This window comes from Mesorhizobium sp. M0500 (assembly GCF_040321165.1).
GTDB lineage: Bacteria > Pseudomonadota > Alphaproteobacteria > Rhizobiales > Rhizobiaceae > Mesorhizobium.
Genome location: NZ_JAMYRB010000001.1, coordinates 276,645 through 391,987 on the forward strand (window position 1 = coordinate 276,645; position 115,343 = coordinate 391,987).

Genomic DNA, 115,343 nt, shown 5'->3' on the forward strand with positions numbered 1-115,343 from the left:
TCGCCTGGTCGATGCCGGACGACGAATGGGATGCCATTTCGCTCAACTACACCTCCGGCACGACAGGCAATCCGAAGGGCGTCGTCTGCCACCATCGGGGCGCGGCATTGATGGCCTATGCCAACACCATCCATGCCGGCATGGGCAAGCACCCCGTCTATCTGTGGACATTGCCGATGTTCCACTGCAACGGCTGGTGCTTTCCCTGGACGCTTGCCGTGCAGGGCGGCACGCATGTCTGCCTGCGCTGGGTGCGGCCGAAGCCGATCTACGACGCCATCGCCGATCACGGCGTCACCCATCTGTGCGGTGCACCCATCGTCATGTCGGTGCTGATCAACGCCAGGGACGAGGACAAGCGGCAGTTCCCGCAGACCGTCACCTTCAACACCGCCGCGGCGCCGCCGCCCGAGGCGGTGCTGTCGGGCATGGCCGATGCGGGCTTTGCCGTCACCCATCTCTACGGCCTGACCGAAACCTATGGCCCGGCCGTCGTCAACGAATGGCATGGCGAGTGGGACCGGCTGGAGAAAGGGGCGAGGGCGGCGAAGAAGGCCAGGCAAGGCGTACGCTATGCCGCGCTCGAAGGCCTGACGGTGATGGACCCGCAGACGATGCAAGAGACGCCGGCCGACGGCGAGACCATCGGCGAGGTGATGTTCCGCGGCAACATCGTCATGAAAGGCTATCTCAAGAACCGCAAGGCGAGCGACGAGGCCTTTGCCGGCGGCTGGTTCCATTCGGGCGACCTCGGCGTCATCCATCCGGACGGCTACATCCAGCTCAAGGACCGTTCCAAGGACATCATCATCTCCGGCGGCGAAAACATCTCCTCGATCGAGGTCGAGGAGGCGCTGTACAAGCATCCCGCCGTCGCTTCTTGCGGCGTTGTCGCCCGATCCGACGACAAATGGGGCGAGGTGCCGGTCGCCTATGTCGAGCTGAAGCCGGGCAAGGCGGCGACCGAGGCGGAGGTAATCGAGCACTGCCGCGCGCTGCTCGCCCGCTTCAAGGTGCCGAAAGCGGTGATCTTCGCGGAAATCCCGAAGACTTCGACGGGCAAGATCCAGAAGTTCCGGCTGCGGGAGATGGCAAAGCAGCCTTAGGGCCTGATCCGAAAACGGAACCGATTTCGGAAAGCATCTTTTCAAGATCCTTCGCAAAAAAACACGGGGCGGCGTTGCAGGCTCGCCCGGCGGAAACCACATGCGTTTCATGGGCCAACTCCGTCCAGGGATGTCACCATCTGTCATCAGCAGCCAAAATCGTGCCTTGACAGGTGATGGTTTTCAATTTACGAGTGACGAAATTCTAAATTCGTCAGTCGTAAATTTGGCCAACGAGATGCTTGAAACCCTAGACACCACCGCCGATTCCGCCCGCCAGGAAAATGTCACGCGCATCCTGGATTGCGCGGAGCGATTGTTTCGCCACTACGGCTACGGCAAGACCAACGTCGCCGACATTGCGCGCGAACTCGGCATGTCGACTGCCAACATCTATCGCTTCTTCGCCTCCAAGGTGGAAATCCACCAGGCGGTTTGCGGCCGCATGCTCGAGACCTGCTACCGGTTGAGCTACGAGGCCTGCCATGGTTCCGGCACCGCCAGCGAAAAGCTCCGCCGCTACGTGCATACGCACTACCAGTGGACGCTCGAGACCATGATCGACCAGGAGAAGGTGCACGAGATGGTCATCGTCGCCATCGAGCGCGACTGGCACGTCATCGAAAAGCACATCGACAGCATCCATGAACTGGTCGCGGAAGTGATCCGCGAGGGAATCGCTACCGGCGAGTTCGTCGATCAGGATCCGGTGATCGCTTCCCGGTGCTTCGGCGCTGCCATTATCAGCCTCTGTCATCCGCAGATGATGGCCCAGTGCCTCGCCAAGAAGAACCGGGCGACGCCGGACGAGCTTACCGAGTTTGCCATCAGAGCCTTGAAGAAATGACCGTTGCCGCCCGTCGGGCGGCGATACCGGCAATTCATCCCCACAGTTCGGGAGTACGAAAAGTGTCTTTGTCCAAGTCCATCACCTACAGGCGACCGGCCGCCGGCCTAGCATTGATTATGGTTGTCGCTCTCGGCCTCGCCGGCTGCTCGCAGGAGAAAGCCGAGGTCACCGAGATCATCCGCCCGGTCAAGGTGGTCGAGATCGCTAAGGCGAGCGATACCCGTCAGCTTTCCTATTCCGGATCGGTGCGTGCCCGCACCGAGATGAATCTCGGTTTTCGCATCAACGGCAAGATCACCGAGCGCCTTGTCGACATCGGTGACCGCGTCAAGCCGGGCGACGTTCTCGCCCGCATCGATCCCACCGACTACGAGCTTTCGGTGAGAAGCGCTCAGGCCAGCCTCGATGCTGCCGACCGTCAGGTCGAGACAGTCGAGCTTACGCGCAAGCGGGCCGAACAGCTCTACGCCAAGAATTTCGCGCCGAAGTCGCAGCTCGAGCAGGCGACGCTCGCCTATAATCAGGCTGTCGCCACGCGAGACTCCGCCCGCTCGCAGCTTGCCCAGGCACAGAACCAGGTCCGCTATACCGATCTCAAGGCGGACAAGAACGGCATCGTCACTGCCGTTGCCGCCGATGTCGGCCAGGTGGTCGGCTCCGGCACGCCGGTGGTGACCGTTGCCATCGACGGCGAGAAGGAAGTCCTGATCGCTGTTCCGGAAACCGATATCGCCGAATTCAAGCCGGGCAAGACCGTCAAGGCTGGCTTCTGGTCCGATGAGGCGCTGACGCTCGACGGCAAGGTCCGCGAAGTCGCCGGCAGCGCCGATCCGCAGTCGCGCACCTTTGCCGTTCGCGTCAGCCTGCCCAACGATTCTCGCGTGCTGCTAGGCATGACCGCCTCCATCGAAGCCGCGGCGGACAACCGGCAGCAACTGGTGTCGATCCCGCTGGCCGCGTTGGCGCAAAAGGACAGCCAATCGATCGTCTGGACAGTCGACCGCAACGGCGGGACCGTCCATGCGCATCCGGTCAAGGTCGCCGCCTTCACCCCCGACGGCGTCAGTGTCGCCGATGGGCTGAAGCCGGGTGACGTCGTCGTCGCCGCCGGCACGCAGTTCATGACCGAGAATCTGAAAGTCAAGCTGACCGGTGATGCGGCGCAACAGTCGGCGTCGGCCGATGACGCTGCAAGGCGCTTGCGCTGACGGCCAGGCAATTCACGGTTTCCGGGCGGCAGGCGCCCCCGATTTTCGAGATCTCAGGTCGATGTAACCCCCACGTCGATCCTCGCGTCCCACCGCGATGTAGATCTCTCAACTCGGAAAGCCACGCCGCCCGGAAGCCCACATCGGAAGTTCCTTGGGCATGCGAAAGCGCGTGCTCTGTTGATCAAATTGAAACGGACTGACGCCGATGACCATCGACACCAATGAAAAGCGGTCTTTCAATCTTTCGCGCTGGGCAATCGGCCATCCGAGCATTGCCCGCTTCCTGTTCGGGCTGATCATCGTGGCCGGTGCGCTCGGCCTGATGCGCATGGGCCAAAAGGAAGACCCCGATTTCACCTTCCGCGTCATGGTCGTCCAGGCGATCTGGCCAGGCTCCTCGATCAAGGAGATGGAGGACCAGGTCGTCAACAAGATCGAGCGCAAGCTGCAGGAAACGCCGCACCTCGATTTCGTCCGCTCCTACACCCGCGCCGGCAGCGCCATCATCACCTTGCAGGTCAAGGGCGACACCAATCCGGCGCAGGTCGCCGATGCTTTCTATCAGGTGCGCAAGAAGGTCGGCGATATCGCCAATGAGCTGCCGCAGGGGCTGCTCGGGCCCTACTTCAATGACGAATTCGGCGACACGTTCATCACCCTGCATTCGATCAGCGGCGACGGCTACAGCTATCCCGAGCTGAAGAAATTCGCCATCCAGGCGCGTGACATGCTGCTGACGACGCCCGGTGTCGAGAAGGCCGTGATCATCGGCGACCAGCCGGAAAAACTCTACATCGACGTTTCATCCAAGGCGCTTGCCGAACGTGGCCTGACGTTGACCGACCTGCAGAATGCGATCCGAGGCCAGAACAATGTCGATCCGGCAGGTTCGGTCGACACCGGCCAGCGTTCGGTGCGCATTTCGGTCGAGGGCGATGTCACCAGGGCGGCCGACATCCGCGAGCTTCGCCTGCGCGCCGGCAACCAGGTGACGCGCCTCGGCGACATCGCCACCGTGACCTCGGGCCTCGAGGATCCGTACCAGCGCAAGTACCGTTTCAACGGACACGACAGCGTCCAGCTCGGCGTCGTCATGGCCAAGGGCTTCAACGTCACCGACGTCGGCAAGGACGTCGAAGCGACCTACAAGCGCTTCGAAGAGGCGCTGCCCTATGGCGTTTCGGTCGATCAGATTTCCGACCAGCCGCATGTCGTGAAGGAGGCGGTGAGCGAGTTCATGGAAGCGCTCGGCGAAGCGCTGCTGATCGTGCTTTTCGTATCGTTCCTGTCGATCGGCTGGCGCTCGGGCCTGGTGATCGCGATCGTCATTCCGCTGGTCCTGGCGGCCACGTTCGCCATAATGTACGAGCTCGGCATCGACCTGCAGCGCATTTCGCTCGGCGCGCTGATCATCGCTCTTGGGCTCTTGGTCGACGACGCGATGATCGTCGTCGAAATGATGGAGCGAAAACTAGAGGAAGGCTTGGTCAAGGTCGAGGCGGCGAGCTTCGCCTACTCCTCGACCGCTTTCCCGATGCTGACCGGCACGCTGATCACGACGGCAGGCTTCATCCCCGTCGGGTTCGCTGCCTCGACCGCCGGCGAATATGTGCGCACCCTGTTTTACGTCGTCGGCATCGCGCTGATCGTGTCCTGGTTCGCGGCGGTCTATTTCACGCCATGGCTCGGCCACATGATCCTGAAGCAGCGCAAGCACGCCGGCAACCATCACGATGTCTTCGACACGCGCTTCTACCGCCGTCTTCGCTCGACCGTTGCATGGGCGGTGCGCCACCGCATCATCGTGCTGGTAATGACGCTGATGACGTTTGCCACCAGCCTGTGGGCGTTCCAGTTCATCCCGCAGAATTTCTTCCCGCAATCGTCGCGCCCGGAAATCCTTGTCGACCTCTGGCTGCCGGAAGGCACCAGCATCAAGGAAGTCGAGACCCAGGCCAAGGCGCTCGAAGCCAGGATGATGGACGACAAGGACAAGCGCTTCATCGCCACCTATGTCGGCGAAGGCGCGCCGCGCTTCTTCCTGCCGCTCGACCAGCAGCTTCGCAACCCGAACTTCGCCCAGCTTCTGGTGATGGCCAATGACGAACCGGCCCGCGAGCGGCTGATCGTCAAGCTGCGCACCATCCTGGCCGAGGATTTCCCATCGATCCGCGCCAAGGTCGACCGCCTGTTCCTCGGTCCGCCGACCGGCTGGCCGGTGCAGATGCGCGTCATGGGTCCGGATCGCCAGGAGGTGCGCCGCATCGCCGACGAGGTGAAGGCGAAGTTCCAGGCAAATCCGCTGCTCGGCGCCATCCACGACGACTGGCTGGAGCCGGTGCCGACGATGAAGCTGGTGATCGACCAGGATCGCGCCCGTGCTCTCGGCGTCACCTCGCAGCGCATCCGCCAGATGCTGCAGGCGGCCATGTCGGGAGCGCCGCTCGATGACTTCCGCGACGGCGAGGAGACGGTTTCGATCGTCGCCCGTGAGCCGGAGGCAAGCCGTCACCTGCTGTCGGCGGTCGACTCCGTCTACATCCCGACCGATTTCGGTGGCTCCGTGCCGCTGTCGCAGGTCGCCAAGGTGGTCCCGGTGCTGGAGCAAGGCGTCGAATGGCGGCGCGACCGCTTGCCGACCATCAGCGTACGCGCCACGCTGCCGGACGGCGTGCAGCCGAACGATGTCGCCATGAAGATGTACAGCGACATGCAGGGCCTGCGCGCCAGCCTCGCCCCCGGCTACAAGATCGAGATCCAGGGCGGCGCCGAGGATGCGGCCGAAAGCCAGGCCTCGATTGCGGCGAAAGCGCCGATCATGCTGGCCGTCATCGTCGTGCTGCTGATGATCCAGCTGCAGCATTTCGGCAAGGCCATGCTGGTGCTGGCGACCGGTCCGCTCGGCATCATCGGCGCGGCGGCGGCACTTTTGATCAGCGGCGCGCCGTTCGGCTTCGTCGCCATCCTCGGTGTCATCGCCCTGCTCGGCATCATCATGCGCAACTCGATCATCCTGGTCGATCAGATCGATCAGGACATCGCCGCCGGCGTAGAGCGTTCCGAGGCCATCATCGGCTCGGCGGTGCGCCGGTTCCGGCCGATCGTGCTGACGGCGCTGACGGCGGTGCTGGCGCTGATCCCGATCTCGCGCGGCGTCTTCTGGGGGCCGCTCGCCTACGCCATGATGGGCGGCATTCTCGTCGCCACGGTGCTGACCATCCTTGTCCTGCCGGCAGCCTATGCGCTGTTCTTCGGCAGGGAGCGCAAGAAGGTGGTGGCAACGGAAGAGGCGGCCAAGGTGGCAGAAGAAAGCGAAAGGCCGCAACTGGCCCTGGCGGCCGAATAGAGCTGTTGGCAAATGTGACCTCCGGCGGTTTAATCCGCCCACCAGGCGTAGGCGCCGGAGGAGGACGGTCATGACCATGGCTCAGACAAAGGCACCGCTGCGGCTGCCGATCGACGGGCGCCATCGCCAGATGTTCATCGGCGGCGGCTGGGTCGATGCCCGCTCCGGCCGGACCATGGAGAGCCGCAATCCCGCCACCGGCGCGGTCATCGCCACGGTGCCGCGCGCCGACCGCCAGGACATCGACTTGGCGGTGACTGCTGCGCGCAAGGCGTTCGAGGGCCCGTGGAGCCGGTTCAAGCCTTATGAGCGGCAGGTGCTGCTGCTGAGGATCGCCGACCTCTTCGAAAAGCACTGGGAAGAGATCAGCCGCTCCGACACCACCGACATGGGCATGCCGATCATACGCACCCGCGCCAATCGCAACCGCGTCATCGGCATGCTGCGCTACTATGCCGGCATGGCGACGGCGCTGCACGGCGAGACGATCGACAACTCGCTGCCCGGCGAAATCGTCTCTTTCACCCGCAAGGAGCCGGTCGGCGTCGTCGGCGCCATCATTCCCTGGAACGCGCCAACGGCGGCGTCGATCTGGAAGATCGGGCCGGCGCTGGCGACCGGCTGCACCATCGTGCTGAAGCCGTCGGAAGAGGCGCCGCTGACGCCACTTTTGATCGCCGACATCATGAACGAGGCCGGCGTGCCGGCCGGCGTCGTCAACATCGTCACCGGCACCGGCACCGAGGCAGGTGCCGCACTCGCCGAGCATATGGGCATCGACAAGATCGTCTTCACCGGCTCGACGGCAACCGGCCAGTCGATCGTGCGGGCCTCGGCCGGCAACCTCAAGCGCGTCTCCCTGGAGCTCGGCGGCAAGTCGCCGGTCATCGTCTGCGCCGATGCCGATCTCGACAAGGCGGTGCCGGTGGCGGCGATGTCGGTGTTCGCCAATTCCGGCCAGATCTGCATCGCCGGTTCGCGCCTTTTCGTCGAACGCGCCGTCCATGACGAGTTCGTCGAGCGGCTCGCGGCATACGCCAAGGGTCTCAGGGTCGGCGACGGCATCGACCCGGCGACCGAGATCGGTCCGCTCGTCTCCGAAAAGCAGCTGCAACGGGTCACCGGTTACCTCGAGGCCGGCACCGCGGAAGGGGCGAAACTCGTCACCGGAGGCACCCGGCTTGTGGAAGGCGCGCTTGCCGCCGGCAATTTCGTCGCGCCGACCGTCTTTGCCGGCGTCTCGGACAACATGAAGATCGCCCGTGAGGAGATATTCGGGCCGGTGATTTCAGCCTTGCCGTTCGATACGCTGGACGAGGCGGTCGAGCGGGCCAACAACACGCCTTACGGCCTGGCTGCAGGGGTCTTCACCCAAAATCTCGCCACCGCCCACCAGCTGTCGCGCAAGATCCGCGCCGGCTCGGTCTGGGTCAATACCTATCACGCCATCGATCCGGCCGTGCCCTTCGGCGGCTACAAGATGAGCGGCTACGGCCGCGAGGGCGGCGCCGAGCACCTCGCTGAGTATCTCAACACCAAGGGCGTGTTCATCAAGATCGATTGATCGGTCCGCCGCCCGCACAAAAAATGCTCCCCGACGCCGGTTTTGCAAAACAGAATTCCTTCCCATGGCCGCAAAGCCATCCCATGCTCGAGCAATTGGAGCGTTACGCTCGTCGTCATCGGTGCGTTTTTCCATGGCAGAAAATCGACAATTGCGGCTTGGCGCTTTCATGCGGCCCGTCAGCCTTCATACCGGCGCCTGGCGCTACCCGGGCGCCTATCCCGACGCCAACTTCAATTTCGCGCATCTCAACCACTTCGCGCAAAGGCTGGAAGCGGCGAAGTTCGACGCCTTCTTCATGGCCGACCACCTGGCCGTGCTCAACATGCCGATCGAGGCGCTGCGGCGCAGCCACACGGTCACGTCCTTCGAGCCGTTCACGCTGTTGTCGGCGCTTGCCGCCGTCACCGATCGTATCGGGCTGATCGCAACCGCCTCGACGACGTTCGACGCGCCGTACCACATCGCCCGTCGTTTCGCCTCTCTCGACCATATCAGCGGCGGGCGCGCCGGCTGGAATATCGTCACCACATCCAATCCCGACGCCGCGCTGAATTTCGGCCTCGACGAGCATGTCGAGCACAACGAGCGCTATCGCCGGGCGCGGGAGTTTTATGATGTCGTCACCGGCCTGTGGGACAGTTTTGCCGACGATGCCTTCATCCGCGACGCCGAAAGCGGGCTCTATTTCGATCCGGCGAAGCTGCATGTGCTCGACCACAAGGGCGAATATCTTTCGGTGCGGGGACCGCTCAATATCGCGCGGCCGGTGCAGGGCTGGCCGGTCATCGTGCAGGCCGGCGCGTCGGAGGCCGGACGGCAGCTCGCCGCGGAAACGGCCGAGGTGATCTTCGCCGCCCATGCCGATCTCGCCTCGGGGCAGCGCTTCTTTGCCGACGTCAAGGAACGTGCGCAAAAACTTGGCCGGTCGCGCGACGACATCAAGATCCTGCCCGGCGCCTTCGTCATTGTCGGCGAGACTGTCGAGGAGGCGCAGACGAAGCGGGCCAAGCTCGACAGCCTCGTCTACTACGAGAGCGGCGTCGCCTCGCTGTCGATCGCGCTCGGCCACGACGCGTCGCGGTTCGATCCGGATTCAGTCTTGCCCGAAATCCCGGAAAGCAACGCCAGCAAGAGCGGCCGCGAGCGCGTCATCGAACTGGCGCGCAAGGAAAACCTGACCGTCAGGCAGCTTGCGCAGCGGCTGGGCGGCTATTCCGGTCTTGCCTTCGTCGGCACTTCGAAAACCATCGCCGACGAGATGGAGGAATGGCTAGTCACCGAAGGCTCGGACGGGTTCAACGTCATGTTCCCCTATCTTCCCGCCGGATTGGATGATTTCGTCGAGAAAATCGTGCCCGAATTGCAGCGGTGCGGCATTTTCAGGAGCGAATACGAAGGATCGACCCTGCGCGAAAATCTTGGCCTGAAGCGGCCGCCAAACCGGTTCTTCCAACCTGAGACGGCAGCGATCCGCAAAGCTGGTTAGAACCGGTAATGATTTTAGACCGTGGCAAGCATCCGTTCTTTTCGTTCGGTCCGAATGTCCATAGGGTCATGAGCAGCGGGCTGGCAGCCCGAAATCGTCGCGAGGGCTTTGCATCATGACCAATCCGGCCGTTGTCGGTTTCTCAGGCAATTTCACCCGGCCGTCCAAGACGCGCGGCTTCGTCGATCGTATCGTGAACGAGGTAGCCGGCAGATATGGCCTGGCCGCCAGCACGCATGACGTCGTCGACCTCGGCCCCAGCCTCGGTGGCGCCAGATGGGCGCGTGAACTGGATGCGCAAGCGGGCGATATCCTCAAGTGCGTCGTCGCGGCGGACGTGCTCGTCGTTGGCTCGCCCACCTACAAGGGCAGCTACACCGGCCTGTTCAAGCACTTCTTCGATCTTGTCGACCCAACGGCGCTCAGGGGCAAGCCGGTGGTGCTGCTGGCGACCGGCGGCGGCGACCGGCATGCGCTGATCATCGAGCACCAGCTGAGGCCGCTGTTCGGCTTCTTCGAGGCCTTTACGCTGCCGACCGCGATCTACGCTTCGGACAGGGATTTCATCGACGGCGTGCTTGCGTCCGAGACGATCCAGGCGCGCGTCGGACAGGTGCTCGAGGATATCGGTGCAGCGCTTGGCGGTCGCTCCCGCGCAGGCACCGCTGCCGAATAGCCCCTAAAAAGAAAAACCCGCCTCGGCGGCGGGTCTCGGGGCGAATCAGCACCATATCGAGATTAGTAGCATAGCTGCCGGCACAAAGCAAGAACAAAATGCAGGGATCGAGCGCGCCTTGCGCGCCCGATCCCTCAAGGCAAGCCGTCAGATGACGAACAGCCAGTTGGCGAGCAGCATCACCACGACGCCGGCGACCAGCGTCAGATAGGGCAGCATCCCCGCCTTTTTCACCGCAAGGTCGGACGAGCTCATGCCGAGATCGGCCAGCATGTGGTCGGGGAATTTGCCCTTGTCCTGGATGTAGTGCCGGAAGCAGAACACCGGGATGATCAAGGCTGCCGTGATCAGCCCGGCCCACAATGCCATCGGGTTCCACACCTTGGCGCCGGCGCCCATGAAGACCGCGTTGACATAGGCAAAGATGGCGCCGAGGCCGAGTACCCAGCTCGGCGCCTTCCATGGCCGCGCGATGTGGCCATTGTCGATGCGGTGGATCCAGCCGGCATTGAGATTAAGGAAGTTGAAGATGATGTAGCCGCAATTCGACACCGCCAGGATGAAGAAGAAGCTCGTTGCGTCGGCCGAGGCGATGGCCAGCACGATCAGGTTGAAGATCAGGTCGGTCCACATCGCCCGCGTCGGGGCGCCGTGCTCGTTGACATGGCTGAGATAGCGCGGCAGCCAGCCGTCGACCGAACCTTGATAGAGCGTGCGCGAGGAGCCGGCCATCGCCGTCATGATGCAGAGCACCAGCGCCAGGATCATCAGCATCACCAGCAGGCTGTGGATCAGCTGTCCGCCGCCGACCATGCCGGCCAGCGCATCGGCAACGCCGGAGCCGTCGACGATCGGCGTCGCCAGCATGCCGTTCAAGCCGAGCACGCCCTGGAAGGTGAACGGCACCAGGATGAACAGCAGCATGCACAACAGGCCGGAGTAGAAGATCGCCTTGAAGGTATCGGTGCCCGGGTTTTTGAACTCGGAGGTGTAGCAGACCGCGGTCTCGAAGCCGTAGGTCGACCATGCCGCGATGAACATGCCGCCGAGCACCAGCGTCCAGCCGGCGATGTTCCACGCGCCGGCCTCCGGCGCATAGGCGGCGGCGAGCGGCACCAGCGGCGAAAAATTTGCCCAGTTGATCTGGCCGGTGACGATCGGCACCACGCCGACGATGAGCATCGGGATGATCACCAGCAGGCCGATATATTTCTGCACGTTGGCCGTGCCCAGGATGCCGCGATGCTGGATCGAGAAGATGATCAGCATCAGCACCGCGCCGATGAAGAAGGTGGCGTTGAAGGTGAAGGAAACCGGGCCAAGCGTGTGACCGTAGAGCGTCCAGTTACGGATCGCCGGCGTCGCCGCCGCGGTGACCGCGGTGATGGCGTCAGCGGCGCTGGTTCCGGCATGGGCCGCAATATAGGCGGCGACTTCCGGCGAAGTGTCGGTGAACAGCGGCACCGGCGCCAGTGCGTTGAGGATATAGGCGGCGGCGATCGAGCAGCCGAGCGACAGAACCGGCGACCAGGCGAACCAGTTGCACCACACCGAAAGCGGCGCGATGAATTTCGAATAGCGCAGCCATGCGGTGGCGCCGTAGACCGAGGCGCCGCCGGATTTGTTCGGGAACAGCCCGGCGATCTCCGCATAGGTGAAGGACTGCAGGAAGCCCATGACCATGGATACGGCCCAGATCAGGAAGGCCAGTGTTCCGGTGGTGCCGGCGATGCCGCCGATCGAAAACAGGACAAGGGCCGGAACGCCGCTTGCCACCCAGAAGGCGCCGCGCCAATCGATGTTCCGGTGCAGCTGCCCTTCGGCAGGCGGCACCAAGGTGGTGACTATCGTGCTCATTTACGTGGATTCCCCATTTTTGATGTTCCCCATCGGCAACAGCCGCAATCTCGCGAGGCGTCATCGACGCTCACGTTGAACGGCCCCAGGCGTTTTCCGCTCAGTAGTATTTTTTTCTTAGCAGTGAAGATTGACCCAACGCGCTTTCACGTCAAGCGCTTTGTGACGCTGTGCACATTGCGCTTGTGAAACAGTCGAGCTTCGCTGGCGCTGCCCAAGGGTGCGGTCTGTCCTTCTCCCCTTGTGGGAGAAGGTGGCCGAGCGAAGCTCGGTCGGATGAGGGGTGTTCCAGCTTGGCAAAACCGCACTTCGTCCAGCACCCCTCAACCGTCTTGGCGCTGCGCGCCAATCCACCTTCTCCCACAAGGGGAGAAGGGAAGAACCAGGAAGCGTCGGTCAGGAGCGCGGCCTGTTCTTTTGCGGGTCGTAATGGGCGAAGGCGACGACGCGCGCCGGCAGCCGCTTGCTGTGGCCGTCGAGCTTGCCGATCTCGACCTCGGTGCCGATCGCCGAATGCGCGACGTCGAGCCTGGCCAGCGCGATGGTCTTGTTCAGCACCGGCGAGCGCATGCCGGAGGTGACGACGCCGATCTGGGCCCGGCCGACATGCACGCAATCGCCGTGGCCGACCGCGATATTGGCGTCGATGTCGAGGCCGACCAGCTTCTTCTGCGGGTTTTCCTTGCGCCGGATCAGCGCCTCGCGGCCGATGAAATCGTCGCTCTTGGTCTTCAGCGGTACGGTGAAGCCGATGCCGGCCTCGAACGGATCCGTCTGGTCGGAAAACTCGTGAGCAGCAAAGATCAGCCCGGCCTCGATGCGCACCATATCGAGCGCCTGCAGCCCCATCGGCTTCAGGCCGTGCGGCTGGCCGGCCTGCCAGATCGCGTCGAAGACCTTTTCGGCGTCGCGCGGATGGCACCAGATCTCGTAGCCGAGCTCGCCGGTGTAACCGGTGCGCGAGACAACGACCGGAATGCCGTTGCCGCCGCCGATGCGGGCAACGGCGAAACGGAACCATTCGAGTTCGTCGATCGACGGCTGCAGCGGCGAGGTCCAGATGATCTGCCGCAGGACGTCGCGGCTTTTCGGCCCCTGCACGGCAACATTGTGCATCTGGTCGGTCGACGAGCGCACCAGCACGTTGAGGCCGAGCTTTGTCGCCGTCTCGCGCAGCCATTCGCCGGATAGATCGTCGCCGCCGACCCAGCGGAAATTATCCTTGCCGAGCTTGAGCAGCGTGCCGTCGTCGATCATGCCGCCATGCTCGTAGCACATGGCGGAATAGACGACCTGGCCGACGCCGAGCTTCTTGATGTCGCGGGTCAGCGTGTATTGCAGCAGCGCCTCGGAGTCCGGCCCGGTGACCTCGAACTTGCGCAGCGGCGACAGGTCCATGATCACGGCGTCCTGCCGGCAGGCCCAGTATTCATCGATCGGGCCTTGCCTGGCGAAGGAATTGGCCAGCCAATAGCCCTTGTACTCGACGAAGTTGCGGGTGTGCTTGGCAAAGCTCGAATGAAAGGCGGTCTCGCGGGTCATTTTCGGTTCCGAATCGGGCGTCATGCGTCTGGCGATCGCTCGCGAGAATTTGTGCTGGCCGGGATAGGTTCGCACATGGATGTCGGTCAGGTTCCAGCCATTGGCCGGCGTCGTATCGTCGGGGCAGGCGGACGAGACGCAGACGATGTCCGTGAGCGCCCTGAGTAGCACATAGTCGCCCGGCCGCGACCACGGCTCGTCCGATACCACGACGCCATGCGCGTCGATGGCCGTGTTGAAGAAGAAGTTGATCGCCATCCAGCCGGCGCGAGGCGTGACACCCTTGTCGGCCAGCGCGTGGTTGAAATTCTCCGAGCAGTTGGGATGGCCGGGATAACCGATGTCGTCGTAATATTTGGCCGCGCAGGCGAGCGCGAATGCATCGTGGCGGCCGCAAGTGTCCTGCACAACCTCGACCAGCGGCTCCATGTCCTGGTCGTAGTATTTCGAGTGCAGACCGGGCATCGGATAGCTCGAACCCATCAGCGTGCGCGTCGTCGTCACGTCGAGCGGATGATCGCGGCCCTTGTCCAGCTTGCGCGCCGAAAAGCACTGGAAGTCGGTGCATTGGCGCCCGTCGACATCGATGATCTGCAGATAGTCGCCCGCCTTGACGAAGTAGGCCTCCGCCGTCGCCGAATGGACGCGCAGGTCGAGCACGGGATCGGCCAGCGGGTCGGCAAGCCTGGATTTCGCCGCAGGGCGGATGGTGGCGCGGCGGACGATGACGCTAAGCGGCGTCGCCGTATCGTGGCCGTCGACCAGCATCGGCCCGCCGGGCGCGGCAATCAGCATCGACCCATCGCGGGCGACGGTAAAAGCCTGTTCGGTACCGGCAGGGGTGGCGCCGCCGAAAACGCGAACCGCCTTCGCCTGGTCGAGCTGCACCTGGCGCCGCTCGAGCCCCCGGCGCAAGGATGCGAGGCTGTCGTCGCCTTCGGCCAGCAGCGCCTTGATGCCGGCGGCATTGCTGTTCGATTTCTCGCCGAGAATGCCGGGATCGGTCGCGTCGCTGCTGTCCCATGCCAGCAGCTCGCAGGCCTGCCCGCCCTCGACATCGCGCACGGTGACAATGTCGCCGGCCTCGACCTCGATCAGCATCGCGCCATTGCCCTGAACCGAGTAGCGCTCCATCCCGGCCGGCAGCGTAATCTGGCCTGGCCGCAGGATCAGGCTCGGCCGGGGCGGTCCGGCGACGACGGGGTAGGGCGACTGGCTCATCTCAACCTTGGTTTCGAGAAACAAGTTTGCCTGTGTGTAAAATTATTTTAGCGAGAAGAATAGCAGGGGGATCGGGTTTGGCAAGGTGAAGGTGGCACAAGCTCCCCCTTCTCCCCTTGTGGGAGAAGGTGTCGCCGAAGGCGACGGATGAGGGGTGTCCCAGGGAACGCCAGCCTCTCACTCCGCTGGAACACCCCTCATCCGTCTCGGCGTTGCGCGCCGATCCACCTTCTCCCACAAGGGGAGAAGGGAAGACGCGCCAAGGCTATGCCAACTCCTCGTTGTGGCTGATCTCGACGCCATACTCGGCGGCAGCGTCCAGCATCGTATGCCACAGGCTTTCCGCGAAGGTGGCGAACACCAGAAGATTGAACACCGCCTGTCCGTCCGGCCGGTCATTGCCACGCCAGAGATTGATGCTGGTGTGATCGACCGAGGTCGCCGCAGCGGTGCCGGCCGGGAACGCCGCGGGGTGCAGGTCTAGCGACGACAGTTTGGCCAGCATCGCGCGCGCCTTTTCTCCGGAAACGCTGATCAGCGCGCGGGCATGCGACTGGTCGGACAACGAGGCGGATTGCGCAAACGCCTGGCTCAGCGGTTCGCTCGGGTGCTTGCCGCCATTGGACAGGACCAGGAACTGATCCGGTCCCGACCAGATCAGCGTAGCGTCGGGAGTTTGGGTCGCCTTGGGCGTTTCCGGGGCGGCAACGCCGAAGCGGGTTTCGGCGGCCTTCCCCAGTTCTGCCGCTTTGCCGCGCCGCGCCATCACCTGGATCAGGTCGAAATTGCGGATCTCGGTGAGCGATACGCCGGCCGCCGTGCCGCGCGCGCCATAGGCGCCGACAACAAGCGCTTTCTCCAGCGGACTGCGGGCAATCCAGGAAAACTCAGCCACGCTGGCGCCCTCCATCCGGATCGTAGAAGACGGGACTGCACAGCTCGACGTCGTAGTCTTCGCCGCGCAGCGGGTCATGCGCATGGACGATTTCGCCGATGCGCTCGCGCCCGCGCTCAACCAGTGCCAACCCAATCCACTGGTCGAGCGTCGGCGAGAAGCAGACCGAGGTGACGTAGCCCTGGTCGTTATCGGGACCGGGCGTCTCGCCCTTCGGGATGATATGCGCGCCGGAACGCAGGCGGCGCGTCTTGTCGACCGGCTTGATGCCGACCACGACCTGGCGGTCCGGCGCAATCAGCGCCTCGCGCCCGGCCATGACGCGGCCGATGAAATCTTTCTTGCTGGACATCATCTTGCCCAACCCGAGGTCGGCGGCGGTCGTCGTGCCGTTCAGCTCCGGGCCGGCGACATGGCCCTTTTCGATGCGCATGACGCCGAGCGCCTCGGTACCGTAGGGCGTAACGCCGAACGGCTTGCCGGCCAGCATCAAATTGCGCACCAGCGCCTCGCCATAGCGGGCGGGAACCGAAATCTCGAACGCCATTTCGCCCGAAAACGAGATGCGGAACAGCCGCGCCTTGATGCCACCGCGAAGCGCGACTTCCCGCGCCCCCATGAACGGAAAACCTTCGTTCGACAAATCCTCGGACGGAGCGACGATTTCCCGGAGCAGGTCACGGGTCTTCGGCCCGGCGATCGAGAATTGCGCCCACTGGTCCGAGACGGATGTCAGCTGAACGTCGAATTCGGGGAACAGCACCTGCCGGCAGAATTCGAGATGCTGCATCACCAGCCCGGCCTTGGCGGTGGTGGTGGTCAGGAAATAGTGGTCCTCGGCCAGCCGTGACGTCGTGCCGTCGTCATAGACGATGCCGTCCTCGCGCAGCATCAGCCCGTAGCGGGCTTTGCCGACGGCGAGACTGGAGAAGGTGTTGATGTAGACGCGGTCGAGAAAGGCGCCGGCATCCGGGCCGTGCACGTCGATCTTGCCGAGCGTCGAGACATCGCAGAAGCCGACTCCGGAGCGCACCGCCTTGACCTCGCGGGTGACCGATTCCAGCCAGTCCTTTTCGCCGGCGCGCGGATACCATTGCGCGCGCTTCCACAGGCCGGTGTCGACGAAGATCGCGCCCTGTTCGGCCGCCCAGTGATGCGATGGCGTCAGCCGCGTCGCATGGAAATTCTCGTCACGGTGATGGCCGGCGAAGGCGCCGATGGCGACCGGCACATAGGGCGGGCGGTAGATCGTCGTGCCGGTTTCGGGGATCGATTTGCCGCTGATTGCCGCCATGATGGCGAGACCGGCGACGTTCGAGGTCTTGCCCTGGTCGGTGGCCATGCCGAGCGTCGTATAGCGCTTGAGATGCTCGACCGATTCGAAACCTTCGCGCTGCGCCAGTTCGATGTCGGACGCGGTCACGTCATGCTGGTAATCGACGAAGGCTTTCCCTTTGCCGGCCACATACCAAAGCGGCGTCAGCGAAAACGCCTCGCTGTCGGCGACCGGCGATGTGCCGGCATTGCCGCTGCGTCCAGCACTCTGCGCTGCCGCAGCACCCGCGGCAAAGCCCTGGCGCAGGCAGTCGCCCAGCCCGAAGGCGCCGTTGGCGGCGCCGGCGGCCACCATGCCGGGCGGCGCACCATCCGGCACGAAGGCTGCGATATCGTCCTGCCATTTCGGCCGGCCGCGATGATAGGAGGTCAGCCCGACCGCCGGATTCCAGCCGCCGGACACGGCAAGCCCGTCGGCTTCGACTTCCGCCCGTGCGCCGCCGGTCAGCGCCACCACGATTTTCCGGACCCCGTCCTTGCCGCCTTCGACGCCGCTGACCGAGCCGTTGAGCACGGCAAAGCCGCCTTTGGCGGCAAGCGCGCGATGCGCGGCGGAGACGTCCGGGCGCGCATCGACGACCGCCGCGATCTGCAAACCGGCGCCAAGCGCGGGCTCGACCGTGCGCCAGCCATCCTCATTGTTGGTGAACAGCGCGATCCTCTTGGCAGGGGTAACCGCGTAGCGCGCGACATAGGTCCGCATAGCCGAAGCCATCATCACGCCCGGCGTGTCGTTACCGGCAAAGACGATCGGCCGCTCGATGGCGCCGGCGGCGACGACGCAGCGCTTGGCCACGATCCGCCACAGCCGCTGGCGCACCTGGTGCTCGGGCGGCGAGGGCAGGTGGTCGTTGACCCGCTCGATGGCGCCATAGGTGCCGCCATCATAGACGCCGAACAATGTCGTGCGGGTCATGATGCGGACATCGGGCAGTGCGGCAAGTTCGGCCAGCGTGCGCGTAATCCATTCGGCCGCCGGCGCGCCGTCGATCATGCCGCCGTCGGCGAGCAGACGGCCGCCAAGCGCAAAATCTTCCTCGCACAGGATGACGCGGGCGCCGCCGCGCCCGGCCGCCAGTGCCGCAGCCAGCCCGGCCGGGCCGGACCCGGCAATCAGCACGTCGCAATGCGCCCACGCCTTGTCGTAATGGTCGGGATCGGCGACGCCTGCAGCGCGGCCGAGGCCGGCGGCGCGGCGAATCGTTGGCTCGTAGATCGTTTCCCAGAATTTCGCCGGCCACATGAAGGTCTTGTAGTAGAAGCCGGCGACGAAGATCGGCGCGAACAGCTGATTGACCGCCATCAGATCGTGGCGCAGCGACGGCCAGCGGTTCTGGCTGGCGGCTTCGAGCCCGTCATAGAGTTCGGCCGTGGTCGCCTTGGTGTTCGGCTCGCGCCGCGCTCCGCTGCGCAGTTCGACCAGCGCGTTGGGCTCCTCCGAACCAGCGGTCAGGATGCCGCGCGGTCGATGGTATTTGAAAGAGCGGCCGACCAGCTTGACGCCATTGGCGATCAGCGCCGAGGCCAGCGTGTCGCCTTGGAAGCCGGCAAAGCTCTTGCCGTCGAAGCGGAAGGCCAGCGGCGCGGCGCGATCGATGAGACCGCCGCTCTCCAGCCGATGTATCTGCGCGGAGCCAACCATCAGGCGCCAACCTTGGCGGCACCAACGCCGGCCGCCGGCTCGACGGAGGAAATCTCATGCCTCAGCGTGTTGCGGGCGACCTTCAGCCAGGCCCGGCAGCCGCCGCCATGGTACCAGTATTCGCTCATCGGCCCGGCGATGTTGTCGCGCAGATAGACGTAGTCGAAGACCTCGTCTTCGGTGGCGCCGGCCGCCGGACGCACCGGCTTGGCGTCGCCCAGATAGGTGAACTCGCCGAGTTCGCGTTCGCCGCAGAAGGGACAGACAATGCGCATGCTTCTTCAGCCAGCCTTCAATGCAGGTTCGGTTGGGCGCCCTGGCCCTTTTCGTCGATCATCGCACCTCGCCGGAAGCGGTCGAGACGAAAGCGGGCAGCCTCCTTGTGCGGCTCGTCGCGCGCCAGCAGATGAGCAAAGACCAGGCCGGAGCCGGGCGTCGCCTTGAAGCCGCCATAGCACCAGCCGGCGTTGAGATAGAGCCCGTCGACCGGTGTTTTGTCGATGATCGGCGAGCCGTCCATCGACATGTCCATGATGCCGCCCCACTGACGCAGAAGCCGTATCCGGCCGATCATCGGCATCAGCGCCATGCCGCCTTCGCAGACGTCTTCCATGACAGGCAGATTGCCGCGCTGGGCGTAGGAATTGTAGCCGTCTATATCGCCGCCGAAGACCAGGCCGCCCTTGTCGGACTGGCTGACGTAGAAATGGCCGGCGCCGAACGTCATGACATTGGGGATCAGCGGCTTGATCGCCTCGGAGACGAAGGCCTGCAGCACATGGCTTTCGATCGGCAGCCGCATGCCGGCCATCGCCGCGACGCGCGACGAGGAGCCGGCGACGGCCATGCCGACCTTGCCTGCGCCGATCCTGCCGCGGCTCGTCTCGACACCGGTCACCTTGCCGTCGGCATCGCGGACAAAGCCGGTCACCTCGCAGTTCTGGATGATGTCGACGCCGAGCGCGCTCGCCGCATGCGCATAGCCCCAGACCACGGCGTCGTGGCGCGCCGTGCCGCCGCGCCGCTGCAAAAGCCCGCCTTGCACTGGAAAGCGCGCATCGTCGAAGTTCAGGAACGGCATCATCTTCCTGACCGCCGCCAGATCGAGCAGTTCGGCATCGATGCCGTTGATGCGCATGGTGTTGCCGCGCCGCGCATAGGCGTCGCGCTGCGCGTCGGAATGGTAGAGGTTGATGACGCCGCGCTGGCTGACCATGGTGTTGTAGTTGAGGTCCTGCTCCATCCGCTCCCACAGCTTCATCGAAAGCTCGTAGAAACCGGTATTGCCGGGCAGCCCGTAATTGGAGCGGATGATGGTGGTGTTGCGGCCGGCATTGCCGGAGCCGATCCAGCCTTTTTCCAGCACCGCGACATTCCTGATGCCGTATTCGCTGGCGAGGAACCATGCCGTCGCCAGGCCATGGCCGCCGCCGCCGATGATCACCACGTCGTAGTGGCTCTTCGGGCTGGCGTCGCGCCAGGTGCGCTGCCAGTTCTTGTGGCCGGAAAATGCCGCCCGGGCGAGGGAGAAGATCGAGTATTTCATGAACCTGTTTCGCGCCGGCGTGCAACAATTCCGGATCAGATGTCGAGCGTGTGGTCGCGCTCCCACTGGGTGAAGTGGGAAGCATAGGAATTCCATTCCTGCTGCTTGAGCTTTAGATAGGCCGACGAGAATTCCTCACCCAGCGCCGCCTTGAGCGATTTGTCGTTGTCGAACTCGCGCAATGCGTCGAGCAGGTTGAGCGGCAGCTTCGGCGCGCCCTCGACCGTATGGCCGAACTGGTACATGTCGATGTCGTATCGCCTGCCGGGGTCGGCCTTCGAGCGGACGCCGTCAAGGCCGGCGGCGATGATGACGGCCTGCAGCAGATAGGGGTTTGCCGCGCCGTCCGGCAGGCGCAGCTCGAAGCGGCCGGGGCCGGGCACGCGCACCATGTGGGTGCGGTTGTTGCCGGTCCAGGTCACCGTGTTCGGCGCCCAGGTGGCGCCGGAGATGGTGCGAGGTGCGTTGATGCGCTTGTAGGAATTGACCGTCGGGTTGGTGATGGCGGCAAGCGCGGACGCATGTTTCATGATGCCGCCGAGGAAATTCCTGCCCTTGGCCGACAGGCCGAGCTCCATCGCATTATCGGCAAAGACATTGGTCTTGCCATCTTTGTCCCACACCGAGATGTGCGCATGGCAGCCATTGCCGGTCAGGCCCTGGAAGGGTTTAGGCATGAAGGTTGCGCGCAGGCCGTGCTTTTCGGCGACCGATTTCACCATGAATTTGAAGAAGGAATGCTTGTCGGCGGTCGCCAGCGCATCGTCGAAGGCCCAGTTCATCTCGAACTGGCCGTTGGCGTCCTCGTGGTCGTTCTGGTAGGCGCCCCAGCCGAGCGCCAGCATGTGGTCGCAGATCTCGGCGATCACATCGTAGCGGCGCATCACCGCCTGCTGGTCGTAGCAGGGCTTCGACGCCGTGTCATATTCGTCGGAAATCGTCTTGCCATCCGGCGAGATCAGGAAGAATTCGGCCTCGACGCCGGTCTTGATGTGCATGCCGTCGCCAGCGGCCTCCGCGATCAACCGCTTCAGCGTGTTGCGCGGCGCCTGCTCGACCGATTTGTCGTCCATGATGCAGTTGGCGGCGACCCAGGCGACCTCCGGCTTCCAAGGCAACTGGATCACCGAGGCCGGATCCGGCACCGCCAGCATGTCGGGATGCGCCGGCGTCAGGTCGAGCCAGGTGGCAAAGCCGGCAAAGCCGGCACCGTCCCGCTGCATGTCGGCGATCGCCTGCGCCGGCACCAGCTTGGCGCGTTGCCCACCGAACAGGTCGGTGTAGGATATCATGAAATATTTGACGCCCTTCTCCTTGGCGAAGGCGGCGAGATCGTTCCCCATTATAGTTCCTCGCTTACTGGCATTTGGTTTGTTTTAGAAGCCGTTCTTGCCCGGTATCCAGTTGGTGCCGGCCAGCGGCACGCCGGCCATGGCGGCGGCTTCGATCGTCAAGGCGACAAGATCCTCGGGCTCGAGATTGTGCAGGCTGTTCTTGCCGCAGGCGCGTGCGATTGTCTGAGCCTCAAGTGTCATCACCTTAAGATAATTCGCCAGCCGTCGGCCGGCCGCAATCGGATCGACCCGTTTCATTAGCTCGGGATCCTGCGTGGTGATGCCGGCCGGGTCGCGACCCTCATGCCAGTCGTCATAGGCGCCGGCGGTGGTGCCGAGCTCGTTGTATTCCGCCTCCCAGCGCGGGTCGTTGTCGCCGAGCGCGACAAGCGCTGCCGTGCCGATCGACACCGCGTCGACGCCCAGCGCCAGCGCCTTGGCGACGTCGGCGCCGTTGCGTATGCCGCCGGAGACGATCAGCTGCACCTTGCGGTGCATGCCGAGATCCTGCAGCGCCTGCACCGCCGGCCTGATACAGGCAAGCGTCGGCTGGCCGACATTTTCAATGAACACTTCCTGGGTCGCCGCAGTGCCGCCCTGCATGCCGTCGACGACGACGACATCGGCGCCCGATTTCACCGCAAGCGCGGTATCGTAATAGGGCCGCGCGCCGCCGACCTTGACGTAGATCGGCTTTTCCCAGTCGGTGATTTCGCGCAGTTCGAGGATCTTGATCTCGAGGTCGTCCGGCCCGGTCCAGTCGGGGTGGCGCGAGGCCGAGCGCTGGTCGATGCCTTTCGGCAGCGTGCGCATTTCGGCGACGCGGTCGGAGATCTTCTGGCCGAGCAGCATGCCGCCGCCGCCTGGCTTGGCGCCCTGGCCGACGACCACCTCGATCGCGTCGGCACGGCGCAGATCGCGCGGGTTCATGCCGTAGCGCGACGGCAGATACTGGTAGACCAGCGTCTTCGAATGGCCGCGCTCTTCCTCGGTCATGCCGCCGTCGCCGGTCGTCGTCGAGGTACCCGACAGCGTCGCGCCGCGGCCAAGCGCTTCCTTGGCCGGCCCGGACAGCGAGCCGAAGCTCATGCCGGCAACGGTGATCGGGATTTTCAATTCGATCGGTTTTTTCGCATAGCGCGAGCCGAGCACGACGCTGGTGTCGCAGCGCTCGCGATAGCCTTCGAGCGGATAGCGCGAGATCGAAGCACCGAGGAACAGAAGGTCGTCGAAATGCGGCAGCTTGCGCTTGGCGCCGGCGCCGCGGATGTCATAGATGCCGGTCGCCGCGGCGCGGCGGATCTCGGAAAGCGTGTAGTCGTCGAAGGTCGCGGATTTGCGCGGCGTCGTCGGCGGGTTGCGATAGGTCATTGAGCCTCAATACGCGTCGGCGTTGTCGATATTGAAATTGTAGAGGGTACGAGCCGAGCCATAACGCTTGAACTCCGCCGCCTTGACGCCGGTCACACCGGCGCGGTCGAGCAAGCCTTGCAGCAATTCGAGATGCTCGGGCCGCATCTCCTTGGCGATGCAGTCGGCGCCGAGGCTTTCGACCTTGCCGCGCACGAAAAGCCGCGCCTCGTAGATGGAATCGCCGAGCGCATCGCCGGCGTCGCCCAGCACCACGAGGTTGCCGGACTGCGCCATGAAGGCCGACATGTGGCCGATATTGCCATGGACGACGATGTCGATGCCTTTCATCGAGATGCCGCAGCGCGACGATGCGTTGCCTTCGATGACGAGCAACCCGCCCCGGCCGGTGGCGCCGGCATACTGGCTGGCATCGCCTTTGACGACGATCTGGCCGGACATCATGTTCTCGCCGACGCCGGGCCCGGCCGAGCCATGCACGGTGATGGTGCCGCCGTCGTTCATGCCGCCGCAATAATAGCCGACGCTGCCGCGCACATCGATGGCGACCGGCTGGTCGACGCCGACGGCGACCGAATGGCTGCCTCGCGGGTGGAGCACCTCCCAGGCGGTCTCGTTCGAACCGGGCGCCAGATCGTGCAGCGCCTGGTTGAGCTCGCGCAGCGACATTTCGGCCAGGTCGAAGACCCGCGATGCCTGGCCCGGCTCGCGCGCGGCCTTGGAGAGGTTGCCCGTATTGAAGGCATTGCTTGCCGGCATTGGTTCAATGCTCCCAGAAATAGACGGTTGCGGGCTCGGGTTCCCAGACCTTCGCATTGTCTATGCCGGGCAGTTTGGTGAGCGCACGATATTCCGAGCCGAAGGCGACATACTGGTCGGTTTCGGCCATTACGGCGGGTTTGCAGGCGATCGGATCGCGCACCACGCCGAAGCCGTTCTTGGTGCCGACGACGAAGGTGAAAAAGCCGTCGAGATCGCTCAGCGTGCCTTCCAGCGCCTCGCCCAGATTCTTGCCATGCGCCATCTGCGAGGAGAGATAGGCGGCAGCGACCTCGGTGTCGTTCTCGGTCTCGAATGTCATGCCTTCGCGGATCAGCTCGCGGCGGACATTGTTGTGGTTGGACAGCGAGCCATTATGCACCAGGCACTGGTCGGCGCCGGTCGAGAACGGATGCGCGCCCATCGTCGTCACCGCCGATTCGGTCGCCATGCGGGTATGGCCGATGCCGTGGGTGCCGGTCATCTCGCGGACGCCGAAACGGTCGACGACCGCTTCGGGCAAGCCGACTTCCTTGTAGATTTCGACGACGTCGCCGGCGCCCATGATGCGGATGTCGGGGCGCAGCGTCTGGATCGCCTCGCGCGCTTCGTCGATCTTGGCAGGCGTCGTCCGGACCACCGCATGCGTCGACTTCGCAGCAATGCTCACCGGCGCGCCGATTGCCTTGGCGAGTTCGGCGTCGAGGCCGCGGAAATCGCGCTCCGGCTTGGCCGACTGGATGGTGATCTTGGCTTCACTGGAGGGCGCGCCATAGATGGCGATGCCGGCGCTGTCGGGACCGCGATCGCTGAGCGAGATCAGCATCTCCGACAGCATCGCGCCAAGCTGGGGCTCGAGCGACTTGTCCTTCAAAAACAGTCCGACGATTCCGCACATGTCAGCCTCCGCGAGTTCGTTCCCTCCGAGATGTATCGAATGAGTCCCGAGAATTCAATTGGTATGAAAAAAATTTTCCTGTCGTTATATTTCGGCTGAGGCGCCGCCGGCCGCACTATCGCCGCGCTGGCCGCCATTGTGAGCCCATTTGGCATAGCGGATGCGGGCGATCTTGTAGGCATCCAGGATCGATAGGGCATAGATCAGGAAGCCGCCGGCATGGCGGCCGACGAAGCTGGCATCGGGCGGCGCGATCTTGGCGGTGACCCAGGCGAGGATCACCATGAAGAACAGAAATTGCAGGCCGCGCACCGGCACGCCGAGCACGACATGCCCGCTCGCCGGCAAGACGATCGCAGCGCCCAGAACCAGATAGGGGCTCGGTGGTGCGGGGGAGGTGGTGATCTGGCTGGTCATGCCGCTTGCCGTTCGCTTTGATTGATGGCATCGCGCAGCGCCGAAGCCGACGACAGCAGCCTCTCGATCAGCACCGGATCGAGCCTGACCGTGCCGAATTCGGCTTGCCGGAATACGCCGTAACGCGCGCGCTCGGCCTCGGCCAGAAGCCAGACGATGCGCACGCCGTTCGGCGTGATCAGCAATTCCTTGGTGCGCTCCTCGGCAAAGATATCGAGGTGGCCGGCGATGATGGCTTCGGGGAAGCGCACGCCCTTGCGGTCGCTCCGCAGCACCGCCTCGGCCGGAAACCCCGCCGCCTTCGGCAGCGGATGGACGAGATGATCGAAATTGGAAAAAGTCGTCGGCGATCCCGGCCGCATCATCATATCGAAAGTGCCTGGTATCGCGACCTTTTCGGTGATCGAAACGCTCAGCCAGCGCGCCGGCAGCTTCCTGATCGCCAGCGTGTCGACGATGGTCCGCACCTGCACCCGCCGGCCGTTCCACGAGCCGGCGAAGGTAACGACGCCGGCAGTGCCGTCCGAGATGTTGGCCACGTCGGGGATGACGGCGCGGACGCCGGCTTCGTCGGCGGCAAGACCGGTCGAAGCCTTGGCGCGGCTGGCCCGCGCAAGCCAGGCTATATGGAGGACGAGAGCCAGGGCAACCGCCCCGGCGAGCAATGCTGAGATCACCTAACGCACCTCGTCACGCAAATGCCCGCCCAGACCGGGCGCGCCGTCAGTAGCCCTGCGGCTTCGGCCACGGCATGGTGAACTGGGCACCACGGCGCACGAATTTGTAGCGGTAGAAGTGGAACCACAGCGAGATCAGGAAGTAGAAGGCGACCATGGCGATCAGCTGCGAGCCGAAGCCGAGGAAGATCGCAAAGAAGGTGACGACGCAAAGGCAGAACAAGACGATCGCCGGCAGCGGATGGAACGGATGGGTGTAGCCGCGGCGGATCGAGCCGAGCGGCCACTTTTTCCTGAACATGATGATGTTGATGCTCATGAAGGTATATTGCAGCACGCCCGACAGGATCGAGAAGGTGATCGCCTGGTTGAGGTCGGCGATGAAGGCGAAGGCGAGCGCGATCGGCAGCAGAAACAGGATCGAGCGATAGGGCGTGCGGTATTTCGGATGCACCGCCGAGAACCAGGTCGGCAGATAGCGGTCGCGGCCGAGCGAAAACCAGGCGCGCGCGGCGTCGTTGATGCAGCCATTGGCGGAGGCGAGCGCGGCAAGCAGCGTCGCGATGAACAACAGGTTTTCCAGCAGCGCACTGCCGGTCAGTTTGCCCGCGTCCCACAGCGGATAATAGGTGATGCCGAGATATTCCCAGGGCATCAGCGAGGCGCAGACATACCAGGTCATGGCGGCGGCGATCAGAAGCGTGATCATGCCGGCCATCGTGCCGTAGGGCAGCGAGCGCGCCGGCGAGCGCACTTCCTCGGCGGCCTGCGTGGTGCCCTCGATGCCGAGATAGTACCAGATGCCGAACTGGAAGGCGGCGATGACGCCGATCCAGCCATAGGGCAGGGCGTTGCCCGGGGTCACCAACTCGTTCAGCTTGAGCACGGCGCCTTGCGTCCACGGGCTGACCGAGAAGAACAGGATGACGATCGAGACATAGGCTATCGCGGTGATGACGAAATTGACGTTGAGCGTCATCAGCACGCCGCGATAGTTCAGCCATGCCAGCACGACGATTGTCGCGGCGATGAAGGAATTGTGGTTGAGGCCCTCGACGCCGGCCTTGGCGACGATGGTGTCGCCGAGCAGGATCGCGTCCGACACTTCGAGCATGGTATAGGCAAAGACCAGGAACAGCGCGACGTTGAAGGCCATCAGCGGCCCGACAATGTGCTTGGCCTGGGCATATTGGCCGCCGGCGGCGGCAACCGTCGAGGTAACTTCGGAATCGATCATCGCGACCGACGTGTAGAGCAGCCCGACGATCCAGCAGACGATCAGCGCCGCCAGCGCGCCGCCCTTGTCCGCCGCGAAATTCCAGCCGGTGAATTCGCCGACCAGAACGATGCCGACACCGAGCGCCCAGACATGGGCGGGGCCGAGCACCCTGAGCAGTGAAACCCTGTCGCCTTGCACTTGCACCGCTGGTTCAGCCGTGATCGTCATCGTTCAATCCCCCACTCAGATCCGGTGTTTTTCGGACACGGCTTCAAGTTCGCCTTCCCTGGACGAGGTCAGCATCTCTTCGGAATAGGTCGTGTCGATCTTGAACCAGTCGTAGAGCATCCACAGCGCGAGCACGATCGAGATGCCCCAGCATGCGTAAGAGAGTGCCACCCACATGACGATGCTTCCCTATCTATTTGTCGCCGAACTTTTCGTCGATGACGTCGCGGTATTCGCGGTCCGATGCGCGGAACAGAAAGATGAAATAGCCGATCAGCACCGCCGCCATGATGATCAGCGTCGGCCAGTCGATGATGTAGTGGAACCGGTTCTGGATGACGTCGTGCGCGGTTTCCGGCGTGTAGCCGAGCTTTTCCCAGATCGAGGCCATGGTCGGGTTTTGTCCGAGCGCTTCCCACGTCTTGGCGTCGAGCGCGTCGATGGATTTTGCCGCCCCTGCCAGCCCTAGTTTCAGCGGCAGCCACAGCGCGACGAAAATCGCGACCACGACGACGGCGATATCGAAAACCTGTCCGGCCTTGCTCTGTTCGGGCGGTGTATAGCGGGCCATGCGTCTCCCCCTCAGGACTTGCGGTTGCGGTAGGCGTCGGCATTCTTGATGTCGAGGCCGTAGATGAAGTCCTTGTCTTCCTTGTAGTGGTTGACCATCGCCAGGATCGCCGCCGTGTTGAAGATCAGCACGGCGGCGGCGGCGACCGCGACGACGAGCTTGATGCCGGCGTCGGGGACGTATGGCCATGTCATGAACAGGACAAAGAGGATCGTCGCCCACAGGCAGACGATCAGGAGCATGGATCCACGCACGTCGGAACGGTACAACGCTTCCACGCGCTGTTGCAGGTCGGACATCGGCTTTCCCCTTTTCAACGCCGGTCCGGATTGGCCGGTCATTGCCCTCTTTCAAGAGAGTGAAATTTTTTTCATAAAATCCGGCCGAATTCTGGAATTGTCAAGACGATTTTACGCGACGTTAACCGTTTGTTTGGGCTCGCCGGATTTGCCTGACAATGAAATTATTTGCTTACGGGTATTGCAGGCTCCCGGCGTTTGCGGTCAATATTCAAGGCAACGCTCCCGCCTGTGTGCAGGGAGCAGGGGAAAGCAAAAAAGTTTCTTTCGAACGGAGGACAGCGGATGACGGCATCCTGGAGATTTTCGACGCTTGCGGACCGCCATCGCGCGCTCGGCTCGAAGCTCGAGGACTGGAGCGGCATGGGTACCGCCTGGACCTACGACAAGGACGCCGACGAAGAGTATACCGCCATCCGCACCAAGGCCGGCCTGATGGACGTGTCCGGCTTGAAGAAGGTCCACATCACCGGGCCGCACGCCTCGCACCTGATCGATCTGGCGACGACGCGCGACGTCGAAAAGATCTATCCCGGCAAGTCGGCCTATGCCTGCATGCTCAACGAGGCCGGCAAGTTCACCGACGACTGCATCCTCTACCGCACCGGCCCGAATTCCTGGATGGTCGTGCATGGCTCGGGCACCGGCCATGAAGAGCTGCAACGCGCTTCGGTCGGTCGTGACGTGTCGCTGCGCTTCGATGACAATCTGCACGACCTTTCGCTGCAGGGGCCGCTAGCCGTGGATTATCTGGCAAAGCATGTGCCCGGCATTCGCGACCTCAACTATTTCCACCACATGCAGACGCAGTTGTTCGGCTTTCCGGTGATGATCTCGCGCACCGGCTACACCGGCGAGCGCGGCTACGAGATCTTCTGCCGTGGCCAGGACGCCGGAACGATCTGGGACAGGATCCTCGACGAGGGCAAGAGCGCCGGCATCATCCCGTGCCGCTTCACCACGCTCGACATGCTGCGCGTCGAGAGCTATCTGCTGTTTTACCCCTACGACAATTCGCAGAAATACCCGTTTGAGAACGAAGGCCCGGGCGACACACTGTGGGAGCTTGGTCTCGACTTCACCGTCAGCCCCGGCAAGACGGGCTTTCGCGGCGCCGAGGAACACTACCGCCTCAAGGGCAAGGAGCGCTTCAAGATCTTCGGCGTGCTGCTCGAAGGCAGAGAGCCGGCCGACGAGGGCGCACCGGTCTATCGCGACGGCAAAAAGGTCGGCGTGGTGACCTGCGCAATGTATTCGCCGCTGGTCAAAAAATCGATGGGCATCGCCCGGCTCGAGGTCGACTGCGCGGTGCAGGGCACCAGGCTCGAGATCCGCAACAAGAGCGGCGCCATCAGCGCAATCGCCGAGCCGCTTCCTTTCGATGATCCGAAGAAGACCAAGCGCACGGCGAAAGGCTGAGGCATACTGCGGGTATGGCAGCGAAAAGCATCATCAGCCGCCCGGTCTATGGGACCCTGTCTCCGCAGCCTGGCAAGCATCATCTTTTCATAGCGGATGCAGAAGGAGCGCTGGCGATTGCCGATCTGGCCGCCAAGGCACCGGCGGATTTCTTCGGCGGCGCCCACATCATCTTCATTCCCGGCCGCGACGGCAAATACGCCGATGCGCTCGAAGCCCTGAAGCCGGCGCAGTTCTACCTCGGCCATTCCTTCGCCAGCGCCCTGCCGCGGCTGAAGCAGACGCTGGCCAACGCGCATATGGGCCTCAGGCTCTACCTTGCCGGCACCGAAGGGCTGATCGGACAGGCCATGCAGGCGGCGCTCGAAGCCGGCATCGACCACACCTCGATCCAGACCGAGCATCGCGGCTCGCTGGCGCGCCGCATGCAATGCGTCCACTGCAAGGGCATCACCGAGAACGTGACGACGCAGCCGGCGACCTGTTCGCATTGCGGCCTGCTGCTTCTGGTGCGCGATCATTATTCGCGGCGGCTCGCCGCCTTCCAGGGCGTCTGCATCAACGCCGAGGACCGCAGCGAAATTCCTCCGATCGAGGAGGTCTTTCGATGAGCACCGGCACCACCAAGCTCGATGTCGTCGTCAGCGATGTCGTTCCGATCAACGAGCTGGTGACGCGCTTTCATTTCCGTCGGCGCGACGGCGAGCTTTTGCCGACCTTTTCCGGCGGCGCCCATGTCGTCGTCGAGATGCGTGATGGCGAACGCACCAGGCTCAATCCCTATTCGCTGATGGGCTCGCCGCTCGACACCCGCGAATACACCATCTCGGTGCGCCGCGACGACGCCGGCCGCGGCGGCTCGCTTTTCATGCACAGGCAGGTCAGGCCGGGCACGGAGATGGTGGTCAGCTATCCCGTCAACCTGTTCTCGCTCGATCTGCGCGCCAGGAAGCATCTGATGCTGGCCGGCGGCATCGGCATCACCCCGTTCATGGCGCAGACCGCGCAGCTGGCGGCGGAAGGCGGCAATTTCGAATTGCATTACACCTGCCGCACCGCCTCGCTCGGCACCTATGCCGACCTGCTGAGAGAGCGCTACGATCGCCGGGTCAGGCTCTATCACGACGACCGCGACGAGCGCGTCGATCTCGACCGGCTGCTGTCGTCGCAGCCGCTCGGCACGCATCTCTATGTCTGCGGCCCGTCCGGCATGATCGGCTGGGTGCGCGAGCGTGCCGCGGCGCTCGGCTGGCCTCACGAGACCGTGCATTTCGAGCATTTCGCGGCGCCGCAGCCCGGCGCGCCCTTCGACGTGACGCTGGCGCTCAGCGGCAAGACCATCCGTGTCGACGAGCAGCAGAGCCTGCTCGAGGCGATCGAGGCGGCCGGGGTCGATCCGCCCTATCTCTGCCGCGGCGGCGTCTGCGGCCAGTGCGAGACCAACGTCATTTCGCATGACGGCAAATTCATCCACAACGACCACTGGCTGAGCGAGGAAGACCACCGTTCGGGCTGCAAGATCATGCCCTGCGTCTCGCGCTTCGAGGGCAGGTCGCTGGTGCTGGAAAGATAGGAGGCGAGCTTGGGCATCACCTTTCGCAAGGAAACGTTCCGCGACGACTTCACCTTCAGGAACAGCCCCGAGCACATCAGGCGGTTCCCGTTCCCGTTCCATGAAGACAGCTACATGTATGCCGTCAACATCGAGCCGCATGTCGTCGGGCCGAAGGGCAGCGTGCTGGAGAATTTGATCGACGTCGACGAGCACTATGTCGCCGAGATGCAGGACCGCGCTTTGGTGCTGGCCGAGGACCCGCTGCGCTGCCAGTCGCTGCCGCACATGACGCTGGCCGGCTGGGATCTGCTCGAGCTTTTGATGGAGCAGCAGGCTTCAGGCTATCCCGAGCATTTCACGCTGACGCGCGACGGCGACCGCTGGCGCTGGATCAACCGGCCGCTCGGCATCGACGACAGCTTCACCTTCGGCGACGTCTCGACGCTGCCCTATGGGCCGATGGAATACATCACCCGCCAGAGCCAGGGCGATTTCTGCATCCTCGACCAGCGCGACGGCAATCTGTGGATGGATGCCGGCATGGTCACCACCCAGGCCGACTGGTCGCTCGATTTCGACATCGGCATGAACTTCTTCGAATGGCACGCGCCGGTGCCGCTGGCGCATGAGAAGGGCATCTTCGTCCGGGCGCTGAAATTCCTCACCAACATCCAGCAGGGCAAGCCGGCGCGCCGGCTGAACTGGACGATGACCATCAATCCGCGCCTCGATACCAGCCCGGAAAATTACCACAAATGGGGTCCGGACCGCGCCACGGTGACGCCGGAAAATGTCGGCGACAAGGTTCATCTGCGCGTCGAGCTGCAGAGCTTCTGGCGGCTGCCGCGCTCGAATGCGATCGTCTTCCCGATCCGCTGCTACCTGATCAAGATGGACGAGCTGGTGACGCAGCCGAAATGGGCACGGCGCCTGCACCGCGTCATCCGCGACCTTCCCGACGAACTCGCCGCCTACAAGGGCCTGACGCGTTACCGTGCGACATTGGTCGAGTGGCTGTCGAAGTTGGATGACGGCAGTGCGACGTCGGTGGGTTTTGGGCCGGATTGAGGTTCTGTTTGCGAGGTTCGCGCTGCCCGTCAAGCTGCCAATCTCCCCCCAAGAGGGGGAGATGCCCGGCAGGGCAGAGGGGGGCGCCGTAGAGCGCCGGCCTTCCCACAATGCCCACTCCACCGCTTCGGCGAAGATCACGACGCGCCAGCCAGCCCAGCCACAATCACGATCGCTGGCAGACATTATCGATATCGCGAATGTCATCGCGGTTCGCCCCCCTCTGTCCTGCCGGACATCTCCCCCTCAAGGGGGGAGATTGGATGTCACCTCAGCTTTCGCTAATCACCAACGCTGCAAAAGAGGCGCCGTCGGCGAAGCTGCCGATCTCCCCCACGAGGTCCACAAGGGGCGAGATCGAACTCTCACCCCGCGCTCTGCGGGTAGCAGATGATCGACAGATAGCGCATCGGCAGGACGCTCAGCACTTCCGGTCCGTGCGGCGCATCGGCGTCGAAGAACAGGCTGTCACCGGGCTTCATCGGGTAGAGATTGCTGCCGTGCCGGTAAACCACCTCGCCCTCGAGCATATAGAGGAATTCCATGCCTTCGTGCTGGAAGGTCGGGAACACGTCGGAATCCTCGGTCAGCGTGATCAGATAGGGTTCCACGACGACGCCGCTGGTGTTGGAGCCGATATGGCCGAGCAGATTGTACTGGTGGCCGGCGCGCGTGCCGCGGCGTTCGACGTCGAGGCCTTCGCCGGCCTTGACGAAGACGGCACTGCGCTCTTCCTCGAAGCGGCGGAAGAAGGCGGTGACGGGAACGCCGAGCGCCCGTGACAGCGCCTGCAACGTGGTCAGCGATGGCGAGGTGATGCCGTTCTCGATCTTCGACAGCATGCCAAGCGAAATGTCGGTGGCGGCAGCCAGATCGGCCACCGTAATGCCGAGCTTCTTGCGGAAGGCCCGCACCTCGCGGCCGATGGCGACCTCCAGGACCTTTTCGCGGGTGTCGCGAATGGCGTGCGGGTTCTGGGTGAGCGGCGCGCGTATCTTGCGCGGATCGATTGCAGCGACCGACGGCTTGGCTTTGGCGGCGACGACGGCCGCAGCGGGCTTTAGACTGGATGCTTTTTTCGCCATGTTGCCACCCCGGACCTTGCCGATTCATTTCACTCACGGTGAACATATTCGGTGCCGATACAGAAGCGCAACTGCCACGGCAAGCCACCCGTGTCGAATTGCGCAATGTCCGGATTTCGCCCGAGCTACTGCGTCGCTTGGAAATCCAGCTGGGCGAAACGCGGTTTCGCGACAAGCCCTGTTGACAGCATCGAAGGGGCAATTACTGTCCTGTCAGTGAAATTTGTTTCGTTAGGGAAATGAGATCGGGAGGCCCGCAATGAAAGATCGTGTTGCCGTCATCGGAGCCGGGCCGTCCGGCATGGCCCAGCTCAGGGCCTTCAAGTCGGCCGCCGACAAGGGCGCCGATATTCCCGAAATCGTCTGCTTCGAAAAGCAGTCCGACTGGGGCGGCCTGTGGAACTACACCTGGCGCACCGGCCTCGACGAGCACGGCGACCCGGTGCACGGCTCGATGTACCGCTATCTCTGGTCGAACGGCCCGAAGGAATGTCTCGAATTCGCCGACTACACCTTCGAGGAGCATTTCGGCCGGCCGATCGGCTCCTATCCGCCGCGCGCCGTGCTGTGGGACTACATCAAGGGCCGCGTCGAAAAATCCGGCGTGCGCCAATGGGTGCGCTTCAACAGCCCGGTGCGCATGGTCACCTTTTCCGAAACGACAAAAAAATTCACGGTCACCGCGCATGACCGCACCAGCGACGTCACCTACTCGGAAGAGTTCGACAATGTCGTCGTCGCCTCGGGCCATTTCTCCGTGCCCAACGTTCCCTATTTCGAGGGCTTTTCGACCTTCAACGGCCGTATCCTGCACAGCCACGATTTCCGCGACGCCATGGAATTCAAGGGCAAGGACATTTTGATAATCGGCCGCTCCTATTCAGCCGAGGACATCGGCTCGCAATGCTACAAATACGGCGCCAGATCCATCACCTCCAGCTATCGCTCGAAGCCGATGGGCTTCAAATGGCCGGAGAACTGGAAGGAAGTGCCGCTGCTGCAGAAGGTCGTCGGCAAGACCGCGCATTTCAAGGACGGCAGCACCAAAGACGTCGACGCTATCATCCTGTGCACCGGCTATCTCCACTCCTTCCCGTTCCTCACCGAGGATTTGAAGCTGAAGACCGCCAACCGTATGTGGCCGGACGGGCTCTACGAGGGCGTCGTCTGGGAGAAAAACCCGAAGCTGTCCTATATCGGCATGCAGGACCAGTTCTATACCTTCAACATGTTCGACGCGCAGGCCTGGTTCGCCCGCGACGTCATCATGGGCCGCATCAAGCTGCCCTCGGCCGAAGCGATGGCCGAGCACGGCCGGAAATGGCGGGCACGTGAAGAAACACTTGAAGACGCCGAGCAGATGATCTGGTTCCAGGGCGACTACACCAGGGAGCTGATGGAGCAGAGCGACTATCCCGGCTTCGATGTCGAGGCCGTCAATCAGACCTTCATGGAATGGGAGCACCATAAGGCGCAAGACATTATGGGCTTCCGCGACCATGCCTATCGCTCGCTGATGACCGGCACGATGGCGCCGTTGCACCACACGCCCTGGCTGCAGGCGATGGACGATTCAATGGAGAGCTATCTCGAAGTGAAGGGCGTCGCGGCGGAGTAGGCAGTCCGAACGGCGATTGACTTGCGTCAGACAATTTCCCGCGCCGGGTCGGCTGCCAGCGCCAGGGAATTTGCGACGTGCTCGAGGTGCTCCTCGCTCAGGATGCTCGTCGCGACGCGCACGGCGCTGGTCTTTCCGGTCGAAAACTTCGCCCCGGCATGGACCGCGATGCCGTGTGCGGCCAGCTGGACGTCGACCGAAAACATTATCCCGACAAGTGTTGTCGACGGGGGGCCGATCGGCACTCCCGCCGCAACAAGCCTCATGTGGTTTTCTCGCGGCCAGGCCGATTTAGGGTGCTCGCCTATGTGTGAATCTTCGCGATATGGGCGAGCACCTCGGCCTTGCTTGGCCCGCGAGCTATGACAGCCCAGTCGGTTGAGGACGGGCGGGTATCCTTTCCAAATGAACGAGACATGGTCTGATCTCCTGTGGTTTCGGTTGCGAAGCGTTCTCGGCGCTTACGGGAGATCGCACCGCGCGAGGAAGCAAAGCGTTTGAAGGCCCGCCGTTTCGCTGATTGCGGATCTGGCGCTGTTCACGACTGGTTGACGCAAAAAAACCTCTCGTTTTCCCACTGTTGTTCCCACTGCACGTCAAACGCTGCCGGCCGAGGTTTAGCCGTCCGGGGCGATCCCGGTCGCGCAATATCCGAACCCAGGAGTGAATGACATGCAGGACGATACAATGGTCATGGAAAAGGCTTCCGTTAAGAAGGCGTCGCGAGAGCCGAGGAACGGCGTCAATACGCCCACCCTTCTGGCCACCATCAATGCCGTCGCGGGCCAGCCGGAGCTTGCCAAGTTCCAGTTCCGGGCCAAGAGCCGCTGGATCACCGGCACGCACAGCCGCAGCACGATGGCCAACTTCTTCGGCGCCGGCGCCGAGCAGCCGCATGTGACGGCATACCAGGCCGACAGCGATCATCCGGCGGTCCTGTGCGGCACAGATAACGGCCCGACGCCGGTCGAATACCTCCTCCACGCGCTTGCTTCCTGCCTCACCGCGGGCATCGCGAATATCGCGGCCGCGCGCGGCGTGACGCTGCATGAGGTGGAATCGACCGTCGAAGGCGACATCGACCTTCGCGGCATCCTCGGCATCTCTAACGAAGTCCGCAACGGCTACCAGGGCATCCGTATCTCCTTCAAGATCAAGGGCGATGCTCCGGCTGAGAAGCTCGAGGAAATCGTGATGCAGTCGCGCGCCCGTTCCGCGGTGTTCGACGTACTGACCAACGGCGTGCCGGTCTCGGTTGCCGTGAAAGGCTGACTTCGGTCCGCAAGAGCAATATCGCCGGCCTCGTCCTGAAAAGGATGGCGCCGGCGATCTGTTGCCCCTGCTTACAAGGCGCGGATTCCATGCAGCATACAGACGTGGCCATTATCGGCGCCGGACAGGCGGGTCTCGCCATGAGCCGGTGCCTGTCCGAGCGCGGGGTCTACCACGTCGTGCTGGAGCGCGGCCGCATCGCCGAGCGCTGGCGCAGCGAACGGTGGGATTCGCTGCGCCTGCTGACGCCCAACTGGATGACGCGCCTGCCCGGCGGCGGTTATCGCGGGGCCAAGCCCGACGGCTTCATGACAATGGCCGAGACCGTGGGGTTCCTAGAGGATTATGCGTGCTCGATCACCGCACCCGTAGCAAACGGCGTTGAGGTGCTTTCGGCCGAAAGGGTCGATGGAGGTTTCCGGCTGCTGACCGATCGCGGCCAATGGAGCGTACGTGCGGTCGTGGTCGCGACCGGATACAGCGACAGGCCACGCATTCCGCCACTAGCAAAGCAGATCTCCTCCCGGATCAGGCAGGTCGTGCCGCGGGACTATCGCAATCCTCAGCAACTGCCCCAGGGTGGCGTTCTCGTGGCCGGGGCCTCGGCGACCGGCATACAACTTGCGGAGGAGATCAATCGCTCCGGGCGCCCGGTGACCCTGTCGGTCGGCAGTCATACACGCCTGCCGAGGCTTTACCGCGGGCACGACATCCTGTGGTGGCTCGACCGGCTGGGAATGCTTGCCAAGCCTGTCGCTGAAGTTCCGGATCTCACCGCGGCACGGCGGCAGCCCTCCCTGCAGCTGATAGGCACACCCGAGCGCAGGACGCTCGACCTTGCCGGTCTTCGGGAGCAAGGCATTCGTCTTGTCGGTCGAGCGGCTGCCGCCTGCGATACACGCATTCGGTTCAACGGCGATCTCGCCGAAACGACCATGGCGGCGGAACGCAGGCTGAGGCGCGTGCTGGCCAATATCGACCGCGCGGCCGCCGGCGATGGCCTCTACTCGATCGATCCCGGTTCCATTCCGAGCCTGATTCTGAGCGCCGAGGCGACCGAAATCGACCTCATGGACCAGGGTATCCAGACGATCATATGGGCTACCGGCTATCGCCGGGAATACCCATGGCTGAAGCTGGATGTGTTCGACGCCCGGGGCGAAATACTGAACGATGGCGGCGTCTGCGCGTATCCGGGACTCTACGTGCTCGGCCTCAATTTCATGCGCCATCGAAGCTCCAGCTTCCTCGACGGCGTCGGCCGCGATGCGGAGGCGCTGGCGGCTCACCTGGCAATGTTTCTCGACGTCTCCCGCCGAGCAGCGGCCTGACCGCCGAATACAACGCTAGCGCGGCAAAAATCGACGTTGCCTTCAACGATGAAGCTCACGGCGGACAACGACAAGGGCTCCACTGGCGCCGTAGTCAGCGCCCGCAACCATGGAGAAAATCAAAATGAGTGCAATGGTGAACCCATCCCTGTGCCTCACCAGAACGCGAGGTTTGCGCTGGGCTGGCGGAACAATGTTGGCCGCAGTCTGGCGTTTCATTCGTATCCAACGGGACCGTAGACAGCTTTATGAGTTGCCGGACTACATCTTGCGCGACATCGGCATCACCCGCTTCGAGATCAACTGGATCACTTCGTTTGCCGGGCGTGATCCCAGCCGCCGCACGCGTTTTTTGAGGGGGGAGGAGGGCGGGGCTCGATGATTGCCGCATCGACGTCCCACGTCTCGCATAGGGCGTGCCAGGCACCGCTTGTGATCGCCCTGCACTGCTCAGGCGGCAGCGGACGGCAATGGCGCAGCCTGGCGGAGCGGCTCGATGACAGCTACCGGCTCATCGCACCCGATCTGATCGGGGCGCCGGGCGGCGGCACCTGGACTGGTACCGGCGCTTTCCGTCTGGCCGACGAAGCCGCCGGGATCCTGGAGATGATCGACCACCATGACAGGCCTGTTCATCTTGTTGGCCATTCCTATGGTGGTGGATTGGCCCTGCATATAGCAGCGATGCGTCCAGACCGGCTGGCCAGCCTCTCCCTTTATGAGCCGTCTGCCTTTCACCTGCTGCGCGAGCTGGACTGTGAGGGCCACGAGGCGCTCGGCGAAGTCTTGGCGATCGCAGGCACCGTCCACGACGGCCTGATCAACGGCAGTTACCTGACCGCGACAGCTCATTTCATCGACTACTGGGGTGGGGCCGGCATCTTCGCGGCGATGAAGCCGGAACTTCAGGCTGCACTCGTGCGGTTTCTGCCGAAGGCCAGCCTGGACTTCCACGCATTGATCCATGAATCGACGCCGGCAAGCGAATATGCCCGATTTGGCTTTCCGGTCTTGGTATTGCGCGGCGAATTTGCACCAGTTCCGACGCGGCTCATCGCCCGCGAACTCGTTTCCCGCGTTCCGGCCGCAATCGGGGCGATTGTTCCTGGCGCCGGACATATGGGACCGCTGACCCACGCAGACGTGGTGGCGGATCGTTTGGTCCGGCAGATATCGTTCCATGACACCGCGGGGTCGCGAGCTGCGTGACCGCGGCTTGCTTGCCCTACAGGCAGCGCAAACCTTCGAAGCAGATCCCTGGATGCGGAGGGATCAAGCCGTAACCGCCATGGGAACGCGATCGGGCAGGACACTTCCGGCCGGCTCTTCCGTGCCGGAGAAATCCTCCCGCATCTGCATTTCTCTGTAGAGCTTGGCCGCTTCCGCGAGAGTGGCATCCGCGCCAGCAATCTTGCCGCGCCGCTTCGCGAGCCCGAGAGCTAGCAAGGAGCGGGCAAGCTCCGGCCGCAATTCAACCCGCCTGGCAAGATTGCAGGCCTGTTCGAGCCAGCCAATGGCCGATCTGGAAGGCTTCAGCTCGGCAAGGCCGCGCAGTACGATGATCTCGCTCCACGGATCGCCGCGTCCCCGCGCAAGCTCGAGCGCATGGCCGAGATTGGCCGCAGCTTCCGGCTCATACAGGCGCGCACGCACGCATGCGAGCACCGCGCGCGCGTGACATTCGAACTGGGCAAGATCGAGCCGCTCAGCCTCGGTCACCGCCATTTCCAAGGTGGCGCCCGCGTCGTGGTTGCGGCCGAGCAGGAATTCCGCATGCCCGAGCACGGTCAACAGCCATGGCCGGAGTAGGATAGATGCGCTGGTAGCGGCTTCGGAGGACCACAATTGCAGCGCCTCGACAAGCGCCGGCTCGGGGCCGCGCAGGACGCCCACCACACCGGTGAAATAGGCGGCCGCGCAGCTGTCGATCGGGCGCGCCACTTCGGCGGCGACCTTCTGCAGTTCGGCAAGCGAACGTTCCGCATCGTCGAACCGGCCAAGCCGCGCTTCCGCCTGCGCGCGGTGCCCCAGGTACCAAACCGCACGCGCACCGAGCTGTCCGAAACGCTCCAGACGCCAAGCTTTGGTGAACCTCTCCTCATGCGGAACAAGCCGCTCCAGCACCTGCCGCGCCTCGCTGCGGATCAGAAGCGCCTGTGAGGCGGCCAGGTCCGACTCGCTTATGCAGCGCTGCACGCCATTTGCCGTCGCGCCGCGTTTGAGTGTGTCGGCCGGTTCCAGCGCCTCCTCGTAGCGGCCGTGGGAGCTGTTGAGATAGCTCAAGTGGAGCAACACGTCGGAGATGAGTTGCGGATCGCCCAGTTCCATGGCCAGTTCGCGCGCTTCCAATAGCTGCGGCAGCGCCTTCCGATAGGCACCCAGGGCGCCGTAGGCGGGCCGCATCCGCACCCGCAGGTTGATCGCCTGGGCGAGGGTTTTCGGATTTCGGGGCAGCGCGGCGACTGCTTTGCGGGCGTTTTCGAGGAACTGGACCGCGGCGGAATAGGCCGAGCGTTCCTCAGCCCGGCCCGCCGCTTGCAGCAGATAATCCGCGGCCGGTTCCCATGCCTCGGCACGAAGCGCGTGTTCGGCCAGTTCCTCGATATGGTGGTTCAGCGATCCGGCATAGAGTCTGTCCATCGCAACCAATGCAGCCCGATGCAGCCTTTTTCGGTCCTCCGCCAGGAGGGATTCATAGGTCACCTTGAGCGTCAACGCGTGCTTGAACGTATACTCCACGTGAGGATAGCTCTGGACCTCGAACAGGAATTCCAAACTCTGCAGTTTGGCCAGGCATACCCCCAGCTCCGCCTCCGAGAGCGGCGAGAGTGCCCTCAGCAGGGGATACGGAACATTCTTGCCGATAACCGAAGCGAGTTGGAGTGCCTGCCTTTCCGAGTCACCCAGCTGCTGGATACGTGCGGCGATGAGCGATTGAACCGTCGACGGGATGGTGATGGAATCCACTGGCCTCTTGAGTTCGTAGCGGCCGGACTGGCCGGCAAGTGCACCGTCCGCAACCAGTCCGCGCACCATTTCTTCCAGGAATAGCGGCGTGCCCTCGGCCCGCTCGGCAAGCGATTGCCGCAGTTCCCCCAAGCTGGGATCGGATCCCAGCAATTCGGTGAGGAACTGCTCCATTTCGTCCCGCGCGAACCGCTCCAGCCTTATCTGCTGGAAATAGCCGCGGCGGTTCCATTCGTGCCGGTACTGCGGCCTGTAGGTGGCGAGCAGCATGATACGGTTGGCGCCCATGACCTCGACCAGCCTGTTCATTACGGCCTCGCTCTCGGCATCGATCCAGTGCAGATCCTCGATAAGCACGGCTACGGGCGCGGCCCGGCTCAAGGCAACGAAAAATGCGCTCATCGCCTCGGATACGCGTGAGGTCCGCTCCCGCGCATCGAGATGCCACCAGCAAGAATCGTCGACCGGCAGGTCCGCGAGGAAGGAAAGCGGCGCCGTATGACTTGGATCCAGGTCCAGTTCCGCCCGTTTGAAGGCAAACAGGCGCTGGGCTTCCGCCAAGCCGTCTTCGCCGCGAATGCCACAAGCCGAGAGCAGCAGCTTCTTTACAGCGCCCAGAGTAACTGATGAATCAAACTCCAGGCCGCCACATTCAAGCACAGTAAAACCGGCCACTTCGTCGAGGGAGAGAAATTCATGGGCAAGCCTCGACTTGCCCATGCCGGCGTCGGCGACGATCCCGGCGACCTGGCCGTGGCCCTCCCTGACCCGGCGCCAGGTTGCAAGCAGGATTTTCAGCTCGAGCTCGCGCGCCACCAGTCCGGTGAGGCCGCGATTGGCCCTCAGGTGCCAGCGCGACAAAGCGTGATTTTCGCCCAACAGCTCGTAAATGCGTTCCTCGTGGCCAAGTTGCGGATGCTCCGAATGCGCTAAGCGGTGCATCTGCACATAGCCGCCGGCGGCTGCGCGCGCCCGGCCTGTCGCGGCGATCGTCGCACGGTGCAAGGCACGCATCAGCCGGTTGGCCGCACGCGGCGCGGCTCCGGCCAGTTCAACCTTGCTGGCTTTGGTCGTCCATTGCTGCCGTACGATCACCTCGCCGGTGTCTATTCCGGCCCTCAACTGGATCCCGCCCTGGGAAAGCTCCTCCACTGCCAGCTTGGCCGCAAGCGCGGCGCGGCATGCAAGATAGGCGTGATCCTCGGTGGCGCGAGCGAGGCCGAATGCTGCGGTGATTGTCCCGTCAGCAGCCGACGTGACGACGCCGCCATGGCTCTCCACGACTTCTATCACCCGATCCTCGACGGGCTGGAATTCGCGGATCGCCACTTCCGGATCCTCCGTTTCGAGGAGATGCATGGGACTGACCACTTCCGCGGCCAGCACTGTTATGTATTGCCGAGAGCGGTTGATTCCCAAGGACGCCGGAGGGCCTGCCAGTTGCTGCGTCTGTTCGGGGTCGGCAAGGAAACGACGCGTTTCGTCGACGAAGGTCGCGAATGCCGGTTCGTGGCCAAGCAGCACGTGGTTGACGCTGTCTAGCGCAACGAAACGCGCGCCGGGGATTTTCCCAGCCATCGCCTGGCCATGATCGAACGGAATGACCGCGTCCCCCGTAGCATGCATCACCAGGGTCGGGACGCGGACCCGCGGTAACAGCTCGTCAACGTCAATGACGGCGCCTTCCTCGAAGATGCGATGGGCAATCTCCGGCGAGACGGTATTGCGTTGCAACTCGTTATACCAATTCCTCTGTTCCGGCGTTGCTTCCGGAATGAAGAGGGAGGTGAACATTTGCCGGAACACCGGGTCGTCTTGGCCCCAGCCTTCCTGAATCAGCGCTCCCATCGCTTCGCGGCGCGCTATTTCGCGCTGATTGCCCCGTTTGCGCCAACCTTTGGTGAATCCGCCATACAGCACCATCCCCGCCACACGCTCTGGATGCCGGACGGCATAGGCTATCGAAACGGCGCACCCCTGGGAAATGCCAAGCAGGGAAACGCGGCGCAGACCAGCCGCATCGATGATGCTCTCCAGGTCGGCAACCATGGCCTCGAAGGACAGGTCGGCGGGATACCGGTCCGACAGGCCGTTGCCGCGCTGGTCGTAACGTATCAGCTGGTAGTGCGCGGAGAGGCCCTCGATCCAATGCTTCCACACCGGACTGTCCCATTCGAGCTCGAGGTGGGACATCCAGTGGGCGGCCCTTACCAAAGGGGGGCCTTGACCACTCAAGGAATAGGCCAAGCGCGCGCCGTCGGGCGTCGTGCACCGGCGAATCTCCTGCGCAAGGATTCGCTCCGGCGGAGAGGCAAGCTGTATCTCCGACGCAGGCAAAACACGCGTCGGAGGGACGTTCTCATCGGCGGGAGCGACCCCGATGTCGCTACTCGAAGCGCGGCTCTGGACCATGGCGGATTGCCGTGCTGCCTCGCTCAGCCGGCGGATGTCCGCTCGAAGAGCCTCGTCCCCAGGCTCCAACCCGTCCAGGACATGCGCGTACGGAAGTGCCCGCGCCGGCTCAAGCCGGTCGACGAGCACCCGAAGGATGCGCAGATGCGTCACGTGCAGTTCGTCGGCGGTCGCAAGGCGCCAGGCTTCGAATTCCGGACAGCGCGGCAGTGAAAGATCATCCAGGAAACGGCCGCGGAACGCTCCGGCGAGGGCCTCCAGTTTCTCCGGTTCGAGAGCCTCTATGTCACGACCGCCGAGGCCCCGGAGCGGCGCGATGTCCAGCACGACTTCGCTGGTGTTCAGGCGAACTGCGTTGCGGTCGGCTTGCAGGATCTCGCCGTTCCCGATGTCGACGACCTGTCGGATCTTCGAGAGACTCCAGCGCAGGGCGCCGCGAGGATCGTCCGGTACCTCCCAGAACATCTCGCAAAGGCGCTCGCGCCGCTGCGGGCGCTCTACGAGCGCAAGATAGGCCAGTAGCGCCCGCGTCTTTTTCGAAGGCGGCAAGGAAACGACCTCGCCAAGGCGAAGGACGGTCAGATCTCCGAGAACGCGAATTTCGAGCGACACTTTGCCAATCCCAGTCGCTGCTAAATTAGCCATGGATTGTATCAAGTCCGTGCCGTTGCCGAAAGCTTTCGTTTCCGGAAGCGTGAGGTTTTCCGCCTGCGCTCTGATTTGCCTTCCCTTCGTGGGAAGGCCGACACGGACAAGTCCACATGAATGCCGAGCCGGAACGGGATCACGCCCGTTCCGGCTCGCTTTGATGGTGCCGACGGCACTCTGAAAGGCCCGGAGGCGGGGTCTCACGCTGCCGCGCGCACCCATCGGGGCAGCAGGCTCTCGGGATTTGCGCATGCGCCGGGCGTGTAGTTTGCGCCAACGAACTCCAGCCGGGCGGCGAGCGTGCCGTCCCGCCAGGCCGCAAGCGTATCCATGCAGCCACCGATATGCCCGCCGCCGACAAAGACCTGCGGAATTGTAGGCGAACCGATCCGGGCCCTCAGAGCCTTGCGGATTTCCCCGTCCCGGCCGTTCTTCTGGAATTCCGGAGCATCGATGTCGATGGACCTGTAGGCGATTCCGGCACGGTCGAAAAGCTTTCTTACCGTCCAGCAGAATTCGCACCATGTCAGGGCGAATATGACCACCGGATGCTCCGGATCATAGATCGCCTCATCGACAAACGCATGCGCCGACTGATCGATTTGGATTTCGTTCACGGGCGCCGATGAAAGGGCGAAGGACGGCGGCCGGTCGAAGCGGTAGCCGGGTGTGGAGCGAGAGATCGCCTCTTCGGCTGGCGACATTTCCTCGCTGATGTGATCGAACAGGATCGTGCTGAGATACCGCTCGCCCGTGTCAGGCAACATACAGAGCACGTTCCGCTCCGGTCCGACGCGTCCAGCGATTTCCAGTGCCCCGCTCAAGGTAGCCCCGCCGGAGATCCCCGCCAGTATTCCTTCTTCCGTCGCAAGCCGGCGCGCAGCTTCCAAAGCGCTGGCGCCTGAAACCGGCAAGATTTCGTCCACAAGATCGTCAGCCATCGCGTTGCCGACGATCTGCGGAATGAAATCAGGGCTCCAGCCCTGCATCGGGTGTGGCCGGAAGCGAGTGTGCGCCCGAGTGGGCAGTCCGTGTTCGTCGAAAGTTTGGGGAATGCCACTCGACAGCAGCGCCGAATTGTCGGGCTCGCAGACGATGATCCGCGTTTCCGGGCGCTCGCGCTTGAGTACTCGCGCCACACCGGCCAGCGTTCCGCCGGTCCCGGTGCCGGTGACCCAGTAATCGAGTGGACGGTCCTGGAACGCCGCGAGGATTTCGAGCGCTGTCGTGCGGGCATGGACATCGGCGTTGACGGGCGTCTCGAATTGCCGGCAGAGGAACCAGCCGTGCGCTCCGGCCAGCTCGACCGCCTTGGCGAGCATGCCGCTGCCGCGCTCGACGGCAGGGGTCAACACGACCTTGGCACCGAAGAAACGCATCAGCTTGCGGCGTTCGAGGCTGGCGTTCTCCGGCATTACGATGACGAGAGGATAGCCTTTCCTCGCGCAAACCATGGCGAGTCCTATGCCAGTGTTGCCGCTCGTCGCCTCGATCACCGTCTGGCCAGGCCGAAGTGCCCCGGAACTCTCCGCTTCTTCGATGAGCGCGGCGGCAAGCCGGTCCTTGACCGAGCCGCCAGGATTGAACGCCTCGAGCTTGGCATAGAGCGAAGCGGCGCCGTTGTTGATGCGGGAAAGACGGACGACCGGCGTATCGCCGATCGTGTCGAGAATGCTGTCGTAGATACTGCTCATCTCAGCTGTCCTTGCCTGGTGATGACGGTGCTCCGCCCTCTTCGATCTCTGAGGTTGGCAGGAAGGCCGTGGTTTGCAGCGTTCGAACCAACGTGGAATCAAATGGATTTCGACGTTTGAATCAGCGGCTCATCGCAGGGTCCGGAAGGCGGCCGCATGGGACCTGCGCTCTCGCGCCGGATGACGCCGCCAATACGCCCAGAACCACGAGATTGGCCGCGCCAGCGACAAATGCCACCAGGAAAGCACGCCCATAGCTGCCGAAGCTGTCATAGACGAAACCGCCGAAATAACCGGCCACCCCCATGCCCAGCCAGGCGATCAGCATGACGATGCCGAGTGACTGGCCAAAGCGTTCGGCTGGCGCAAACTGGCGCACGCAAAGGATCAGGCACGTCATGTTTCCGGCGAAGCCGAAGCCGAAAACCGCCGACAGCGCCAGCAGGCTCAGCTGCTGGTCCAGCGCGGGAAAAATCGCAACGCATGCCGTCTGAATAAACGACGCCAGGGCATAGGCGGCAAGATTGCTTGCCCGGTCGGCGAGGAGCCCGAACGCGATCCGCCCGACGGCGCCGAACAGCATGGCGGTCAGCAGGCTGAGCGATCCGACATCCGAAGACCCGCACACAGCCGTGACGAAGCTCGTGAGGTGCATCAGCGGGACGCCCATGCAGGCGCAGCAAAGGAAGGCTGCAGCTGATAGCAGCGCCACCGGAGAAAGCCGGCCACTTTGGAACCCTGGCTTTGCTAAAAAACGCACCGGCGCGGGAAGGACCTCACTGACGGGCGGCGCCTGAACCGCCGGCATGGAGATCGCCAGCGCAGCCATCGTCCCCGCCGCCATGATCGCGTATGCGAGGCGCCAGCCGACGCCGTCAATCAAGGCATTTGCGGCGTAGGGCATTATGCCTTGGCCTAGGGCTCCGCCTGCTGTGACGATCCCTATCGCCAGGCCGCGGCGGCGGTCGAACCAGAGTCCGGTCACTGCAAGTACCGGCGCGTACAGACAGGCAAAGCCTAGCCCGCCCAAAGCGAAGTTGGCCGCATAGATCTGCCAGAGCGAAGTGGCGGAGGAAAGCGCGGCGAGCGCGATCACCATGCCAGCCGAGCCGATGAATAGCAGGCTTTTGACATTCAGGCGGTCCGACAGCCGGCCCCAGAACAGCCCGCCCAACGCCATGCCGACGCTTGATAGCGTGTAGGCAAGGCTGATGTCGGCTCGCGACCAGCCAAACTCCGCCTCAAGCGGTCTGATGAAGACGGATGTCAGCGCCAGGCTGCCAAATCCGAACGCCATGGCGGTTGTGGCACCGGCCGCAGCCAACAGGCCGCGCAGCCGTATTGCGCCGTCCCGAACCTCCCTGCCTCCAGTTGGTGATACCTGACGATTCGACATGTTTCTGACCTCGAAGGACCTCTTCGAAGCTGTCATCGGCCAGCGGTATGGAAGCAGGCGTGTGCGTCAGCGTGGAAAGCTCCAACGCGGGCCGTGGAAACGCCCCGCCTAAACTTGCAGCCTCCTCTCGGTGAACGGCGGATCAGGGAGATCTTATGATCATCGCCAGCGCCACCATGACGGACTGGTTGACGCCGAGCATGATCTCGGGACCGGCCAGCGGCAGTTGAACGCGAAAGAAGACAGGGTCTGTATATGGCCGGTCGCCAACTATCCGTCGGAGCAGCTGACCCTTTAGCTAACCTCCCGCGCCGGATCGGCTGCCAGCGCCAGGGAATTTGCGACGTGCTCGAGGTGCTCCTCGTCCAGAATGCTGGTCGCGACGCGGACAGCGTTCGTTTTTCCCGTCGAAAACTTCGCTCCGGCATGGACCGCGATGCCGTGGGCGGCCAGCGTGACCATCGCGTAAGGTTCCGAAGCAACCGGAATGAGGACGCTGAGACCGTGTCCGGCGTCGATATCGACATTGCGTTTGGCCAGTTCGCCAGCGAGCCGTTCGCGACGGCCGCGGTATACCTCCTTCGCCTGCTCCACCAGGGCGGCCGTGGCCGGGTCTTGCAGCAGCCAGGCGGTGGCTGCCTGCAGGATGCGGCTGGTCCATCCCGAGCTGAAGCTGCGGTAGGACTGGATCTGCTCGACGATCGTCGCCGATCCGGACAGCACAGCGAGCCGCAGATCCGGGCCGTGGGTCTTGGAATAGGACAGGATATGGACGACGCGATCGGGAAAACGCCGGCCAAGCGAAATGCGCGGCGCCGAGGCAATATCGCCGACGCCGTCATCTTCGACAATCAGCACGTCGGTGCCGGCGAGCAGGTCGCCGATGACTTCCAGCCGCGCCGACGACATGCAGGCGCCGGTAACCGAATGGACGCGCGGCTGGAACAGGAACGCGACGGGCCGCTGCCGCAGAGCGTTGGCAAGTGCATCCGGCAAGGGACCGTCACCGTCGCCGTCTACCGGGATGATCGGCACATCGAGATCCTCGAGGATGTCGAGCAGGCGAAGCGCCGTCGGGTTCTCGATGGCCACCGGCGCCCCCGGCGGGACCAGCGCATGCAGCAAGGTGTAGATGGCGTTGTAACCGCCATTGGTGGCCAGGAACGCGCCGGGATCGTACGGCCATGACGGGCGCACTGCGGCCTCCAGCTCGGGCAGGATGCGCACCCGCTCGTAGCTGTTGAGCTTTTCGGCGCGCGCACCATGCGCCAGCGCGATGTCGAGCGGCGGCAAGAGCCTCACATCGGGCTCCGCGATCGCCAGGTTCAGAACATCCTGTCCGTAATTGCCGCCGCTCATGTGGCGCTCGGGCCGGGCGGCAAAGCGGTTGCCCATGATCCAGGTGCCGTTGCGTCCGCGGCCGCCGATGATCTTGTAGCGCCGCAACTCGCTCCACGCCTGCGAGACCGTCGCCGGGCTGACGCCAAGCACATAGGCCAGATCGCGCACCGGCGGAAGCTTTGCGCCGACAGGCAGCGCGCCGCTTCTGATCAGCGCACTGGTCTCGCGCGCGATGCCGCGCATCGTGCGGTCGCCAAGGCGATCAGCGAACCATCCTGCATCGAAATCCATCGGCACCCGCGACCATTAAAGCTAATGTTCAATAACATAATAACATTTGATCGGCCAAAAATAAACATTTACCAATCGCCGGTCAAACATAGCGTTGAAGTTCATGCCGATGCCCGTTTCCATCACTGTAGCCACCCGCGATTGGGACTATCTCACCCCTTTGGTGCTGGGTGACGTTACTTCGAGCCGCTTGTCGGTGAAGGTTGATCGCGTCGCCACGCTCATTCCGGACCTCGGTACCGATCCGCACTACGATGCGGCGGAGGTCTCATTCAGCCGTTATGTGTCGGCCATGGCTTCGGGCGTCGATACGGTGGTTGGACTACCGTGCTTCATCATGCGCGGCTTTCGCCATCGCTGCATCATAACGGTCGAGACCAGCCCGCTGGAACGGCTTTCCGACCTTGCCGGCAAACGCATCGGCGTGACCGGCTGGCGCGATTCCGGCAACACATGGACGCGCGCAGCACTTCGCCGGGGAGGCGTCGGCGTCGAGGATGCCTATTGGTTCGCCGGCAGGCTGACATCGGGGCACCCGATCGCCGACCGCCTCGACGGATTCGGCAGGCCGGGGCGCATCGAAGCAGCACCAGGCGAGCGCCCGATGATGGAGCTGCTGGCGCAAGGCGAGCTCGACGCCGTTTTCACGCCCTTCATGCCGGACGGCTTTTTCGGCCCGGCTTCCGGCTTCCGGCAAGTGCTGCGCGATTTTCGCGCGGCCGAACGCGCCTATTTCGCCGACGTCGGTTATGTCCCGGGCATGCATCTGGTCGCTGTCAAGGCCGCCCTAGTCAGGGAGCACCCCTGGCTGCCGCAGGAACTCGCCAGGCTGATCAACGAAAGCCAGCGCGTCTGGACGGCAAAGCGCCGAAAATATGCCGATACCTCGCCCTGGATCCTCGAGGAGCTGCTTCATGCGGGGCGCGACCTGCCTGCCTCCTGGAACGCCAGCGGCCTGCCGGCCAACCGGCGCATGATCGAGGATTTCGTCACCGAGCTCCATGCCCAGGGCATTCTGGCGGAACCGATTTCCGCCGAAGCCTTGTTTCCTTTCGAGGCCAGATCGCGGGCCACCGCAGCCTGAGAACGCACAACGAAGAACACGAAGGAGAATGCCATGAGGACAATCAGCTTCATATTCGCCTCGCTCGTCACCATGCTGGCGCAGGCCAGCTTTGCCCAGGATATCCAGAAGCAATCGGTGAACGAGGATTTGCGGGCCCGGCTGCCGGAAGAGATCCGCGCGGCGGGAAAGATCACAGCCGTCAACAACGGCTCGTTCCCGCCCTATGAGATCGTCACCGGCACCGAACTGTCGGGGGCGACCAAGGACATTTCCGACGCCATCGGCCTGCTGCTCGGTGTCGAGATCGATCATGCCTCGGTCGCCGGCCTGCCGGCTTTGCTGAGCGGCATCAATGCCGGCCGTTATCAGTTCGCGATGGGGCCTGTCGGCGACTATCCCGACCGGCAGAAATCCAACGACTTCATCGATTGGGTGCGCGAATACGTCGTCTTCGCCGTCGAGAAGGGCAACCCGGAAGGCATCACCTCGCTCGACACCGCGTGCGGCAAGCGCATCGCCGTCATGTCGGGTGGCTCGGCCGAAAAGGTCATCAAGCAGCAGGCGCAGAAATGCACCGAGGGGGGCAAGCCGGCCGTCGAGGTGCAATCCTTCACCGACCAGCCGAGCTCGATACTGGCCGTCCGGTCGAAACGCTCCGACGCATTCTTCTCCTCGCAGGCGCCGCTGACCTATTTCGTCGAGCAGGCGAAGGGCCAGCTGGAACTCGCCGGGGTCGGCCAGGCCAACGGCTTCAAGGACATCTATCAAGGCGCCGTCGTCAAGAAGGGCTCGCCGCTGGGCGGCGTGCTGCTCGACGCGTTCAAGATCCTGATGAAGAACGGCACCTACGCCGCGGTCATGAAGAAGTGGGGTCTCGAGAAGAACATGATCGATGCGCCAGGCATCAACCAGGGCCAGTAGAGGCTGCCATGACCGACGCCACCGCTGCCTACGCGGCCGGGCTGCCGCGACATCCCGACGACGCGCTGCGCGACGTCAAACGAGCCCACCGGCCGTTTCCGCTCGTCCGGCTGGCGCTCTGGGCGTTCACCGTCGCCGTGGCAGCCGGCTTCGCCTATATCGTTGCGGTCAACCCGAATTTCGGCTGGCCGGTCGTCGCCCAGTATTTCTTCGATCCGACGGTCATGCAGGGGCTTTCCGTAACGCTCGGCCTGACGGTCGTGGCGATGATCCTGGGTATCGTGCTCGGCCTGCTGCTCGCCATCGCGCGCATGTCGAACGACAGGCTGGCATCCCTTCTCTCCGGCCTGTTCATCTGGTTCTTCCGGGGAACGCCGCTGCTGGTGCAATTGATCCTGTGGTACAACCTTTCGACGCTGTTTCCGCGCATTTCCATTGGCTTCGCCAGTTGGAACACCAACGACCTGATCACGCCTTTGACGGCCGCCGTTCTTGGTCTGGCGCTGAACGAGGCCGCCTACATGGCCGAGATCATCCGTGGCGGGCTGCTGTCGGTGGACAAGCGACAGGCCGAAACGGCTGAAGCCTTCGGCATGACCCGCGCGCGGGCCTTGCGGCGCATCATCATCCCGCAGGCGATGCGGTCGATCGTGCCGCCGACCGGCAATCAGCTGATCAGCATGATCAAGGCGACGTCGCTTGTCAGCGTCATCGCCATGGCCGACCTGCTCTACTCGGTGCAGTCGATCTACAACCGCACCTTCGAAATCATTCCGCTGCTGATGGTTGCAGTGCTGTGGTACCTGCTGATCACCTCGGTCCTCAATGTCGCGCAAGGCGCGATCGAACGCCACTACAGCCGCGGCGACCGCGGCGCGCGCGAGAAGACGGCGACCGCCACCCTGGAGGCCGCCAATGAGCGCGCATGACACGCCCCTGGTCCGGGCGCGCAACGTTCACAAGGCCTTCGGCCCGCTCGAGGTGCTGAAGGGCATCGATCTGGACGTCGCGCCTGGCGAGGTGGTGGTCATTCTCGGACCGTCCGGCTCCGGAAAGTCGACCTTCCTGCGATGCATCAATCATCTCGAGGCGATCGACCAGGGGTCGATCGAGGTGGACGGCGAGCAGATCGGTTACCGGTTGCACGACGGCCGCCTCGACAAGCTTTCCGACCGCGCGATCGCCGCGCAGCGGCGCAAGATCGGCATGGTGTTCCAGCAGTTCAATCTCTATCCGCACATGACGACCCTGCAGAACGTCATCGAGGCTCCGGTCGGCGTTCACCGGGAGAACCGCAAGGAGGCGATCGGCTACGCCCGCGAACTGCTGACCCGTGTCGGTCTTGCCGACAAGATCGACGCCTATCCGCGCCAGCTTTCAGGCGGCCAGCAGCAGCGCGTCGCCATCGCCCGTGCGCTCGCCATCCGCCCGAAATTGATGCTCTTCGACGAGCCGACGTCGGCGCTCGATCCGGAGCTGGTCGGCGAGGTGCTCGCCACCATGCGCGATCTCGCCAGGCAGGGCTTGACCATGATCGTGGTCACGCATGAGATCGGGTTCGCCCGCGAAGCGGCGGATCGGGTGGTGTTCATGGACGACGGTAATGTGATCGAGGCCGGACCTCCGGACGAGGTTCTCGCTAAACCCAGGCACCCGCGCACGCGGGCTTTCCTGAGTCGTTTCATCTAAAAGCAAAGCCGGCGCGGCACCTGCTCGGCCGGCAAAGGACCTCCCATGCCAAAGACCTCCAACCAGTTCGCCGACATTTCCGACTTCGCCGACAAGGCCGCCGAGCTTGCAGCGGCCCGCCAGCACCTGCACGCGCATCCCGAGCTTTCATTCCAGGAGCACGAAACGGCTGCATACGTTGCCGAACGGCTCGAAAGCTGGGGCTATGAGGTGACGCGCAATGTCGGCGGGCTCGGGGTCGTCGGCCGCCTGCGCCAGGGCAGCGGCCGCAGCATCGCCATCCGTGCCGACATGGACGCCCTGCCGATCACCGAAGCGACCAATCTCCCTTATGCCAGCCAGGCCAGCGGCAAGATGCACGCCTGCGGTCATGACGGCCACACCACGATGCTGCTCGGCGCCGCCGAATACCTGGCGCGCACACGGCATTTCAACGGCACGGTGAACCTTATCTTCCAGCCGGCCGAGGAAGCCGGCAAGGGAAGCGGGGCGCAGGCGATGATCGCCGACGGCCTGTTCGAGCGCTTTCCCTGCGATGCGATATTCGGGCTGCACAACCACCCGGGCGCGCCGACGGGTTCGTTCCTGATGCGCGCCGGGCCGCTGATGGCGGCGAGCGATACCGTCACCATCAGGATCGCCGGGCGTGGCGGCCACGCCTCGCGTCCGCACCTGACGGTCGACCCGATCGTCGCTGCCGCCAACATCGTCATGACCCTGCAGACGGTTGTGTCGCGCAACGTCAACCCGATCGAGACGGCTGTCGTCACCGTCGGCACGATTCACGGAGGCACGGCCTCCAACGTCATCCCGGAACACGCCGAAATCACGCTGAGCGTCCGCTCCTTCTCGGCCGAGATCCGCGACACGCTCGAGCAGCGTATTCGCAATATCGCAGCACTTGTGGCGCAGGCGCATGGCGCAACGGTCGAGATCGATTACGAGCGCGGCTACCCGGTGGTGGTCAATTCCGAGCGCGAGACGTCCTTTGCGACAGACATCGCTGTCGAACTCGTCGGTCAGGACAAGGTGTCCGTCTGCCCGTTGATCCCCGGCAGCGAAGATTTTTCTTATTTCCTCGAACACAAACCCGGTTGCTTCCTGCGCCTCGGAAACGGCGAGGATTCAGCCATCCTGCACAGCTCGAAATATGATTTCAACGACGGCAATCTGACCGTCGGCGCAGCGCTCTGGGCTCGTTTGACCGAGAGATTCCTGGCCGCCTGATCCATGACTGCGGCTGGAATTGTCGATCGGCCGGTCGAGCATTATTGGGGCGACCGGCCGCGACGATCTTCAACGAACTCTCACCGCATTCCAGTTCATTCGAACAGGGTAGGGTTTCGCTCTCTCAGACGAACAGAAAGTCACTCGCTGCCAGCGGGCTCGTAAAATTTGCGAGAGTAACTTGATCGTCTCCCGCTGTAATGATGGTGCTGGTTCCACTTTGCGCAATTGTGAGATCATCGAACGATTGCACGCCCCCCACGCCACTAAACACGATGGTGTCGCCTTGGGTCTGGTTGAAGTCGTAGATGGTGTTTTGGGTTCCGACCGTCATTGAACCATCGTCCTTGAATATGAATTGGTCTCGGCCGCCCTGAGCCAACTCGCTCAGTTGCCCATCCCCCCACATGTCATTGATGACCGTACAGCCGGGTGCCGCGCTCCCGGCGTACAGGGTATCGTTGCCGCCCGTGGCCGAACCGGACATCTGCAGAGCGTCGCCGCACAAGAAGTTACGGACCTGGCCGCTTTCGCTGTTGTGGCCCCCGGTAAGAATGTCGTTGCCGCCCGTGGCGGACTCCGACATAGCGAATGCGTCGCCGTACAACTCGTTTAGAACATCAGGAAAGGCGCTTTTGTCCCCGCCGGTCAGGGTGTCATTGCCGCCCACAGCGCTGCCGAGCATCGTGACAGCGTCGCCATACCCCAAATTATGGGTGCCGTGCAGCACGGCCACATCATCGCCCCCAAGCGCATGGTCGAACATACTGCCGCCCGCGTCGCCGTAGAAAGTTATCTCCGAGCCACCCGCGCTCGTGAAGTTGTCGTTGCCGCCCGCGGCAAAACCGGAAAGATCGCCGCCCGCATCGCCATAAAGAGTTTTGCTCGGGATCGCCCCACCTAGGTCTGTGTAACGGTCGTCGCCGCCCTGAGCATGGTCCGACATGTCACCGCCGGCATCGCCGAAGAAAGTGCTGGTGGAAAAGAACGCGCCCGTGAACGTGTCGTTGCCGCCCTTGCTGTTGCCCGACATATCGCCGCCGGCATCGCCGTAGAAAGTGTTGAGCGAGTCGGTCCGGCTCGTATAGCTGTCGTCGCCGCCCTGGGCATTGCCGGACATGTTGCTGCCGGAGTCACCGAAGAAGGTGTTCGTGGCCTGCCTGGAGCCCTGGAAGGTGTCGTTGCCGCCCTTGCTGTGATCCGACATTTCGCCGCCCGCATCACCGTAGAAGGTGTGGGTAGCTCCTTGTACAGTGCTGGTCAGGAAAGTGTCATCCCCGCCCCGGGCATAGCCGAACATCTTGCCGCCGGCGTCACCGTAGAAGGTATCGACTACCTGCCTTGCCACGCCACTGTTGAAGGTATCGTTGCCGCCCCTGCTATGGTCCGACATATCGTCGCCCGCGTCACCAAAGGCAGTAGTGGTGGAGGATGACAGCCCCGTGGTGAAGGTATCGTCACCGCCCCGAGCAAAATTGAACAAGCTCCGAGCCGCGTCGCCGTAGAAGGTGTAGGTCGACGGTGCGGTTTCCGTAAAGGTGTCGTTGCCGCCTCTTGAGAAATCGAGCAGGCTGCCGCCAGCGTCGCCGGTCAAGATATTCGTATTCGGATCGCCTGTGAGGGCGTCATCGATACCCCGCTGATGATCTGCTAGATCACCGGTAGTAAAGGGAACGCGTGTAGACATTATCCGCTCTCCTGTTGAGCCTGCCCGTCCCATGGCAGCCGTACGATGTGAGGCAAAAACGAGCAATAATCCCGAATGGCTATGTCTTTAGGCGTAGGGATCGGTGCCTCGTTAACGGCGCGCTTGGCGGCAGCTTCCTGAGGCCGTCCTATTCCGGACTATCCCAGCCTTGCCCGAGCCTTCGCCGTCCAGGCGTTGAACAGCCGGTCTGCGACGATGCCGATGAAGGCGATGGCCAGGCCGGCGACGATGCCGCGACCGGAATCGGCCTTGGACAGGGCGATGAACACCTCCTGGCCGAGATCGCGCGTGCCGACCATGGCGCAGATGATGATCATCGCCAGCGCCATCAGGATGGTCTGGTTGACGCCGAGCATAATCTCGGGCAACGCCAGCGGCAGCTGCACGCGAAAGAAGGTCTGGCGCCTGGTGCAGCCCGAAACCTTCGCCGCCTCGATCAGCGCCGGCGGCACCTGCCGGATGCCGTGATTGGTATAGCGGATGGCCGGCACCACGGCGAACGCGACGGTGGCGATCATCGCGGTGACGTCGCCGACCCTGAACAGCATGACCACCGGAATGATGAAGCAGAACGACGGCAGCACCTGCAGCGTGTCGATGACCGGCGTGACGATCTTTTCGAAGCGGTCGCTGCGCGATGCCATCAGCCCGATCGGGATGCCGATCAGGCAGGCAATAAAGGCCGAGATGCCGCACAAATAGACCGTCGCCATGGTCTTTTCCCAAAGTCCGGTGGCGGCGCAGAACGCTGTCAATGCCGCGACCAGGGCGGCGAGGCGCAAGCCGCCGAGCTGGTAGCCGGCAAGGCCGAGGAGACACACCGCGCCCAGCCACGGAAAGCCCTCGCAGAAGGCGCGCACCGGGTTGAGCACATTGAGGATAAGCGCCACGCGGAACGCTTCGATCGTTTCGAAGAAGTTGATGGTGATCCAGTTCACCGCCGCCTTCCACAAAGGCGCGGTGGTCAAGGTGATCGCTTTCGGCACCGCGGCAAAGGCCGGCACGAACAGGCCGAGCAGCGTGGCGACGGCGAGAATGGCGACGGCCAGCGTCAGATTGGGATAGCGCCGCCAGAAACTGGTGCTGGCCTGGTGGCGGACATTGCCCTTGGCGTGATTGTGCGCGATCGCCTGGCTCAGCCGGTCGAGTGCAATTGCCAGTGCGACGATCGCGAGGCCAGCTTCCATGGCCTCGCCGACCTTGAGTGCGCGCAACGCCAAAAGCACGTCATAGCCGAGCCCACCGGCACCGATCATCGAGGCGATGATCACCATATTGAGCGCCAGCATGATGACCTGGTTGACGCCGACCATCAATGTCGGCCGCGCCGACGGCAACAGCACCCGCCACAGTTTCTGCCGTGCCGTGCAGCCGGCCATCTCGCTGAAATCGTCGATCTCCGACGGCACCCGCGACAGGCCGAGCATCGTCGCCCGCACCATTGGCGGCGTCGCGAAGATTGCCGTCGCGATCATTGCCGAGACCGGGCTGTTGCCGAACAGAAGCAGCATCGGGATCAGATAGGCGAAGGTCGGGATCGTCTGCATCAGATCGAGGGCAGGGGAGATCAACAACCTCTCCGCCCAAGGCTTGCGCCATGCCCAGATGCCGGCGAACAGCCCGGTGACAATGCAAAACGGCACGGCGATCGAGATCAAGCCCAGCGTCAGCATGGCGCTGGTCCACTGCCCGAACAGCGCGATGTAGAGAAAACAGCCGCCGGCCAGCGCACCCAGCTTCCAGCCGCCGGCGGCGCGTCCGGCAAGGTAGGCGGCAGCGCAGACGCCGACCCAGGACAGGCGCGGCAAGACGATCATATCCGCGCCATGGCCGATCTTGAAATTCTTGGCCAGAAGACCGAGCGCGAAATCGAGCGGCACGCCGAGCACCGCGGTGATCGAGCGGGTCAGCCAGGAGAAGTTCGACTTCACCCAGTTCATCAGCGCACCGACCCAGTCAGCGACAGGAACGATCGCGCCGGCCGGGTAATTGACCGCCCAGGGCAGGCTTTCCTGCAGCAGGAAGACGATAAGCACGGCGGCGAGCGCGCAGGCCCAGATCGCCAGCCAGGTTTGAACCGGCCGGGGCCTCGCTGCGCTGGCGCTTGCCGTGACCGTCATGCGCCGGCCCCACGACGTTCTATGCCGGCGAGAAGATCGATCACCGCCTGCGGCGTGACTAAGCCGATCGGCTTGCCGGTGCCGTTGACCACCGCGAAGGGCTTGCCGGCAGAGACGATATCAGCCGAAAAACTTGATATCTTGGCATCCGGCGCGACCGTGCCGCCGTACTCGGCGCCGTCGCAGGCGCGCATCAGGCTGCGCGCCGATATCACCTTGGCGCGATCGACGTCGCGGGTGAATTCGGCGACATAGTCGGTCGCCGGATTGACCACCAGTTCTTCCGGCGTGCCGATCTGGATGACCTCGCCGTCCTTCATGATGGCGATCCGGTCGGCCAGCCGGATGGCCTCGTCGAAATCATGGGTGATGAAGACGATGGTCTTGTGCAGCATGGTCTGCAGCCGCATCAGCTCGTCCTGCATCTCACGGCGGATCAGCGGATCGAGGGCCGAGAACGGCTCGTCGAGGAACCAGATTTCCGGCTTCGTGGCGAGGCTGCGGGCGATGCCGACACGCTGCTGCTGGCCGCCGGAAAGCTCGCGCGGATAGAAATGCTCGCGACCGCGCAAGCCGACCAGCTCGATGACTTCCCGGGCCCGCTTCTCGCGCGTCGGCCGGTCCTGCCCCTGGATGCCGAGGGGGAAGGCAATGTTCTCCAGTACGTTGAGATGCGGCAGCAAGGCAAAATTCTGGAACACCATGCCCATGCGGTGGCGTCGCAGCTCGATCAGCGCGGCATCGGAAATCTTGAGCAGGTCCTTGCCTTCAAACTCGACCTTGCCGTGGGTCGGCTCGATCAGCCGCGACATGCAGCGCACCAGCGTCGATTTGCCGGACCCCGAAAGTCCCATGATGATGAAGATCTCGCCTTGGCGGATTTCGAGATCGACGGCGCGCACCGCGCCAACCAGTCCGGCAGCGGCGATGTCCGCCAGGCTGGCCTTGCCGTCGCGCCGGCGGATGAAATCGGCCGCGTCCGCCCCGAACAGCTTCCAGACATTGCGACAGGCAAGCTTTATCGGGCGGGCATCGTTGCCCGCTTTCGCCGCCTGTTCAATCGTATCGGTCATGCGATCGTCCTTCTGGAACACGGGATCGAGACCCGGCCACGGATGGCCGGGTCGTCGGATTTCCAGTCAGACGGTCACTCGGCCCAGGCTTTCCAGTCGGCTTCGTGGGCGGCGATCCAGGCGGCGGCGACGTCTTCCGGCGTCTTGCCTTCGAGATCGATCTCGCCGCTCATCTTGTTGAGCTCGTCGGTGTCGACCGTGTAGTTTTTCGCGACCTTGTAGGCGACAGGCCATTTGTCCTTCATGCCGGCCCAGGAATATTTCCAGATCTCGCCATGCGGCTTGCCGCAGTCATATTTCGCGTCGGGGTTCACACCCCATTTCGGGTCGGTGTAGCACTCTGTCGTATAGTCGGGGAATTCGACCCATTCGCCCTTGTATTTGGCCGGCGCCCAATGCGGCGAATAGATCCACAGCATGATCGGCGCCTTGCGCTGATAGGCCGAGTCCAGTTCGGCGAACATCGCCGCATCGGTGCCGGCATGGATGACGGTGAAGGGCAGTTTCAGCGCCTCGACGCGTTCGTCGTCAAAACCTTCCCATGTCACCGGGCCGCCGAGATAGCGCCCCTTCGGTGTGGTTTCGGCCGTCGAAAAGGCCTCGGCGCATTTCGGATCTTTCAGCGCTTCCCAGTTCGGCAGGCCGGGGCATTTCTCTTTCATATATTCGGGAAACCACCATTCTTCCTTGGCCTTGGGTCCGAGCTTGCCGAGGCGTTCGGTCTGGCCGGTCGCGTCCGAGGCCTTCATCGCCTCGCCGGCCGTCGTGTCCCAGAATTCCAGGCCGACATCGATGTCGCCATTGGTCAGGCCGGTGGTCAGGCTGGAGAGATAGTCGGCGGTCGGATACTCGACGGTATAGCCGAGCTTTTCGAGGATGCCGCCGAGGATCTTGGCGTTCAGATTGACGCTGGTCCAATCGAACAGTGCGATCTTGATCGGGTCGTTGGATTCCGGCGCTGCCGCATAGGCCGAAGATGTCAGTGCGGCTGCGGCAAGTGTTAAGGCTCCCATTGAGAAATTCGAAATCATGCTCCGAAGTGACATGCTTGTTCTCCTGTCAAGCTCTGGTGGACGTTATCGTTAGTTCCCTTCTTGCGTCTTTTTTGATTGTGTTGGAACAGCTGGTCGTTGCGCAAGGCCGTAGGCGCCACAATGCTGCCGAAGCGGATGCCGTAGCAAAACGGGGGTGGTGCCCAAATTGGTGAAGATGTGGCGGGACCGGCCGCGTCATGACTGCCGAAGGATTGCTGCCAAGGCAGTCATCCACGGATCGATCGCCGGTCTTGAGGGGCAAACCATCAAAGTCCCATGATCTCGGCTGTTGGCTCGGCAACTCGCCCAGAGCCACTTTCATGGGATGAAATTATATATACCAACGTTCACGTCGCGCAACGATTAACGCTGGTGCCAATTTCACGGCCCGTCTTTTTACATGGACCCGCAGATCGGTTCGAAAAAAGCCAAGGTTGCCGGTCATCCCGTATGCGAGCCGCGAGGACAGGGTACCGATACAATGCAGCAGACCAAAATGCCTTACTTCTTCGCCAACCGCGGGATCGCCGCCGGCTTGTGACCTTTCAACACCAGATCATATCCGAGGCTTTCATGACCTCTTCCTTGAACAGACTGCGAATTGCCGTGCTCTTTGGCGGACGTTCCGCCGAACATGACGTTTCGGTGCTTTCAGCAACCAATGTCATGAGTGCGCTGCTGTCCGCCAAATACGATGCCCTCCCAATCTTCGTCACGAGCGAAGGACAGTGGCTGCTGAGCAGCTTCCAGGATGGTACGCTCGCAAAACCTGCGGCCGGCACGGAAGTTTGCCTGGTTCCGGGTGGGCGCGGACGGATGATGGCGATCCCGGCCGACGGCACGCCCTATGATCTGCCGAAGATCGACATCCTGTTTCCTGTCCTGCACGGCCCTCATGGCGAAGACGGCTCGGTACAGGGGGTGGCCGAGGTGGCTCGGGTGCCGCTCGCTGGCTGCGGCATCCTGGGTTCGGCAACCGCGCTGGACAAGGACATCGCCAAACGGCTCCTGGAAGCGGCGGGGCTGCCAATCGCGCGCTCAGTGACGATCCATGAAGGTGCGGCGCCCGCCCTCGCTGCACTGGAAAGCGAACTCGGCCTGCCGTTCTTCATCAAACCGGCGCGTCAGGGATCGTCTGTCGGCGTCGGAAAAGTCCATGCCAGCCAGGAATTCGATGGAGCGCTTGCTGAAGCCTTCCGGCACGATTGCAAGCTGTTGGCCGAGGAATTCATTCGTGGGCGCGAGATCGAATATAGCGTGTTGGAGGACCCGGCAGGCGACCTGTTCGTCTCGCGGCCAGGCGAGATCGTGCCGGCCGAAAGCCACGATTTCTACAGCTACGATGCCAAATACATCGACGAGAACGGCGCGGCACTTAAAGTGCCGGCCGAACTGCCGCCGGAGGTCGAGGCAGCCATGCGGGACGTGGCCGCAAGGGCTTTCAGAGCCGTCGGCTGTGACGGGATGGCGCGCGTCGACTTTTTCCTGACACCGGACATGCAATTCTTGGTCAATGAAATCAACACCATCCCTGGCTTCACCGATATCAGCATGTATTCCAAGGCAATGGCGGCGAGCGGCGTCAGCTATTCCGAAATCATCGACCGGCTCGTGGAGCATGGATTGGCACGGGCCGGCCGACCAGTCTGAACGCAGCGAAGGGGCTTTCAGATCCCGGTGGATGGTACGTTGGCCCGCGCCGCCGCTCACGACATGATCAGGCCGCCATCGACATTGATGGTCTGGCCGGTGATGTAGGCTGCATCGTCGCTGGCCAGAAAGCTGACCAGGCCGGAGACATCTTCGCCGCTGCCGGCGCGGCCCATCGGGATGTTCTTCACCCATTCGGCCATCAGCTCGCCGGGCTTGTAGTCGCCCATCAACTTGCCCCATGCGGCGTCGTTATAGGCCCACATATCGGTGTCGATGATGCCGGGGCAGATCGCGTTGACGGTGATCTTCTCCTTGGCCACTTCCTTGGCCAGGCTCTGGGTGACGCCGACGACGCCGAATTTCGAGGCCGCATAATGCGGCGTGTAGATAAAGCCCTGCCGCGCCTGGCCGGATGCGGTGTTGATCAGCCGGCCGCCATCGCCATGCTTGCGGATGCGCGCGATCGCCTCCTGGCAGCACAGGAACACTCCCTTGGTGTTGACCGCCATCACCTTGTCCCATTCGGCCTCGGTCATCGCCTCTATCCTGGCGATTGTGATGACACCGGCATTCTGCACGGAGATATCGACGCGGCCGAACTCCTGCTCGGCCAGATCGTAGAGGGCGACGACTTCGTCCTTCTTCGTCACATCCATGCGCATCGGTGCGACCCTGGCGCCCGCAGCCTTGAGATCGGCGGCGACCTCTTCGACGCGCGCGTCGATGGCGCTGACGACGACCGCGGCACCTTCCGCCGCGAAGCGCCTGGCCATTGCCGCACCAATGCCGCCGCTGGCGCCGGTGATGACCGCCGTTTTTCCGAGGAATCGCTTCTGCATCTTTTCTCCTACCAGCAGACGAAGCCGCCATCGACGATCAGGTCGATGCCGGTGACGAAACTCGAGGCGCGGCTGGCCAGGAACACGGTCGGGCCGACCATCTCTTCCGTCGCCGCCATGCGGCCCATCGGCGTGTCGCGCTCAAAGATCCTGACCTGGTCGGCGACCTCCGGCCGCTTGTTCATCGGCGTCAGCGTGTAGCCGGGGCTGACGACATTGACGCGCAGGCCGCGATCGGCCCATTCCATGGCGAGGCTCTTCGACATGTGGATCACCGCGGCCTTCGACGAATTGTAGTGCGCCTGGGTCAGGCCGCGATTGACGATCGAGCCCGACATCGACGCGATGTTGATGATCGAGCCCTTGCGCCGCGTCAGCATGGCGCGGGCCTCGGCCTGGCAGGACAGGAACACGCCGCTGACATTGACGTCATAGAGCTTCTGCCATTTCTCCAGCGACAGCGTCTCTGCCGGCTCAGCTCCGGCGACGCCGGCATTGTTGACGGCGATGGTCAACGCGCCGAGTTCCATCTCCGTACGCTCGATCGCGGCCGCGAGATCGGCCTCTGAAGTCACCGTGCCGTTCAGCACCAGCGCCTTGCGGCCGAGTGCGGTGATCCGGTGCGCGGTCTCCTCCAGCCCGCCTTTCGAGGCGTGGCCGAAGCAGGCTATGTCGGCGCCGGCCTCGGCCAGCCCAATGGCGATTGCCTGCCCGATGCCGCTGCCGGCGCCTGTCACAAGTGCCACGTCACCATGAAGGTCGAATAATTTCATCGTCGGTCCCTCTGCTCCAACCGCCGTCCTCCGGAAATAAAGGGGCGCCAACTCTGTTGCTGGCGCCCCGCGCGGTCTGGTGCCCGGGAGGATACCACCTGCTGCGCTTTGTTTCGATGGGCTGTTCCTAGCTCGTGGCGAGTTCCATCACGGCGATATTGCTTGCTTCGCTGCGGTCGAGAATGCCGCGTTGCCGGCCGCGGCTCACCACCAGCACGCGATGCGACAGGCCGAGAACTTCCTCGAGGTCGGAGCTCACCACCACCACCGCCATGCCGGAGCGGGCAAGGTCGGCGATGACATCATAGATCGCGGCGCGTGCACCGACGTCGATGCCGCGCGTCGGCTCGTCCAGGATGAATACCTTGGGCGGGCGCGACACCCATTTGGCGATGATCACTTTCTGCTGGTTGCCGCCGGAAAGCTTGCTGACCGCCTGGTTCGGCCGGCCCTTGACGCCGAGCCGGCGAATGCCGGCCTCGGCGAATTTCTGCACAGCCTTCGGGAACACCCAGCCATTCGGCGCGACATGGTCGAAATTGCCGATCGCCAGGTTCTCGCCGATCGTCTGGTCGAGCACCACGCCCTGCGCCTTGCGGTCTTCCGGTACCAGGACGACGCCGGCCTTGATCGCCGCCGCCGGGCCATTGAGATGCACCGGCTTGCCGGCGACGCGCACCGATCCCGATGAGATCGGATCGGCACCGGCGATCGCCCGCACCAGCTCCGTGCGTCCGGCGCCGATCAGCCCGGCAATGCCGAGGATTTCGCCGGCCCGCACTGAAAAGCTGACATTTTGAAAGCTGCGTTCCGGCGAGGACAGGTTCTCGACCTCGAGCAGCGTGTCGTTGCCCGGCGCCGATACCGTAGGGAACATCCGCTCGACACTGCGGCCGACCATTTGCTCGACGACAGTGCGCACCGGAATGTCGGCGCGCTCGTGCCGGGCGACGATGCGCCCGTCGCGCATCACCACCACGCGATCGGCGATCTGGGCGATCTCGTCCAGCCGGTGGCTGATATAGATGAAGGACATGCCTTCCGCCTTGAGCTTGCGGATCTGCTGGAACAGGAGCTCCGTTTCCTCGCCGCCAAGGGCTGCGGTTGGTTCGTCGAAGATCAGCAGCTCGGCATTGAGCGTCAGCGCCTTGGCGATCTCGACCTGCTGCTGGGCGGCGATACGCAGCGTGCGCACCTTGCGCTCGGGCGAGACATCGAGGCCGAGGCGCTTCAACTGGGCCGATGCCCGCGCATTCATTGCCGCGCGGTCGATGCGGCCGCCACGCATCGGCAGGCGCCCGACATAGACGTTTTCGGCGACCGACAGATCGGGCAAGAGCTTCAGCTCCTGGTGGATCATGCCGATGCCGACGTCGATCGCCGCGGCAGGATTGGCGGGGGAATAAGCGTTCCCCCGCCAGGTGATGGTGCCGGCATCGGGTTTCGTCGACCCGGCGATGATGTTCGAGACAGTCGACTTGCCGGCGCCGTTTTCGCCAAGCAGCGCCACGACCTCGCCCGGCCGCACCTCGAAGCTCGCATCGGCCAGGACCTGCACCGGCCCGTAGCTTTTGCAGAGGCCGCTGACGACGAGCCCGTTATGGGGGCTGTGCGTGTGGCGAGGATCGGTGGACATCGTTGCGCTCGTCGATTGCCGGACTGGTCTCAATCAGGGATGCTTGGCGATGAACTGCTCGACATTGTCCTTGGTGGTCAGCGTCGCATCCTGCAGCTGTTCGGCGGGAATGGTCTCGCCGGCCACCAGCTTGATTGCTGCATCGACGGCGAGCCGGCCCATGCCCTGGGTCTGCTGCGTCGCGGTCACGTCGAAGACGCCGTCCTTCAGTGCCTTGAGCGCCGCCACGTCGCCGTCGAAGCCGGCAACCCAGACCTTGTGGCCGGGATTGGCGACCTTGACGGCCTGCGCCGCACCGAGCGCCAGCGCGTCGGCCTGGCCGATGACGATCGACACGTCGGGGTGCGACTGCAACAGATCCTGCGTCAGCTTGAAGCCTTCGTCCTGGTGCCAGCCTTCGCTCCACAATTCGCCGACAACCTTGATGTCGGGATAGCCTTTCAGCGCTTCGCCGCAGCCCTTCGAGCGGTCGACCTCGGGCGTCGTGCCCTTCTGGCCGTGGATGATGATCAACTCGCCCTTGCCGCCGGCCTGCTTGGCGATGTAGTCGCAAACCGCCTTGGCCGATGCCACGCTGTTGGTGGCGATGAAGGTGTCGCCTGGCGCGCCGTCGGCGTTGCGGTCGACATTGATGACTGGGATGCCGGCAGCCTTGGCGGTCTTGGTCGGCACGGTGGCGGCGGTGGCGCCGGCCGGAATGTAGATCAGCGCGTCGATGTTTTGCGTGATCAGGTCCTGTACCTGGCTGACCTGGGTCGCCGAATCGCCCTTGGCATCGACGGTAACGACCTCTATGCCCTTTTCCTTGCCGTAGGCTTCGACGGACTGCTTGATCTGATTGAAGAAGTCGGCCTGCAGATTGGCGACGGCGAGGCCGAGCTTTTTGGCCTCCTTGGCCGAGGCCATGTCGGACAGGCCAAGCAGCGGGATGACGGCCGCGGCGGCAAGCAGCAATGAACGTTTGGTCAGCATGTTTATTCCTCCGTTGATGTTCAATCTGTCCTGCCCGCGCATCGCGGCGCCCCTTGGCCGAACAACTCCCAGTTTCGGATCACCGATCCGTTTTCGCCCGAATATCGGGGCGAATCTCATTGAGCCCAATTCTTCATTGTGCCCCATTCTTCATTGTGCTCGGCGCCGCCACGTGTCGGTGGCCACCGCCAGCGCGATCACCACGCCGATAACCACTTGCTGGATGAAGGGCGAGACACCGAGCAGGTTCAGCCCGTTGCGCAGCACGCCGATGATGAGGACGCCGATGGCTGTGCCGCCGATCGAACCGACGCCGCCCGACAGGCTGGCGCCGCCGATCACCACCGCCGCGATGGTGTCGAGTTCGTAGCCAAGGCCGGAGCTCGGCTGGACGGAATCGAGCCGGGCGGCAAGCACGATGCCGGCGAGACCGGCCAGCACGGCGCAGATCGCATAGACCCAGTTGGTCAGCGACTTGACTGGTATGCCGGACAGCCGGGCGACTTCGGCGCTGCCGCCGATCGCGTACAGGCTACGGCCGGTAGCGCGATAATTCAGGAAGATCGCGAAAATGACGGCAAGCACGATCATCAGCCCGACGGTGACCGAGAGGAATCCGAAATGGCGGATTATCGACAGGCTGGTGAACCAGTCGGGAAAGCCGACGATCTGCGAGCCGTCGGTGATCATGTTGGCGAGGCCGCGCGCCACCGACATCATCGCCAACGTGGCGATGAAGGGCGGCAGCTTGGTGACCGTCACCAGCAGGCCCGAAACCAGCCCGCAAAGGCCGGCGACGACGAGGGCTGCGGCGATGCCGGCCGGCAGGCCGAGATTGAGATAGTCCGGATGGGCGACGAAGCCCATCACCATGGAAGCCAGCGCCAGTACCGAGCCGACGGACAGGTCGATGCCGCCGATCAGGATGACCAGCGTCATGCCGATCGCCATGATGCCGAGCACGGTGACCTGGTCGAGAACGTTGAGGATGTTGCGGACAGTCAGGAAGGTGTCGGTGGTTAGCGAGAGCGCCACGCACAGCAGAACCAGCCCGATCAGCGGGCCCATGGTTCCGGCAAAGACAGCCGAAAACCTTGCGCCCGCCGTAGCCTGCGCGCCAGAGCCTGCCTTCAACTCGCCTGCCTTCAAATTGCTTGCGTCGTTGCTCACAGCCACTTTGTCTCCTCCACAGCAATCCGGCGCTGCATCACCGGGCCACTTTGTTCACCAGGCCCCTCCCTGTGAACAATTTATCTTTAACATGCAATTTTGTTCAGCTAAACTGTTCGTCGGAAAATTGTCAAGACCTGCCCGCTTCATTCGAGCACGGTTTGCGCTGTTCGCCGGTTTGCCTTACGCAATGTCTCGGAAATCTTGGGCATTTCGAAGTCGCCGGATTGGAATATCATGAGCAGAGCCGGCGACTGCGGCAAGGCAAACAGATGACGATCATAGAGAACGAAAGAGCCTCGCGCTTCCCCGACGCCGAACTCAAGGCCCGCGCCGCCTGGCACTATTATGTCGAGGGTCTTACGCAGGAGCGGATTTCCGAAATTCTCGGCGTCGGCCGCATCAAGGTGCATCGCATTCTCTCGGCCGCCCGCGAAGAGGGTGTCGTCCAGTTCCGCATCCGCGACAGCGTTGTCGAATGCGTGATCCTGGAGGAAAGCCTCAAGCAGCGCTTCGGGCTCAGCCAGGCTGTTGTGGTACCGTCGCCGGCCGACCGAAGCAACGCGCCGCTGATGATCGGCCACGCCGCCGCCGCCTACCTGGCCGACCATGTGAACGCCGGCGATGTCATCGCGCTGGGCTGGGGGCGGACGCTGAAATTCGCCATCAATGAATTGCCACGGCGGCCGATCGCCAGGACAACGGTGGTTTCGATGCTTGGCGGCCTCACCCATGCACAGCCGCTCAACCCGACCGAAAGCGCCTGGGATTTCGCCGAGAAGATCGGTGCGGAGTGTTTCCTGCTGCCGGTGCCGGTCTATGCCGACAGGCCGGAGCAGCGCGATGCTTTCATGAGCCAGCGCAGCGTTCAGGATGTTGTTTTCCGCGCGCGCCGGGCAAACATCGCCGTGCTCAGCGTCGGCTCGTTTTCCAGCGACAGCCCGATCGCCAATTACGGCTTCATCAAGCCAAGTGAACTCGAGGAACTGCAGGCGGCCGGTGCCGTCGGCGATATTCTGTGTCATTTCATCGACGCCGAGGGCCGCCCGGTCGACCACGAGGTCAACCGCCGCGTCTGTGCCTATCCGCTGCAGGATCTGTCGGATATTCCTAGCATAATCCTGGTTTCGGGAGGGCAGGAAAAGATTGCCATCATGCGGGCGGCGCTGGCCAACACCAAGGTATCGGTTCTGATCACCGACGAGGATGCGGCCAAGGGGCTGCTCAACCGCTAGATTTCGTCGAGAGCGCCGAGGCGGGTGTGGATGTCGCGCGTCGCCTGATAAAGGTCGCGGTAGATTTCCTTGCGGCTGCGATAGGCGGCGACAAGCCCGTCGACCGGATCGACATGCCTGGTGGGAGCGGCAGCCATTACCTCTGCTGCGGCTTCCGGCGAGGCAAACCAGCCGACAGCCGCTGCCGCCAGCATGGCAGCGCCGAGTGCGGCGGCTTCGTTGACCGGCGAAACCGAGAGCGGCCGCTCGAGCACGCTTGCCATGATCTGCATTAGCAGCGCGCAATTGGTGCCGCCGCCGGCGGCAATCATCGCCGCCGGTCCGCCGGCCTGGGCTTCCATGGCCTCGGTGGCGACGGCCTGCTCGAAGGCGATGCCTTCCAGGACAGCGCGGAAGAGATGCTCCGGCCGGTGATCGAGCGACAGGCCGACAATGGCGCCGCGCGCCGCACCGTCCCAATACGGGCTCATGACGCCGGCCCAATAGGGCATGATGAGCAGGCCGTCGCTGCCCGCGGCAACATCCAGCGCCACTTTCTCCAGCGCTGCCGCCGAGGGCGAACCGGTGGTTCGCACGATCCAGTCGACCAGCTGCATGCCCGATCGCAGCACGGTCTCCAGCATGAATCCGGAGCCGGTCGGCGAGACCAGCGTGCGAAAGGCGTCCGAGGTTTTCACCTTGCCGGAATAGCAGCCGCTGACCACGCCGGAGCCGAGCGAGAGATAGCTCTTGCCCTCGCCGTAGACGCCCATGCCGAGGCCCATCGCCTGGCCGTCCCCAGCGCCGGCAACGACCGGCGTGCCGGCCCTCAGGCCGGTCAGCTGCGCTATGCTTGCGGAAAGACTGCCGCAGACCACGCCCGGCGCGACCAGCTCGGGCAATTGCTCCATCTGCAGTCCGGCGGCCGCAACGAGGCGGGGATGCCAGGTACCTTTCTCGACGTCGAGCAGCCCGAGCGGATCCGCACTTGCGGTGCTGGTGACCAATCGCCCGGTCAGCCGCTGGACGAAGAAACCGTGCACGTCGACCAGTGCCGCTGCCTGGCGAAGCACTTGCGGCTGGTGCTCGGCAAGCCAGGCAATGGCGTAGAGCGCCGGCGTCGGGTCCGGGGGCTTGCCGCTCCAGTCGCGGATCGCCTCGCGGCCGAGTTCGGCCGAAAGCCTGATAACCTGCGGCCGGGCGCGTTCGTCGAGCCACAGGATCGCCGGCATGAGTGCTTTGCCGGCGCTGTCCACCAGCGTGAAGGTCTCTCGCTGGTGAGCGATGCAGATCGCCGCCACCCGCGTAGCGCCGACCGCCTCGGTGACCTGCTTCAATGCGCCAAGCAGCGCCGTCCACCAATGTTCGGCGTCCTGCTCGAAATGGCCGGGCTTCGGATTTGAAAGCGGGTACGGCTCGCGCGCCTGGAACAGCTCCTCGCCGTCGCGCGCGAAGGCAATCGCCTTCACGGCCGTGGTCGAGGCGTCGATCCCGATTACGACATCGTCCATCAGGCGGAGATCCGGCGGGGTCAGGCTGCGTTTGTAACGAACCGTCCGTCCGACTGGTCGAGACGGCGGCGGATCTGGGTTATCACCATCGAATCGTCGGGTACACAATTTTCATAGGTCAGGAAGTCGCCGGTCTTGAGCGGCTTGACCACCTTGGCGCGTTCGGCAAGGCCGAGCGGCAGGGCGCCGCGGGCGCGCGCATCCCCCCAGGTCATGGCGAAGCCGCGATAGTCGTTCTCGCCGATCATGCCGAGCGACTGGCCAACGCCAAGATCGCTCTTGGCGACCGCCACCGCCTCGGCCACAGGATGGTCGAGCGGCTCCATGTCGGCCCGCTTGTAGACCACGGCGCGCGCCGCCGACAGCGGCACTTCCAGGCTGGTCAGATGATAGGGCCGGAAGATCGTGAAATAGGGGCCCTTGCCGACCTTGAGGTCGATCATGCGCTCCAGCACACGCGGATGCCGGGTCTCGATGATGCAGAACACACCGGGCGCCACTCCCTTGCCGATCGAGTAATCGACCACGCCCTTGCGATGCAGCACGCCGCCATCCTCGCGCGGGCAAAGCACGCTGGCCAACTCCTCCAGCGTCGCGGTCGGGCCGTGCATGCCCGGCACGTCGGGCACCAGGCCGGTCGCATTGGCGATCGCCACCATCTCGATCGCCGTCTTCGAGCCGTCGACGAATTCGACCAGCATGCGCGCATTCATGTTGCGCTCGGCCGCCTCCTTCTCGTAGTCGGCCGGCATGGCGTCGATCTTCAGCGGATTGTTCTTGCCCTTGCCGGCGGCGATGATGTTGAAGCCGAGGCTTTTGGCAAAGCCGATGATCTCCAGCGTGCAGGCGGGCTCGTCGCCGGCGGCACCGGTATAGACGACGCCGGCCTTGCGTGCCTCCTCCTTGAGGAAGCGGCCGATGGTGATGTCGGCCTCGACATTGAGCATGACGATATGCTTGCCGTTCTTCATCACTTCGAGCGCAAACAGCGTGCCGATATTGGGATTACCCGTTGCGTCGATGATGACGTCGATCCGGCCGGCCGCCGCCAGCGCATGCAAATCTTCGGTCACCGCGATCTTGCCGGCCTCGATGGCGCGGTCGATCGCGGCCGCATTGCCGGCATGGACGATGTCGGAACGGTCATGGCCAGCGAGCAGCGCCGCGTCGATCGCTGCCTGCGGCCTGACTTCGGAAATGGCGCCGATCCGCATGCCCGGCATCAGCGCGACCTGGACGACGATGTCGGTGCCCATCTGTCCGGCGCCGGCAAGCCCGATGGTGATCGGCCCCTGCTGTTCAGCGCGCTGCAGAAGTTCCGCTGCAAATTGCGGATGGGACATGTCGCTTCCTCCAGTTCCTGACGCGCCGCAGCGTCCAAATCAACGGTTTGAACATTTCTATTTGCAAATGAAAAATATTTCAACCGGCAATTGGGCATTGTCGCTCTGCAATCGGCCGAAGACGATTGGAGGAGCGGTCATCCACACGGCCGTGCCTCCGCAGTCAGAAGGACGCGGCATATTCAGGTTGATTGGGTGCAGCCTTGTTGTAGCTCAGCTGCCGATTTCGAAGAAGGGCGCACCAAGCAGGCCGGGAACGACATCGATGCCGAGGCCCGGCCCATCCGGAATGCCCATACGGCTTCCCGAAACCGGCGGCATGTTGGATGCGGTGCGCACCGTCACCCATTCGTGGAAGGCGATGGCGTGCAGCCGGCGCTCCTCCGGCGTCGACAGCGACAGATGCGCCATGGCCGATGTGTCGATCTCGGCGCCGCCAGTGTCTTCGACCGTGATCATGAAGCCGAGGTCGACGGCAAGGTCGCGGATCTGGCGCGTTTTGGTGACGCCGCCGAGGCGCGAGATCTTCAGCGTCAGCCCGTCGGCCGCGCCCTTGCGGTGGATGTCGAGCATATCGTCCAACGAGGCGACGGATTCGTCGAGCACCATCGGCTTGTCGAGCGAGCGGCGCACCGACAGGCATTCGTCGATCGTCGTGCAGGGCTGCTCGAACGTGTAGTCGATGGTGCGCGTCGCATCCACGAACTGGCGCGCCTCGTAAGGGGTCCAGCCGGCATTGGCGTCGCAGAAGATGACGGTGCCCTTCGGCACCGCGGCGGCAACGGCTGTGACGCGTTCGATGTCGTCATGGACGTTGCCGCCGACCTTGACCTGCAGCCGTTGAAATCCTTTCCCGACGATGTGCTTGGCAAGTGCGGCCATCGCGTCGACCGTGCCGTGGGTGACGACCTTGTAGAGTTCCGCCGTCTCGCTCTCGCGGCCGCCAAGCAACGTGACCAGCGGCACGTCGGCGGCGCGCGCCGCGAGATCCGAGCATGCCATGTCGAGCGCCGACTTGATGTAGGGATGGCCCTTGAACACCGTGTCCATCAACCTGTTGATACTGGCAAGCCCGCGTGGGTCATGGCCAATGAGATGCGGCGCGATCTCGACGACGCCGGCGCGAGTACCCGCAGCGAAGGCAGGCGAATAGAAATTGCCAAGCGGCGCCATCTCGCCCCAGCCGGTGAGCCCGCTATCGGCGGTGACGGCGACGATCACCGCGTCGAACGCATCGGCGACACGCCCCTTGGACATGCGGTAGGGCCCGTCCACGAAGGGCTGCACGACATGGTAGGCCTTGATGGTTTTGATCTGCACGTTTTCTGTCCGTTGTCTGTGTTCCGGGATGTCCGTCAAATTTGTCGGGCTCAGCCGCCTTTAGGTCGGCCGGCACGATCGGCGCCGGCGCCCTTTGAGCCGCGCTGTTCCAGCCCGCGCGCATAGGCGAGCAGTTCTTCGAAATCCAGGTCGATATGGTCCTTGGCGTGGCGCTGTGCGGCGCGCATGTCGCTGCCCTTGAGCAGCCGTACATAGGTCTCGTGAGCATCTACGGGAGGCACCGGCTCGTTGCGCGCCCGCTGGTGCAGCGCGAAATACATCTGCAGCCGGCTGGTCAGCCGCTGCCAGGTTTCCAGCAGCACCGAATTGTCGGCCCATTCGTGGATCAGGCCATGCAGTTGCAGCGCTGTTTCGATCTGCCGCGTCGTGTCCAGGTCGCGCGTCGCCTGCTTCACCGCCGCATGGCGCCGGTCAAGCTCGTCGAAGAAGCGCTGGTCGCGAAGCGGCCAGGTCCGCTCGATGGCGAACTCGTCGAGCACCTTGTTGAGCGAATAGGCGTCGTCGATGTCCTTGGCGGTGACGTTGATGACGAAGGTTCCGGCGTAGGGGATGCTGGTCAGGATGCCTTCCTGCACCAGCTCGCGCATTGCCTCGCGCAGCGGCGCGCGGCTCACCCGCATCTGCTCGGAAATCCTGAGTTCGTTGAGCTTCTGTCCCGGTTCCAGCCGGCCGGTCAGGATCGCCCGCCGGAGCAGCCCCACGATCTCGGCCCTGCGTGTCGTATCCGCGATCGGACTGAAATCCAGCTTTGCCATTCGGCTGCTCCAGGGAACCGAAAGCAAGACAAGCAGATTGTCGACAATCTTACAAGAGCTGGATTCTCGATCCTGGAGACATTGGCGCCCTTCCGGCCTCGGCCAGCCTGACCATGCAAGCCGACCAGGTCCCGGCCGCTGAGCGTCAGCTGGCTTCTCGCAGCGGGAAACAACCTGGTGCGTAGCCTTCGCAATGTCCATTGACGACTGGGAAGGTTTGTGTCACTAGCAGTGACATGAATTCACAAACGATGACTCAGAAATACGAGAGCCCGCTGCGGGCAGAGCAGGCGCAGGCCACGCGCGAGCGCATCCTCGCGTCCATTCGAACGATTCTGGAGCAAAATCCGTACAGCCTCCTTGGCTTCGATGAGGTTGCCGAGGTTTCGGGCGTAAACCGACGGACCATCTTCCGCCATTTCCCGACGAAGGAAGCGCTTTTGGAAGCCTTTTGGGCCAGCACCAATGCCTCTCTGGGAGTGCGGTTCTGGCCTGAGCGGGAGCAGGATCTGATCGATCTTCCTCCCGACCTTTTCGCCTCGTTGGACGCAATCGAAGGCGTAGTCAGAGCCTCGCATGCGAGCGCTACCGGGCGCGAGATGCGCCTGCAAGCCAATGGTGAGCGGCAACGTGCCTTTCAGAGCAGCCTTTCGCAAGTCGCAAACGGAATGGACCCGAAGGCGGCGCGCCAGCTTGAGGCCGTGATCCAGCTCCTGTTCAGCGCCACTGCCTGGCAGACGATGAAAGACTACTGGGGTCTTACCGGCCGTGAGGCCGGAGAGGCAGCCGCCTGGGCAATTCGCGCCTTGCTCAATGCGGCAAAATCGCAGCAAGGCGCTGTTCGAAAGGAAAAAGCAAGTGACTTGGCATAAGACCAAAGCGACGGTCCATCCGGCCGATTCGGTTCAAGGCTTCTGGGTAATGGGCGATCAGGTCGCTGTCCGGGCAAAGCTCGCTGGGACGGCACTCAACGTGATCGACGTCACGGTACCTCCTGGAAGCGGCACGCCGCCCCACACGCATCCTTCCGCGGAAATTTTCCGCATTCTCGAGGGCACCCTCACGATATGGACAATGATCGATGGGGTCGCGCAAGAATATGAGGTGGAACCCGGTGATGTCGTCACCATTCCGGGCAACGCGCCCCATGGCTATCGCAATGCTGGTCCCGTGCCGGTTATTTTCATGGCGATCGTCGACGACGAGATGATCGCATTCTTCGAAGAGGCTGCATCCAAGGACGCGCCCTCCGGCCCGCCGACCGCTGGCATGATTAACCGCGTGATCGAGCTTACCGGACGCCACGGGATCCGGATCCTGCAGGCGGCCTGACCGGCGAAACCGTTGCGCCAGGATTTGACCTGGAAGACGGTGCCTTATGCCGCCTAAATCCAGCAGTCCATCCATCCAGGTCGAAGCGGGCGTTCGCGCGAGTGATACGTGTAGCCGCGACAAGCCGTCGGCTGGATGGATGTCTCGTTTGCTGATCCACAAACTGCCTTCACAGTTGGAGAGCGCCTCTATGCTGCCATCGTCGCCAGAGCCGCCGTTCGCACTACGGCTTGAATCGGCCGTGTCGAAAACATCAGCAAAAACGGCGCCCTTGGCGTGGGAGCCGAGGGCGCCGCGGGACCGGAACCTGATGGGGGTTATCAGGTGGCCGGTTTCTCGGGCAGCGGCGAGATCGGCATTCCCGGGCCGATCTTCTGCAGATTGCCGGTAATCACCCGGTCGCCTTCGGCCACACCGCTCAAGATGGCGACCTGATCGCCATTGGTCGGTCCGAGCGAAACGATACGCTGGTCGACCGTGTTGTCCTTGCCGACGACATAGAGGTATTTGCCGAGCTGGCCTGAGCCGAGTGCCGTCTGCGGTACCATCAGCGCATCGGGCTGCTCTTTGACGTGCAGCCGGACGCGGACATATTGGCCGGGCAGCAGCGTGAACTTGCCGTTGCCGACCGTCGCCCGTGCCGTGATCGTGCCGGTCGATCGATCGATCGTGTTGTCCATGAAGGTAAGATCGCCCTTCTGGCGCGGTTCCGTTTCACCGGGAAGCAGGACGTCGACACTGATCGGTCCCGCGGCCCGGGCTTCCTCGATCTGTGTCAGGTCCGTTTCGCTCGGATTGAAGGTGACGTAGATCGGATCGAGTTGCACCAACGTGTTGAGCACCGTGCCGGCGACGCTGACCAGCGTTCCGACGGAAGCCTGGCTGCGACCGATACGTCCCGCAAACGGGGCACGGATTTCGGTGTAGCTCAAATTGAGCTCGGCGGTCCGTACGGCGGCTTGATTCACGGCGAGCGAGGCCTGTGCCCCGCGCAAGGTGCTGGTGCGCTGGTCGAACACGTCCTTGGCGAGATAGCCGCTCTTGGCGAGCTCGCTGCCGCGCCCGAGATTGGAGCGCGCATAGTCGAGCGTTGCCGTGTCGCGCTGGACCTGCGCCTTCGCCTGCTCGAGGGCAGCCTGGAAATCCTCCGGCGCGATCTTGTAGAGAAGGTCGCCCTTCGCAACGTCGCTGCCGTCGGTGGCGACCTGCTCCTGCAGATAGCCCGGCACGCGCGCCTGCAGCGTGATGCTGCGGATCGGCTCAACCCGGGCGGCGTAGTCGAGATAGATCGGGATCGTCTTCTTGACGACGCTCACCACCGGCACCGGCATGACAAAGGCTTCCGGCTTGGGTGTCGCCGCCCCGGCTGTGCCCGCGTTGAGGCTGAGGCTGCCCATGTCGAGCAGGTGAACGCTCGCCACCGAAATCGCCCCAAGGGCGACGGCCGTTCCCAGCGCGATTTTCCATTTACGCATGATCAATTCTCCAGTCCTATTCGGCCGCTTCGGCCAATGGCTCGAAGGCGGGTTCGGCAGTTGGTTGTTCGGTCGCTTCGGAAACCGGTTCGCTCTCGCCGCGGCGCTCGCGCAGCTGTTCGATCACCGCATAGAAGACCGGCACGAACACCAGCGACAGGATCGTCGCCGCGACCATGCCGCCAAAGACGGTGGTGCCGATCGACTGCCGGCTTGCGGCACCCGCACCTGTAGCGAACATCAGCGGCAGCACGCCGAGGATGAAGGCGAAGGCGGTCATCAGGATCGGTCGCAGCCGAAGCCGCGCCGCTTCCATCGCGGCGTCGACGATGCTGAGGCCTTCTTCGCGCCGGCGCCGGGCAAACTCGACGATCAGAATCGCGTTCTTGGCCGCCAGTCCGATCAGCATGACGAAGCCGATCTGCGAATAGACGTCGATCTGCATGCCACGCAGCCACAGCACGACGAACGCACCGAACAGTGCGAGCGGCACCGCCAGCAGCACCATGAACGGCATCGCCCAGCTCTCATATTGCGCGGCGAGGATCAGGAAGACGAAGACGATCGCGAGACCAAAGACGACGGATGCGATCGATCCCGCCTTGAGCTCCTGATAGGTGATGCCGGTCCATTCGTAGCCGAAGTCTCTCGGCAACGCCGTGGCAGCGGCACGTTCCATTGCCGCCACCGCCTGGCCGGACGAAAAGCCGGGCGCGGCGCCGCCATTGATCAGGGCCGACGCATTGTTGTTGTAATGTGGCACGGTCTCGGGGCCGACGACGGGCACAAGCTTGCCCAGCGTGCTCAGCGGCACCATCCCACCCGACGCATTGCGGACATAGAGCCGCGATATGTCGGCCGGACCGGCGCGAGAGTCCTTGTCGGCCTGTATCGTCACCCGGAAGGTGCGGCCGAACAGGTTGAAATCGTTCACATAGAGCGAGCCGAGATAGATCTGTAGCGTGTTGAACACGTCCGGCAGGTTGAGCCCGAGCAGCTTCGCCTTGGCGCGATCGAGATCGTAGTTGAACTGCGGCGTCGAGGTCGAGAACGACGAGAACAATTGCTGCGGGTTGAGCTCGGGCTGCTTGCGCGCCTCGGCAATCACCGCTTGCGTCGCATCGTTGAGCGCCACGCTGCCGCGCCCGGTCAGGTCCTCGACCTGGAACTCGAAGCCACCGGTGGTGCCGATGCCCGGGATCGACGGCGGGTCGAAGCTCAGCGCAAAAGCCTCCGGAATTTGCAGCAGCTTGTTGCGCACGTCGGCGACGAGCTTAGACGCGCTCTGATCGGGGCCGCGTTCGTCCCATGGCTTCAGGATAGCGAATTCGACCGCCGAATTCGACTGCGCGGCACTGGTCAGGAAGTTCAAGCCGCTGATCGAGCCGACGATGTCGACGCCGGGCGTGTTCTGCAGGATGTCGCGTGCCTTTTGCGCCACCGCGTCGGTGCGTTCCAGCGAGGCCCCGTCGGGGAGCTGGATGACGACGAAGAAATAGCCCTGGTCCTCGACCGGAAGGAAGGTCGAGGGCAGGCGCTGCCAGACGAAATAGGTCGCGACAAGTCCGGCCGCGAACACGCCGAGCATGATCCAGCGCAGGCGGATGAGAATACGGACCCCATTCGCATAGGCATGCGCCAGCCGTTCGAAGCCCATGTTGAACCAGCGGAACAGCACGAACTGTGTTTCCGGCCGGTGGCGCAGGAAGGCCGCGCTGAGCGACGGGGTAAGCGTCAGCGAGACGAAGGCCGAGATGCCGAAGGAGATCGCCACCGTCAGGGCGAACTGGTTGTAGAGCCGGCCGGACACGCCGGGAATGAAGGCAACCGGCACGAACACAGCCATCAGCACGGCGGTCGTGGCGATGATCGGGCCAGTGACCTCGGCCATCGCCGTTCGCGTGGCAGCCAGCGGTTTGAGGCCGGCCTCAAGTTGGCGTTCGACATTCTCGACGACGACGATGGCGTCGTCGACGACGAGGCCGATCGCCAGCACCATGCCGAGCAGGCTGAGCATGTTCAGTGAGAAGCCAAGCATGTGCATGACGGCCAGCGTCGCCACCAGCGACACCGGAATTGCGATCGTCGGGATGATCGTGGTGCGCCAGCTTTGCAGGAAGATGAACACCACGGCGACGACCAGGACCAGCGCTTCGCCGAGCGTGATCAGCACGTCGTGCATTGAGGCCGAAACGAAACGTGTCGTATCGTAATGCATGGCGTAGCTGACGCCCTTCGGGAAACGGGCCGACAGCTCCTGCATCTTGTCCTTGACGCGCTGCTGCAGATCGAGCGCGTTGGACCCCGGCATCTGGTAGACCGCGAGCACCACCGTCGGGTCCTTGCCGAAGAAGGCCGACGACGAATATTGCAGCGCACCGAGCTCGATGCGCGCAACGTCGCGCAGCCTGACCAGTGAGCCGTTGGCGGTATTGGCCCGCACGACGATGTCGCCGAACTCCTTGGGATCGCTCAGCCTGCCGACGGCGTTGACCTGCATCTCGAAGGCGGTGCCGGCCGGAGCCGGCGACTGCCCGATCTTGCCGGCCGCCACCTGGACGTTCTGCTCGGCGACGGCGTTCTGCACGTCGACGGCAGTAATGCCGAGATTGGCGAGCTTGTCGGGGTCGAGCCAGATGCGCATCGAATAGCGCCGCTCGCCGAAGATCTGCACGTCGCCGACGCCGGGCAGGCGCTTCAGCGGATCGACCACCTGCAGATAGGCGAGATTGCTCAGCGCGACCGGGTTGACGGAACCGTCCGGCGAGGTGAGGTCGACGATCAGGACGAAGTTCGGGTTCTGCTTCTTGATCGTCACGCCGCCCTGATTGACGATGGCCGGCAACGAGGAAGCCGCCTGCGAAACGCGGTTCTGGACGTCGACGGCCGCCGTGCTCAGATCGTAGCCGACGTCGAAGGTGATGGTGATCGTCGAGGAGCCGTCATTGGAGCTCGACGACGACATATAGGTCATCCCCTGGACGCCGTTGATCTGCTGTTCGAGCGGCGTCGTCACCGTGTCGGCGACGACCTGCGCGCTGGCGCCCGGGTAATGGGCGCTGACCACGACCTGGGGCGGCGTGATGTCGGGAAACTGCGAGACGGGCAGGAGGAAATAACAGATCCCTCCGGCGAGCACCATGATGATGGCGATCGCCGACGCAAAGATCGGACGATGAATGAAGAAGTTTACCATGATATGCACGCCTCGCCCGATGCTCTGGCCCGGCCAAACGCCCTGGCCACCCTGGACAGCCGCCGGCTGCGCGTTGAGCCGGAATCTTCGAGAAAGCCGAAATCTTCAAGGCGGCGCGGCGCATTGCGGCGCTCGGCCTGTTCGTCCGCCAGCGCACGCAGCATCGCCTCGAAAGACCGCAGGTCGACGCGGTCGGCCTTCATCAGCATGCGGATCATCGGATCCCTCACGACTTCATCGATCGTCAGATCATTGCGCTGCGACATCGAAGCGGCTCCTGGTTTTTGGCGATCCGCGGCAAGCCGCGGATCGGGTGTTTTCTTGCTCGCCGGCCGAGGCCGTGAGGTGCGGTTCGTCCCCTTGCCGATCGGGGCAGGGCTGATGGCCGGCACTTGCGAGTTTGACATGATGCAATGCGGGTGTTACAGGTAAGTAACATCTCTAACGTTACAGACCGGTAACACCCTAGTCAAGAGGTGCACCGAGGGAATTTCGGGAAACGCAATCACGGAGGTTTTGATGACAGACGTTGTTGTGGAGCGTGTTCGCCCCCGGGACAGGATCCTGGAGACGGCACGGGACATGTTTCACAAGCATGGCATTCGCGGCGTCGGCATCGACGCCATTACCGAGGCCGCCGGCACCAACAAGATGACGCTCTACCGGCATTTCGAGTCCAAGGATGACCTGATCATCGAATGTCTGCGGGCGACCGCCTGCAGCGCCAACGCGATGTGGGAAAAGTTCGAGGCCGAGAATCCGGGCGACAAGCTGGCGCAGCTGCATGCCTGGGTCAGGATGGCGGCCGATTGCCTGATGTCGGACCGTCGCGGTTGCGACATGGCCAACGCCGCCATCGAGCTGAGCGAGGCGGATCATCCGGCAAGGCAAGTGATCAAGGAACTCAAGGAAGCGCAGCGCGAGCGGCTGGTCTCGCTGTGTCGCGATGCCGGCATCGGACAGGCCGAGCTTCTTGCGGACACGCTGTCGCTGTTGCTCGAGGGCGCCCGCGTCAGCCTGCAAAGCGTCGGCGCCGAGGGCCCGAGCGCGCAGTTCGTCCGCATGGCGGAAGGCCTGATCACGTCTTTCAGGGGCAGATAGTCTCGCAAGCGGCGAAACGATACGTGGCGTTTCGATTGCGGGCCGCGCCGCCGGGTGATGTCTCGTCCCATCGCGATGTGCCATCTCGCGTCTCCTGTGCCGATCCTCCGCACCATGGCCGGCGCGGCGTTGTTTGCTGGTCGTGAGGCAGGATAGGGCCGCCGGCGAACCGGTGAGAGTGACAAGTGTGACAGGATTCCGCCCGACAAGCCGCGGCGGTCGCAGCGAAGCACATCGATCCGCGGATCAGCAATCGTGTCCGGTGCCAGTCACGATCCCAGCATCGCCCGCTATCCCGGAGCCGGAACAAAAAAAGCCCGCTGCCGGGAGGAGGTGGCAGCGGGCTCGATTTCGAATACGGCACGGGAGGAGGTGTACCGCACTCAGCGTCGGCATCGCATCTGGGAGGAGTAGATGGCCGACACCTGCGAAACTATCGATTGCCCAATGATTCGGCAACCACAAAAGTTGCATAGGTGATGTGCAGATTTGCGGTATCAACCGAATTTTAACGATCGAGGCCCGAGCGACCATCGCCTCGCGCGACATCACTGCACCGGGACATTTTCCTTGAAGATCAGGCGCGGCTCGATGAATTTCCGCGTCAGATAGGGCGCCGACGAGGCGATCGAGCCGAGCAGGCGAATGACCGACTGTTCGGCGATCAGCCGCGCATTCTGGTCGATGACGACGTCGAGCAGATCGTCGACGAGATAGCCGCGCGTCTCGCGCGTCAGATCATGGCAGATGAACACCGGCTTCGTCTGCGGCCTGACTTCGAGCAATGCTTTTGCCACGCCCGAGCGCCCGGCGCCGATACAATAGATGCCGAGCAGCTCCGGCTCGTTGTGCAGCGCCTTCATGGTCGCGGTATAACTGACCTCCGGCTCATCGTTGATCTCCACGGCGCTGGTGACGGTTAGGTTGGGGAACTCCTCGCCGAGCACGGAGCGAAAGCCCATCTCGCGTTCCTCATGGCCGCGGTAGGAGCGTGAACCGACGACCATCGCCAGGTGGCCCTGGCGGCCGCCGAGGAACCGTCCCATCAGCAGCGCCGCCGTACGGCCGGCCACCCGGTTGTCGATGCCGACATAGGCCGAGCGGGGCGCGCCCGGAACATCGGACACAAGTGTGACCAGGCGGATGCCGGCCTCGACGATCTCGCGCAAGATGTTGCGCGTTCTCGGATGATCGATGGCGATGACGCCGACGCCGTTCGCCTTGAGCGAGAGGTTTTCGACGGCCGCCTGCAAGGCGCTCGGCGAGATGCCGGCGAGCTTGTGGATGCGGCAGGAGGCGACCAGCGGCAGGCGCGCCGCATAATCCTCGATGTGTCTGGCCAGATCGGCCATGAAGGCATTGCTGCCGATCGGCAGGAAGAATTCGAGATGCGCCGGCCGCGACGGCAACGCGACCTGGTCGACGACCGGCAGATAGCCGAGCTGCTTGGCCGCCTCCATTACGCGCTGCCGGTTGGCGGCACTCGCCCCCGCCCGATTGTTGAGCACGCGGTCGACCGTCGCGGTCGACAGGCCGCAGCTTCTCGCAATATCCGAAACGGTGGCTTTCATGTCGCAACCATATGGCGATGCGATCCAGTGCCTCGACGATCAGGCCGACCCCCGGCTGCTCAGCCGGGCCGTTGCGTGCCCTCGACCAGCGCGTCATGGATCTCCTTGTCCGACATGCCGGTGATGACGCGTTCGACTTCGGCGACGCTGGTCTTCTTCGGGTCGATATCGTCGGCGACCACCTTACCGCGGCGCATGACGACGATGCGGTCGACCACCTGGAAGACATGATGGATGTTGTGGGCGATGAAGATGCAGGAATGGCCGGAATCGCGGGCACTGCGCACGAAGCTCAGCACGCCTTGCGTTTCGGCGACGCCGAGATTGTTGGTCGGCTCGTCGAGGATGATGAGGTCGCTGTCGAAATGCATGGCGCGTGCAATCGCCACCGCCTGCCGCTCGCCGCCGGAGAGCGAGCCGATCGGCGTCGTCGGCGGGATGTTCTTCGAGATGCCGACCTGCTTGAGCAGGTCGCGGGCAACCACGTTCATTGCCTCCTGGTCCATCCGATTGAGGAAGCGCGGCGGCTTGATCGGCTCGCGCCCGAGAAACAGGTTGCGGGCGATCGACAGCTGCGTCACCAGCGCCGAGTCCTGGTAGATCGTCTCGATGCCATGCGCGATGGCGTCGCTGGTACTGCGCAAATTCACCTTCTTGCCGCGGATGAAGATGTCGCCGCTGGTCAGCGGGACCGCGCCCGACAGCACTTTGATCAGCGTCGACTTGCCGGCGCCGTTGTCGCCGAGCAGGCCGACGATCTCCCTTTCGTTGACATGGAAATTGGCATCAACCAGCGCCTGCACGCGGCCATAGGACTTGCGGATATTTTCCATGCGGACAAGCGGTTCGGCCATGGTTCAAGTCCCTGCCTGATGCCGGCGTTCCAGCCATGAATGGAGCGCCATCATGCCGAGGATGATGGCGCCGATGAAAATATTATAGGCAAGGCCCGGCACACCGATCAGCACGATGCCGTTGCGCATCACGCGCAGGATCAGGATACCGAGCACCGTGCCGATGATTGTGCCGCGCCCGCCGGTCAGCGCCGTGCCGCCGATCACCACCATGGCGATGACTTCGAGCTCGTAGCCGGTGCCGCTGTTGGGGTTGGCCGCCGAGGTGCGCAACGAGGAGATGACGCCGGCAAGCGAGGCCAGGATCGACGACAGGATGAACAGGCCGATCTTGACGCCGCTGACATTGACGCCGCGCGCCCTTGCAGCACTCGGGTTGCCGCCGGCTGCCTGGATCCAGTTGCCTGTCCGGCTCTGCGTCAGCACGTAACCGAGCGCGATTGCGGCGGCGATGAACCAGAACAGCGACATGTAGATACGGAACGGCCCGATGAAGAAATCGCCGACCAAGGCTTCCGCCAGCCAGCTGCCCTCGGCGCTCCAGGTCCGCTGCGGAAACCCGTTGGTGACGAACAAAGCGGTGCCGCGCACCACCAGCAGCATGCCCAGTGTCACCAGGAAAGACGGGATCTTCAGCTGCGTCACGAACCAGCCATTGACCAGTCCAATGAACGCAGCGACCACCAGCGCAATGACGAAGGCGGCTTCGAGCGAGGCGACGCCGCTGTTAAACAACGTCCACATCAGGACCGGTGAGAAGCCGAACACCGAGCCGACCGAGAGGTCGAATTCGCCTGATGTCATCAACAGCGTCATCGCCAGCGCGATCAGCCCGAGCTCGACCGTGAAGGCCAGCGTGTTCGAGATGTTTTGCGGCGACAGGAAGTCGTGGTTGATGCCCCAGAACACGGCGATCTCGACGACGAGCAGCACAAACGGCCCGAACTCGGGCCGCGCGATCGATCGTTGGATAAGAGAACGATTTTCCACCTTGGACCCGCGATAGGATTGGATTTGGCCGCGACCGCAACCGGCTTCGGCGGAATGATGAGACAGTCACGGCCGCCGAAGCGGCCGTGACCAACTCGATCGCGGATTTATTTGCCGGACAGGATCTTGTCGTAGACTGCCGCGGTGTCCTTCTCGTAGAGCGCGCCGGTGATCACGTCGAAGCCGGGCGGAATACCGCTCGCCGCCATGTTGGCGAGCGAGAGCGCGACGTAGCTGGTCGCCTGCGGATCCTGCCACTGCGCGGCATTGACGTAGCCGTTCAGCACTTCCTGGGTGGTGTCGAGCGAGTTGCCCCAGCCGACGACCGGGATTTCGCCCGGCTTGACGCCGACCTGGTCGAACACCCGCTTGACCGAACCGGTGACAAGGTCGCCGAGGCCGATGACCGCCTTGACCTTGGCCCTGTTGGCGGTGAGGTAATCGACCATGCGGTTGATCACTTCGGCCTGGTCGAGCGTCGCTTCGGTGATTTCATAGGTGATGCCGAGCGGCTCGAACACGCTCTTGATGCCTTCCTCTTCCTGGACGCCATAGGTGGCGCCGGGAATCTCGACCGGCATCCAGACGAAGTCGCCCTTCTTCACAAGGCCCTTGTCGACCAGATACTGCGCCCAATGTTTGCCGAAGGTGACGTTGTCGCCGCCGACATAGGCGTTGAAGTCCGCCTTCGGGTCGGGCGTGTTGAAGTTGATGATCGGGATGTTCGCCGCCCGCGCTTCCTTGGCGATCTCGACAAGGCTGCCCGGATCAGGGCTGGTCGTGGTGATGCCGTCGGCCTTGGCGGCGATTGCGGCGCGGACAGCCTCCTGCTGCGACGCCACGTCGCCATTGTGGAACGACGTGTTGACGGTGTTGCCGGTGTCCGCCGCCCATTGCTTGGCGCCGGCAAGGAAGTATGTCCAGACCGGATCGGCCGGGCCGCCATGCGAAATCCAGTAGAACGTCTTGGCCTGTGCCGCGGCCGGAATGGCCAGCGCCACCATCAAGCCAAGTACAAGCAGTCTTAGCCTCGTCAGCATTTGATTTCCTCCCATTTGAACCGAACTCCTCCTCCGACGACGATCACCGCGAAAAGCCGTGCGCGGCCAAAACGGTGGTCGCATTTTGCCAGCGTCGACCTGGCCGCATTAGAGCATTCCCTTTTTCGATCGATGGCAAGCCTCGATTGCCAATGGACGTTGGCGCAAGGCACCGCGCCATCAGCAATCCCATCAGATTGCATCAGTTTGGCTGATATTTTCCAGGCGGCCGACGATCGGCCTTGCGACCGTCATGCAATGCTGCGCGGCGGCGCGCCGAGCACGGATTGCTCTAGGTCGATAAGCGTCCCGGTCATCAGCCCGGAGGCGTCGCTGAGCAGGAACAGCGTTAGCTGGGCGACTTCGTCCATGGTCAGCAATCGACCAAGCGGCAGGCCGGCGGCAGCGATCTTTGCCCAGTTTTCGCCCTTGCCCAGCGTGCTCGCCTGCATCTCTTGTTCGGCCGGCGTCGCTACCCAGCCCATGTTGATGCCGTTGACGCGGATGCGATCGGAAAGATGCGCGTTGGCAATGTTTCTGGTCAGCGTCGAAAGCGCGCCCTTGGTTGCGGAATAGATGGCAAGGTCCGGCGCACCGCAATGCGCATTCACCGACAGTATGTTGACGATGGCGCCCGCCGCCCGCCGTGTCTTCATGTCGGCTACGGCCGCCTGCATGAGGAAGAACGGCGCGCGCGCATTGACGGAAAACAACCTGTCCCAGTCGTCGATTGTGCCAGTTTCCAGCGAGGCCCGGTCGGTGAGGGCCGCGGCGTTCACCAGACAATCGATGCGGCCGAGTCTTTTGATCGCTTCCGCCATGACAGCTGCAGGCGCGGCCGGATCTCCAAGGTCGGCCTGGATGAAGACGACGGGCCGGCTTGGTCGTGAAGCTCTTCGGCGATGCGTCTGCCACGCTCGGCATTGCGGCCGACAATGGCGATCCCTTCGCCGCCGTCGGCTGAGGCCAGCCGGGCGATGGTCTCGCCAAGCCCTTGCGTTCCGCCGGTAACGACAAGGTTTTTGCCCTCAAGAGCGACGATCAATGGACTCTCCCGAATGCCGACGAGCAGGTAATTTCCAATCAGAGAATTCTAGAATCTATCGGATGTCAGGCTGGGGGACTAGATGAGGTCGGCCCTGGCGAGGTCGCGCATCAGATGGCTGGCGCCGTAGGTCCAGTGTGGGCAGTCGGGCGACAGCCGCACGCGGTTGACCAAGGCGCCGAATTTCTCCGACGATATGGTGACGATGTCGCCGACCTTGTGGGTAAAGCCCTTGCCTGTTTCGCCGCGATCCTTCGACGGCACGAACATCGTGCCGAGATAGAGCGCCAGCCCATCCGGGTATTGGTGATGTGGCCCCATGGCGGCGGCGACCAACTCTTCCGGCGAGCGGCTGATCTCGGCCATCGAACTGGCGCCCTCCAGCGAGAATCCATCCTCGCCTTCGACTTTCAACCGTACGATCGCCTGCTTCACGTCGCCGATGGAAAACGTCTCGTCGAACAGCCGGATAAAGGGGCCAAGTGCTGCCGAAGCGTTGTTGTCCTTGGCTTTGCCGAGCAGCAGCGCCGAGCGCCCCTCGACGTCGCGCAGATTGACGTCGTTGCCGATCGTCGCCCCGACAATCCTGCCGCTGCTGGCGGCAATCATGGCGATCTCCGGCTCCGGATTGTTCCATGTCGAAACCGGATGCAGGCCGACATCGGCGCCGAAGCCGACCGAGGCCATCGGCTGGCACTTGGTGAAGATCTCGGCATCGGGGCCGATGCCGACTTCCAGATATTGCGACCAGGCGCCGCGCGCAATCAGCTTGGCCTTGATCTCCATCGCTTCCGGCGAGCCGGGCTTGAGCTTCGACAGATCGTGGCCGATCAGCCCGGCGATGTCGGCGCGAATGGCGTCGGCCTTTTCCGCCGAACCGCGCGCCTGCTCCTCGATCACCCGTTCGAGCAGGCTGACGACAAAGGTGACGCCAGACGCTTTGATCGCCTGCAGGTCGACGGGGGATAGCAGGTACGGTTTCCCCGGATCGCGCGCTGTCTCGAAACTGTTGGCGGCAATGGCATCGAGCGGGCCGATCGGCCGCCCCTTGGCCGAGCGGACGTGCCCCGCCGGATCCGGCAATTCGCAAACGTCGCGCACGGTCGGTGCCACATTTGACGTGATGTCGAAGACCGTGCCGTCACGCACCGTGACCACCAGCGGATGGGAAGCATCGCTCGCCCGGGCGCGGCCCACGAAGAGGCCTTCGGCGGGCAAATGTGTGGCGTTCGTCATGGCTTACATTTCCTGTTGTCTTGTCCTTCGGCCGCGGCACTTTCAACAAATTCCCGCCAAAGGTCTATCCCGCTTGCAGGGCGAGCTTTGTCAATTCTTTCAAGCGGTCTTCGCATCGCTGGACCTTGATCGAGCCTGACGTGCGCCAATGGCGACGGAAAACGCTCTTTCAAAATAATGAAACCGTCGCTAGGGTTTTCACCTACTGAAATTTCCAGGTGACGCTTGCCCGTACGGTTTTCCGATCCAATCTGGCAGAAGCCGCGGACGGCCACCGCGTTCCAGTCGCTTTTTCCCGCCGGCCAATGCGTCGATGTCGTTATCGTCGGCGGCGGCATTCTGGGTCTGTCAACGGCCTTGCACGCTGCCCGGCTCGGCCTTGCCGTCCAGGTGCTGGAGGCCGGCGAAATTGGCAATGGCGCATCCGGCCTGAACGGCGGTCAGGTCATTCCCGGCCTGAAATACGATCCGGACTGGCTGCTGGAGCATTTTGGTCTCGAACGCGGCGAAGCGCTCGTCAACTTTGCCGCCTCGACCGCTGACACCGTCTTCGAATTGATCCGCGACGAAAGACTGGCGGTGCCGTTCGTCCGCAATGGCTGGATCCAGGCCGCGCATACCGAGACCGCGCTGAAAGCGGCGGCGAACCGGGATCGGCAGTGGCGCGCCCGCGGCGCCGATGTCCGGCTGCTGAGCCGGACGGAGATCGCGACGATGACCGGCGCGCAAGGCTATCTCGGCGGCTGGCTCGATCGCCGCGCCGGTGTCATCGATCCGCTCGCCTACACGTCGGAACTGGCGCGCGTCGCTGCAGCGGCGGGCGTAAAGATCGCCGAGCGCCAGAACGTGATGCAGATCAGCAAGAATGCTGGCATTTGCCACGTTTCTACGGAAAGCGGCGCCGAACTCAAGGCCAAGGCGATTGTCCTGGCGACCAACGCCTATACCGGCGGCCTGCTTCCCGGCCTCACCGAGACGATCGTCCCGCTGCATTCCTTCCAGATCGCGACAGCACCGCTAACGTCCAATCTCGCGGCGGCTATCCTGCCGGAAGGGCAGGCAGTGTCGGATTCGCGCCGCATCCTCGTCTATTACCGCAAGAGTGCCGATGGCCGGCTGGTGCTCGGCGGACGCGGCCGCATGGCCTTGCCGAACGGCCCGGCCGACTGGGCGCATCTGGAACGCGCGCTGCTGCGGCTCTACCCGGCGCTGTCCGATGTGGCCATTGAAAAGCGGTGGTTCGGCCGGGTGGCAATGACGCCGGACCATCTTCCGCATATCCACGAGCCAGAGAAGGGTCTGCTGGCGGTCGTCGGTTGCCAGGGCCGCGGCATCGGCCTGATGACCGCGCTTGGCGAGCGCATAGCCTCCTACCTGTCGAGCGGCGACACCAGGCAATTGCCGTTCCCGATATCGCCGATCCGGCCGATCCCGTTTCACGCCTTTCGGCAGATCGGCGTTGCCGCGACCATCGCCTGGTACCGGATGCTGGACGCGTTCGAACGCTGACGTTCATTCCCAAGCATGAAACAGCTTGACAATTTCACAAATATGAAAAAAGCTTAATCGATTTCAAATTTCGATGGACAGCCGATGTCGACCATCGTCGTAACGCAGTCGCTGCCGGAAACCCGGTCTTCGCCGGCCTTCCGCTTCGCCATGCTGCTGCCCGGCGGGCTGGTCACCTTCTTGCTGATCCTTTTCGCCCTCGGCCTCGTGCTTTTCCTCGCCTTCCGCGGCAATGACGGCTCGCTGCTGGGGGCTGGTTTCACCCTTGCGAATTTCGTCACTGTGGCAACCGATCCGCTGTACTGGACGGTGACGCTGCGCTCGCTGAGCATCGCCGGCCTGGTGACGCTGGCAACCGTCGTCACGGCCTATCCTGTCGCCTACTATCTGGCCTTTCATGGCGGGCGGCGGCGTGGGCTGCTGCTGTTCCTGCTGACCCTGCCGTTCTGGACCAGCTATCTGCTGCGCGTCTTCGCCTGGAAGATCGTGCTTGCCTATAATGGCGTGCTCAACTCGGCGTTGATCGAAAGCGGCATCTGGTCGGAGCCGACATTGGCCTTCCTTAATACGCCGGCAGCGGTCGTCGTCACGCTCGCCCACGCTTATGCGCCGTTCGCTATCCTGCCCATCTATGTGGCGCTGGACACCATCCCGAAATCGCTGCTCGAAGCCGCTTCCGATCTCGGCGCAAAACCATTCACCAGCTTCCGCCGCATCGTGCTGCCCAATTCGATGCCGGGCGTGCTGGCGGCCGCTCTCGTCGTCTTCGTGCCGACCGTCGGCGATTATGTGACGCCGGCGCTGGTCGGCGGCCCTGCCAGTACAATGATCGGCACACTGATCCAGGCCGAGTTCGGCAAGGCCAATGACTGGCCGTTCGGCGCCGCACTCGCCGTCGCCGTCATGCTGGTCATTCTCGCCGTGGTGCTGGTGGTGCGCTTCGCCGACCGGCGATACGGCAGCCGCACATGAACACCGCGCGCCTGGACGCAAAGCAAGGCGGCGGCTGGCTCGGAGCCTACGTCCTTGCCTATCTGGTGTTCCTGTATCTGCCGATATTGCTGATCCCGCTGTTTTCATTCAACAATTCGATCCAGGCGGCATTTCCGCTGCAAGGCTTCACGCTTGAGTGGTACGGCACACTTTACGGCAATTCGGCGCTGTCCGGTGCGCTTGCCACCAGCCTCGTCATCGGCGCCATTGCCGCCACCGGCGCAACACTCTGCGGCATCACCGTGTCCTATATGGACCTCTACGGCCGCTCGCCGCTGGCCGCCACGATCAGTGCCATTGCGCGGCTGCCGATCCTGATCCCCGGCGTCATCGTCGGCATCTCGCTGTTGATCCTGGTCAATCTCGCCGGTTTCGGGCCGTCGCGCATTGCCATTGTGCTCGGCCATGTATTGGTGGCGCTGCCGACGACGGTGGTGGTCATGCGCAGCCGCTTCGCCGCCATCCCGAAGACCATCCGCGAGGCAGCGCTCGACCTCGGCGCCTCGGACTGGACGACCTTCAGACGGGTGATGCTGCCGCTCAGCCTGCCCGCCATTATTTCGGCGTTCATGCTGGCCTTCCTGACCTCGTTCGACGAGTTCATCGTCGCCTTCTTCCTTGCCGGCACCGAGCCGACGCTGCCGCTTTATATCTGGAGCCAGCTGCGCTTCCCGAAATCGCTGCCGACCGTCATGGCGCTCGGCACGGCGATCCTGGCCGTGTCGTTCGTCATCGCCGCACTCGCCGAAATCCTGCGCCATCGCGGGCTTGCCGCCGCTCAGCGGCCAGCGCCCGCCAGCCTGTCAAAACCAGAAGAAACCGAAAGAGGAGAACTGCAATGGCATTCGACTTGAAATCGATAACGACAAAGACAGCGAAAACCGGACTGGCCGCCTTCGCGCTGGCGCTTGCATCGACTGTCGCCTTTGCCGGCGACAAGCTGCAATATTTCACCTGGTCGGGTTACGAGCTGCCCGACTTCAACAAGAGCTTCCTCGCCGCGCACCCTGATGGCGTCGAAGCCTCGATGTTTGGCGACGACGATGACGCCTTCACCAAGGTCAAGGCCGGCTTCCGCCCCGATGTCGCGCACCCTTGCTATGACAAGGTGGCGCGCTGGAACAAGGAAGGCCTGCTGCAGCCGATCGACACCAAGCGCATCAAGAACTGGGATTCGATCTTCCCGGTCTTCAAGAACCTGCCCGACCTGCAGGCCGGCGACGGCAAGGTCTGGATGGTGCCGTGGGACTGGGGCAATACCTCGATCCTCTACCGCACCGATCTGGTGAAGAACCCGGAAGCCAGCTGGAATCTGCTCTGGGACAAGCAATATGCCGGGCGCATGGCGACCATCGATGCCGTCCACGACACACCGGTGGTGGCGGCCCTTCTGGCCGGCGTCAATCCATTCGACATGACACCGGAACAGATGGACAAGGTGGCGGAGAAACTGCGCGAGCAGCGCCCGCTGCTCTCGAACTACACCACCGACATGACCTCGGTCGAACAGGCACTGGCGAGCGGCCAGCTGGTCGCGGCCATGACCTGGAACGCCTCGGCCACCTCGCTGAAGAAGCAGGGCGTGCCTGTCGAGTTCATGAAGCCGAAAGAAGGCATGCTGACCTGGGCTTGCGGCTTCGTCATGCTCAAGGACGCCAAGAACGTCGACCTAGCCTATGACTTCATCAACAGCCGGCTGGAGACGGATTCCGGAAAGTATCTGATCCAGGCCTACGGCTATGGCAGCTCGACCAGCTCGGCTTTCGCCGCCGTGCCAAAGGAGGAGTTGGAGAAACTGCAGCTGCCGTCCGATCCCGAGGTGATGCTGAAGACCACGATCTTCACCGGGCCGATGAAACAGAATGACGAACTCGCCAAGATGTTCGAGAAGGTCAAGGCAGGCGGCTGAGTTCGCTCTTCCTTCTCCCCTTGTGGGAGAAGGTGGATTGGCGCGCAGCGCCAAGACGGTTGAGGGGTGTTGGAAGGAATGAGGCGTTGGTGTTTTCTGGAACACCCCTCATCCGACCGAGCTTCGCTCGGCCACCTTCTCCCACAAGGGGGAGAAGGAAAGACCGCGCGGCGCCGGCCAAAAATACTGTAACAAGGACGAACGAATGGACATGCTGGACGAAGCGGCTGAGAAGCCGAAGGACGACGCCGACGTCAGGGTCGGCCGGCGCGTGCGGGCGCTCAGGCTGGAGCGCAATCTCTCGCTGGCCGAACTTGCCGCCAAAGCCGGTGTCTCGATAGGTGCGCTAAGCCAGATCGAGCGCGGCATGTCGTCATTGCGGGTCCGCGTGATCTGGCCGCTTGCCGCCGCCCTCGATGTAGAGCCGTCGGCGCTGATCGCCGACGGCAATGATGTCGGCAACGATCTTTATTGTGTGCGCGCCAACAGCCGGCGTCAGATCCCGGTCAAGTCGGAAGGCATCGCCAAGGCGCTGCTGTCGCCGCCGGCCGCCACGCTGACCGGCATGCTGGTGACCGTGGAAGCCGGTGGCGGCACCGCCGAAGCCTACGCTCATGCCGGCCATGAATTCGGCTTCGTCCTGTCCGGCGAGGTCGAGCTGGTGGTCGATTCGACCAGGTACGGGCTGAAGGCCGGCGACAGCTTCGCCTTCAAGAGCACGTTGCTGCATGCCTTCCGCAATCCGGGCAGCGAGCGCTGCCAGATCCTGTGGGTCAACACGACCAAACCGTCCGAGGTTCGCGATGGCGCCTGATCCGCTCGTCCGGCTGGACAAGGTCTCCAAGATTTTCCCCGGCGGCATCATCGGGCTCGACGCCGTCGATCTTGACATTGCCCGCGGCGAGTTCCTGACCTTGCTCGGACCGTCCGGCTGCGGCAAGACCACCAGCCTGCGTGTCATCGCCGGCTTCGAGAGCCCGTCGAACGGCAGGGTCCTGCTCGAAGGCCGCGACATCACGGCGCTCAGGCCCTTCGGCCGTCCCGTCAATACCGTGTTCCAGGACTACGCGCTGTTCCCACACATGAACGTTGCCGAAAATGTCTGCTTCGGCCTGTCGCTGCGCAAGCTCTCCGGTGCCGAACAGGCAAAGCGCGTCGGCGCAGCGCTCGACATGGTCGGCCTTGCTGAAAAGCTCGGCGCCCGCGTGTCGGAATTGTCGGGTGGCCAGCGCCAGCGCGTCGCGCTTGCCCGCGCGATCGTCTGCGAGCCGCGTGTGCTGCTGCTCGACGAGCCGCTGTCGGCGCTCGACGCGCATCTGCGCGAGCAGATGCAGGTCGAACTGAAGCGACTGCAGTCGCGGCTTGGCACCACTTTCGTCATGGTCACGCACGACCAGACCGAGGCGCTGTCGATCTCAGACCGCATTGTCGTCATGAACAAGGGCCGCATAGAGCAGATTGCGCCGCCGGCGACCCTTTACGATCGACCCGCCACCAAATTCGTCGCCAGCTTCATCGGCACCATGAACCTTCTGCAGTCGCGCTTTGTCGGCCGTGACGGCGAGCGCTTGCGGTTCATCGCCGGCGCTCTGCCGCTGGAAGCGATTTCGGATAAAGGCGAGCTGCCTGGCGAGGGCACGGTGCGCACCATTGGCGTGCGTCCGGAGGACCTTTTGGCCACGACCGAGGCGGCGGCCGGTACTGCACCGGTGCGGGTGAACAGCATCGTCTTTCACGGCCGCACCTTGCGCCTTCATGCAGAGTTGGGGCAGGGGACACAGGTGGTGATCGACGCGCCGCGCCGGACAGAGGGTTTTCAATTCAGCGTCGGCGACGTGGCGCATATCAGCCTGCGCCGTGGTGCCAACTGCCCTATGCTGCCTAGCTAGTCTCACTCATTTCCAGAAAACCGGAGCACGGCCCATGAGCAATCATCTCAATTTTTTCATCGGCGGCAAATGGGTCGGCCCCGTGGTTCCGGCAACGCTGGATGTGATCGATCCGTCCACTGAAGAGGCCTACACCAAAATCTCGGTCGGCTCGAAAGCCGATGTCGACAAGGCCGTGGCTGCAGCCAAGGCGGCATTCCCGGCCTTTTCGCAAACGACCAAGGCCGAGCGCCTGAAGCTGCTGAAGCGTATCCTCGAAGTCTACAATGAGCGCTACGAGGACATCGCCCAGGCGGTCAGCCAGGAAATGGGTGCGCCGATCAGGTGGGCGCGCGAGGCGCAGGCCTGGGCGGGCAGGGCGCACATGGAAGCCACTATCAAGGCGCTGGAGGATTACGAGTTCAGCGAGAAGCGCGGCACCACCATGGTGGTCAAGGAGCCGATCGGCGTCTGCGCGCTGATTACACCGTGGAACTGGCCGCTCAACCAGATAGTCTGCAAGGTGGCGCCGGCCATCGCCGCCGGCTGCACCGTCGTTTTAAAGCCTTCCGAAATCGCGCCGATCAGCGGCATCATCTTTTCCGAGGTGATGGACGCCGCCGGCACGCCGAAGGGCGTCTACAATATGGTGAATGGCACCGGTCCGGATGTCGGCCAGGTCATGGCTGGCCATCCCGACGTCGACATGGTCTCGTTCACCGGGTCGACCCGGGCCGGCATCATCGTCGCCAAGACGGCGGCCGAGACCGTCAAGCGCGTGGCGCAGGAGCTGGGCGGCAAATCGGCCAACATCGTGTTGCCCGACGCTGACTTCGAGACGGCGGTGCGCAAGGGTGTCAACGCCTGCTTCGGCAATAGCGGCCAGTCCTGCGATGCGCCGACCCGCATGCTGGTGCCGGCCGCCCGTCACGACGAGGCGCTGACGATCGCCAGGAAGGCCGCCGAACGGCACAAGGTCGGCGACCCGCGCTCGGAGGAGACCAAGCTCGGGCCGGTGGTCAGCAACATCCAGTTCGACAAGATCCAGCGGTTGATCGAGGCCGGTATCGCCGAGGGTGCGACGCTGGTCACCGGCGGCCCCGGCCGGCCGGAGCACCTCAACCGTGGCTACTATGTGCGACCGACCGTTTTCGGCCACGTCAGGCCTGGCATGACCATCGAGAAGGAGGAGATTTTCGGGCCGGTCCTGTCGGTCATCTCCTACGATGACGATGATGATGCGGTGAAGATCGCCAACGACACCGTCTATGGCCTGGCTGCCTATGTGCAGTCCGGGGATATCGACCACGCCCGCAAGATTGCCAGCCGGCTGCGCGCCGGGCAGGTGTCGATCAACTATCCGGAATGGGATACGTTCGCGCCCTTCGGCGGCTACAAGCAGTCCGGCAACGGCCGCGAATACGCCGACTGGGCGATCCACGACTTCCTCGAGATCAAGGGCATCATCGGCTACGGCGCCTGAGCCTTCGACATCTGGCATTGCGCCAACCATCGAAATTTGTTCCGAGCGTTGGTGCCTTCGGCACCGGCGTTCGGCTGAACGGCCACAACGATTGCGTGGCCGCAATGTGAGTGCGAAGCAGGGTCGCCTCAGATCGTCTTGAGATAGCCGGCCAACTGATCCGCCACCGTGCCCCAGCCGTCGTAGAAGCCCATCTCCTCGTGGCTGTTGCGCGTGGCTTCGTCGCGGTGGATGGCGGTGGCGGTGTAGCGCGTCGTCTCGCCATGCGATTGCAGCGCTATGACGGCTGTGATGAATGGGTCGCCTGACGGCCGGTAGCCGGGCAGCAGCGCATCGGTCCACACCAGCCGCTCGTCCTGGACGATCTCGAGGTAGCAGCAACGCCTATCGTTGACCTCCTTGCCGTCGGGCGACTGCATGCGGGTGCGGAACAGGCCGCCGGGCCGCAGGTCGATCTCGCAATCGGTGATGATCCACGGCTTCGGCGTGAACCATTGGCTGACATGCTCGGGTCTCGTCAGGGCCATCCACAGCAGTTCTCGCGGCGCCTCGATCGTCCGTTGGAGCACGAGGTCGAGCTTCGGATCGGGTTGGAACAACGGGACCATATTCATCTGTCTGTCTCCTTGAGTTTCAGCACGTAGTCGTCGAACTGGTCGAGACGGCGCTCCCACAGCGCACGCTGCTCGGCCAACCAGTTTTCCGCGAGCTTCAACGGCTCCGGCGCGAGCCGGTAGGTCCTGACGCGGCCGGCCTTTTCCGAATGCACCAGCCCGCAGCCTTCCAGAACCCTGAGGTGCTCGATGAAGGATGGCAGGGCCATCTCGAACGGCCGGGCAAGCTCGCTGACCGAGGCGGGGCTTCGGTTCAGTCGCTCGACCACGCGTCGCCGGGTCGGATCGGCGAGCGCCCGGAAAATGCCGTCAATGGGCGGGGGGCTTTCGGTCTGCAGGCCCGTCATGTCGTTTCCTTGCCTCGGCTATTTCGTGAGAAAATTAGCTCGGGAAATAGTTAGGAAGATTCCTTACTATTGGCAAGCGCGAAAATCGCAGACGGCCGGCGAGGCCGCTGGAAAAGTGAGAGGCGCGGTTTTAGGGTGCCGTCAGATTCGACTGGTCCGAGGACGCGTTTTGACGATCACCATGTACGGCATCACCAATTGCGATACGGTCAAGAAGGCGCGTTCCTGGCTGGCGAGCCACGATGTTGCCTATCGCTTTCACGACTACAGGGCAGACGGCCTTGACGCGGATCGGCTGAACGGCTGGTCAGGCAAGGTCGGCTGGGAAATTCTGCTCAACAAGGCGAGCACAACGTTCCGTGAACTGTCGGACGAGGACAGACTGGGCCTGGACGAGAAGAAGGCCAAGGCGCTGATGCTGGCCAAACCGACGATGATCAAGCGTCCGGTGCTGGAACTTGGCGACAGGGTTCTCGTCGGGTTCAAGCCCGATGTTTATCAGCAGGCGGTGAGTGGGAAGTAGAACCGACCCGCCGCGATCCGTCGCGCCCCCCTCTGTCCTGCCGGACATCTCCCCCTCTGGTGGGGAGATTGGATGTCACTTCGGCTTTTGCTAGTCTCCAAAGAAGGGCGCTTTCGGCGAAGCTGCCAATCTCCCCCCTTGAGGGGGAGATGGCCGGCAGGCCAGAGGGGGGCGCTGTCCCGCCGGCGTGGCTAATTGATCCCACGTAAATAGCTCGCCAGTGCCACCGCATTGTTGTGCGCCTCGTCATGGGCGCCGTAGAGCAGCGTCACCTTGCCTTCACGGAGCAAGGCACGTAGTTCCGCCACCGCCTCGCCGTTCCGGTCGAGCTCATCGCGGTATCGCCGCTGGAACTCCGCCCAGCGCGCCGGCTCATGGCCGAACCATTTGCGCAACCCATTGCTTGGCGCGATGTCCTTTAGCCAGAGCGTCAGCGCCGCGTCCTCTTTGCGGACGCCGCGAGGCCATATGCGGTCGACGAGCACCCGCTGCCCGTCATCGGGCGCCGGCGGCTCATAGATGCGCTTGACCGCGAGCTCCATTGCCAACTCCGCATGGGCCAGCAGGCGCCGCTGCTTGCTGGCCTTCGTTTAGAGATCCCGGGCCTAAACCCACTCGCCCTTGCGCATCACCGGCACGCGGCTGCCGTCCTTATGGACACCGTCTATGTCGATCTTGTCCGAGCCGATCATCCAGTCGATGTGGATGAAACTCTTGTTGCCGCCGCGCGCCGCGATCTCGTCCTGGCTGAGCGAGGCGCCGTCGACGAAGCACTTCGAATAGCACTGGCCGAGCGCGATGTGGCAGGCGGCGTTCTCGTCGAACAGCGTGTTGAAAAACAGCAGCCCGCTCTTGGCGATCGGCGAGGAATGCGGCACCAGCGCCACCTCGCCGAGACGGCGCGAGCCTTCGTCGGTATCGAGCACCTTTTGCAGCACATCCTCGCCCTTCGTGGCCTTGGCCTCGACAATGCGGCCCGCCTCGAAACGCACCGCAATGCCGTCGATCAGGGTACCCTGATAGGACAGCGGCTTGGTGCTGGTGACATGGCCTTCGACGCGCCTTGCATGCGGCGTGGTGAAAACCTCTTCGGTCGGGATGTTGGGGTTGCAGGTGATGCCGTTCTTGGCGGTCGAGGCGCCGCCCATCCACTCGTGGCCGTCGGCCAGCCCGACGGTCAGGTCGGTGCCGGGGCCGGTGAAATGCAGTGCGTGGAAATTGTGGCCGTTCAGCCATTCGGTGCGGCTCTTCAACGCCGCATTGTGCGCCGTCCAGTTGCCGATCGGGTCTTCGACATCCACGCGCGAGGCGGCAAAGATAGCGTCGGCGAGCTTGGCCACGGCGACGTCTTCGGCATCGTCCGGAAATACCTGCTTGGCCCAGGCCTCATCGGGATAAGCGACGATGTTCCAGTTGATGTCGAAGCCGGTGATCTTCTCCAGCGCCGGCTGGTAAGCCATCGAATTCGCCTTGTTGGCACGCGCCACCTTTGCCGGGTCCTGCGCCGAAAGCAGCGACGGATCCTCGCCGCGCACGGCAAGCCTCGCCGCATTGTTGGCGAAGGCTTTTGTCATGCCTTCATAGAGCCAGCCGGCGGCGCGGTCGAAGCCGGCGTCGGCGCCGTAGCGGAAGCGCGCGAGAGTGATCTCATCGTCGTTGAAGATCGGCGTCACCAGGCCCGCGCCTGCCTTGTAGGCGTGCTCGACGATCCGCCGCGTCAAAGGCAGCGCGGCAATAGACGAGGTCAGCACCAGATCCTGCCCCGGCTGCAATTGCAGCCCGACCTTGACGGCGACCTCCGCCAGCCTGTCGAGCTTCACCGGGTCGATGCTTGCGGAAACGCCGCGCGAATGTGTGGTCATGATCCTGCCTGCCGTGATTGGGGACTGTTTCTTACATAGACCGGCGCTGCCGACCTTTCCACTGTGATGTGCCGGCAGGTTTAGCGCGTGCTCTCGAGCGACCTGAACTGCGCCATCGTCGCCTCGATCTCTTCGCGGATCCAGGTCTTGAAATCCCTGACCTTACGGCTTTCGCTCTTGATGGCCGAGGTCACCAGCCAATAGCCGAGCCCGCTCTGGGCGCGTATGCCGAACGGCGCAACGAGACGGCCGTCGGCCAGCGCGTCGGCGGCCAGCAACTGCCAGCCGAGCATGACGCCGTGGCCGGCAATCGCCGATTCCAGGCACAGCATCGGATCGGTGAAGCGCGCGCCCTTCATGAAGGTGACAGGCTCCACTCCGGCCGCTTCGAACCAGCTCTCCCAACTGATCATCGATCTTTCGTCCGTGATCGCACAGGTCAAAGCAAGGTCCTCGATCGATTTCAGCTTGCTGGCGATCACCGGTGCACAGACCGGAAACACCTCCTGCGCCAGCAGCAATTCGGCCCGCCCGCCCGGCCATTTGCCGTCGCCGAGCCGAATGGCGACGTCGATGTCCGAACGATCGAGATCGGCAAGCCGCACCGAGGCATCGATGCGCAGAAGCACGTTCGGATGCCGGGCGAAATGCCGCGACAGCCGCGGCAGCAGCCATTTCGAGGCGAAAGCCGGCGCCACCGAAACCACCAGCGTGCACTCCGAGCTTTCATCGGCAAGCGCCACCGCCTGTGCGAGTTCGCGGAAGCCTGCGCTGAGCCGCGCGGTAAAGACGGTGCCGAATTCCGTCGCCACCAGGCCAGCTGGCGTTCGTTCGAATAGCGCCCGGCCGAGCTGCTTTTCTGTTCGGTTGATCTGCTGGCTGACGGCGCTGACCGAGACGTTGAGCTCGCCGGCCGCCGCCGCGAGCGAGCCCAGGCGGGCAACAGTTTCCACGGCGCGCAAGCCGTTGAGATGGACGCGGTTCAGAGTAGCCATACAGTTTTTCTAAACTGGAGCGGCTGAAATCTCAATTGCCAGACGCTAAGGAACGGCGGATTCTAAGTGGGCTACTCAGAGTGAGGAGGCAAATCCGATGAAGATTTTGTCATGGCTTGGCGCCTTTTCCCCGATCGGGGCGCAGCCGCACCGGGATGACAGCCAGGCCACCAGCTGGGTGACCGATCCGCTGTCGCATCCGGTGCTCGACACCATGTCGGAGCGCGAACTCGCCGACACGCCATTCAGGCTGACCGCGTGTCGTACCCGCTTCGAGACGGCGCCAAGGACCTGCTGCGGCTGAACAAGGACTTGCTGGCACTTCAGGTGAGCCGGCCGCCGACGCGGCTGCGCAACCCTTCTGGCCCAACAAAAGGCGGATTGTCTGACCGGCAGGCGCACCTATTGTGCATCGCGATGAAAGCCGCTTCGCCCTTGCGCCTGGCAATCGCCGGCATGATTGCCCTGGCCGTCGCCATGGGAATCGGCCGCTTCGTCTATACGCCGATCCTGCCTGGCATGATGGAAGAGCTCGGCCTGTCGCCGGCTGATGCCGGCTGGATCGCATCGGCCAATTATCTCGGCTATCTCGTCGGCGCGCTTGCCGCCACCGGCGGCTGGGCGCAAGGCCGCGAGCGCCAGCTGATGCTGGCCGGCCTTGCCGCCACCGCGATCCTCGCCGGCCTGATGGGCCTGAGCGGCACCATGCCCGGCTTTCTCCTCATCCGCTTTCTTGCCGGCCTCGCCAGCGCCTTCGTGCTGGTCTTCATGACCAGCATCGTTTTCGGTCATCTCGCCGCGGCCGGGCGAAACGACCTGCAGGCGCTGTATTTCGGCGGTGTCGGCCTCGGCATCGCGGCGTCCTCGGCGCTGTTGGCAGTCCTCGTCACCGAACATGCCGGCTGGGCGGCGGGCTGGCTGTGGTCCGCGGTGATTTCGGCCTGCGGCTTTGCCGTCGTCGCCTTGCTGGCCGGCGGCACCTCGGCCGCGAACAGCACCACCGGGAGCGAGCCGGCACTGCCGAAAGACCGGTCGCTGGTGAAGATCATCGTCGCCTACGGCCTGTTCGGCTTCGGCTACATCGTCACGGCAACGTTCCTGGTCGCCATCGTCCGCCAGGGCGGCGGCGGCCGCGTCTTCGAGGCCGTGGTCTGGATGGTCACCGGACTTGCCGGTTTCCCATCGGTCTGGCTGTGGCAGAAGCTTACGGCTAAAATCGGGCTCTATGCCACCTACGCCCTGGGGTGCCTGGTCGAGGTGGTCGGCGTCAGCGCCAGTGTCGTCATGGGCGGGCGCACCGGGCCGCTGCTCGGCGGCCTTCTTGTCGGCGGCACCTTCATCGCCATAACCGCGCTTGGCCTCCAGGCCGGACGGCAGCTTGCCCCGCAAGCACCACGCCGGATGCTGGCGGTGATGACGGCCGCCTTCGGCCTCGGCCAGATCATTGGCCCGATCGTCGCCGGTCTGCTTGCGCAGGCCTCGGGTAACTTTTTCCTTGCCTCGATCGTGGCCGCCGCCGTCCTGCTCGCCTCGGGTGCGATCGCCTGGTCGGCTGCGCCAAAATCGCCATGATTATGGTCTTGCTCGGCGCCGGGCGTTGGGCACGGGCATTTTCTTTCCCGCTAATGTGTGACTTTATGCCCGCTGAACCCGCTGATTTGCGCATCGACCGAGGATTTCGCCACAGTGTTCGTATCGTTTTTTCCGCAGCCGAAGCTGTTCTTCAGTTCGGTCGCCGTCTGGAGCCTCGCGGCCGTTCTGTTTTGGTTTTTTGGAGGAGAGCAACTTGGAGCAGTGTTTGGACTGCCCCCGATGGCCGCCGGCGTCGACAAGATCATTGGCGTGTCGCTCTTTTGGTCGAAGCCATTTCTCTGGTTCTATATATATTTTGCGGCTGTCGTCCTCATCTTCTACGGCTTTTGGGCCTGGTACCGACCTCATCCATGGCGGAATTGGTCGATCCTTGGCACCTCACTGATTCTCTTTGTGATCTATTACCAGGTGCAGGTAAATGTCGCCTTCAATGACTGGTATGGCCCTTTCTACGATCTTATTCAGAAGGCTTTAGGCACACCGTACTCTACGACGCCGTGGGACTTCTATATCCAACTGCTGACAATCATGTGGATTGCGCTTCTGGCTGTGACCGTTGGCGCCCTCAACCGGTTTTTTGTAAGTCATTGGATATTTCGTTGGCGCACCGCAATGAACGAATACTACATGACCAACTGGGAAAGATTGAGGCGCATCGAAGGTGCGTCCCAGCGTGTTCAAGAAGACACGATGCGCTTCTCCAGCACGATGGAGGATCTGGGCGTAAGCTTAGTCGGGTCCATCATGACACTGATAGCGTTCCTTCCCGTGCTGCTGCATCTCTCTGAAAACGTCACGGAACTGCCGATTGTCGGCACGGTGCCTTACTCCCTGGTCGTTGTAGCAATCCTTTGGTCGGCCTTCGGAACTACTTTCTTAGCTGCGGTAGGAATCAAACTGCCGGGTCTCGAATTCCGCACCCAACGTGTCGAGGCAGCCTACCGCAAAGAATTGGTCTATGGTGAGGACGATGCAGATCGCGCCCAACCGCCAACTGTCGCTGACCTTTTTAGAAGTGTAAGAAGCATCTATTTTCGTAAATACTTCCACTACTTATATTTTAACGTCGCTAGAATATTCTATCTACAGATCGACAATATATTTCCATATATTGTTCTTGTCCCTACGATGGTCGCGGGAAAGATCAAGCTCGGCGCTCTGAACCAGATTCTCAACTCCTTTGAGCAGGTCCGATCTTCATTTCAGTATCTGGTCAATGCCTGGCCGACGGTCGTGGAACTGATCTCGATCTACAAACGCTTGCGCGCCTTCGAGGCCACGCTCGAAGGCGAGCCGCTGCCGGAAATCGACCAGCGTTATCTCGAACGTGAGCAAGCCGGGTTGCGCCCTGAGGACCAGCCGGCAAGCTAAGACTGGCGGGCGGCGAGCGCGTCCGCTCAGCCCCCCACCGCCGCGTGCCTTTCGCCTCGCCGCGAAACATAATCGTGAAAACTGATGCACTCGACTTGTTTCATCACGCAGACCTCGCCGGCAAAGCGTTCCAGCGCGTTCCAGTAGGCGCCGTCATTCATCAGCGTGAAGTGGAAGCCGAGCTCAAGCGGAATGCGCTTGCCCTGGTATTGCGCATCGAAGGCGGCGCGGAACGCGTTATAGGTCCGGTCAGCGAACTCTTCTGCCATGCTCGGCCGCTCGAAGCCGCCGGAATGTCTGACATAGAGATTGTAATCCATGGCGATCACGCGCCTTGAGCTCGGCCCTTCCGGGATCTGCGGCAGCGAAAAGCGCGTGATGCCGTTGACGGTCGGCGGCTCGACCGGCCCACGCGAGACGCCGCTTGCGTCGAGCAGGAAACCGGCCGCGGGCAGCGCCTCGTAGAGCGCCTTGTTTGCCGACAAATAAGGCGCGCGGAACCCGACCACCGACTTGCGGGCGAAATCGCGCCAGCCCTTTGGTTCGGGTGCAATGCCGTTGATCGAATAGGCGTTCTCGAGAATATGCTTGAACGAGCCGAACTCGCCCAGCCAGTCGGCCTTGCTCCAGTCCTTGCCGTCGAAGTGCCCACAGCCGTGGCTGCCGATGTCGTGGCCTTCTGAGGCCGCAAGGTTGATCTGCTCGAGCCGGTCGGCGACTTCCTGCCTGGAGGCGGCAAAGCCGATATTCGATTTGCCTTCTGTTTTGCCGGGCGCGGTGTATTCCTTGCGTGTCTGCGGCGACAACAGGAACACGCAGGAGACGAAATAGGTGAAATGCGCGCCTGTGCGCCGGGCCAGCGCCCGGCTGCGCTGCCACTGCGAAATGTCGCGGGCGCTGTCGAATGAGATGATGACGATCTGCTTCGGTTTTGCCGGCGGCGCCGGCGGGTCGGCAAAAGCCGCGCCGGTAGCAAGCGCGGCAATCGAAAACGCAACAACGCGGGACAAACGGGGCAAAGGCATCTGACCGGATCAAGGAATGTAGAAGCGACGCCTACCGGTGAAATATGGCACGGGTAGGATCGACCTGTACGGCCGCCGTTGGCGGCGACTGCCTCGTGAATAGGCGATTTTCCTGCCGAACCCCTTCCATGCCGGCAAAATTTCGCTAAAACGCGGGCTCATCAACCGCCCCGCCCGGGGCAGGAAATGGTTTTGATCCATGTCGGACGACAGTTTTATCCGCGAAGTCAACGAAGAGATTCGTCGCGACCAGGCGCATGCGCTGTGGGACCGTTTCGGTCCCGCCTTGCTCGTGCTGGCCGTGCTGGTGGTGCTCGGCACTGCTGCTGTCGTCGGCTACCGCTATTGGGACGAAACTCGCGCCAACCGCTCGGGCGATGCTTTTTCGCAGGCGCTCAAGCTTGCTAATGACGGGAAGAACGACGAGGCGCTTGCCGCTCTGGAGGCGTTGGAGAAGGACGGCTACGGCGCCTATCCGCTGCTCGCCCGCATGCGCGCGGCAACCGTCAAGGCGGACAAGGGCGACGTCGACGCCGCCGTCAAGGATTTCGACGAGGTCGCCGCCGACACCAAGATCCCCTCTGGCATTCGCGACATGGCTCGTCTCAGGGCAGCGCTGCTTCTGGTCGACCACGGCTCTTTCGCCGATGTCTCCAGCCGCGTCGAGGCGCTCGCCGCCGACACCAACACGCTGCGCCATACGGCGCGCGAGGCGCTTGGCCTTGCCGCCTGGAAGGAAGGCAAGGCGGCGGATGCATTGAAGCTGTTCGACCAGATCGCCGCGGATGATGGCGCCCCGCGCAACACGCGCGAGCGGGCGACTTTGATGTCCGAGCTGATCCGCGGCTCGGGCGGCGTGTCGTAATGCATGTCGCCCAAAAGTGCGCAGCGGTTTTGGGATAACGACATGCATAGCAGATGTAGGGTCGGATGACCTTCAAAGTCGCCATCATCGGCCGGCCTAACGTCGGCAAATCGACCCTTTTCAATCGGCTGGTGGGAAGGAAGCTGGCGCTTGTCGATGATACGCCCGGCGTCACTCGCGATCGCCGCGTCCATGCCGCAAAGCTCTACGACCTGCATTTCGACGTCATCGACACCGCCGGCTTCGAGGATGCGGCTGCCTCGACGCTGCCCGGCCGCATGCGCGCCCAGACCGAGATCGCCATCCGCGAGGCCGACCTGATCTTTTTTACGATCGATGCCAAGTCCGGGCTGATGCCTGACGACAAGACGTTCGCCGAGATCGTGCGCAAGTCCGGCAAGCCGGTTGTCGTCGTTGCCAACAAGGCTGAGGCGCGCGGCGCCCAGGGCGGCATGCTGGAGGCCTGGGAGCTCGGCCTTGGCGAACCGATCCCGGTCTCGGCCGAACACGGCCAGGGGCTGCCCGATTTGCGCGACGCGGTGATCGCAGCACTTGGCGAGGCGCGCGCCTTCGGCGAGGACGAAGAGGCCGGCGAGGATGAGGTCGCCGCCAGCGAGGTGCTGATCGGCGAGGACATCACCGACCCGGACGCCGAGCCGAGCTATGACGACACCAAGCCGATGCGCATCGCCGTCGTCGGCCGCCCCAACGCCGGCAAGTCGACGCTGATCAACGCACTAATCGGCGAGGAGCGGCTGTTGACCGGCCCTGAGGCCGGCATCACTCGCGATTCCATCTCGGTCGACTGGGACTGGCATGGCCGCCGCTTAAAATTGTTCGACACCGCCGGCATGCGCCGCAAGGCCAGGATCCACGAAAAGCTCGAAGTGATGTCGGTGCAGGACGGCTTGCGCGCCATCCGCTTTGCCGAAATCGTCATCATCGTGCTCGACGCCACCATTCCCTTCGAGAAGCAGGATCTGCAGATCGCCGACCTGATCATCCGCGAGGGCCGTGCCCCGGTGATCGCCTTCAACAAATGGGATCTTGTCGATCATCCCCAGGAGTTGCTGGCCGAGCTGCGCGAAAAAACCGAGCGGCTGCTGCCGCAGGCGCGCGGCATGCAGGCGGTGCCGGTGTCGGCCGAGACCGGGCGTGGCCTCGACAAGCTGATGGATGCCGTCATCAGGACGCATCGAGTTTGGAACAGCCGTGTGTCGACCGGCAAGCTCAACCGCTGGCTGGAAGGCATCCTGGCGCATCATCCGCCGCCCGCTGTCGCCGGGCGTCGGCTGAAGATCAAATATGTCACGCAGGCCAAGACGCGGCCGCCGGGCTTCGTCGTCTCCTGCTCACGGCCGGATGCGATGCCGCAATCCTACGTCCGCTATCTCTCGAACAGCCTGCGCGAGGCTTTCGACATGCCCGGCGTGCCGATCCGCATCGCCTTGCGCACCTCGGACAATCCTTTCGCCGGCAAGGCAAAGAAGCGCCACTAGATCATCATTGGCGGAACCTTGCGAGACGTCGGCGGGACAGCGCCCCCCTCTGCCCTGCCGGGCATCTCCCCCACTTGGGGGGAGATTGGCCGTCCTCTCCGCTTTCGCCAATCTCCAACATTGAAAGAGGGGCGGGACGGCGAAGCTGCCAATCTCCTCCCTCGTGGGGGAGATGTCCGGCAGGACAGAGGGGGGCGCGAAGGATCGCCAGCATTACTGGATTCTTCAACTGACGAAGTCATGGTTGCCTACAGCCAATCGCAAATGTTGATGGTCTGAGAACCCTGTTGGCAAACAATAAGATGGAGCGCCCTGCGGCCCTTTCGGCTCGTCGGCGTTAAGCTACGCTCCTTAGCTTTTCATAGGCCGGCGCATTTTTCGGCAAGGCTTCCAACGCTGCCTGCAGCAGGATGTCGCCAAGCCGCGCTGCCACTGGGTCGGGCTCGGCCTCCTTGCGATGCAGGAACAGCGCCATCTTGGGCAAGGCGGGCAGCCCGGCGATCTCCGGCGTCATAGCCCTGACGCTGGCCGGCAGGCCGATATCGGTGCGGATCGTCAGTCCGAGCCCGGCGGCGACGGCTGCCCAGATGCCGCCAAGGCTCGGGCTGGAGAAGGCCATCCGCCATGCCAGGCCGGCGCGGTCGAGCGTTTCGGTCGCCACACTGCGCAGCAGGCACGGCGCTTCGAGCGCCACCAGCGGCAACGCCTCGCCATCGCGCAGGCTGGTCTCGATCTGTTTTGCCGGGCCGATCCAGCGCATCTGGACGTCGGCGACATGCCGGCTATAGGGCAGCGTCGCGCCATTGTGCCAGGCAAGCGCGATATCGAGGCTGCCCGAAATGATCCGTTCGGCAAGCTCATGGCTGCGTGCGATCCTGGCCTCAATCTTGACCTTGGGATGGGCGCGGGCGAAGCGCCCGAGCACCTCCGGCAGCACCGCCTCGCCGAAATCCTCCTGTAGCCCAAGCCGCACCCAACCCTCCAGCTCGACATCGTGGATGGCGGAGGCGGCCTCGTCATTGAGCTCGATCAGCCGCCGCGCGTAGCCGAGCATGGTCTCGCCCGCGTCCGTCAGCGCCAGGCCACGCCCAGATTTGCGGAAGATCGGCGTCGCCGCCTGCTCCTCCAGCTTCTTCAATTGCGCACTGATTGCCGAGGTCGAGCGGCCGAGCCGGTCGGCGGCCTTGGCGAAGCTGCCCAGCTCCATGCCGGTGACGAAGCTGCGCAGGACTTCGAGATCGAATGTCACGCGTCGCATGGCAATAATTCTGATATTCGGGACATTACGTCAAAAACTTCCTGATATTCAGTACGAAGCTATGGCGGTAGAGAGAGCGCGTCAAGACTGAACGCAGCCGGCCCATGCAGGAGCTGAACCATGTCCGCTGTCGCCACACGAGCAGATTGCAAACCGCTTCGCCCGGCCGCCGTTGCCGCCCCGTCAGAAGCGGCGGCACTTCGAGCCAATCATCGCTGGAAGGTGCTGGGCATCGGCGTCGCCGCCAATGCCTGCTTTTCGGCGACCTTCTCCGGCATTCCGGCGACGGCGGTGTTCCTGCGCTCGGGCTACCATCTCTCCAATGGCGAACTCGGCCTGGCGCTTGGCCTTCTCGGCCTGGGCGTGGCGCTGAGCGAATTGCCGTGGGGGCTGCTGACCGATCGCTGGGGCGACCGCCGCGTGCTGCTGACCGGGCTCGGCGCAACCGCGGTTTGGCTGCTTGTCATGGCCGCGCTGGTCGTGCCGTCACCGGCCCATATTCCCGGCATCGCGCTTCTCGCCGCTGCCCTGTTGGTCACCGGATTGCTCGGCGGCAGCGTCAACGGCTCCAGCGGCCGCGCCATCATGGCCTGGTTCGGCGAAGGCGAGCGCGGCTTTGCCATGAGCATCAGGCAGACGGCGGTGCCGCTTGGCGGCGGGCTTGGCGCGCTCGTGCTGCCGTCGCTCGCTTCAGCCCATGGCTTCACGGCAGTCTTCGGCCTTCTGGCGGCTGCATCCGCGGTCTCGACCTCGCTCGCCTGGCGCTGGCTGCATCAGCCGCCGGCGCCGCATGACGATGCCAATTCGGGCAGCATGGCATTGTCGGCCGGCCCGGTGCCGCTGCGCAACCCGGCCGTCTGGCGCATCGCAACAGCCATCGGCCTGCTTTGCTTTCCGCAGGTGGCGGTGCTTACATTTGCTTCCGTGTTCCTGCATGATTTCGCCGGCATGGGAACAGCCGTGATCAGCGCCAGCCTGGCTGCCGTGCAGGTCGGCGCCATGGTCATGCGCGTCTGGAGCGGCCGCTACACCGACCGTCACGGCAACCGCCGGTCGTTCCTGCGTCTGTGCAGCCTGTTGAGCGTGGTCGCCTTCACCGTGCTTGCCGCGCTCGTCTTGTTGGCGGCCCAATTCTTGTCAGGCCAAGCGCCGATGCTGTCGCCGGCGATGGTCGCGATGCTGGTCGTGGCCGGCATCTGCGTCTCCTCCTGGCATGGCGTCGCCTACACCGAGCTTGCGACGCTGGCCGGCGCGAGCCAGGCCGGAACGGCGCTCGGCCTTGCCAACAGCCTGGTCTTCATTGCCTTCTTCCTGGTGCCGATCGCCATTCCCGGACTTCTCGTGCTCTGCTCGTGGGCAGGCGTCTGGCTGGGTGCGGCTATTTGCGCGCTGATCGCCTGGCCGATCTTTCTTCCGTCAAGCGATGGCCGCAAAAGCGCCTGACTTCGACACGAGATGGGAAAACAACGTTCTAAGCTGTTAACGCCCCATCAAGGTTAATGCATCATTGTAGCTCTCCAGTGGGGTCCGTTGCGTTTCTGGAGAGTTCCGTGCATCGACGTGTTTTGACGCGGCTTGTCGCCGCCGCCGGTGAGAAAAAGCGTTCCGTCCTGTCTCCGTTTATTATTGGCCTTGGCATCTGGATCGGCTTTCCGACGGTCGCTGCCTATCAGGACATGACCAGCCTGGTCTCCGGCCTTGAGGCGCCGAGCGTCCGCTGGAACGCCTATGTCGAGAAGTCCGTCGCCGGCTCCGTTCACGCCGCCGAAATGCCCTTCCTCGATTCCAGCAGCACCGGCTCGCTCTCCGGCTCCGGTGTCCAACTGCCCGGCATCGGCGCCGTTTCGTTTCGCGGCAAGGGCGGCATCGCCGGTACGACGCCGGACGAGAACCGCATCACGCGTGCCGACAAGAAGGGCCGCATCATCCAGGTCTCGCCCGTCTCGCCGCCGAAGAACTTCAACGCCGGCTCTATCTTCGAGCGCACCTCCTCGCTGCTCCGCCCAAGCATGGACAGCGGCCTGAGGATGGCCTTCGCCAAGCCCGAGATCAAAGGCAAGGAAATCCAGATCGCCGCCGCCTTCCACACGCGCGTCGACAAGAAGCCGGATCCCGGCGTGCCGGCGATGCTTGCCGCGCTGGTCAACAACGATCATCCCGACGTGCTGGCGACCGCCTACGCCTCGTCGGTCCCCGATTACGCCAAGGCGTCGCCTTTCGAGGCCTTGCTGCAGGACGAGGACCCGAACGATGGCCGCTTCATTCCGCCGCTGAGCAAGGGCGATCATTCTTGGATGCAGACGCCGCTGCCGGCGAGCGTCTTTTCCAAACCGGAGCAGGCCTGTCTCGCCAACGGCATCTATTTCGAGGCGCGCGGCGAAGCCGTGCGCGGCCAGGCCGCCGTCGCCCAGGTCATCCTCAACCGCGTCCGCAACCCGGCCTATCCGAACTCGATCTGCGGCGTCGTCTACCAGAACGACAACTGGTTCAACCGCTGCCAGTTTTCCTTCGCCTGCGACGGCCGGAAGAAGCGGGTCGACAACCCCGCCGCCTACCAGACCGCCCAGGATGTCGCCATGGCCGTCACAGCCGGCAAGATCTTCATTCCGGAAGTCGGCTCGTCGACCCATTATTACGCCAACTACGTCCATCCGGGCTGGGCGCGGACGATGCAGAAAATGACCAGGATCGGCCTGCACATCTTCTACCGCACCTATGGCGGCGGCTGGAGCTGAGTGCTCGGGCAGCCCTTGCATCTTTCGCGCGAGAGCGGCCGATCGAAGGCCCGTCGCCGTAGGGATTCGGCCGCAGCCCGCCAGAGGCCGCGTCGGGCACGATGTCGCACCCGAGCAAGTAGCTGATTTATAACAAAAAAATACTTGAGCTTGAACGTCCGCCCGTGGCTTGACGGGCGCGGACCCTCTAACTATGTTGCCGGCGACTTTAAGAAGCGGACGGACGGTGACGGTCTGACCGGGCAGGGGGGTTGCGTGGCCGACAAGAATGGGCCAGACGGAACCGGAAAAACCGGCCGCGGCAAGCAGCATGAAGCCGATATCCGCGACGAGGATCTTGAGCGCCGCCGGCGCGACCTTGAAGCATCGCTTGCGGCAAGGCGGCCGGACCGGCTCGAGGGGAAAGACGACGCGAAAGCGGGCAGTGCGGCCGGGTACGGCCAGGCGCTCAAGCTGTCCAGCGAGTTCATCGCCGGGATAGTGGTCGGTGCGGCTCTCGGCTGGTTTATCGATCGCGTGGCGGGGACAACGCCATGGGGTCTGATAGTCGGGCTGCTGCTGGGTTTTGGCGCCGGCGTGCTCAATGTCCTGCGTTCAGCCGGGCTTGTGTCGGAATTCGGAACGGGCGACAAGCCGCGCGATCCGAAAGAATGAATTGAGGCGCCGCATGCCGGCGCATTGAACAGAATGCTGAAGCCGTCTGCGGCTTTGATGGGGATTTAAAGTGGCTGCTGACAAGGTCGATCCGATCCACCAATTCCAGATCCATCCGATCATTCCGATTCACATCGGCGGCTACGACCTGTCTTTCACCAATTCGGCTCTGTTCATGCTTGCGACGGTTGCTGTCGCATCGGCGTTTCTCTACCTCAGCACGTCGAGCCGCAGCCTCGTCCCGGGCCGCCTTCAGTCGGTCTCGGAAATGGCCTATGAATTTGTCGGCAATATGCTGAGGGACGCCGCGGGCACGCAAGGCATGAAGTTCTTCCCCTTCGTGTTCTCGCTGTTCATGTTCGTGCTTGTCGCCAACCTGCTTGGCCTGTTCCCTTATTTCTTCACCGTCACCAGCCACATCATCGTCACTTTCGGCCTCGCTGCGCTGGTGATCGGAACCGTGATCGTCTACGGCTTCATGAAGCACGGTCTCGGCTTCCTGAAGCTGTTCGTGCCGAAAGGCGTGCCCATCGTGATGATGTTGCTTGTCGTTCCGATCGAAGTGATTTCCTTCGTCTCGCGCCCGGTCAGCCTCTCGGTTCGTCTGTTCGCCAATATGTTGGCCGGCCACATCACGCTGAAGGTGTTTTCGGGATTCGTCGTCAGCCTCAGCGCTCTCGGCACGCTTGGCATTGCGGGTTCGGTCCTGCCGCTGGCGATGGCCGTGGCTTTGACGGCTCTGGAGTTGCTCGTGGCGCTTTTGCAGGCCTACGTCTTCGCCGTGCTGACCTGCATGTATCTTAACGACGCCCTGCACCCTTCGCACTGATTTAGAGTTTCCGGCATTGCCGCCGGATGGAATCGCAACGGAATTTTAGATCCAAAGGAGTTGAATAAATGGACGCAGAAGCAGCAAAGTACATCGGCGCCGGCATCGCATGCCTCGGCATGGGCGGCGCGGGCATTGGCCTCGGCAACATCTTCGGCAGCTATCTGGCGGGCGCGCTGCGCAACCCGTCGGCCGCCGACGGCCAGTTCGGCCGGCTGATTTTCGGCTTCGCCGTGACCGAAGCGCTGGGTATTTTCTCGCTTCTCATCGCGCTTCTCGCCCTGTTCGGCTGAATGCTTGTTCGGCTGAACATTGGCAAGAATTGAACAGGCCGGCCGCGATCCTGCGGCGGGCCTGAATTTCGGGGATAGCCCATGTTCGTGACATCTGCCTTTGCGCAAGAGTCCGCGCCCGCCGTCGAAGGCGGCAGCGCTGGGACCGGCGTGCCCGCCGAGGCGCACGGCACGTTTCCGCCATTCAATCCGGCGACGTACCCGTCACAGCTGCTGTGGCTGGCAATCACCTTCGGGCTGTTCTATCTCTTCTTGAAACGGGTAGTGATGCCGCGCGTCGGCGGCATCATCGACGTTCGCAACGACCGCATCACGCAGGATCTCGATCATGCTGCCCGGCTGAAAAGCGAGGCCGATGCCGCCGTTGCCGCCTATGAGCAGGAATTGGCGGAAGCCAAGGGCAAGGCCAATGCGATCGGCCAGCAGGCCAACGATGCGGCCAAGGCGGAAGCCGAAGCTGCCCGCAAGACGATCGAGGCAGCGCTTGACCAGAAGCTTGGCGAGGCCGAGGCGCGCATATCTTCCATCAAGGCCAATGCCATGAAGGAAGTCGGCACGATCGCCGAGGACACCGCTTCGGCCATCGTCGAGGCGCTTGTCGGCGGCAAGGCCAGCAAGGCCGAAATCGCGGCCGCGGTCAAATCCGTGGCCGGGTGAGGAGCATCATGGACGCCACATCTCTCGCGACGCTTTGGGCAACGGTTGCCCTCGTAATCTTCCTCGGCATCGCCATCTACATCAAGGTGCCGGGCATGATCGCCAAGGCGCTCGATGCCCGCGCCGACAAGATCAGCAGCGAGCTCGAGGAAGCGCGCCGGTTGCGCGAAGAGGCCCAGCAACTGCTCGGGCAATACCAGCGCAAGCGCAAGGAAGCCGAGCAGGAGGCCGCGGCCATCGTCGCCGCCGCCAAGCGCGAAGCCGACATGCTTGCCGCCGAGGCGCACAAGAAGACCGAGGACTATGTCGCCCGGCGTACCGCCTTGGCCGAGCAGAAGATCGGCCAGGCCGAGCGCGAAGCAATCGGCGAAGTGCGCGCCAGCGCCGTCGATATCGCGGTAGAGGCCGCGCGCGCGCTGCTGGCCGGCAAGATCGACGCCAAGGCCGGCGCCGACCTGTTCAACGCCTCGCTGCACGATTTGAAGTCGAAGCTGAATTAAGCGACTTCGTCGAGAAATTCATCGAAAGCCGCCCGGGAAACCTGGCGGCTTTTTGTTAGCGAAAGCGGCCAAGCGCGTAATCTCCCCCCTCGAGGGGGAGATGGCCGGCAGGCCAGAGGGGGTCGCCGCGCGTGAAGCGCCAGCCTTCTCTTTCGTCCCGCATGGCGTCGCGCCAGGACGTACCGACCCCCTCTGTCGCCTTTGGCGACATCTCCCCCTCGAGGGGGGAGATCACACCTAGCCGAATCGCTCAATCCAAACCCGAAAAACCCTCTTCCTCCAGCACCTCGGTGCCGCCGAACCGGAACGGCGCGAAGGAGGCGCGGTGCAGCCGTGCCACTGGCCCGTGCAGATCGATCGCCGTGCGATGGCGGACAGTGGCGTAGCCCATATGCAGTTCGAAGCCGTAATGCGCATGATGGCTGCCGCAGCCGCACATCATGCGGTCGCGCATCACCTTGGCGACGATCGAGGCTGCGGCGATCGACTGCGAGCGCTGGTCGCCCTTGATCAGTGCTTTGCCCTCGCAGGGCAGGCCGGGCGGCACGTCGCGGCCGTCGGCCAGCGCCAGCTTCGGCCGGATTGACAGGCCGGCCACGGCACGGCGCATCGCCTCCAGGCTGGCCTTGAGGATGTTGCTGGCATCAATGCCTTCGGCGCTGACCGAGGCCATCGATACGGCGAGTGCGGAGCCGAGGATTTTCAGGAACAGCGCCTCACGCTGCAAATGCGTCAGCCGCTTGGAATCGTCGAGGCCGTCGGGGATGTTGGCGGGATCGAGCACCACCGCTGCCGCCACCACCGGCCCGGCGAGCGGGCCGCGGCCGGCCTCGTCCATCCCCGCCACCGGCCACAGGCCTTCGGCCATCGCCTTCGTCTCGAACGAGAAGTCGGGTTTCTCGACGATTTCGAAGAGAAGCGGAGAATCGGAACGCGGGCGAGCCATGGTGCGGCGAGGTTCGCATCGGCTCCGATTCTCCGCAAGTCCCCTCCGGGTCGGGCGGGGCACCGGACCAGGAGGGGGCTACCGTCTGCAAGCCCGGGGACAGGACAGGCCGGACGGGATCTTTCGCCTGTTGCCGGCCGTTTCAACCGGCTGGCGCGAGACGCTTTGTCACAGCAGCATCAACTGCTCGGTTGCCTTGGCGGCGGGGACGAACTGGTCAGTCCTGAGCGAGCGCCGCTCGGCGTTGAGGCCGAGCCGTTTGGCAGCGATCTCGAAGCGCCGGCCGATCTGCCAGGCATAGGGCCCAGAGCCTTTCATGCGCTTGCCCCATTCCGAATCGTAGTCCTTGCCGTCGCGCATCGAACGGATCAGCGACATGACGTGGCGATAGCGATCGGGATAATGGCGCAGCAGCCAGTCCTTGAAGATCGGCGCGACCTCCAGCGGCAGGCGCAGCAGCACATAGCCGGCTTCACGCGCGCCCGCTGCCTGCGCCGAATCGAGGATGCGCTCCATTTCCGGGTCGGTCAGTCCGGGGATGATCGGCGCGACCATCACCGAGGCCGGAATGCCGGCGTCCGAAAGCTGCCTGATCGCCTCCAGCCGCTTGGTCGGCGTCGACGCGCGTGGCTCCATGGTGCGCGCCAGCATGCGGTCGAGCGTCGTCACCGACAATGCCACCTTGGCCAGCCCGCGTTCGGCCATGCGTGACAGAATGTCGATGTCACGTGTCACTAGCGCCGACTTGGTGACGATGCCGACCGGGTGACCGCGCGCCTCCAGCACTTCGAGGATCTCGCGCATGATCCGGTATTGCTTCTCGATCGGCTGATAAGGATCGGTGTTGGTGCCGATGGCGATGGTGCGCGGCTGGTAATTATCCCTGGACAATTCCTTGTCGAGCAGCCGCGCCGCATCCGGCTTGGCAAACAGCTTCGATTCGAAATCCAGCCCCGGCGACAGACCCATGAAGCTGTGCGTCGGCCGCGCGAAACAATAGACGCAGCCATGTTCGCAGCCGCGATAGGGATTGATCGAGCGGTCGAAGGAGATATCGGGCGATTCGTTGCGGGTGATGATGGTGCGCGGCTTCTCGACCTGTACCTCGGTCTTGAAGGGCGGCAGCTCCTCCAGCGAATTCCAGCCGTCGTCGAACACGTGCCGGCTGACCGGCTCGAAACGGCCGGACGGATTGATGCCCGCCGACCTGCCGCGATTGCGGTCGGGACGGACGCGCATGCCGCTCTGCTCGATCATCGCATTCGCCATCTCGGCCCTGCCAGCGCCGAAGGCTGCAATATCGGCACGCACGATCTGTTCCATTTTGGCCCTTTCCCAGGGACTGTCCGCCCGCTGTCGAATCGCTCTGCTCATGAATGTATTCCTATCGCTTTGATGAGAACAAAGCAAGAACTTATTCGCGGCGCGCCGCAAAAACTGGCGCTGCCCACCGCTTTCCGCTATTCGGCTAGACATGCTCAGCGTCCTGATCGAAACCCTGAATGACGAGGAGGGCCTTGCCCGCACGCTCGCCTCGCTGATCAGCGGCGCGGTCGAAGGCGTGGTGCGCGACGTTCTCGTCTGCGATACCGGCTCGACCGATCAGACGCACCGCGTCGCCGAACATGCCGGCTGCCACTATGTCAGCGGCGGCATCGCCGCCGGCATCAGGCAGGCCAAGGGCGACTGGCTGCTTTTGCTGGAACCGGGAGCGCGGCTGGGAGAGGGCTGGATCGACGAGGTCGTCGCCCATACGGCGAGGCAAACCATGGCGGCGCGATTTTCGCGGGCACGCGGCAGCCGCGCGCCGTTCCTGTCACGGGTCTTTGCCGGAAATCGCGCTCTCGCCGAAGGCTTGGTGATCAGCAAGCGTCAGGCCGCCGCGCTGTCGAAGAATGCCCGCAGCGCCGAAGCGATCGCCCGCGGCCTGGCGACCAGGAGGCTCCACGCCGAGATCTGGGTCGCGCCGCGGAAGTGACGGCTTACCGTGCCGGTTCAGGGAACCCCGCCCAAACAAATTTTCTGGCGGGTCGTCGTTTATTGTGCATTGCACAAAATCTGGCTGGGGGTTACCATTCCCGGCGATATGGGCGAATAGGGTTTTGGGGTGTGCCGGAGCGGCGACGACTAACGTCGATGCTGTTCCCTCGATATTGTGAGGACCCCGATGACCCTTTCAAGCCCTGACAAGTCCGGCGCTGCAAGCCTCGAGGCGATCGCACGCAACGGCGGTACGCTGCGCCGCATCGCCGCCCGCATCCCGACCTATCTTTCCGACCTTCGCGAGAATCCGGCATGGCTGCCGATGTTCATGCTGGCCCGCACCATGCCGGCGCGGCGGCTGCACTGGCGCGGTGCAAAGCCCGTTCGGCCGGCGCGCAATGTCGGTGAAACGATGTTCGCCGGCGTCGACCGCGATGCCGTCGTCGGCGCGCTGCGCACCGAGGGGCTCTATTCGGGCCTGATGCTGCCGGCCGCCATCCATGAGGAGATTGCCCGCTTCGCCGAGCGCACGCCATGCTTCGGCAATTTCGACCGCCGGCTGGAATTCCTGCCCGAAAAACACGCCGATGCCGAAAAGCATTTCGGCCGCCCGCTGCTCAGCGGTCACTATTTCGAGCGGGTCCTCGACTGCAGCGCTGCGGTCGCCGTGCAACGTGATCCGCTGCTTCTCGACGTCGCGGCACACTATCTCGGCAGTCAGGCCAAGCTGATCACCACCCGCGTCTGGTGGAGCTTTCCGACCGGTGGCGTCTCGGACGCCGACAAGAACATGGCCTCGCTCGGCAAATACCATTTCGACCTCGACGACTGGCGCATGCTGAAATTCTTTTTCTACCTGGTGCCGGTCGACGCCGACACTGGGCCGCATGTCTATGTCCGCGGCTCCCACAACCGCCGCATCCTGAAGCATCAGCTGACGCTGCTGGTCGGCCATTCGGCGGAAGAGGTGCTGGGCGTCTACGGCGAGCAGAGCCCG

At 63.5% G+C, this 115,343-nt stretch carries 100 protein-coding genes and 1 pseudogene (2 of these 101 cut by a window edge); 48 read left to right on the forward strand and 53 right to left on the reverse strand.

The window, feature by feature from the left end:
* From NKI70_RS01440 to msuE, 7 genes are all read left to right on the forward strand, one after another.
* A protein-coding gene (locus tag NKI70_RS01440) for an acyl-CoA synthetase (RefSeq protein WP_352724025.1) crosses the window boundary here: on the forward strand, positions 1–1,106 show its 3' portion. It extends 535 nt beyond the left edge of the window; only the last 1,106 of its 1,641 coding nucleotides appear in the window; its start codon lies beyond the left edge, outside the window; it ends in the stop codon at positions 1,104–1,106.
* A 238-nt stretch (positions 1,107–1,344) separates the two neighbouring features.
* Entirely contained in the window at positions 1,345–1,953 is a 609-nt protein-coding gene (locus NKI70_RS01445) for a TetR/AcrR family transcriptional regulator (protein WP_352724304.1), read from the forward strand.
* A 62-nt stretch (positions 1,954–2,015) separates the two neighbouring features.
* Complete coding sequence (locus tag NKI70_RS01450; protein WP_023675997.1) at positions 2,016–3,164, forward strand: efflux RND transporter periplasmic adaptor subunit; 1,149 nt, start codon at positions 2,016–2,018, stop codon at positions 3,162–3,164.
* Between the two features lie 208 nt (positions 3,165–3,372).
* A complete protein-coding gene (locus NKI70_RS01455) occupies positions 3,373–6,513 on the forward strand; it encodes an efflux RND transporter permease subunit (RefSeq protein WP_352697887.1) in 3,141 nt (1,046 codons plus the stop codon).
* A 70-nt stretch (positions 6,514–6,583) separates the two neighbouring features.
* Entirely contained in the window at positions 6,584–8,077 is a 1,494-nt protein-coding gene (locus NKI70_RS01460) for an aldehyde dehydrogenase family protein (RefSeq protein WP_352697885.1), read from the forward strand.
* Positions 8,078–8,210: 133 nt separating this feature from the next.
* Positions 8,211–9,566 (forward strand): LLM class flavin-dependent oxidoreductase, encoded by a 1,356-nt coding sequence (locus NKI70_RS01465; protein WP_352724026.1) that lies wholly within the window; start codon positions 8,211–8,213, stop codon positions 9,564–9,566.
* Positions 9,567–9,681: 115 nt separating this feature from the next.
* On the forward strand, positions 9,682–10,242 hold the full coding sequence (gene msuE / locus NKI70_RS01470; RefSeq protein WP_023675993.1) for an FMN reductase: 561 nt from the start codon (positions 9,682–9,684) through the stop codon (positions 10,240–10,242).
* 147 nt (positions 10,243–10,389) lie between these two features.
* Here the strand turns inward: msuE and NKI70_RS01475 are convergent, their stop codons facing one another.
* The 16 genes from NKI70_RS01475 to NKI70_RS01550 form a co-directional block, all read right to left on the reverse strand.
* Positions 10,390–12,099: a trimethylamine N-oxide permease gene (locus NKI70_RS01475; RefSeq protein WP_023675992.1), complete on the reverse strand. Its 1,710-nt coding sequence runs from the start codon at positions 12,097–12,099 to the stop codon at positions 10,390–10,392.
* Between the two features lie 396 nt (positions 12,100–12,495).
* The gene (locus tag NKI70_RS01480) at positions 12,496–14,862 is read right to left on the reverse strand and encodes a trimethylamine N-oxide demethylase (protein WP_352724028.1); all 2,367 of its coding nucleotides are present in this window, start codon (positions 14,860–14,862) and stop codon (positions 12,496–12,498) included.
* A gap of 265 nt (positions 14,863–15,127) precedes the next feature.
* Complete coding sequence (locus tag NKI70_RS01485; protein ID WP_023675990.1) at positions 15,128–15,757, reverse strand: sarcosine oxidase subunit gamma; 630 nt, start codon at positions 15,755–15,757, stop codon at positions 15,128–15,130.
* A complete protein-coding gene (locus NKI70_RS01490) occupies positions 15,750–18,734 on the reverse strand; it encodes a sarcosine oxidase subunit alpha (protein ID WP_352645630.1) in 2,985 nt (994 codons plus the stop codon). Before NKI70_RS01490 ends, NKI70_RS01485 begins: the two co-directional genes overlap by 8 nt.
* Positions 18,734–19,009, reverse strand: a complete 276-nt coding sequence (locus NKI70_RS01495; protein ID WP_023673981.1) for a sarcosine oxidase subunit delta — start codon at positions 19,007–19,009, stop codon at positions 18,734–18,736. Before NKI70_RS01495 ends, NKI70_RS01490 begins: the two co-directional genes overlap by 1 nt.
* A 17-nt stretch (positions 19,010–19,026) precedes the next feature.
* A complete protein-coding gene (locus NKI70_RS01500) occupies positions 19,027–20,280 on the reverse strand; it encodes a sarcosine oxidase subunit beta family protein (protein WP_352724030.1) in 1,254 nt (417 codons plus the stop codon).
* Positions 20,281–20,315: 35 nt separating this feature from the next.
* The gene (glnT, locus tag NKI70_RS01505) at positions 20,316–21,623 is read right to left on the reverse strand and encodes a type III glutamate--ammonia ligase (protein ID WP_023673983.1); all 1,308 of its coding nucleotides are present in this window, start codon (positions 21,621–21,623) and stop codon (positions 20,316–20,318) included.
* Between the two features lie 33 nt (positions 21,624–21,656).
* Entirely contained in the window at positions 21,657–22,985 is a 1,329-nt protein-coding gene (locus NKI70_RS01510; RefSeq protein ID WP_352455205.1) for an FMN-binding glutamate synthase family protein, read from the reverse strand.
* A 6-nt stretch (positions 22,986–22,991) separates the two neighbouring features.
* On the reverse strand, positions 22,992–23,654 hold the full coding sequence (locus tag NKI70_RS01515) for a GltB/FmdC/FwdC-like GXGXG domain-containing protein (RefSeq protein WP_245274607.1): 663 nt from the start codon (positions 23,652–23,654) through the stop codon (positions 22,992–22,994).
* Positions 23,655–23,748: 94 nt separating this feature from the next.
* The gene (locus NKI70_RS01520) at positions 23,749–24,642 is read right to left on the reverse strand and encodes a class II glutamine amidotransferase (RefSeq protein ID WP_023673986.1); all 894 of its coding nucleotides are present in this window, start codon (positions 24,640–24,642) and stop codon (positions 23,749–23,751) included.
* An 84-nt stretch (positions 24,643–24,726) separates the two neighbouring features.
* Positions 24,727–25,059 carry a hypothetical protein gene (locus NKI70_RS01525; RefSeq protein WP_352575622.1) on the reverse strand — a complete coding sequence of 111 codons (333 nt, stop codon included), beginning with the start codon at positions 25,057–25,059 and terminating at the stop codon, positions 24,727–24,729.
* Positions 25,056–25,736 carry a hypothetical protein gene (locus NKI70_RS01530; RefSeq protein WP_352569366.1) on the reverse strand — a complete coding sequence of 227 codons (681 nt, stop codon included), beginning with the start codon at positions 25,734–25,736 and terminating at the stop codon, positions 25,056–25,058. Before NKI70_RS01530 ends, NKI70_RS01525 begins: the two co-directional genes overlap by 4 nt.
* A 46-nt stretch (positions 25,737–25,782) precedes the next feature.
* On the reverse strand, positions 25,783–27,183 hold the full coding sequence (locus NKI70_RS01535) for an APC family permease (protein ID WP_292653875.1): 1,401 nt from the start codon (positions 27,181–27,183) through the stop codon (positions 25,783–25,785).
* Positions 27,184–27,198: 15 nt separating this feature from the next.
* Positions 27,199–27,360 carry a hypothetical protein gene (locus NKI70_RS01540; protein ID WP_023673991.1) on the reverse strand — a complete coding sequence of 54 codons (162 nt, stop codon included), beginning with the start codon at positions 27,358–27,360 and terminating at the stop codon, positions 27,199–27,201.
* Positions 27,361–27,376: 16 nt separating this feature from the next.
* Entirely contained in the window at positions 27,377–27,754 is a 378-nt protein-coding gene (locus NKI70_RS01545) for a hypothetical protein (RefSeq protein ID WP_352452523.1), read from the reverse strand.
* 11 nt (positions 27,755–27,765) lie between these two features.
* Positions 27,766–28,053 carry a hypothetical protein gene (locus NKI70_RS01550; RefSeq protein WP_023673993.1) on the reverse strand — a complete coding sequence of 96 codons (288 nt, stop codon included), beginning with the start codon at positions 28,051–28,053 and terminating at the stop codon, positions 27,766–27,768.
* 285 nt (positions 28,054–28,338) lie between these two features.
* Here NKI70_RS01550 and NKI70_RS01555 point away from each other — a divergent pair, with 285 nt between their 5' ends.
* Genes NKI70_RS01555 through NKI70_RS01570 form a run of 4 tightly spaced genes read left to right on the forward strand, consistent with a single transcriptional unit; the run spans position 28,339 to position 32,095 of the window.
* Positions 28,339–29,472: an aminomethyl transferase family protein gene (locus NKI70_RS01555; protein WP_352697874.1), complete on the forward strand. Its 1,134-nt coding sequence runs from the start codon at positions 28,339–28,341 to the stop codon at positions 29,470–29,472.
* Positions 29,473–29,486: 14 nt separating this feature from the next.
* Entirely contained in the window at positions 29,487–30,083 is a 597-nt protein-coding gene (locus NKI70_RS01560) for a dimethylamine monooxygenase subunit DmmA family protein (RefSeq protein ID WP_023673995.1), read from the forward strand.
* A complete protein-coding gene (locus NKI70_RS01565) occupies positions 30,080–31,045 on the forward strand; it encodes a PDR/VanB family oxidoreductase (RefSeq protein WP_352697872.1) in 966 nt (321 codons plus the stop codon). The genes NKI70_RS01560 and NKI70_RS01565 overlap by 4 nt, the downstream gene beginning before the upstream one ends.
* A 9-nt stretch (positions 31,046–31,054) precedes the next feature.
* Complete coding sequence (locus tag NKI70_RS01570; RefSeq protein WP_352697870.1) at positions 31,055–32,095, forward strand: heme-dependent oxidative N-demethylase family protein; 1,041 nt, start codon at positions 31,055–31,057, stop codon at positions 32,093–32,095.
* Between the two features lie 365 nt (positions 32,096–32,460).
* Here the strand turns inward: NKI70_RS01570 and NKI70_RS01575 are convergent, their stop codons facing one another.
* The gene (locus tag NKI70_RS01575; RefSeq protein ID WP_352452528.1) at positions 32,461–33,180 is read right to left on the reverse strand and encodes a helix-turn-helix domain-containing protein; all 720 of its coding nucleotides are present in this window, start codon (positions 33,178–33,180) and stop codon (positions 32,461–32,463) included.
* 259 nt (positions 33,181–33,439) lie between these two features.
* Between NKI70_RS01575 and NKI70_RS01580 the strand changes: the two genes are divergently transcribed.
* Entirely contained in the window at positions 33,440–34,798 is a 1,359-nt protein-coding gene (locus NKI70_RS01580; protein WP_352452529.1) for a trimethylamine monooxygenase, read from the forward strand.
* 26 nt (positions 34,799–34,824) lie between these two features.
* On the opposite strand, the gene NKI70_RS01585 is transcribed toward NKI70_RS01580, so the two are convergent.
* Positions 34,825–35,004, reverse strand: a complete 180-nt coding sequence (locus NKI70_RS01585) for a hypothetical protein (protein ID WP_352590191.1) — start codon at positions 35,002–35,004, stop codon at positions 34,825–34,827.
* 481 nt (positions 35,005–35,485) lie between these two features.
* On the opposite strand from NKI70_RS01585, the gene NKI70_RS01590 reads away from it, so the two are divergent.
* The 4 genes from NKI70_RS01590 to NKI70_RS01605 all read left to right on the forward strand — a co-directional run bounded on the left by NKI70_RS01590 (position 35,486) and on the right by NKI70_RS01605 (position 38,610).
* The gene (locus NKI70_RS01590) at positions 35,486–36,070 is read left to right on the forward strand and encodes an OsmC family protein (protein ID WP_352590188.1); all 585 of its coding nucleotides are present in this window, start codon (positions 35,486–35,488) and stop codon (positions 36,068–36,070) included.
* A gap of 44 nt (positions 36,071–36,114) precedes the next feature.
* Positions 36,115–37,401, forward strand: coding sequence for an NAD(P)-binding domain-containing protein (locus NKI70_RS01595; RefSeq protein ID WP_352724033.1), 1,287 nt, complete (start codon positions 36,115–36,117; stop codon positions 37,399–37,401).
* Between the two features lie 124 nt (positions 37,402–37,525).
* On the forward strand, positions 37,526–37,783 hold the full coding sequence (locus tag NKI70_RS01600; RefSeq protein WP_352682708.1) for a YjiS-like domain-containing protein: 258 nt from the start codon (positions 37,526–37,528) through the stop codon (positions 37,781–37,783).
* Positions 37,780–38,610 (forward strand): alpha/beta fold hydrolase, encoded by an 831-nt coding sequence (locus NKI70_RS01605; RefSeq protein ID WP_352697866.1) that lies wholly within the window; start codon positions 37,780–37,782, stop codon positions 38,608–38,610. The genes NKI70_RS01600 and NKI70_RS01605 overlap by 4 nt, the downstream gene beginning before the upstream one ends.
* Before the next feature lie 63 nt (positions 38,611–38,673).
* On the opposite strand, the gene NKI70_RS01610 is transcribed toward NKI70_RS01605, so the two are convergent.
* From NKI70_RS01610 to NKI70_RS01625, 4 genes are all read right to left on the reverse strand, one after another.
* Positions 38,674–43,392 carry an alpha/beta fold hydrolase gene (locus NKI70_RS01610; RefSeq protein WP_352724036.1) on the reverse strand — a complete coding sequence of 1,573 codons (4,719 nt, stop codon included), beginning with the start codon at positions 43,390–43,392 and terminating at the stop codon, positions 38,674–38,676.
* A 236-nt stretch (positions 43,393–43,628) separates the two neighbouring features.
* On the reverse strand, positions 43,629–45,122 hold the full coding sequence (cysK, locus tag NKI70_RS01615; protein ID WP_352697862.1) for a cysteine synthase A: 1,494 nt from the start codon (positions 45,120–45,122) through the stop codon (positions 43,629–43,631).
* A gap of 121 nt (positions 45,123–45,243) precedes the next feature.
* Entirely contained in the window at positions 45,244–46,518 is a 1,275-nt protein-coding gene (locus NKI70_RS01620; RefSeq protein WP_352697860.1) for an MFS transporter, read from the reverse strand.
* 294 nt (positions 46,519–46,812) lie between these two features.
* The gene (locus tag NKI70_RS01625; protein ID WP_352569381.1) at positions 46,813–48,150 is read right to left on the reverse strand and encodes an aminotransferase-like domain-containing protein; all 1,338 of its coding nucleotides are present in this window, start codon (positions 48,148–48,150) and stop codon (positions 46,813–46,815) included.
* 109 nt (positions 48,151–48,259) lie between these two features.
* Between NKI70_RS01625 and NKI70_RS01630 the strand changes: the two genes are divergently transcribed.
* The 5 genes from NKI70_RS01630 to NKI70_RS01650 all read left to right on the forward strand — a co-directional run bounded on the left by NKI70_RS01630 (position 48,260) and on the right by NKI70_RS01650 (position 53,053).
* Entirely contained in the window at positions 48,260–49,234 is a 975-nt protein-coding gene (locus NKI70_RS01630) for a substrate-binding domain-containing protein (RefSeq protein WP_352569383.1), read from the forward strand.
* 72 nt (positions 49,235–49,306) lie between these two features.
* Positions 49,307–50,137 (forward strand): ABC transporter substrate-binding protein, encoded by an 831-nt coding sequence (locus NKI70_RS01635; RefSeq protein ID WP_502897751.1) that lies wholly within the window; start codon positions 49,307–49,309, stop codon positions 50,135–50,137.
* Between the two features lie 8 nt (positions 50,138–50,145).
* Positions 50,146–51,066, forward strand: a complete 921-nt coding sequence (locus NKI70_RS01640) for an amino acid ABC transporter permease (RefSeq protein ID WP_352697857.1) — start codon at positions 50,146–50,148, stop codon at positions 51,064–51,066.
* A complete protein-coding gene (locus NKI70_RS01645; protein WP_023674014.1) occupies positions 51,053–51,826 on the forward strand; it encodes an amino acid ABC transporter ATP-binding protein in 774 nt (257 codons plus the stop codon). The genes NKI70_RS01640 and NKI70_RS01645 overlap by 14 nt, the downstream gene beginning before the upstream one ends.
* Before the next feature lie 45 nt (positions 51,827–51,871).
* Positions 51,872–53,053 (forward strand): M20 aminoacylase family protein, encoded by a 1,182-nt coding sequence (locus NKI70_RS01650; RefSeq protein WP_352455185.1) that lies wholly within the window; start codon positions 51,872–51,874, stop codon positions 53,051–53,053.
* Between the two features lie 124 nt (positions 53,054–53,177).
* Here the strand turns inward: NKI70_RS01650 and NKI70_RS01655 are convergent, their stop codons facing one another.
* The 4 genes from NKI70_RS01655 to NKI70_RS01670 form a co-directional block, all read right to left on the reverse strand.
* Complete coding sequence (locus NKI70_RS01655; protein ID WP_352697855.1) at positions 53,178–54,740, reverse strand: hypothetical protein; 1,563 nt, start codon at positions 54,738–54,740, stop codon at positions 53,178–53,180.
* Positions 54,741–54,898: 158 nt separating this feature from the next.
* The gene (locus tag NKI70_RS01660; protein WP_352590150.1) at positions 54,899–56,881 is read right to left on the reverse strand and encodes an ABC transporter permease; all 1,983 of its coding nucleotides are present in this window, start codon (positions 56,879–56,881) and stop codon (positions 54,899–54,901) included.
* Complete coding sequence (locus NKI70_RS01665; RefSeq protein ID WP_352590147.1) at positions 56,878–57,954, reverse strand: quaternary amine ABC transporter ATP-binding protein; 1,077 nt, start codon at positions 57,952–57,954, stop codon at positions 56,878–56,880. Before NKI70_RS01665 ends, NKI70_RS01660 begins: the two co-directional genes overlap by 4 nt.
* A 74-nt stretch (positions 57,955–58,028) precedes the next feature.
* Positions 58,029–59,000 carry an ABC transporter substrate-binding protein gene (locus NKI70_RS01670; protein WP_031211023.1) on the reverse strand — a complete coding sequence of 324 codons (972 nt, stop codon included), beginning with the start codon at positions 58,998–59,000 and terminating at the stop codon, positions 58,029–58,031.
* 561 nt (positions 59,001–59,561) lie between these two features.
* Here NKI70_RS01670 and NKI70_RS01675 point away from each other — a divergent pair.
* A complete protein-coding gene (locus NKI70_RS01675; protein ID WP_352700351.1) occupies positions 59,562–60,638 on the forward strand; it encodes a D-alanine--D-alanine ligase family protein in 1,077 nt (358 codons plus the stop codon).
* A gap of 56 nt (positions 60,639–60,694) precedes the next feature.
* On the opposite strand, the gene NKI70_RS01680 is transcribed toward NKI70_RS01675, so the two are convergent.
* The 5 genes from NKI70_RS01680 to NKI70_RS01700 all read right to left on the reverse strand — a co-directional run bounded on the left by NKI70_RS01680 (position 60,695) and on the right by NKI70_RS01700 (position 65,995).
* Complete coding sequence (locus tag NKI70_RS01680) at positions 60,695–61,480, reverse strand: SDR family oxidoreductase (protein ID WP_352682735.1); 786 nt, start codon at positions 61,478–61,480, stop codon at positions 60,695–60,697.
* 8 nt (positions 61,481–61,488) lie between these two features.
* Positions 61,489–62,253, reverse strand: a complete 765-nt coding sequence (locus NKI70_RS01685; RefSeq protein WP_352682737.1) for an SDR family oxidoreductase — start codon at positions 62,251–62,253, stop codon at positions 61,489–61,491.
* A 127-nt stretch (positions 62,254–62,380) separates the two neighbouring features.
* Positions 62,381–63,889, reverse strand: a complete 1,509-nt coding sequence (locus NKI70_RS01690; RefSeq protein ID WP_352621184.1) for a sugar ABC transporter ATP-binding protein — start codon at positions 63,887–63,889, stop codon at positions 62,381–62,383.
* A gap of 33 nt (positions 63,890–63,922) precedes the next feature.
* Positions 63,923–64,861, reverse strand: a complete 939-nt coding sequence (locus NKI70_RS01695; RefSeq protein ID WP_254820381.1) for a sugar ABC transporter substrate-binding protein — start codon at positions 64,859–64,861, stop codon at positions 63,923–63,925.
* Positions 64,862–65,011: 150 nt separating this feature from the next.
* On the reverse strand, positions 65,012–65,995 hold the full coding sequence (locus NKI70_RS01700; protein ID WP_502897030.1) for an ABC transporter permease: 984 nt from the start codon (positions 65,993–65,995) through the stop codon (positions 65,012–65,014).
* Between the two features lie 308 nt (positions 65,996–66,303).
* Here NKI70_RS01700 and NKI70_RS01705 point away from each other — a divergent pair, with 308 nt between their 5' ends.
* Positions 66,304–67,266, forward strand: coding sequence for a sugar-binding transcriptional regulator (locus tag NKI70_RS01705; RefSeq protein ID WP_352700325.1), 963 nt, complete (start codon positions 66,304–66,306; stop codon positions 67,264–67,266).
* On the opposite strand, the gene NKI70_RS01710 is transcribed toward NKI70_RS01705, so the two are convergent.
* The 4 genes from NKI70_RS01710 to NKI70_RS01725 all read right to left on the reverse strand — a co-directional run bounded on the left by NKI70_RS01710 (position 67,263) and on the right by NKI70_RS01725 (position 72,195).
* The gene (locus NKI70_RS01710; protein ID WP_352700326.1) at positions 67,263–68,756 is read right to left on the reverse strand and encodes a xylulokinase; all 1,494 of its coding nucleotides are present in this window, start codon (positions 68,754–68,756) and stop codon (positions 67,263–67,265) included. The genes NKI70_RS01705 and NKI70_RS01710 overlap by 4 nt on opposite strands.
* 20 nt (positions 68,757–68,776) lie before the next feature.
* Positions 68,777–70,099 carry an NAD(P)H-dependent oxidoreductase gene (locus NKI70_RS01715; protein ID WP_352590126.1) on the reverse strand — a complete coding sequence of 441 codons (1,323 nt, stop codon included), beginning with the start codon at positions 70,097–70,099 and terminating at the stop codon, positions 68,777–68,779.
* 213 nt (positions 70,100–70,312) lie between these two features.
* Positions 70,313–71,419, reverse strand: coding sequence for a mandelate racemase/muconate lactonizing enzyme family protein (locus tag NKI70_RS01720; protein ID WP_352590123.1), 1,107 nt, complete (start codon positions 71,417–71,419; stop codon positions 70,313–70,315).
* Positions 71,420–71,469: 50 nt separating this feature from the next.
* Positions 71,470–72,195: a GntR family transcriptional regulator gene (locus tag NKI70_RS01725; RefSeq protein WP_352700327.1), complete on the reverse strand. Its 726-nt coding sequence runs from the start codon at positions 72,193–72,195 to the stop codon at positions 71,470–71,472.
* Between the two features lie 251 nt (positions 72,196–72,446).
* Here NKI70_RS01725 and NKI70_RS01730 point away from each other — a divergent pair, with 251 nt between their 5' ends.
* Together NKI70_RS01730 and NKI70_RS01735 are read left to right on the forward strand one after the other, a co-directional pair.
* Complete coding sequence (locus tag NKI70_RS01730; protein WP_352455172.1) at positions 72,447–73,067, forward strand: TetR/AcrR family transcriptional regulator; 621 nt, start codon at positions 72,447–72,449, stop codon at positions 73,065–73,067.
* Positions 73,054–73,527: a cupin domain-containing protein gene (locus NKI70_RS01735; RefSeq protein ID WP_352590118.1), complete on the forward strand. Its 474-nt coding sequence runs from the start codon at positions 73,054–73,056 to the stop codon at positions 73,525–73,527. Before NKI70_RS01730 ends, NKI70_RS01735 begins: the two co-directional genes overlap by 14 nt.
* Positions 73,528–73,847: 320 nt before the next feature.
* Here the strand turns inward: NKI70_RS01735 and NKI70_RS01740 are convergent, their stop codons facing one another.
* The 3 genes from NKI70_RS01740 to NKI70_RS01750 are packed head-to-tail and all read right to left on the reverse strand — an operon-like array spanning position 73,848 to position 78,464.
* Complete coding sequence (locus NKI70_RS01740; protein WP_352700328.1) at positions 73,848–75,002, reverse strand: efflux RND transporter periplasmic adaptor subunit; 1,155 nt, start codon at positions 75,000–75,002, stop codon at positions 73,848–73,850.
* Positions 75,003–75,018: 16 nt separating this feature from the next.
* Entirely contained in the window at positions 75,019–78,198 is a 3,180-nt protein-coding gene (locus tag NKI70_RS01745; RefSeq protein WP_352700329.1) for an efflux RND transporter permease subunit, read from the reverse strand.
* Positions 78,192–78,464: a hypothetical protein gene (locus tag NKI70_RS01750; RefSeq protein ID WP_352700330.1), complete on the reverse strand. Its 273-nt coding sequence runs from the start codon at positions 78,462–78,464 to the stop codon at positions 78,192–78,194. Before NKI70_RS01750 ends, NKI70_RS01745 begins: the two co-directional genes overlap by 7 nt.
* 253 nt (positions 78,465–78,717) lie before the next feature.
* Here NKI70_RS01750 and NKI70_RS01755 point away from each other — a divergent pair, with 253 nt between their 5' ends.
* The gene (locus NKI70_RS01755) at positions 78,718–79,299 is read left to right on the forward strand and encodes a TetR/AcrR family transcriptional regulator (protein ID WP_352724038.1); all 582 of its coding nucleotides are present in this window, start codon (positions 78,718–78,720) and stop codon (positions 79,297–79,299) included.
* 548 nt (positions 79,300–79,847) lie between these two features.
* Here the strand turns inward: NKI70_RS01755 and NKI70_RS01760 are convergent.
* The 6 genes and pseudogenes from NKI70_RS01760 to NKI70_RS01785 form a co-directional block, all read right to left on the reverse strand.
* A complete protein-coding gene (locus tag NKI70_RS01760) occupies positions 79,848–80,870 on the reverse strand; it encodes a LacI family DNA-binding transcriptional regulator (RefSeq protein ID WP_023674039.1) in 1,023 nt (340 codons plus the stop codon).
* Positions 80,871–80,929: 59 nt separating this feature from the next.
* Positions 80,930–81,724, reverse strand: coding sequence for an ATP-binding cassette domain-containing protein (locus tag NKI70_RS01765; protein ID WP_023674040.1), 795 nt, complete (start codon positions 81,722–81,724; stop codon positions 80,930–80,932).
* A gap of 3 nt (positions 81,725–81,727) precedes the next feature.
* Positions 81,728–82,714: an ABC transporter permease gene (locus NKI70_RS01770; RefSeq protein WP_023674041.1), complete on the reverse strand. Its 987-nt coding sequence runs from the start codon at positions 82,712–82,714 to the stop codon at positions 81,728–81,730.
* Between the two features lie 107 nt (positions 82,715–82,821).
* Positions 82,822–83,754 (reverse strand): substrate-binding domain-containing protein, encoded by a 933-nt coding sequence (locus tag NKI70_RS01775; RefSeq protein WP_023674042.1) that lies wholly within the window; start codon positions 83,752–83,754, stop codon positions 82,822–82,824.
* A gap of 251 nt (positions 83,755–84,005) precedes the next feature.
* Positions 84,006–84,799, reverse strand: a pseudogene (locus NKI70_RS01780) (SDR family oxidoreductase).
* 78 nt (positions 84,800–84,877) lie between these two features.
* Positions 84,878–86,035, reverse strand: coding sequence for a fumarylacetoacetate hydrolase family protein (locus NKI70_RS01785; RefSeq protein WP_352452558.1), 1,158 nt, complete (start codon positions 86,033–86,035; stop codon positions 84,878–84,880).
* Between the two features lie 225 nt (positions 86,036–86,260).
* On the opposite strand from NKI70_RS01785, the gene NKI70_RS01790 reads away from it, so the two are divergent.
* From NKI70_RS01790 to NKI70_RS01820, 7 genes are all read left to right on the forward strand, one after another.
* A complete protein-coding gene (locus NKI70_RS01790) occupies positions 86,261–87,544 on the forward strand; it encodes an NAD(P)/FAD-dependent oxidoreductase (RefSeq protein WP_352724040.1) in 1,284 nt (427 codons plus the stop codon).
* Between the two features lie 84 nt (positions 87,545–87,628).
* On the forward strand, positions 87,629–88,516 hold the full coding sequence (locus NKI70_RS01795) for an ABC transporter permease (protein ID WP_352724043.1): 888 nt from the start codon (positions 87,629–87,631) through the stop codon (positions 88,514–88,516).
* Positions 88,513–89,391 (forward strand): ABC transporter permease, encoded by an 879-nt coding sequence (locus NKI70_RS01800; RefSeq protein WP_352724045.1) that lies wholly within the window; start codon positions 88,513–88,515, stop codon positions 89,389–89,391. The genes NKI70_RS01795 and NKI70_RS01800 overlap by 4 nt, the downstream gene beginning before the upstream one ends.
* Positions 89,376–90,446, forward strand: a complete 1,071-nt coding sequence (locus NKI70_RS01805) for an ABC transporter substrate-binding protein (RefSeq protein WP_352569423.1) — start codon at positions 89,376–89,378, stop codon at positions 90,444–90,446. Before NKI70_RS01800 ends, NKI70_RS01805 begins: the two co-directional genes overlap by 16 nt.
* A 205-nt stretch (positions 90,447–90,651) precedes the next feature.
* Positions 90,652–91,260, forward strand: a complete 609-nt coding sequence (locus NKI70_RS01810; protein ID WP_352569425.1) for a cupin domain-containing protein — start codon at positions 90,652–90,654, stop codon at positions 91,258–91,260.
* A complete protein-coding gene (locus tag NKI70_RS01815) occupies positions 91,250–92,335 on the forward strand; it encodes an ABC transporter ATP-binding protein (RefSeq protein ID WP_352569426.1) in 1,086 nt (361 codons plus the stop codon). The genes NKI70_RS01810 and NKI70_RS01815 overlap by 11 nt, the downstream gene beginning before the upstream one ends.
* Before the next feature lie 34 nt (positions 92,336–92,369).
* On the forward strand, positions 92,370–93,797 hold the full coding sequence (locus NKI70_RS01820; protein WP_352569428.1) for an aldehyde dehydrogenase family protein: 1,428 nt from the start codon (positions 92,370–92,372) through the stop codon (positions 93,795–93,797).
* Between the two features lie 128 nt (positions 93,798–93,925).
* On the opposite strand, the gene NKI70_RS01825 is transcribed toward NKI70_RS01820, so the two are convergent.
* Together NKI70_RS01825 and NKI70_RS01830 are read right to left on the reverse strand one after the other, a co-directional pair.
* The gene (locus NKI70_RS01825; RefSeq protein WP_502896663.1) at positions 93,926–94,411 is read right to left on the reverse strand and encodes an SRPBCC family protein; all 486 of its coding nucleotides are present in this window, start codon (positions 94,409–94,411) and stop codon (positions 93,926–93,928) included.
* Positions 94,408–94,758, reverse strand: coding sequence for an ArsR/SmtB family transcription factor (locus tag NKI70_RS01830; RefSeq protein WP_352569429.1), 351 nt, complete (start codon positions 94,756–94,758; stop codon positions 94,408–94,410). Before NKI70_RS01830 ends, NKI70_RS01825 begins: the two co-directional genes overlap by 4 nt.
* A 169-nt stretch (positions 94,759–94,927) precedes the next feature.
* On the opposite strand from NKI70_RS01830, the gene NKI70_RS01835 reads away from it, so the two are divergent.
* Positions 94,928–95,281, forward strand: a complete 354-nt coding sequence (locus tag NKI70_RS01835) for an ArsC family reductase (RefSeq protein WP_352569430.1) — start codon at positions 94,928–94,930, stop codon at positions 95,279–95,281.
* Positions 95,282–95,472: 191 nt separating this feature from the next.
* Here the strand turns inward: NKI70_RS01835 and NKI70_RS01840 are convergent, their stop codons facing one another.
* From NKI70_RS01840 to NKI70_RS01850, 3 genes are all read right to left on the reverse strand, one after another.
* On the reverse strand, positions 95,473–95,829 hold the full coding sequence (locus NKI70_RS01840; protein ID WP_352569431.1) for a DUF488 domain-containing protein: 357 nt from the start codon (positions 95,827–95,829) through the stop codon (positions 95,473–95,475).
* A gap of 57 nt (positions 95,830–95,886) precedes the next feature.
* Positions 95,887–97,143 carry an aminopeptidase gene (locus NKI70_RS01845; RefSeq protein WP_352569432.1) on the reverse strand — a complete coding sequence of 419 codons (1,257 nt, stop codon included), beginning with the start codon at positions 97,141–97,143 and terminating at the stop codon, positions 95,887–95,889.
* Positions 97,144–97,223: 80 nt separating this feature from the next.
* Complete coding sequence (locus tag NKI70_RS01850; RefSeq protein ID WP_352569433.1) at positions 97,224–98,138, reverse strand: LysR substrate-binding domain-containing protein; 915 nt, start codon at positions 98,136–98,138, stop codon at positions 97,224–97,226.
* A gap of 97 nt (positions 98,139–98,235) precedes the next feature.
* On the opposite strand from NKI70_RS01850, the gene NKI70_RS01855 reads away from it, so the two are divergent.
* From NKI70_RS01855 to sbmA, 3 genes are all read left to right on the forward strand, one after another.
* Positions 98,236–98,442, forward strand: a complete 207-nt coding sequence (locus NKI70_RS01855) for a hypothetical protein (protein ID WP_352724047.1) — start codon at positions 98,236–98,238, stop codon at positions 98,440–98,442.
* A 152-nt stretch (positions 98,443–98,594) separates the two neighbouring features.
* Positions 98,595–99,710, forward strand: coding sequence for a YbfB/YjiJ family MFS transporter (locus NKI70_RS01860; protein ID WP_036237967.1), 1,116 nt, complete (start codon positions 98,595–98,597; stop codon positions 99,708–99,710).
* 114 nt (positions 99,711–99,824) lie between these two features.
* The gene (gene sbmA, locus NKI70_RS01865; RefSeq protein ID WP_031211034.1) at positions 99,825–101,102 is read left to right on the forward strand and encodes a peptide antibiotic transporter SbmA; all 1,278 of its coding nucleotides are present in this window, start codon (positions 99,825–99,827) and stop codon (positions 101,100–101,102) included.
* Between the two features lie 26 nt (positions 101,103–101,128).
* On the opposite strand, the gene NKI70_RS01870 is transcribed toward sbmA, so the two are convergent.
* Positions 101,129–102,121 (reverse strand): polysaccharide deacetylase family protein, encoded by a 993-nt coding sequence (locus NKI70_RS01870; RefSeq protein WP_352571431.1) that lies wholly within the window; start codon positions 102,119–102,121, stop codon positions 101,129–101,131.
* Positions 102,122–102,326: 205 nt separating this feature from the next.
* Here NKI70_RS01870 and NKI70_RS01875 point away from each other — a divergent pair, with 205 nt between their 5' ends.
* Together NKI70_RS01875 and der are read left to right on the forward strand one after the other, a co-directional pair.
* Entirely contained in the window at positions 102,327–102,992 is a 666-nt protein-coding gene (locus NKI70_RS01875) for a tetratricopeptide repeat protein (protein ID WP_352571426.1), read from the forward strand.
* A gap of 65 nt (positions 102,993–103,057) precedes the next feature.
* Positions 103,058–104,491, forward strand: coding sequence for a ribosome biogenesis GTPase Der (gene der, locus NKI70_RS01880; RefSeq protein WP_352682787.1), 1,434 nt, complete (start codon positions 103,058–103,060; stop codon positions 104,489–104,491).
* A 337-nt stretch (positions 104,492–104,828) separates the two neighbouring features.
* Here der and NKI70_RS01885 read toward each other — a convergent pair whose 3' ends face one another.
* A complete protein-coding gene (locus NKI70_RS01885; protein WP_352724049.1) occupies positions 104,829–105,749 on the reverse strand; it encodes a LysR substrate-binding domain-containing protein in 921 nt (306 codons plus the stop codon).
* Positions 105,750–105,869: 120 nt separating this feature from the next.
* Here NKI70_RS01885 and NKI70_RS01890 point away from each other — a divergent pair, with 120 nt between their 5' ends.
* The 7 genes from NKI70_RS01890 (at position 105,870) to NKI70_RS01920 (ending at position 111,417) form a co-directional block, all read left to right on the forward strand.
* Positions 105,870–107,192 carry an MFS transporter gene (locus NKI70_RS01890; protein WP_352724051.1) on the forward strand — a complete coding sequence of 441 codons (1,323 nt, stop codon included), beginning with the start codon at positions 105,870–105,872 and terminating at the stop codon, positions 107,190–107,192.
* A gap of 107 nt (positions 107,193–107,299) precedes the next feature.
* Positions 107,300–108,484 carry a cell wall hydrolase gene (locus NKI70_RS01895; RefSeq protein WP_352700334.1) on the forward strand — a complete coding sequence of 395 codons (1,185 nt, stop codon included), beginning with the start codon at positions 107,300–107,302 and terminating at the stop codon, positions 108,482–108,484.
* A 255-nt stretch (positions 108,485–108,739) separates the two neighbouring features.
* Positions 108,740–109,138, forward strand: coding sequence for an AtpZ/AtpI family protein (locus tag NKI70_RS01900; protein WP_352456844.1), 399 nt, complete (start codon positions 108,740–108,742; stop codon positions 109,136–109,138).
* Positions 109,139–109,208: 70 nt separating this feature from the next.
* On the forward strand, positions 109,209–109,967 hold the full coding sequence (locus tag NKI70_RS01905) for a F0F1 ATP synthase subunit A (protein WP_352449933.1): 759 nt from the start codon (positions 109,209–109,211) through the stop codon (positions 109,965–109,967).
* Positions 109,968–110,035: 68 nt separating this feature from the next.
* On the forward strand, positions 110,036–110,260 hold the full coding sequence (locus NKI70_RS01910; protein ID WP_006206606.1) for a F0F1 ATP synthase subunit C: 225 nt from the start codon (positions 110,036–110,038) through the stop codon (positions 110,258–110,260).
* An 81-nt stretch (positions 110,261–110,341) separates the two neighbouring features.
* Positions 110,342–110,917: a F0F1 ATP synthase subunit B gene (locus NKI70_RS01915; protein WP_352449932.1), complete on the forward strand. Its 576-nt coding sequence runs from the start codon at positions 110,342–110,344 to the stop codon at positions 110,915–110,917.
* Between the two features lie 8 nt (positions 110,918–110,925).
* Positions 110,926–111,417: a F0F1 ATP synthase subunit B gene (locus NKI70_RS01920; RefSeq protein ID WP_352635386.1), complete on the forward strand. Its 492-nt coding sequence runs from the start codon at positions 110,926–110,928 to the stop codon at positions 111,415–111,417.
* A gap of 250 nt (positions 111,418–111,667) precedes the next feature.
* Here the strand turns inward: NKI70_RS01920 and rnhB are convergent, their stop codons facing one another.
* Positions 111,668–112,363 (reverse strand): ribonuclease HII, encoded by a 696-nt coding sequence (gene rnhB, locus NKI70_RS01925; RefSeq protein WP_023674072.1) that lies wholly within the window; start codon positions 112,361–112,363, stop codon positions 111,668–111,670.
* Between the two features lie 168 nt (positions 112,364–112,531).
* Positions 112,532–113,686 carry a PA0069 family radical SAM protein gene (locus NKI70_RS01930; RefSeq protein ID WP_254818651.1) on the reverse strand — a complete coding sequence of 385 codons (1,155 nt, stop codon included), beginning with the start codon at positions 113,684–113,686 and terminating at the stop codon, positions 112,532–112,534.
* A gap of 151 nt (positions 113,687–113,837) precedes the next feature.
* Here NKI70_RS01930 and NKI70_RS01935 point away from each other — a divergent pair, with 151 nt between their 5' ends.
* Together NKI70_RS01935 and NKI70_RS01940 are read left to right on the forward strand one after the other, a co-directional pair.
* Positions 113,838–114,341: a glycosyltransferase gene (locus tag NKI70_RS01935; RefSeq protein WP_023674074.1), complete on the forward strand. Its 504-nt coding sequence runs from the start codon at positions 113,838–113,840 to the stop codon at positions 114,339–114,341.
* A 189-nt stretch (positions 114,342–114,530) separates the two neighbouring features.
* Positions 114,531–115,343 carry the 5' portion of a phytanoyl-CoA dioxygenase family protein gene (locus tag NKI70_RS01940; RefSeq protein WP_023674075.1) on the forward strand. The gene runs 162 nt beyond the window's last position, so only the first 813 of its 975 coding nucleotides appear in the window; the start codon lies at positions 114,531–114,533; the stop codon falls past the right edge of the window.

Coding starts and splice junctions, on each gene's coding strand:
- NKI70_RS01685 (WP_352682737.1), bottom strand. CDS start 62,253: ATGAAATTATTCGACCTTCATGGTGACGTGGCACTTGTGACAGGCGCC.
- NKI70_RS01525 (WP_352575622.1), bottom strand. CDS start 25,059: ATGACCAGCCAGATCACCACCTCCCCCGCACCACCGAGCCCCTATCTG.
- NKI70_RS01605 (WP_352697866.1), top strand. CDS start 37,780: ATGATTGCCGCATCGACGTCCCACGTCTCGCATAGGGCGTGCCAGGCA.
- NKI70_RS01555 (WP_352697874.1), top strand. CDS start 28,339: ATGACGGCATCCTGGAGATTTTCGACGCTTGCGGACCGCCATCGCGCG.
- NKI70_RS01565 (WP_352697872.1), top strand. CDS start 30,080: ATGAGCACCGGCACCACCAAGCTCGATGTCGTCGTCAGCGATGTCGTT.
- NKI70_RS01670 (WP_031211023.1), bottom strand. CDS start 59,000: ATGTCACTTCGGAGCATGATTTCGAATTTCTCAATGGGAGCCTTAACA.
- NKI70_RS01875 (WP_352571426.1), top strand. CDS start 102,327: ATGTCGGACGACAGTTTTATCCGCGAAGTCAACGAAGAGATTCGTCGC.
- NKI70_RS01515 (WP_245274607.1), bottom strand. CDS start 23,654: ATGTCGCTGCGCGAGCTCAACCAGGCGCTGCACGATCTGGCGCCCGGT.
- NKI70_RS01715 (WP_352590126.1), bottom strand. CDS start 70,099: ATGTCCCATCCGCAATTTGCAGCGGAACTTCTGCAGCGCGCTGAACAG.
- NKI70_RS01910 (WP_006206606.1), top strand. CDS start 110,036: ATGGACGCAGAAGCAGCAAAGTACATCGGCGCCGGCATCGCATGCCTC.
- NKI70_RS01660 (WP_352590150.1), bottom strand. CDS start 56,881: ATGACGGTCACGGCAAGCGCCAGCGCAGCGAGGCCCCGGCCGGTTCAA.
- NKI70_RS01650 (WP_352455185.1), top strand. CDS start 51,872: ATGCCAAAGACCTCCAACCAGTTCGCCGACATTTCCGACTTCGCCGAC.
- NKI70_RS01585 (WP_352590191.1), bottom strand. CDS start 35,004: ATGTTTTCGGTCGACGTCCAGCTGGCCGCACACGGCATCGCGGTCCAT.
- glnT (WP_023673983.1), bottom strand. CDS start 21,623: ATGGGGAACGATCTCGCCGCCTTCGCCAAGGAGAAGGGCGTCAAATAT.
- NKI70_RS01465 (WP_352724026.1), top strand. CDS start 8,211: ATGGCAGAAAATCGACAATTGCGGCTTGGCGCTTTCATGCGGCCCGTC.
- NKI70_RS01855 (WP_352724047.1), top strand. CDS start 98,236: ATGAAGATTTTGTCATGGCTTGGCGCCTTTTCCCCGATCGGGGCGCAG.
- NKI70_RS01675 (WP_352700351.1), top strand. CDS start 59,562: ATGACCTCTTCCTTGAACAGACTGCGAATTGCCGTGCTCTTTGGCGGA.
- NKI70_RS01760 (WP_023674039.1), bottom strand. CDS start 80,870: ATGAAAGCCACCGTTTCGGATATTGCGAGAAGCTGCGGCCTGTCGACC.
- NKI70_RS01745 (WP_352700329.1), bottom strand. CDS start 78,198: ATGGTAAACTTCTTCATTCATCGTCCGATCTTTGCGTCGGCGATCGCC.
- NKI70_RS01795 (WP_352724043.1), top strand. CDS start 87,629: ATGTCGACCATCGTCGTAACGCAGTCGCTGCCGGAAACCCGGTCTTCG.
- NKI70_RS01575 (WP_352452528.1), bottom strand. CDS start 33,180: ATGGCGAAAAAAGCATCCAGTCTAAAGCCCGCTGCGGCCGTCGTCGCC.
- NKI70_RS01920 (WP_352635386.1), top strand. CDS start 110,926: ATGGACGCCACATCTCTCGCGACGCTTTGGGCAACGGTTGCCCTCGTA.
- NKI70_RS01495 (WP_023673981.1), bottom strand. CDS start 19,009: ATGCGCATTGTCTGTCCCTTCTGCGGCGAACGCGAACTCGGCGAGTTC.
- NKI70_RS01665 (WP_352590147.1), bottom strand. CDS start 57,954: ATGACCGATACGATTGAACAGGCGGCGAAAGCGGGCAACGATGCCCGC.
- NKI70_RS01520 (WP_023673986.1), bottom strand. CDS start 24,642: ATGTGCGGAATCGTCGGACTGTTTTTGAAGGACAAGTCGCTCGAGCCC.
- NKI70_RS01695 (WP_254820381.1), bottom strand. CDS start 64,861: ATGCTGACCAAACGTTCATTGCTGCTTGCCGCCGCGGCCGTCATCCCG.
- NKI70_RS01775 (WP_023674042.1), bottom strand. CDS start 83,754: ATGCTGACGAGGCTAAGACTGCTTGTACTTGGCTTGATGGTGGCGCTG.
- NKI70_RS01545 (WP_352452523.1), bottom strand. CDS start 27,754: ATGGCCCGCTATACACCGCCCGAACAGAGCAAGGCCGGACAGGTTTTC.
- NKI70_RS01815 (WP_352569426.1), top strand. CDS start 91,250: ATGGCGCCTGATCCGCTCGTCCGGCTGGACAAGGTCTCCAAGATTTTC.
- NKI70_RS01915 (WP_352449932.1), top strand. CDS start 110,342: ATGTTCGTGACATCTGCCTTTGCGCAAGAGTCCGCGCCCGCCGTCGAA.
- NKI70_RS01690 (WP_352621184.1), bottom strand. CDS start 63,889: ATGTCCACCGATCCTCGCCACACGCACAGCCCCCATAACGGGCTCGTC.
- NKI70_RS01540 (WP_023673991.1), bottom strand. CDS start 27,360: ATGTGGGTGGCACTCTCTTACGCATGCTGGGGCATCTCGATCGTGCTC.
- NKI70_RS01710 (WP_352700326.1), bottom strand. CDS start 68,756: ATGGACGATGTCGTAATCGGGATCGACGCCTCGACCACGGCCGTGAAG.
- NKI70_RS01705 (WP_352700325.1), top strand. CDS start 66,304: ATGACGATCATAGAGAACGAAAGAGCCTCGCGCTTCCCCGACGCCGAA.
- NKI70_RS01750 (WP_352700330.1), bottom strand. CDS start 78,464: ATGTCGCAGCGCAATGATCTGACGATCGATGAAGTCGTGAGGGATCCG.
- NKI70_RS01930 (WP_254818651.1), bottom strand. CDS start 113,686: ATGGAACAGATCGTGCGTGCCGATATTGCAGCCTTCGGCGCTGGCAGG.
- NKI70_RS01640 (WP_352697857.1), top strand. CDS start 50,146: ATGACCGACGCCACCGCTGCCTACGCGGCCGGGCTGCCGCGACATCCC.
- rnhB (WP_023674072.1), bottom strand. CDS start 112,363: ATGGCTCGCCCGCGTTCCGATTCTCCGCTTCTCTTCGAAATCGTCGAG.
- NKI70_RS01500 (WP_352724030.1), bottom strand. CDS start 20,280: ATGAAATACTCGATCTTCTCCCTCGCCCGGGCGGCATTTTCCGGCCAC.
- NKI70_RS01590 (WP_352590188.1), top strand. CDS start 35,486: ATGGTCATGGAAAAGGCTTCCGTTAAGAAGGCGTCGCGAGAGCCGAGG.
- NKI70_RS01620 (WP_352697860.1), bottom strand. CDS start 46,518: ATGTCGAATCGTCAGGTATCACCAACTGGAGGCAGGGAGGTTCGGGAC.
- NKI70_RS01785 (WP_352452558.1), bottom strand. CDS start 86,035: ATGACGAACGCCACACATTTGCCCGCCGAAGGCCTCTTCGTGGGCCGC.
- NKI70_RS01885 (WP_352724049.1), bottom strand. CDS start 105,749: ATGCGACGCGTGACATTCGATCTCGAAGTCCTGCGCAGCTTCGTCACC.
- NKI70_RS01510 (WP_352455205.1), bottom strand. CDS start 22,985: ATGACCTATCGCAACCCGCCGACGACGCCGCGCAAATCCGCGACCTTC.
- NKI70_RS01725 (WP_352700327.1), bottom strand. CDS start 72,195: ATGGCAAAGCTGGATTTCAGTCCGATCGCGGATACGACACGCAGGGCC.
- NKI70_RS01740 (WP_352700328.1), bottom strand. CDS start 75,002: ATGCGTAAATGGAAAATCGCGCTGGGAACGGCCGTCGCCCTTGGGGCG.
- NKI70_RS01680 (WP_352682735.1), bottom strand. CDS start 61,480: ATGCAGAAGCGATTCCTCGGAAAAACGGCGGTCATCACCGGCGCCAGC.
- NKI70_RS01730 (WP_352455172.1), top strand. CDS start 72,447: ATGACTCAGAAATACGAGAGCCCGCTGCGGGCAGAGCAGGCGCAGGCC.
- NKI70_RS01580 (WP_352452529.1), top strand. CDS start 33,440: ATGAAAGATCGTGTTGCCGTCATCGGAGCCGGGCCGTCCGGCATGGCC.
- NKI70_RS01860 (WP_036237967.1), top strand. CDS start 98,595: ATGATTGCCCTGGCCGTCGCCATGGGAATCGGCCGCTTCGTCTATACG.
- NKI70_RS01810 (WP_352569425.1), top strand. CDS start 90,652: ATGGACATGCTGGACGAAGCGGCTGAGAAGCCGAAGGACGACGCCGAC.
- NKI70_RS01655 (WP_352697855.1), bottom strand. CDS start 54,740: ATGTCTACACGCGTTCCCTTTACTACCGGTGATCTAGCAGATCATCAG.
- NKI70_RS01445 (WP_352724304.1), top strand. CDS start 1,345: ATGCTTGAAACCCTAGACACCACCGCCGATTCCGCCCGCCAGGAAAAT.
- NKI70_RS01800 (WP_352724045.1), top strand. CDS start 88,513: ATGAACACCGCGCGCCTGGACGCAAAGCAAGGCGGCGGCTGGCTCGGA.
- NKI70_RS01820 (WP_352569428.1), top strand. CDS start 92,370: ATGAGCAATCATCTCAATTTTTTCATCGGCGGCAAATGGGTCGGCCCC.
- NKI70_RS01890 (WP_352724051.1), top strand. CDS start 105,870: ATGTCCGCTGTCGCCACACGAGCAGATTGCAAACCGCTTCGCCCGGCC.
- cysK (WP_352697862.1), bottom strand. CDS start 45,122: ATGAGCAGTATCTACGACAGCATTCTCGACACGATCGGCGATACGCCG.
- NKI70_RS01490 (WP_352645630.1), bottom strand. CDS start 18,734: ATGGTTGGCTCCGCGCAGATACATCGGCTGGAGAGCGGCGGTCTCATC.
- NKI70_RS01755 (WP_352724038.1), top strand. CDS start 78,718: ATGACAGACGTTGTTGTGGAGCGTGTTCGCCCCCGGGACAGGATCCTG.
- NKI70_RS01935 (WP_023674074.1), top strand. CDS start 113,838: ATGCTCAGCGTCCTGATCGAAACCCTGAATGACGAGGAGGGCCTTGCC.
- NKI70_RS01600 (WP_352682708.1), top strand. CDS start 37,526: ATGAGTGCAATGGTGAACCCATCCCTGTGCCTCACCAGAACGCGAGGT.
- msuE (WP_023675993.1), top strand. CDS start 9,682: ATGACCAATCCGGCCGTTGTCGGTTTCTCAGGCAATTTCACCCGGCCG.
- NKI70_RS01625 (WP_352569381.1), bottom strand. CDS start 48,150: ATGGATTTCGATGCAGGATGGTTCGCTGATCGCCTTGGCGACCGCACG.
- NKI70_RS01765 (WP_023674040.1), bottom strand. CDS start 81,724: ATGGCCGAACCGCTTGTCCGCATGGAAAATATCCGCAAGTCCTATGGC.
- NKI70_RS01845 (WP_352569432.1), bottom strand. CDS start 97,143: ATGACCACACATTCGCGCGGCGTTTCCGCAAGCATCGACCCGGTGAAG.
- NKI70_RS01630 (WP_352569383.1), top strand. CDS start 48,260: ATGCCCGTTTCCATCACTGTAGCCACCCGCGATTGGGACTATCTCACC.
- NKI70_RS01550 (WP_023673993.1), bottom strand. CDS start 28,053: ATGTCCGACCTGCAACAGCGCGTGGAAGCGTTGTACCGTTCCGACGTG.
- NKI70_RS01830 (WP_352569429.1), bottom strand. CDS start 94,758: ATGACGGGCCTGCAGACCGAAAGCCCCCCGCCCATTGACGGCATTTTC.
- NKI70_RS01825 (WP_502896663.1), bottom strand. CDS start 94,411: ATGAATATGGTCCCGTTGTTCCAACCCGATCCGAAGCTCGACCTCGTG.
- NKI70_RS01850 (WP_352569433.1), bottom strand. CDS start 98,138: ATGGCTACTCTGAACCGCGTCCATCTCAACGGCTTGCGCGCCGTGGAA.
- der (WP_352682787.1), top strand. CDS start 103,058: ATGACCTTCAAAGTCGCCATCATCGGCCGGCCTAACGTCGGCAAATCG.
- NKI70_RS01645 (WP_023674014.1), top strand. CDS start 51,053: ATGAGCGCGCATGACACGCCCCTGGTCCGGGCGCGCAACGTTCACAAG.
- NKI70_RS01460 (WP_352697885.1), top strand. CDS start 6,584: ATGACCATGGCTCAGACAAAGGCACCGCTGCGGCTGCCGATCGACGGG.
- NKI70_RS01475 (WP_023675992.1), bottom strand. CDS start 12,099: ATGAGCACGATAGTCACCACCTTGGTGCCGCCTGCCGAAGGGCAGCTG.
- NKI70_RS01535 (WP_292653875.1), bottom strand. CDS start 27,183: ATGACGATCACGGCTGAACCAGCGGTGCAAGTGCAAGGCGACAGGGTT.
- NKI70_RS01455 (WP_352697887.1), top strand. CDS start 3,373: ATGACCATCGACACCAATGAAAAGCGGTCTTTCAATCTTTCGCGCTGG.
- NKI70_RS01805 (WP_352569423.1), top strand. CDS start 89,376: ATGGCATTCGACTTGAAATCGATAACGACAAAGACAGCGAAAACCGGA.
- NKI70_RS01635 (WP_502897751.1), top strand. CDS start 49,307: ATGCTGGCGCAGGCCAGCTTTGCCCAGGATATCCAGAAGCAATCGGTG.
- NKI70_RS01480 (WP_352724028.1), bottom strand. CDS start 14,862: ATGAGCCAGTCGCCCTACCCCGTCGTCGCCGGACCGCCCCGGCCGAGC.
- NKI70_RS01595 (WP_352724033.1), top strand. CDS start 36,115: ATGGCGCCGGCGATCTGTTGCCCCTGCTTACAAGGCGCGGATTCCATG.
- NKI70_RS01560 (WP_023673995.1), top strand. CDS start 29,487: ATGGCAGCGAAAAGCATCATCAGCCGCCCGGTCTATGGGACCCTGTCT.